112 protein-coding genes and 4 pseudogenes (2 of these 116 cut by a window edge) are annotated in these 115343 nt (G+C 50.3%); 39 read left to right on the top strand and 77 right to left on the bottom strand.

Annotated features, from left to right (window positions below; genetic code table 11):
* The 6 genes from tssH to WBL83_RS11525 form a co-directional block, all read left to right on the top strand.
* Nucleotides 1-2166 carry the 3' portion of a type VI secretion system ATPase TssH gene (gene tssH, locus WBL83_RS11550; RefSeq protein WP_424589376.1) on the top strand. The gene continues 405 nt to the left of window position 1, outside the view, so the window shows 2166 of its 2571 coding nt (coding positions 406-2571); its start codon lies beyond the left edge, outside the window; its stop codon occupies nt 2164-2166.
* A gap of 14 nt (nt 2167-2180) precedes the next feature.
* Nucleotides 2181-3548: a VasL domain-containing protein gene (locus WBL83_RS11545; protein WP_424589272.1), complete on the top strand. Its 1368-nt coding sequence runs from the start codon at nt 2181-2183 to the stop codon at nt 3546-3548.
* A 26-nt stretch (nt 3549-3574) separates the two neighbouring features.
* The gene (locus tag WBL83_RS11540; RefSeq protein WP_424589271.1) at nt 3575-4288 is read left to right on the top strand and encodes a hypothetical protein; all 714 of its coding nucleotides are present in this window, start codon (nt 3575-3577) and stop codon (nt 4286-4288) included.
* A gap of 164 nt (nt 4289-4452) precedes the next feature.
* Nucleotides 4453-4602: a hypothetical protein gene (locus WBL83_RS11535; protein WP_424589270.1), complete on the top strand. Its 150-nt coding sequence runs from the start codon at nt 4453-4455 to the stop codon at nt 4600-4602.
* Between the two features lie 3 nt (nt 4603-4605).
* Nucleotides 4606-5040, top strand: coding sequence for a GNAT family N-acetyltransferase (locus tag WBL83_RS11530; RefSeq protein WP_424589269.1), 435 nt, complete (start codon nt 4606-4608; stop codon nt 5038-5040).
* 70 nt (nt 5041-5110) lie between these two features.
* On the top strand, nt 5111-5842 hold the full coding sequence (locus tag WBL83_RS11525; protein ID WP_424589268.1) for a hypothetical protein: 732 nt from the start codon (nt 5111-5113) through the stop codon (nt 5840-5842).
* Nucleotides 5843-5977: 135 nt separating this feature from the next.
* Here the strand turns inward: WBL83_RS11525 and WBL83_RS11520 are convergent, their stop codons facing one another.
* From WBL83_RS11520 to WBL83_RS11510, 3 genes are all read right to left on the bottom strand, one after another.
* Nucleotides 5978-7096: an NADH-dependent flavin oxidoreductase gene (locus tag WBL83_RS11520; protein ID WP_424589267.1), complete on the bottom strand. Its 1119-nt coding sequence runs from the start codon at nt 7094-7096 to the stop codon at nt 5978-5980.
* 6 nt (nt 7097-7102) lie between these two features.
* Entirely contained in the window at nt 7103-7939 is an 837-nt protein-coding gene (locus WBL83_RS11515; RefSeq protein ID WP_424589266.1) for an alpha/beta hydrolase, read from the bottom strand.
* A gap of 184 nt (nt 7940-8123) precedes the next feature.
* Complete coding sequence (locus WBL83_RS11510) at nt 8124-9020, bottom strand: LysR family transcriptional regulator (RefSeq protein ID WP_424589265.1); 897 nt, start codon at nt 9018-9020, stop codon at nt 8124-8126.
* Between the two features lie 210 nt (nt 9021-9230).
* Between WBL83_RS11510 and WBL83_RS11505 the strand changes: the two genes are divergently transcribed.
* The 4 genes from WBL83_RS11505 to WBL83_RS11490 all read left to right on the top strand — a co-directional run bounded on the left by WBL83_RS11505 (nt 9231) and on the right by WBL83_RS11490 (nt 15600).
* Nucleotides 9231-9593: a hypothetical protein gene (locus WBL83_RS11505; protein ID WP_424589264.1), complete on the top strand. Its 363-nt coding sequence runs from the start codon at nt 9231-9233 to the stop codon at nt 9591-9593.
* 729 nt (nt 9594-10322) lie between these two features.
* Entirely contained in the window at nt 10323-11402 is a 1080-nt protein-coding gene (locus WBL83_RS11500) for a site-specific integrase (RefSeq protein WP_424589263.1), read from the top strand.
* Nucleotides 11365-13029 carry a site-specific integrase gene (locus WBL83_RS11495; RefSeq protein ID WP_424589262.1) on the top strand — a complete coding sequence of 555 codons (1665 nt, stop codon included), beginning with the start codon at nt 11365-11367 and terminating at the stop codon, nt 13027-13029. Before WBL83_RS11500 ends, WBL83_RS11495 begins: the two co-directional genes overlap by 38 nt.
* Nucleotides 13030-13032: 3 nt before the next feature.
* Complete coding sequence (locus WBL83_RS11490) at nt 13033-15600, top strand: hypothetical protein (protein ID WP_424589261.1); 2568 nt, start codon at nt 13033-13035, stop codon at nt 15598-15600.
* A 261-nt stretch (nt 15601-15861) separates the two neighbouring features.
* Here WBL83_RS11490 and WBL83_RS11485 read toward each other — a convergent pair.
* From WBL83_RS11485 to WBL83_RS11400, 18 genes and pseudogenes are all read right to left on the bottom strand, one after another.
* Nucleotides 15862-16050: pseudogene (locus tag WBL83_RS11485) on the bottom strand (IS3 family transposase); the annotation flags it as partial.
* 129 nt (nt 16051-16179) lie between these two features.
* Nucleotides 16180-19713: a DEAD/DEAH box helicase gene (locus tag WBL83_RS11480; protein WP_160183565.1), complete on the bottom strand. Its 3534-nt coding sequence runs from the start codon at nt 19711-19713 to the stop codon at nt 16180-16182.
* Nucleotides 19697-20476: a Hachiman antiphage defense system protein HamA gene (locus WBL83_RS11475; protein ID WP_160183566.1), complete on the bottom strand. Its 780-nt coding sequence runs from the start codon at nt 20474-20476 to the stop codon at nt 19697-19699. The genes WBL83_RS11480 and WBL83_RS11475 overlap by 17 nt, the downstream gene beginning before the upstream one ends.
* A 655-nt stretch (nt 20477-21131) precedes the next feature.
* Nucleotides 21132-21968, bottom strand: coding sequence for an HAD family hydrolase (locus WBL83_RS11470; protein WP_008813515.1), 837 nt, complete (start codon nt 21966-21968; stop codon nt 21132-21134).
* Nucleotides 21965-23614, bottom strand: coding sequence for a metallophosphoesterase family protein (locus tag WBL83_RS11465; protein ID WP_424589260.1), 1650 nt, complete (start codon nt 23612-23614; stop codon nt 21965-21967). The genes WBL83_RS11470 and WBL83_RS11465 overlap by 4 nt, the downstream gene beginning before the upstream one ends.
* 177 nt (nt 23615-23791) lie before the next feature.
* On the bottom strand, nt 23792-26953 hold the full coding sequence (locus WBL83_RS11460; RefSeq protein WP_424589259.1) for a hypothetical protein: 3162 nt from the start codon (nt 26951-26953) through the stop codon (nt 23792-23794).
* 61 nt (nt 26954-27014) lie between these two features.
* The gene (locus tag WBL83_RS11455) at nt 27015-28448 is read right to left on the bottom strand and encodes a restriction endonuclease (protein WP_008813518.1); all 1434 of its coding nucleotides are present in this window, start codon (nt 28446-28448) and stop codon (nt 27015-27017) included.
* A 20-nt stretch (nt 28449-28468) separates the two neighbouring features.
* Nucleotides 28469-29272: a TIGR02391 family protein gene (locus tag WBL83_RS11450; protein ID WP_060430217.1), complete on the bottom strand. Its 804-nt coding sequence runs from the start codon at nt 29270-29272 to the stop codon at nt 28469-28471.
* 21 nt (nt 29273-29293) lie between these two features.
* A complete protein-coding gene (locus WBL83_RS11445) occupies nt 29294-29773 on the bottom strand; it encodes a hypothetical protein (protein ID WP_008813520.1) in 480 nt (159 codons plus the stop codon).
* Between the two features lie 391 nt (nt 29774-30164).
* Nucleotides 30165-30695 carry a DUF3833 domain-containing protein gene (locus WBL83_RS11440; protein WP_424589258.1) on the bottom strand — a complete coding sequence of 177 codons (531 nt, stop codon included), beginning with the start codon at nt 30693-30695 and terminating at the stop codon, nt 30165-30167.
* The gene (locus WBL83_RS11435) at nt 30692-31219 is read right to left on the bottom strand and encodes a hypothetical protein (protein ID WP_424589257.1); all 528 of its coding nucleotides are present in this window, start codon (nt 31217-31219) and stop codon (nt 30692-30694) included. Before WBL83_RS11435 ends, WBL83_RS11440 begins: the two co-directional genes overlap by 4 nt.
* Complete coding sequence (locus WBL83_RS11430) at nt 31216-31701, bottom strand: DUF2878 domain-containing protein (protein WP_424589256.1); 486 nt, start codon at nt 31699-31701, stop codon at nt 31216-31218. The genes WBL83_RS11435 and WBL83_RS11430 overlap by 4 nt, the downstream gene beginning before the upstream one ends.
* A complete protein-coding gene (locus WBL83_RS11425) occupies nt 31698-32918 on the bottom strand; it encodes a class I SAM-dependent methyltransferase (RefSeq protein WP_424589255.1) in 1221 nt (406 codons plus the stop codon). The genes WBL83_RS11430 and WBL83_RS11425 overlap by 4 nt, the downstream gene beginning before the upstream one ends.
* A complete protein-coding gene (locus tag WBL83_RS11420) occupies nt 32915-33637 on the bottom strand; it encodes a DUF1365 domain-containing protein (RefSeq protein WP_424589254.1) in 723 nt (240 codons plus the stop codon). Before WBL83_RS11420 ends, WBL83_RS11425 begins: the two co-directional genes overlap by 4 nt.
* A 1-nt stretch (nt 33638) precedes the next feature.
* Entirely contained in the window at nt 33639-34895 is a 1257-nt protein-coding gene (locus WBL83_RS11415; RefSeq protein WP_424589253.1) for an NAD(P)/FAD-dependent oxidoreductase, read from the bottom strand.
* On the bottom strand, nt 34892-35611 hold the full coding sequence (locus WBL83_RS11410) for an SDR family NAD(P)-dependent oxidoreductase (RefSeq protein WP_424589252.1): 720 nt from the start codon (nt 35609-35611) through the stop codon (nt 34892-34894). Before WBL83_RS11410 ends, WBL83_RS11415 begins: the two co-directional genes overlap by 4 nt.
* On the bottom strand, nt 35608-36042 hold the full coding sequence (locus WBL83_RS11405; RefSeq protein WP_424589251.1) for a nuclear transport factor 2 family protein: 435 nt from the start codon (nt 36040-36042) through the stop codon (nt 35608-35610). The genes WBL83_RS11410 and WBL83_RS11405 overlap by 4 nt, the downstream gene beginning before the upstream one ends.
* 228 nt (nt 36043-36270) lie before the next feature.
* Nucleotides 36271-36795 (bottom strand): lipocalin family protein, encoded by a 525-nt coding sequence (locus tag WBL83_RS11400; RefSeq protein WP_424589250.1) that lies wholly within the window; start codon nt 36793-36795, stop codon nt 36271-36273.
* Between the two features lie 118 nt (nt 36796-36913).
* Between WBL83_RS11400 and WBL83_RS11395 the strand changes: the two genes are divergently transcribed.
* Both WBL83_RS11395 and WBL83_RS11390 read left to right on the top strand, forming a co-directional pair.
* A complete protein-coding gene (locus tag WBL83_RS11395; protein ID WP_424589249.1) occupies nt 36914-37642 on the top strand; it encodes a MerR family transcriptional regulator in 729 nt (242 codons plus the stop codon).
* A 215-nt stretch (nt 37643-37857) separates the two neighbouring features.
* Nucleotides 37858-38817 carry a YbgA family protein gene (locus tag WBL83_RS11390; protein ID WP_424589248.1) on the top strand — a complete coding sequence of 320 codons (960 nt, stop codon included), beginning with the start codon at nt 37858-37860 and terminating at the stop codon, nt 38815-38817.
* Nucleotides 38818-38918: 101 nt separating this feature from the next.
* On the opposite strand, the gene WBL83_RS11385 is transcribed toward WBL83_RS11390, so the two are convergent.
* Nucleotides 38919-39659: a MerR family transcriptional regulator gene (locus WBL83_RS11385; protein ID WP_424589247.1), complete on the bottom strand. Its 741-nt coding sequence runs from the start codon at nt 39657-39659 to the stop codon at nt 38919-38921.
* A 90-nt stretch (nt 39660-39749) separates the two neighbouring features.
* Nucleotides 39750-40970, bottom strand: coding sequence for a diguanylate phosphodiesterase (locus tag WBL83_RS11380; RefSeq protein ID WP_424589246.1), 1221 nt, complete (start codon nt 40968-40970; stop codon nt 39750-39752).
* A gap of 345 nt (nt 40971-41315) precedes the next feature.
* On the opposite strand from WBL83_RS11380, the gene ycgZ reads away from it, so the two are divergent.
* From ycgZ to WBL83_RS11360, 4 genes are all read left to right on the top strand, one after another.
* Entirely contained in the window at nt 41316-41555 is a 240-nt protein-coding gene (gene ycgZ / locus WBL83_RS11375; RefSeq protein WP_424589245.1) for a regulatory protein YcgZ, read from the top strand.
* A gap of 172 nt (nt 41556-41727) precedes the next feature.
* A complete protein-coding gene (locus WBL83_RS11370; protein ID WP_424589244.1) occupies nt 41728-42051 on the top strand; it encodes a hypothetical protein in 324 nt (107 codons plus the stop codon).
* A gap of 40 nt (nt 42052-42091) precedes the next feature.
* A complete protein-coding gene (locus WBL83_RS11365) occupies nt 42092-42370 on the top strand; it encodes a biofilm development regulator YmgB/AriR family protein (protein ID WP_424589243.1) in 279 nt (92 codons plus the stop codon).
* Between the two features lie 282 nt (nt 42371-42652).
* Nucleotides 42653-43948 carry a glycoside hydrolase family 10 protein gene (locus WBL83_RS11360; protein ID WP_424589242.1) on the top strand — a complete coding sequence of 432 codons (1296 nt, stop codon included), beginning with the start codon at nt 42653-42655 and terminating at the stop codon, nt 43946-43948.
* A 98-nt stretch (nt 43949-44046) separates the two neighbouring features.
* Here WBL83_RS11360 and WBL83_RS11355 read toward each other — a convergent pair whose 3' ends face one another.
* A complete protein-coding gene (locus WBL83_RS11355; RefSeq protein WP_424589241.1) occupies nt 44047-45546 on the bottom strand; it encodes an aldehyde dehydrogenase family protein in 1500 nt (499 codons plus the stop codon).
* A 258-nt stretch (nt 45547-45804) separates the two neighbouring features.
* Between WBL83_RS11355 and feaR the strand changes: the two genes are divergently transcribed.
* The gene (feaR, locus tag WBL83_RS11350; RefSeq protein ID WP_424589240.1) at nt 45805-46713 is read left to right on the top strand and encodes a transcriptional regulator FeaR; all 909 of its coding nucleotides are present in this window, start codon (nt 45805-45807) and stop codon (nt 46711-46713) included.
* A gap of 81 nt (nt 46714-46794) precedes the next feature.
* On the opposite strand, the gene paaY is transcribed toward feaR, so the two are convergent.
* From paaY to paaA, 13 genes are all read right to left on the bottom strand, one after another.
* The gene (gene paaY, locus WBL83_RS11345) at nt 46795-47388 is read right to left on the bottom strand and encodes a phenylacetic acid degradation protein PaaY (RefSeq protein ID WP_424589239.1); all 594 of its coding nucleotides are present in this window, start codon (nt 47386-47388) and stop codon (nt 46795-46797) included.
* A 9-nt stretch (nt 47389-47397) separates the two neighbouring features.
* Entirely contained in the window at nt 47398-48330 is a 933-nt protein-coding gene (gene paaX / locus WBL83_RS11340) for a phenylacetic acid degradation operon negative regulatory protein PaaX (RefSeq protein ID WP_424589238.1), read from the bottom strand.
* Nucleotides 48331-48649: 319 nt separating this feature from the next.
* A complete protein-coding gene (gene paaK / locus WBL83_RS11335; RefSeq protein WP_424589237.1) occupies nt 48650-49966 on the bottom strand; it encodes a phenylacetate--CoA ligase PaaK in 1317 nt (438 codons plus the stop codon).
* A gap of 22 nt (nt 49967-49988) precedes the next feature.
* Entirely contained in the window at nt 49989-51197 is a 1209-nt protein-coding gene (pcaF, locus tag WBL83_RS11330) for a 3-oxoadipyl-CoA thiolase (protein ID WP_424589236.1), read from the bottom strand.
* A complete protein-coding gene (gene paaI, locus WBL83_RS11325; protein WP_424589235.1) occupies nt 51194-51634 on the bottom strand; it encodes a hydroxyphenylacetyl-CoA thioesterase PaaI in 441 nt (146 codons plus the stop codon). Before paaI ends, pcaF begins: the two co-directional genes overlap by 4 nt.
* Nucleotides 51624-53108 carry a 3-hydroxyacyl-CoA dehydrogenase PaaH gene (paaH, locus tag WBL83_RS11320; protein ID WP_424589234.1) on the bottom strand — a complete coding sequence of 495 codons (1485 nt, stop codon included), beginning with the start codon at nt 53106-53108 and terminating at the stop codon, nt 51624-51626. Before paaH ends, paaI begins: the two co-directional genes overlap by 11 nt.
* On the bottom strand, nt 53108-53893 hold the full coding sequence (paaG, locus tag WBL83_RS11315; RefSeq protein ID WP_424589233.1) for a 2-(1,2-epoxy-1,2-dihydrophenyl)acetyl-CoA isomerase PaaG: 786 nt from the start codon (nt 53891-53893) through the stop codon (nt 53108-53110). The genes paaH and paaG overlap by 1 nt, the downstream gene beginning before the upstream one ends.
* Nucleotides 53894-53895: 2 nt before the next feature.
* Entirely contained in the window at nt 53896-54663 is a 768-nt protein-coding gene (paaF, locus tag WBL83_RS11310) for a 2,3-dehydroadipyl-CoA hydratase PaaF (RefSeq protein ID WP_424589232.1), read from the bottom strand.
* Nucleotides 54663-55730: a 1,2-phenylacetyl-CoA epoxidase subunit PaaE gene (gene paaE, locus WBL83_RS11305; RefSeq protein WP_424589231.1), complete on the bottom strand. Its 1068-nt coding sequence runs from the start codon at nt 55728-55730 to the stop codon at nt 54663-54665. The genes paaF and paaE overlap by 1 nt, the downstream gene beginning before the upstream one ends.
* 7 nt (nt 55731-55737) lie before the next feature.
* The gene (gene paaD, locus WBL83_RS11300; protein ID WP_424589230.1) at nt 55738-56238 is read right to left on the bottom strand and encodes a 1,2-phenylacetyl-CoA epoxidase subunit PaaD; all 501 of its coding nucleotides are present in this window, start codon (nt 56236-56238) and stop codon (nt 55738-55740) included.
* 10 nt (nt 56239-56248) lie between these two features.
* Nucleotides 56249-57004 carry a 1,2-phenylacetyl-CoA epoxidase subunit PaaC gene (paaC, locus tag WBL83_RS11295; RefSeq protein ID WP_424589229.1) on the bottom strand — a complete coding sequence of 252 codons (756 nt, stop codon included), beginning with the start codon at nt 57002-57004 and terminating at the stop codon, nt 56249-56251.
* Between the two features lie 8 nt (nt 57005-57012).
* The gene (gene paaB / locus WBL83_RS11290) at nt 57013-57300 is read right to left on the bottom strand and encodes a 1,2-phenylacetyl-CoA epoxidase subunit PaaB (RefSeq protein WP_424589228.1); all 288 of its coding nucleotides are present in this window, start codon (nt 57298-57300) and stop codon (nt 57013-57015) included.
* 100 nt (nt 57301-57400) lie between these two features.
* Nucleotides 57401-58318, bottom strand: a complete 918-nt coding sequence (gene paaA, locus WBL83_RS11285; protein ID WP_424589227.1) for a 1,2-phenylacetyl-CoA epoxidase subunit PaaA — start codon at nt 58316-58318, stop codon at nt 57401-57403.
* A gap of 286 nt (nt 58319-58604) precedes the next feature.
* On the opposite strand from paaA, the gene paaZ reads away from it, so the two are divergent.
* Complete coding sequence (paaZ, locus tag WBL83_RS11280; RefSeq protein WP_424589226.1) at nt 58605-60635, top strand: phenylacetic acid degradation bifunctional protein PaaZ; 2031 nt, start codon at nt 58605-58607, stop codon at nt 60633-60635.
* Nucleotides 60636-60897: 262 nt separating this feature from the next.
* Nucleotides 60898-63159, top strand: coding sequence for a primary-amine oxidase (gene tynA, locus WBL83_RS11275; RefSeq protein ID WP_424589225.1), 2262 nt, complete (start codon nt 60898-60900; stop codon nt 63157-63159).
* 50 nt (nt 63160-63209) lie between these two features.
* On the opposite strand, the gene WBL83_RS11270 is transcribed toward tynA, so the two are convergent.
* Nucleotides 63210-64124: a LysR family transcriptional regulator gene (locus WBL83_RS11270; protein ID WP_424589224.1), complete on the bottom strand. Its 915-nt coding sequence runs from the start codon at nt 64122-64124 to the stop codon at nt 63210-63212.
* 215 nt (nt 64125-64339) lie between these two features.
* Between WBL83_RS11270 and WBL83_RS11265 the strand changes: the two genes are divergently transcribed.
* From WBL83_RS11265 to WBL83_RS11255, 3 genes are all read left to right on the top strand, one after another.
* Nucleotides 64340-65260 carry a DMT family transporter gene (locus tag WBL83_RS11265; RefSeq protein WP_424589223.1) on the top strand — a complete coding sequence of 307 codons (921 nt, stop codon included), beginning with the start codon at nt 64340-64342 and terminating at the stop codon, nt 65258-65260.
* Between the two features lie 332 nt (nt 65261-65592).
* Nucleotides 65593-66804 carry a tyrosine transporter TyrP gene (gene tyrP / locus WBL83_RS11260; RefSeq protein ID WP_424589222.1) on the top strand — a complete coding sequence of 404 codons (1212 nt, stop codon included), beginning with the start codon at nt 65593-65595 and terminating at the stop codon, nt 66802-66804.
* 103 nt (nt 66805-66907) lie between these two features.
* The gene (locus WBL83_RS11255; protein WP_424589221.1) at nt 66908-67486 is read left to right on the top strand and encodes a TetR/AcrR family transcriptional regulator; all 579 of its coding nucleotides are present in this window, start codon (nt 66908-66910) and stop codon (nt 67484-67486) included.
* Between the two features lie 11 nt (nt 67487-67497).
* Here the strand turns inward: WBL83_RS11255 and WBL83_RS11250 are convergent, their stop codons facing one another.
* The 8 genes and pseudogenes from WBL83_RS11250 to WBL83_RS11215 form a co-directional block, all read right to left on the bottom strand.
* The gene (locus tag WBL83_RS11250) at nt 67498-68394 is read right to left on the bottom strand and encodes a transporter substrate-binding domain-containing protein (RefSeq protein ID WP_424589220.1); all 897 of its coding nucleotides are present in this window, start codon (nt 68392-68394) and stop codon (nt 67498-67500) included.
* Between the two features lie 9 nt (nt 68395-68403).
* Nucleotides 68404-69192: an amino acid ABC transporter ATP-binding protein gene (locus WBL83_RS11245; RefSeq protein WP_424589219.1), complete on the bottom strand. Its 789-nt coding sequence runs from the start codon at nt 69190-69192 to the stop codon at nt 68404-68406.
* Nucleotides 69176-70129 (bottom strand): amino acid ABC transporter permease, encoded by a 954-nt coding sequence (locus WBL83_RS11240; RefSeq protein ID WP_424589218.1) that lies wholly within the window; start codon nt 70127-70129, stop codon nt 69176-69178. Before WBL83_RS11240 ends, WBL83_RS11245 begins: the two co-directional genes overlap by 17 nt.
* Nucleotides 70130-70138: 9 nt before the next feature.
* A complete protein-coding gene (locus tag WBL83_RS11235; protein WP_424589217.1) occupies nt 70139-70648 on the bottom strand; it encodes a GNAT family N-acetyltransferase in 510 nt (169 codons plus the stop codon).
* 10 nt (nt 70649-70658) lie between these two features.
* Nucleotides 70659-71608, bottom strand: a pseudogene (locus WBL83_RS11230) (ABC transporter substrate-binding protein); the annotation flags it as partial.
* A 144-nt stretch (nt 71609-71752) separates the two neighbouring features.
* Nucleotides 71753-73054 (bottom strand): annotated as a pseudogene (locus WBL83_RS11225) (LLM class flavin-dependent oxidoreductase); the annotation flags it as partial.
* An 18-nt stretch (nt 73055-73072) separates the two neighbouring features.
* On the bottom strand, nt 73073-74209 hold the full coding sequence (locus tag WBL83_RS11220; RefSeq protein WP_424589216.1) for an amidohydrolase: 1137 nt from the start codon (nt 74207-74209) through the stop codon (nt 73073-73075).
* Nucleotides 74210-74219: 10 nt separating this feature from the next.
* Nucleotides 74220-75257: an MsnO8 family LLM class oxidoreductase gene (locus WBL83_RS11215; protein WP_424589215.1), complete on the bottom strand. Its 1038-nt coding sequence runs from the start codon at nt 75255-75257 to the stop codon at nt 74220-74222.
* Between the two features lie 311 nt (nt 75258-75568).
* Here WBL83_RS11215 and WBL83_RS11210 point away from each other — a divergent pair, with 311 nt between their 5' ends.
* The 3 genes from WBL83_RS11210 to WBL83_RS11200 are packed head-to-tail and all read left to right on the top strand — an operon-like array spanning nt 75569 to nt 77228.
* The gene (locus tag WBL83_RS11210; protein ID WP_424589214.1) at nt 75569-75892 is read left to right on the top strand and encodes a helix-turn-helix domain-containing protein; all 324 of its coding nucleotides are present in this window, start codon (nt 75569-75571) and stop codon (nt 75890-75892) included.
* A complete protein-coding gene (locus WBL83_RS11205; protein ID WP_424589213.1) occupies nt 75877-76191 on the top strand; it encodes a HipA N-terminal domain-containing protein in 315 nt (104 codons plus the stop codon). Before WBL83_RS11210 ends, WBL83_RS11205 begins: the two co-directional genes overlap by 16 nt.
* A gap of 2 nt (nt 76192-76193) precedes the next feature.
* Entirely contained in the window at nt 76194-77228 is a 1035-nt protein-coding gene (locus WBL83_RS11200; RefSeq protein WP_424589212.1) for a type II toxin-antitoxin system HipA family toxin, read from the top strand.
* 44 nt (nt 77229-77272) lie between these two features.
* Here the strand turns inward: WBL83_RS11200 and WBL83_RS11195 are convergent, their stop codons facing one another.
* The 8 genes from WBL83_RS11195 to WBL83_RS11160 all read right to left on the bottom strand — a co-directional run bounded on the left by WBL83_RS11195 (nt 77273) and on the right by WBL83_RS11160 (nt 85071).
* Nucleotides 77273-77416, bottom strand: coding sequence for a hypothetical protein (locus WBL83_RS11195; protein WP_424589211.1), 144 nt, complete (start codon nt 77414-77416; stop codon nt 77273-77275).
* Between the two features lie 12 nt (nt 77417-77428).
* The gene (gene yfaU / locus WBL83_RS11190; protein WP_424589210.1) at nt 77429-78232 is read right to left on the bottom strand and encodes a 2-keto-3-deoxy-L-rhamnonate aldolase; all 804 of its coding nucleotides are present in this window, start codon (nt 78230-78232) and stop codon (nt 77429-77431) included.
* Nucleotides 78229-79524, bottom strand: coding sequence for an MFS transporter (locus WBL83_RS11185; protein WP_424589209.1), 1296 nt, complete (start codon nt 79522-79524; stop codon nt 78229-78231). The genes yfaU and WBL83_RS11185 overlap by 4 nt, the downstream gene beginning before the upstream one ends.
* 120 nt (nt 79525-79644) lie before the next feature.
* A complete protein-coding gene (rhmD, locus tag WBL83_RS11180) occupies nt 79645-80850 on the bottom strand; it encodes an L-rhamnonate dehydratase (RefSeq protein WP_424589208.1) in 1206 nt (401 codons plus the stop codon).
* Nucleotides 80851-80873: 23 nt separating this feature from the next.
* Nucleotides 80874-81653, bottom strand: coding sequence for an IclR family transcriptional regulator (locus tag WBL83_RS11175; RefSeq protein WP_424589375.1), 780 nt, complete (start codon nt 81651-81653; stop codon nt 80874-80876).
* 310 nt (nt 81654-81963) lie between these two features.
* Entirely contained in the window at nt 81964-83628 is a 1665-nt protein-coding gene (gene tsr / locus WBL83_RS11170) for a methyl-accepting chemotaxis protein (RefSeq protein ID WP_424589207.1), read from the bottom strand.
* Between the two features lie 86 nt (nt 83629-83714).
* A complete protein-coding gene (locus tag WBL83_RS11165) occupies nt 83715-84299 on the bottom strand; it encodes a PadR family transcriptional regulator (RefSeq protein ID WP_424589206.1) in 585 nt (194 codons plus the stop codon).
* 10 nt (nt 84300-84309) lie between these two features.
* Nucleotides 84310-85071, bottom strand: coding sequence for a siderophore-interacting protein (locus WBL83_RS11160; RefSeq protein ID WP_424589205.1), 762 nt, complete (start codon nt 85069-85071; stop codon nt 84310-84312).
* A gap of 274 nt (nt 85072-85345) precedes the next feature.
* Between WBL83_RS11160 and WBL83_RS11155 the strand changes: the two genes are divergently transcribed.
* Nucleotides 85346-85561 (top strand): YdcH family protein, encoded by a 216-nt coding sequence (locus WBL83_RS11155; protein WP_424589204.1) that lies wholly within the window; start codon nt 85346-85348, stop codon nt 85559-85561.
* A gap of 44 nt (nt 85562-85605) precedes the next feature.
* On the opposite strand, the gene yqfB is transcribed toward WBL83_RS11155, so the two are convergent.
* On the bottom strand, nt 85606-85920 hold the full coding sequence (gene yqfB / locus WBL83_RS11150; protein WP_424589203.1) for a N(4)-acetylcytidine aminohydrolase: 315 nt from the start codon (nt 85918-85920) through the stop codon (nt 85606-85608).
* A 30-nt stretch (nt 85921-85950) separates the two neighbouring features.
* On the bottom strand, nt 85951-86124 hold the full coding sequence (locus tag WBL83_RS11145; RefSeq protein WP_424589202.1) for a GhoT/OrtT family toxin: 174 nt from the start codon (nt 86122-86124) through the stop codon (nt 85951-85953).
* A gap of 331 nt (nt 86125-86455) precedes the next feature.
* On the opposite strand from WBL83_RS11145, the gene WBL83_RS11140 reads away from it, so the two are divergent.
* From WBL83_RS11140 to WBL83_RS11130, 3 genes are all read left to right on the top strand, one after another.
* On the top strand, nt 86456-86782 hold the full coding sequence (locus tag WBL83_RS11140; protein ID WP_424589201.1) for a DUF3302 domain-containing protein: 327 nt from the start codon (nt 86456-86458) through the stop codon (nt 86780-86782).
* A 4-nt stretch (nt 86783-86786) separates the two neighbouring features.
* The gene (locus WBL83_RS11135) at nt 86787-87923 is read left to right on the top strand and encodes an HlyD family secretion protein (protein WP_424589200.1); all 1137 of its coding nucleotides are present in this window, start codon (nt 86787-86789) and stop codon (nt 87921-87923) included.
* Between the two features lie 151 nt (nt 87924-88074).
* Nucleotides 88075-88476: a YybH family protein gene (locus tag WBL83_RS11130; RefSeq protein WP_424589199.1), complete on the top strand. Its 402-nt coding sequence runs from the start codon at nt 88075-88077 to the stop codon at nt 88474-88476.
* A gap of 148 nt (nt 88477-88624) precedes the next feature.
* Here the strand turns inward: WBL83_RS11130 and fumD are convergent, their stop codons facing one another.
* The 6 genes from fumD to ydcS form a co-directional block, all read right to left on the bottom strand.
* The gene (gene fumD / locus WBL83_RS11125) at nt 88625-88840 is read right to left on the bottom strand and encodes a fumarate hydratase FumD (protein ID WP_424589198.1); all 216 of its coding nucleotides are present in this window, start codon (nt 88838-88840) and stop codon (nt 88625-88627) included.
* Nucleotides 88841-88938: 98 nt separating this feature from the next.
* Nucleotides 88939-90363, bottom strand: coding sequence for an aminobutyraldehyde dehydrogenase (gene patD, locus WBL83_RS11120; protein WP_424589197.1), 1425 nt, complete (start codon nt 90361-90363; stop codon nt 88939-88941).
* Between the two features lie 19 nt (nt 90364-90382).
* Entirely contained in the window at nt 90383-91189 is an 807-nt protein-coding gene (locus WBL83_RS11115; RefSeq protein WP_424589196.1) for an ABC transporter permease, read from the bottom strand.
* Nucleotides 91179-92117 (bottom strand): ABC transporter permease, encoded by a 939-nt coding sequence (locus WBL83_RS11110; RefSeq protein ID WP_424589195.1) that lies wholly within the window; start codon nt 92115-92117, stop codon nt 91179-91181. Before WBL83_RS11110 ends, WBL83_RS11115 begins: the two co-directional genes overlap by 11 nt.
* A gap of 7 nt (nt 92118-92124) precedes the next feature.
* The gene (locus WBL83_RS11105) at nt 92125-93150 is read right to left on the bottom strand and encodes an ABC transporter ATP-binding protein (RefSeq protein WP_424589194.1); all 1026 of its coding nucleotides are present in this window, start codon (nt 93148-93150) and stop codon (nt 92125-92127) included.
* A 13-nt stretch (nt 93151-93163) separates the two neighbouring features.
* Nucleotides 93164-94309: a putative ABC transporter substrate-binding protein YdcS gene (gene ydcS / locus WBL83_RS11100; RefSeq protein ID WP_424589193.1), complete on the bottom strand. Its 1146-nt coding sequence runs from the start codon at nt 94307-94309 to the stop codon at nt 93164-93166.
* Nucleotides 94310-94602: 293 nt separating this feature from the next.
* Between ydcS and WBL83_RS11095 the strand changes: the two genes are divergently transcribed.
* Nucleotides 94603-94989, top strand: a complete 387-nt coding sequence (locus WBL83_RS11095) for a VOC family protein (RefSeq protein ID WP_424589192.1) — start codon at nt 94603-94605, stop codon at nt 94987-94989.
* A 23-nt stretch (nt 94990-95012) separates the two neighbouring features.
* Here WBL83_RS11095 and WBL83_RS11090 read toward each other — a convergent pair whose 3' ends face one another.
* The 5 genes from WBL83_RS11090 to WBL83_RS11070 form a co-directional block, all read right to left on the bottom strand.
* On the bottom strand, nt 95013-95354 hold the full coding sequence (locus tag WBL83_RS11090) for a type II toxin-antitoxin system RelE/ParE family toxin (RefSeq protein ID WP_424589191.1): 342 nt from the start codon (nt 95352-95354) through the stop codon (nt 95013-95015).
* Nucleotides 95314-95559 carry a TA system antitoxin ParD family protein gene (locus WBL83_RS11085; protein WP_424589190.1) on the bottom strand — a complete coding sequence of 82 codons (246 nt, stop codon included), beginning with the start codon at nt 95557-95559 and terminating at the stop codon, nt 95314-95316. The genes WBL83_RS11090 and WBL83_RS11085 overlap by 41 nt, the downstream gene beginning before the upstream one ends.
* Before the next feature lie 129 nt (nt 95560-95688).
* Nucleotides 95689-95979, bottom strand: a complete 291-nt coding sequence (gene catC, locus WBL83_RS11080; protein ID WP_424589189.1) for a muconolactone Delta-isomerase — start codon at nt 95977-95979, stop codon at nt 95689-95691.
* Between the two features lie 166 nt (nt 95980-96145).
* Entirely contained in the window at nt 96146-96682 is a 537-nt protein-coding gene (locus tag WBL83_RS11075; protein ID WP_424589188.1) for a GNAT family N-acetyltransferase, read from the bottom strand.
* 2 nt (nt 96683-96684) lie between these two features.
* Entirely contained in the window at nt 96685-98097 is a 1413-nt protein-coding gene (locus tag WBL83_RS11070; RefSeq protein WP_424589374.1) for a PLP-dependent aminotransferase family protein, read from the bottom strand.
* Between the two features lie 149 nt (nt 98098-98246).
* Between WBL83_RS11070 and WBL83_RS11065 the strand changes: the two genes are divergently transcribed.
* Genes WBL83_RS11065 through WBL83_RS11055 form a run of 3 tightly spaced genes read left to right on the top strand, consistent with a single transcriptional unit; the run spans nt 98247 to nt 100782 of the window.
* Complete coding sequence (locus WBL83_RS11065) at nt 98247-99647, top strand: cytochrome ubiquinol oxidase subunit I (protein ID WP_424589187.1); 1401 nt, start codon at nt 98247-98249, stop codon at nt 99645-99647.
* Entirely contained in the window at nt 99647-100660 is a 1014-nt protein-coding gene (cydB, locus tag WBL83_RS11060; RefSeq protein WP_424589186.1) for a cytochrome d ubiquinol oxidase subunit II, read from the top strand. Before WBL83_RS11065 ends, cydB begins: the two co-directional genes overlap by 1 nt.
* Entirely contained in the window at nt 100660-100782 is a 123-nt protein-coding gene (locus WBL83_RS11055; protein ID WP_424589185.1) for a DUF2474 domain-containing protein, read from the top strand. The genes cydB and WBL83_RS11055 overlap by 1 nt, the downstream gene beginning before the upstream one ends.
* A gap of 146 nt (nt 100783-100928) precedes the next feature.
* Here WBL83_RS11055 and WBL83_RS11050 read toward each other — a convergent pair whose 3' ends face one another.
* From WBL83_RS11050 to nrfB, 3 genes are read right to left on the bottom strand one after another with little or no spacing between them, the layout of a single operon-like run.
* Nucleotides 100929-101795, bottom strand: a complete 867-nt coding sequence (locus tag WBL83_RS11050; RefSeq protein ID WP_424589184.1) for a DUF4434 domain-containing protein — start codon at nt 101793-101795, stop codon at nt 100929-100931.
* Nucleotides 101795-104476, bottom strand: coding sequence for an NfrA family protein (locus WBL83_RS11045; RefSeq protein ID WP_424589183.1), 2682 nt, complete (start codon nt 104474-104476; stop codon nt 101795-101797). Before WBL83_RS11045 ends, WBL83_RS11050 begins: the two co-directional genes overlap by 1 nt.
* On the bottom strand, nt 104473-106698 hold the full coding sequence (gene nrfB, locus WBL83_RS11040) for a cyclic di-3',5'-guanylate-activated glycosyltransferase NrfB (RefSeq protein ID WP_424589182.1): 2226 nt from the start codon (nt 106696-106698) through the stop codon (nt 104473-104475). Before nrfB ends, WBL83_RS11045 begins: the two co-directional genes overlap by 4 nt.
* Before the next feature lie 329 nt (nt 106699-107027).
* Here nrfB and WBL83_RS11035 point away from each other — a divergent pair, with 329 nt between their 5' ends.
* Both WBL83_RS11035 and WBL83_RS11030 read left to right on the top strand, forming a co-directional pair.
* Nucleotides 107028-107357: an SMR family transporter gene (locus tag WBL83_RS11035; RefSeq protein WP_424589181.1), complete on the top strand. Its 330-nt coding sequence runs from the start codon at nt 107028-107030 to the stop codon at nt 107355-107357.
* Between the two features lie 209 nt (nt 107358-107566).
* Complete coding sequence (locus tag WBL83_RS11030; RefSeq protein WP_424589180.1) at nt 107567-107812, top strand: DUF2554 family protein; 246 nt, start codon at nt 107567-107569, stop codon at nt 107810-107812.
* Nucleotides 107813-107832: 20 nt separating this feature from the next.
* On the opposite strand, the pseudogene WBL83_RS11025 reads toward WBL83_RS11030, so the two are convergent.
* From WBL83_RS11025 to WBL83_RS11005, 5 genes and pseudogenes are all read right to left on the bottom strand, one after another.
* Nucleotides 107833-107922, bottom strand: a pseudogene (locus WBL83_RS11025) (short-chain dehydrogenase); the annotation flags it as partial.
* 75 nt (nt 107923-107997) lie between these two features.
* Nucleotides 107998-109116 carry an S-(hydroxymethyl)glutathione dehydrogenase/class III alcohol dehydrogenase gene (locus tag WBL83_RS11020; RefSeq protein ID WP_424589179.1) on the bottom strand — a complete coding sequence of 373 codons (1119 nt, stop codon included), beginning with the start codon at nt 109114-109116 and terminating at the stop codon, nt 107998-108000.
* A 32-nt stretch (nt 109117-109148) separates the two neighbouring features.
* Nucleotides 109149-109424 (bottom strand): metal/formaldehyde-sensitive transcriptional repressor, encoded by a 276-nt coding sequence (locus tag WBL83_RS11015; protein WP_424589178.1) that lies wholly within the window; start codon nt 109422-109424, stop codon nt 109149-109151.
* A 211-nt stretch (nt 109425-109635) separates the two neighbouring features.
* A complete protein-coding gene (gene tolA / locus WBL83_RS11010) occupies nt 109636-110070 on the bottom strand; it encodes a cell envelope integrity protein TolA (protein WP_424589177.1) in 435 nt (144 codons plus the stop codon).
* 68 nt (nt 110071-110138) lie between these two features.
* Complete coding sequence (locus tag WBL83_RS11005) at nt 110139-110306, bottom strand: hypothetical protein (protein WP_424589176.1); 168 nt, start codon at nt 110304-110306, stop codon at nt 110139-110141.
* A gap of 179 nt (nt 110307-110485) precedes the next feature.
* Between WBL83_RS11005 and WBL83_RS11000 the strand changes: the two genes are divergently transcribed.
* Both WBL83_RS11000 and WBL83_RS10995 read left to right on the top strand, forming a co-directional pair.
* Nucleotides 110486-111436: a glycosyltransferase gene (locus WBL83_RS11000; protein ID WP_424589175.1), complete on the top strand. Its 951-nt coding sequence runs from the start codon at nt 110486-110488 to the stop codon at nt 111434-111436.
* A 158-nt stretch (nt 111437-111594) separates the two neighbouring features.
* Nucleotides 111595-111867 carry a hypothetical protein gene (locus WBL83_RS10995; protein WP_424589174.1) on the top strand — a complete coding sequence of 91 codons (273 nt, stop codon included), beginning with the start codon at nt 111595-111597 and terminating at the stop codon, nt 111865-111867.
* Nucleotides 111868-111911: 44 nt separating this feature from the next.
* On the opposite strand, the gene cybB is transcribed toward WBL83_RS10995, so the two are convergent.
* Nucleotides 111912-112442, bottom strand: coding sequence for a cytochrome b561 (cybB, locus tag WBL83_RS10990; protein ID WP_424589173.1), 531 nt, complete (start codon nt 112440-112442; stop codon nt 111912-111914).
* A gap of 190 nt (nt 112443-112632) precedes the next feature.
* Between cybB and gap the strand changes: the two genes are divergently transcribed.
* Complete coding sequence (gene gap, locus WBL83_RS10985) at nt 112633-113634, top strand: type I glyceraldehyde-3-phosphate dehydrogenase (RefSeq protein WP_424589172.1); 1002 nt, start codon at nt 112633-112635, stop codon at nt 113632-113634.
* Between the two features lie 49 nt (nt 113635-113683).
* Here the strand turns inward: gap and dbpA are convergent, their stop codons facing one another.
* Entirely contained in the window at nt 113684-115057 is a 1374-nt protein-coding gene (dbpA, locus tag WBL83_RS10980; protein ID WP_424589171.1) for an ATP-dependent RNA helicase DbpA, read from the bottom strand.
* 131 nt (nt 115058-115188) lie between these two features.
* Here dbpA and WBL83_RS10975 point away from each other — a divergent pair, with 131 nt between their 5' ends.
* Nucleotides 115189-115343, top strand: the 5' portion of a protein-coding gene (locus WBL83_RS10975; RefSeq protein ID WP_424589170.1) for a DUF2235 domain-containing protein. Its footprint extends 1042 nt past the window's final position; only the first 155 of its 1197 coding nucleotides appear in the window; its start codon is at nt 115189-115191; its stop codon lies beyond the right edge, outside the window.

The following is a 115343-nucleotide window of genomic DNA, read 5'->3' as shown; positions in this document are numbered from 1 at the left end:
CAGCAGGCGCTGCAGTGTGAGGCAGAGCGTGCCGATCGATTGTTGCGTGATGCCTCCACGCCGACACTCAACGCCAGTCATTCTGCGGCGGTGAGTCACAACGCCGACTCCGCGGTGATGAAGTTCACCCGCAATCTGACCGAACAGGCGCGTCTTGCCACACTGGATCCGGCGCTGGGGCGCGAGCAGGAAATCCGTCAGTTAATTGACGTGCTGTTGCGCCGCCGCCAAAACAATCCGGTGCTGACCGGCGAACCCGGTGTCGGCAAAACCGCGCTGGTCGAAGGTCTGGCACAACGTATCGTGCAGGGCACGGTGCCGGAAGCGCTGAAGACAATGGAGATTCTGTCGCTGGATATGGGGCTGTTACAGGCCGGAGCCAGTGTGAAAGGAGAATTTGAAAATCGTCTGCAGACCTTATTGCGCGAAGTGAAAGATTATCCGTCGCCGGTGATTTTGTTTATTGATGAGGCGCACACCCTGATTGGGGCAGGCGGGCAGGCGGGGCAGAACGATGCCGCGAACCTGCTTAAACCGGCGCTGGCGCGTGGGGAAATGCGTGTGGTAGCGGCCACCACCTGGGCGGAATACAAAAAGTACTTTGAAAAAGATGCCGCACTGGCGCGTCGTTTTCAGGTGATCAAAGTGGCGGAACCTGATGAAGAGACCGCTACCGCGATGCTGCGTTCTCTGAAACCGGCGCTGAGCAAACACCACGGCGTGCAGATACTGGAAAGCGCGTTGGTGGCAGCGGTACGTCTGTCCAGCCGCTACATTTCGGGCCGACAACTGCCGGATAAATCTATCAGTTTGCTGGATACCGCCTGCGCCCGCGTGGCGATTTCACAATGCCATGAGCCTAAAGAGATCGAAGATCTCAATGCGTTAATCAGAAACATTCATACCGAACGGGAAAGCTTGCTCAAAGAAGGCGATAACACCACAAGGCTGACATGGCTGGAACAGCGTGAAAAAGAATTAACCCAAAGTGCGCAGGCGCTGTTGCCGCTCTGGCATCAGCAGCAGGACATCGTGGCGCAGATTAATGCCGCGGAGGATGTGGCGCAGATTGCCGCATTACGCGCGCAACTGGCCGACATGCATAAGGATCAGGCGCTGGTATATGACTGCGTGGATGCCGTCTGCGTCGCCGATGTTATTGCCGGCTGGACCGGTATTCCGCTGGGCCGGATGATGGAAAAAGAGCAGCAGCAGCTCAGCGACCTGGTGACGCGCCTTGAAGGGCGGGTCATCGGTCAGTCTCATGCTTTAGCGGACATTGCGCAACAAATCCGCATCGGGCGCGCCAATCTTGCTGATCCTGTTAAGCCGACCGGCGTCTTTATGCTGGCCGGTCCTTCGGGTGTCGGTAAAACAGAAACGGCGCTCGCTTTGTCCGAGCTGCTGTTCGGTGGCGAACAAAGTTTAATCACCATCAATATGTCCGAATATCAGGAAGCCCATTCCGTTTCCGGTCTGAAAGGGTCGCCGCCGGGATATGTCGGTTACGGGCAGGGTGGCGTGCTGACTGAAGCGGTGCGCCGTCGCCCGTACAGCGTGGTGCTGCTTGATGAAGTCGAAAAAGCGCATCCTGACGTGATGGAAATCTTCTATCAGGTGTTTGATAAAGGCGTGATGGAAGATGCCGAAGGCCAGCTAATCAATTTCCGTAACACCCTGATTATTCTGACCAGCAATCTGGCCAGCGATCGCGTGATGACGGCCTGCGCCGCGGGCAATACCGATCACAACGCGCTGACGACACTCCTGCGTCCTGAATTCGACCGGTTCTTCCGTCCGGCGCTGATGGGCCGTTTGCAACTGATCCCTTATCTGCCGGTGGTGGGCGAGACGCTGGCAAAAATCATCCGTCTCAAACTCGATAAGGTGTGCAAGCGCTTTAGCGGTGCGGGTGAGGGCAATTCTTCCCTGACCTACAGCGAGAAAGTGGTGGAGTTTATTGCCAGCCGCTGTCAGGTGGAGCAAAGCGGGGCACGCGAAATTGATGCCGTCCTCAACCGCGAAGTGCTGCCATTGCTGACTGACCGCCTGCTGGCGCTGGAAAGCAAAGCGGATATCCGCCTGCAACTTGGCGTCAGTAAAGAACTCCTCACACTGACGAAGCAGCCCGCAGTAAAACGCGCAGCGGTTAAGCAACCCGTCTGAACGACAGGAGAAGGATGACCATGAAAAACCGGGTGAATTTGCGGGCGCTAAAAATAAACGGACACGATCCGCGGCTCAGTAAGTCGTTTCTGTTGCTGAGCAGTGAGTTAAGCCCTCTGAGTGGCTCCATCCCTGCGCGACTGGACTGGAATGCGCTGGAAGAAAGGTGCTTTCAGCTTTTCCATGAATACGGCTATGACCTGCAAAGCGGCATGTGGTTTTGCCTGATCAACCTGCGGCTGAAAAGCTGGAAAGGGCTGGCGCTGGCGCTCGATCTGCTGTCTACGGCCTTTACCCACAACAGCCAGCGCTGCTGGCCGCCAGTGGCCGCCGTTGCACATCGTCAGCAATTGATCGACTGGTTTAATGCCAATGTGGCGACGCACATTTATACGCTGGAATACGGGCCGGAAAACAGCACGGAAATGCGACAGGTTGAACGAAGCATCGGTGTGTTGTGCAGTCAGTCTAAAAATTTGCAGTCACGCAGCCATGATTCCCTGAATAATCTGCATTATTTCCTGCAAGTTCGCTGCCGTTCTGTACCGTATCCGGCACAAACTAAAGTGGTGAAAGCGGCTCCGGTCACGGCTGAAAATACATTACCACTGGCGAGTGAGAAAAAAAGCACTGCGCCGGTAAACGATATTCTGCCCGAGGCTGAACCGGCAGATATCCGGCTGGCTCCGGCATCCCGTCCGCGTCCGTTATTGTGGGCCGCCGGGGGAATGGCAGCGGGTATCGCGTTTTGTGCCGTGGCAGCGGCGCTCTGGCTCTCCTCTCATTCGCTGAGTTTCAGTGAAAGGCTCAGTGCGCCGCTGCTGGCGTTGCAGCACAGTGAGCTTCAGCTAGATGAAGCCTGGAATAAGGCTCCTGCACCGGACCTGAACGTGCATAAAGAAGCGGTGTTAGCGCAAGTCGCGCCGGTTCTCGACTGGCTGAGTCAACAGCCCTCTGACGTACTGCTTCGTCAGGGAGGAAAATTGTCTGACCATCTGGAAAAGGCGTATCCGGATAATGAATTCAGTGCCCGCTGGCGTCGTAGTTTGCAGGAAAAAGCAGGCGATATTCCGGCACTGGATGGTTTTGTGCTGGCCAATAAACATCTTGATGAACTTGAGACGCGATTACTGAATGCTGAAAAAAAACACAGCCAGTATATGACCGTGTCGGAGTTGAAAACGGCGGTATATCAGATACGTCAGGATCTGCAACGTAACGGTATTCCCGCTGAAACACTGCTCTGGCAGCTCAGTCAGCAAAACAAAAATACCGATAAGATTAATTCGGCATTATTAAAACAGGTCTCACAGAGAATCGAGGCCTTAAATTCACGCCGCTTTAATTATCTAACTGAAAAAAATATTTCAATCAATTATTAATAGTCATCTTATAATGGAGTTATATTATGTTTGGTAAAACGCACTTAAAGTCGCCTGATGCTGATAAAGTAAAGGCGTTGAAGAAATGGGATACACGTAATAAGAAAAAACAACTTATTATTCATACAGTTTCACCTGAAAATGGGGTCACGCCTTTACTGACCAGACCCGCCGGGGATGTGTTTAGAACCTGGGATATTATTTCAAGTTCATTAATTGACCTGGATCAGGTACGGAGAGGGTTCCGTCTGTCCGGGTTCACGGTCATATCGCAATCAGGATTATTTTTTGAAGCCGGTTTTATTCTGGAAGTACCGGTGCAAAACATCATGGGGACATTCAGTGGTGATGTCTGGTTCCCTAATCACGCGGGTGTGAATAACGGTCAGGTCGTTAATCGCTTCGCTCTTGCTGACGATATTTTCGCGGGCAGATCTAAAAAGAAAGAGATCATTGCGCCTGGCGGTTACAATCAGATTCAACCACCAGATAATATTCTCAAGAAAACTAATTATCAGTGGCATAATGAGATCCTGCTTATTGGTCGTCCGAATATTAATACTTATCAGGGACTGCCTCCAACAAGTAACATAAAAATAAAGGGAATTTTTGTTGCACCTAAGTTAATAGATGGTGCAGACCGGGAAAGACATATACAGGCTAACAAAAAACTGTACCAGTTAGTCGAAAAAATGAAAAGATGTAATCCAGGTGTAAAAGTTATGGACTTGTCATTGTAAAGAGAACAGGGGGCGCAACCGTTATATTTGAGTGGGGCGACCTCTGGTTCACAGAGATAGATCATAAAAGAGCAGGTAATTAAGTTATTTTAATTAGTAGCATATTTGTAATTACGCCATTCGAAATAAAATCATCAAAATATTAACACAGGTGTCAAAAGTTTATGCATTTTATAGAAAGATATCCGCAAGGTAAAAAACCACTCATTATCAATCTGGTAGAGGACAGAGAAACACCACCAGATTATGACGAACACGCTATGAATTTTTCCTTAGTTACGCCAGCATATGAGGATATTGCGGCGGGACGTTGATCTGTGCAAAGTGAAGCAGGGGAAGAAGATTATTTATATATATCAGCAATATATGTGGATGGTAATACCAATACTCCCACCAGGGGAAATCCTAACAAATATGTCGGATTAGGACAGATTTTGGTATTTGCTGCGATAAAGTATGGCCTTGAGATGCAGATTGAAAAAGCATCATTGGTACCGGTGGATGACAGTCAGGGTTTTTATTTGAAAATGGGATTTCATCCGAATATTTCTGGTGCAGTAAATAGAATGAATACTGGTGAAGTTTCGCTCAACTCTGGTAGGGGGAAATTAAATCCCCAGTGGCTCAGTCGCTTTTCTAAGTCGTCGTTTGATAACGCAAACTTCCGTGGCCCAAACTGGTCAGGAAATATTAAAAATATTCATCTGAATCTTAGGGGGAATATCTTAAAGAACTGGAACGTTGTCGGTTGAAAAATCATGATTGTTTGAAAATATTTAAGTGCCCGATAGTTTAATCAGGTAAGGAAAGGTAATTTTCATTATGAACACTAAACATTATCAGAATGTGCTTTTGCCAAAGCTTACTGAAGCAATGCTTTACACGCGTTCAAGATTATCAATGAAATCCGCCAATAAGTTTTATCCAGATAAAAGAATGATTGATGGTCTCATTGAGACAGACCCGCAAAAATATCGCTTACATTCACTAGGTGGTGACAGACTGAGAAGTGAAATGGTGCGAGCCAACAGAAATCTCAATCTTTCCTCACATCAACTTTACCGGAAAGTTGAAGAGGATTATCGCCATGGAAAAAAGAATGCAGGAAATTGCGGAGAAAATGCCAGGGTTGCATTTTGTTATCTGGCAGAACATATACGCGAATTAGAAAGAATTTCACATTCGAATTTGAAAGTGCTCAATATCGCGATTGCCAAACCCGTCGATCACTGTTTAGTTTTAGTAGGAACCCAACCGGCAATGCGTAGTGGAAAAATCCTCGAGAATGCACTGGTTTGCGATCCATGGGCAAAAATAGTTTGTCCTCTTTCTCACTATCCTCTGGAGTGGAAAATGAAAATGAATAAGTGGTCTAACCGAGGACTGAAGGGAAAATATCCTGGAGGAGTTTATGATCATTTCGATAACTATGAGTCACGGGAAGCGATAAGAATTGGGAAATTCCATATTTATGAACAAGTGTTGTATGGAAACTTACAACGTATTCAGGATAATAAATATTATTCCCTGATTGATAAGAATGCTATTACCTAATATGAAGGTGATTTTTATGATTTCAAAACGCCTGTGACGTTAAAAATATATGCTGCATATATTCTTAGTCAAATAGAAGCAGCATCATGTGAATAAAGAGCGGCCCGAATGAAATGTCGGGCCACTTAAATAAAGTTAACGGATGTTAAACCAGCCTGTAGTTTCCTCTATTACACGCCAGAGTTTCTGGGGTATAGCAAGTTGCTCAACGTCAGATGCCGCGATATTGAGAGCAATTTTCCCTACAGCTTTGCCATCTACGAACTTAACCCAGTCTGGGTTCATCACCATACCCTGACCTACGGCCGTCAAAGATACCCCTGCTTTAACAGCATCCTCGGCTTGCTCTGGTGTTCGCAACTGCCCGGCAACAATAAGAGGTATCCGTGCAGCAAGGTGATCGCGCACGATTTCGATGACTTTGGGTCCATTTGGTGCATTAACGGGCCTGGCTTTAAGTGCATTACCGAGTGATACATGAAGATAATCAATTCCTTTATCGATCAGGCTGTCAACCAGCTGAAGCGACTCATCAATGCGCAAGCCATCTTCGTAATGCTCATCCAGTGAAATGCGGTATCCCATCAGGAAGGGACTGGTTGCATGCTCAGCAATCGTTTTGCGCACACTCTCTATGACGCTGAGTGGGAAACGCATACGTTTTTCAAGAGATCCGCCCCATTGATCTTCTCTTCGGTTGGAATGAGGTGAGAAAAAGTTCTGAAGTAAAAAGCCATGGGCACCATGTAACTCAACACCATCAAATCCTGCTTCTATCGCACGGCGAGTTGCTTCGGCGAAAGCCTGAATAACAGTTTCGACTTCAGTACAGGTCAGTTCGCGAGGAGTTACCGAAGGTGAGAAAGGACCGGCATCCCCCGGAACCGCGCTTGCGGCTACGATATCTGAAACCAGTTCAGGGCTGGTTTTCACACCTGCATGAAAAATTTGTAAGATTGCCGGTGCTCCACCGCTTTTTGCAGCCGTTGCAAGGCGCTTTAAACCGGGAATGAATTTGTCGTCCCAGGCAGCAAATTCCCCCGTAAATCCAATGCCATTTTCCTGAACATGCGTACAGCCAGTAATCACCAGCCCGATATCCTGAACGCGTCGGCGATAATATGCTTCTTCCTCGTGAGATACCGTGCCGTCATCATGACCGGCCCAGGTCGTCATCGGTGCCATAACAATACGGTTACGCAGAGTCACACCTTTACCGAGCGCAAATCTTTCAAGTAATGGAGTTTGTTTCATGGATAGTTATACCTGTGCGAGATAATTCTTGAAGAAAGGAACCAGTTGACTGGCTGCAACCGTTGCACCCTGACCATCATAGAGGTCCATATGCGTCGCGCCGGGGATGATATGCAGCGTTTTTTGGACAGAAGCCGCAGTGTTGTGCAATTCCTGGCTGTGCCAGAGCGAGCCAGCTTTGCTACCGGCTACAATCAGAAGTGGCTGTGTTAAATAGACATCCGCCCCTTCAAAGCCGGTAAAAGATGCCAGCGTACTGATACTTGTCATCAGCATTTGATTGGTAGAAGTCGGATATTTACCGCGTTCGGTCAGATAGTATTCCGCAGCTTCCTGAAGATCTTTTGGGGAACTGGTATCTCCCAGTTTTGGAACATAGTTAACATAAACCAGTGCGCCGCCTGTTGCTTCGACTGTGCGTTGTTTAGCAACCGCCTCCAGAGTCGGAATGAGTTCTGATTCTGATGTCGTTCCCTCCCAGCCTTTACGGGTCGCCGCTCCAACATCTACGGCACTGACCGTTGCCAGCGCTTTGACTCGGCGTTCCGTCATCGACGCTTTAATCGTAATACCACTGCCTGGGTGGACAACGACAATTGCGGCGTATTGACGGTTTTCGCTGAAATCCGGGGGCACGTAGATGTTTCCGGACATCATTATCTCATTGTTACGGAACAGAACACTGCTGACTGTGATGCCATCTACGTGTGTAGTGGTGCCAGATGTATTAGGTGTAGGTGAGAGCAGGGCAGAAGCGTGACCCGCCATCAGTAATCCTGCTGAGGCCACTGAACTCGTCAGTATAAAATTACGGCGGCTTAACCCAGCTGTTTTTATACTCATTGCAAGACTCCTTCATTCAGATGATGACGGCCCTGGCCGCTGAGAGAACATAGATTGTTTCAGCGGCCATCTTAATCTCTTTAGTATTCAGAAATTAGATGCTTAATTTCGCATGGGCTTAGAAGGAGGTTTTCTTAATAGGGTTATGAGCACTGCGTTCTAAATTGATTGAAACAGACAGGACTCAAAGGTTTTGTTTGCGGAGCGCTTCGAGCACAAGTGCAAATGCCGGAGAATGCTGCAGGCGGCTGGGGTAATAAAGATGATAGGGGGGACGCGGTGGACACCAGTCTGCCAGCACCTGCACTAACATCCCGTTTTCAAGGTAATTCGCCACGGTATCTAGCGGCAGATAAGCAAGTCCCAGTCCGTCAAGGGCGGCCTGCCTCATCATATTTATTGTGCTGAAAGTTGCTCGCCCATCAATACGGACCTTAATTTCATTCCCATCTTTGCGAAACTCCCATGTATAGAATCCGCCATGCGTGGGCAGGCGTAATTTGATACAGCTGTGGTCGTTTAAATCACGAGGCGTTATCGGATGGTTTATTTGCTTGAAATAAGAGGGCGCTCCGACCACGGCAAAACGGAAGTCCCTGGCAAGCGGCAGGGAAACCATATCCATATCGACCTGTTCGCCCAACCGAACTCCAGCATCATAACGTTCCGCGACAATATCTTTGAGTCCGTACTCGCTGATAATTTCAATGTTGATATCGGGATATTCGAGCATCATCGGGGCGAGTTTAGGCCAGAGAATTGTATCGGCTGCGTGTTCAACGGCAGTAATGCGCACGGTACCGGCTGGTTTTTCTCGCAATCCGCTGAGTGCGGCGATCTCACTTTCTATTTCGTCAAAATGTGGTCCTATACGAGAAAGTAAGCGCTCGCCAGCTTCTGTCACAGAAACGCTACGCGTGGTACGGGTAAGAAGACGAAGGCCAAGATCTGCTTCAAGAGTCCTTACGGTGTAGCTCAGCGCTGACTGTGATACACCTAACTGAGCGGCCGCTTTTGTGAAGCTTTTTTCTCGGGCTACTGCGATAAAAGCTTGATAATCATTAATATTTTTACGGCGCATTTATTAACTCAGCTTCTAAGTGAAGTAACATTATAAACATTAGTAAAATAATTCTGGTTGAGGCCATTTGTCTATCGGATTCTGGATACGCCCGAGTTAAGACATTTGCTCTTCATCGGGCATAGCTTTGGCGTTTCTACTGGGGTTGATAGATTCCTGGTTTATACCAAGCTTACTCATTCACACCATTTCTGAAAGAGGTAAATCCTGATGAAAACTGAAATCAAAGGTGGGATTGATATTGCGATGAAAGTCCCGCCACATCAGTATCAACAGACACTCGATTTTTACCGAACGACTATTGGGCTGCCTGAAATTATGGACAAACCCCCGGCGACCGGCTTTGTGCTTGGGCCAAACCGACTGTGGATTGACGAAGCTCCAGGATTGAGCCAGGCCGAGATCTGGCTTGAGCTGTTCACACCCGATTATCCATTAGCCATGAAGCATGTTGAAGAAAGTGGGGTGATCCGTTGTGACAGCGTCGAACTCTTGCCCGAAGGGTTTAAGGGTGGCTGGATCATGAGCCCCTCAAATATTGTGCATATGCTCCGAGAACCAGAAGCCTGGTGAATCTGCTTGCAGAAACGGTAGAAACGGTGTATCCGACGAACCTTAAAGAAATCCTTTTTGCCTGTGAAAACGGTCAGCACAAATGAGACTGATTAAACACTGGATTGTGCCTTATCTTATCTTGGTGCGCATAATGTATATTATGTTAAATATGGTGGGTTTGTTCTTAAGTTCATGAGTTCCTCTCTTTCAGGAACTTACCGATGAATCAGTCAGTTGCCAAAGTTTAGTTGTGGACTTACGATGACTTCATAACGCAAAAATTACGGGGCATCCGCTAAGTTCATGGCATATTCCATCTTACATTTATCGAGGAACAACCAGAGAACTCATCTCATAGTTGATGATGTGACTACCCTACCGGTCATGTTCGCCACAATTTATGGAATGAATGAACTGAGCAAGAAACATCTGGGGACTCAAGAAAACATTCTGTGTTCGCTGCGTTTCTTTTACGTCTATTACTTTAAGAAGCACAAACGAACATTTGACTACGATTTCTATCGGTCTGGCTACAATATCTCCTGTTTTATTAGGGAGCTTGATGGCTTCTTTACTTACCTGCTCGGGAAGCAGCACCTGAGTGACGAGACCGACATAATCTCTACCGGGTTTTTACATTCTGCACTCTCCAGAACCAACAAGTCCACCTATGGTAACCACGTCAGAAACGTTGGCCGATTCCTTAAGTATCTCAACTATAGATATATGAATCTGGCATACCAGGATATGTCACCTGTTGAAGCTCACCAGATTAACCAGGCGAACCACAGAGATCTCGCTGACAGAATTAAGGTCTTCAACAGAGTTGAAGTATCCAGGAACGAACCCGCACACCGATACAAAAGTATCACCAGTCAGCAAAGTGTCGAACTAACGAACATGCTAATCCCCTCCACTCCTGAATTTTCAGATATCGAGACCGGCGAATTATTCACGGCCGTGGTTAATCCCCAAAACCCATTCGATTCAGGATTTCAACAATACCGTAACTACCTTATCCACCGGTTAATGTTTAACTATGGCTTACGTGTTGGTGAAGTTCAATTGTTGTTGAAGGATTGCGTGGGGCCAACCCTTCCAGACTCACGAGGTAACATTCGTTTCATCCTGATTGTACAAAATCTACCAGATGATGTAGTTGATCCAAGGAAACAACAACCTTCACTCAAGACTGAGCATTCACAGCGACAAATCGAACTGACCGAAGATGACTTCATTATGTTTACCATTTATATGGAGCAATATCGGTCCCCATTATTTGAAGAGAAAAAAATTGATGACCATGAATTTGTTTTTATTAAAGGCTCAGGTAGGTTAACTCCATTAACTTACGATGCAATTAGAACATTTTATAAGGAAAAAATTGATCCGGCATTCATTGCCCTATTCCCTCATTATCGTGCGGAAAGTAATAAGATTATTAATAATATGGTTAATATAACACCACACGTTGGGCGACATACTTGGGCTAACATCACTCTTGAGTTTATTTACAATAGTCTCCTGAGTGAATCACTAATACTGGCGCAAGACTATGGTATTCGAGCAAGGATGAATGGAGTACTCGAACCAGCTATTGAACAACTTCGTGCTTTAGGCGGCTGGTCACTGACCAGTAAAGTTCCATTAAGATATGCCAAGCGGTTTATTGAAGTGGTGAGTAACCAGAGCAACTATAAACGTACGAAACATTCAGATATGCATTTAGCTTCCCCAGGAACAAACATTTCGCAAACAAAAACCTACAACTTGCTAGAAGATAATGTTTATGACGAAGAATTCACATTCAAAGATCTATTCAACTGAGAGCGATATCACCGGGGGCGATTTATTTAAAATTTCTCCCCTTCACTTTAAAAAAGAACAACTTGAATGGATTGAAAATATTCAGTTCCCTACACGATTGTTTTTAATAAATGCAACAGAATTTGATGACCGATATTTATATCTACATGATGATTGGCGATACAGATTCTCAGGTAATAATGTGGCTATATTATTCTCAACTGGTAAATACTTTTGTGATTTATCACCAGTTTCACTCAAGCTCTTGAAATACTTAACGATCGCGTACATTAATGAGAACTCGGCAAGTATTGCTGATAAATTTGCTCAGTTTGTCGCAACAACTTTCAAACAAATTGAGGTTATCACTCGCGAAAGCCTTATTGAAAAAATGCAAATGCTGGTTGCGAAGACTGAGCGAAATCACTCAGACAGCAGTCAGTTCTATTACACCCTCTATGCGTTACGAAAACTTGATCGTAGTGGATTCTTCGAAAGTAAGGATGACAGTAATGAGCTGGAAGATCTATTGCTGGAAGTGCCACGCCCTAGGAACAATAACTGGGCTCGCTACCAAAACCTAGACCTCGTTATACCAGAAGAAGTATGCCTAATGATAGAAAATGGCATTCAACGTTGGGCATCTAAACTATGTCCAAAAATTGATGTTGAAGAAAATAAAAACATTCATCTGGAAACTGTAAAGAAAACTATTAAAATTGATACATTACGGGACTGCATTATTATTGGCATTGTATATTACATTGGGGCCAGACCTGTACAGATCGGTAAACTTTCCGGAGGCGATTTTATCGTTGATACCGAGAATAAGTACGGGATGCGTTATTCAGTACTTGTGCCATATGCCAAAAAGTCAAAACTAACTATCGATCGAGTTCGAGTTGCAATTCCGGAAGAACTTGGAAAGTTAATCTTACTGTATAAGTACCTAGTTGGAATTGGTGATACCGACCCAATGTTTTCCATCATAGTATCTTCAATGAAGATGGTGGAAGCGTCATTAAAGAAAATGCTTTTCAGATTTTCACCACAGGAGATTCAGGAGGCAGTAAAAAACGATGATTATCAACTACCTGTATATACCGCAAGCCTCTTTCGTCACAATGTTGGTCACTCAATGGCAATGAGTGGTGCCAGTGCTCCTGAGATAGCTTATATATTGGGTCAATCCTCTTATGTTGTTGCAGATCGATACATTGCAGCCACCCCTGAGATGGCTGATATTCGTGAGGCAGCTTTGGGTCGCAACCCTGTGTTTAAGAACATGATGGCACTCATGTTGACTGGGAATTTGGTTCACAGCAGCGAATGGGAAGGCCGCAATGTTGCAGGGTCAATTGGTGGGCAACTTCATTACCATCTCGGTGGATGTAATTATGAAGAAGACATGTGCCCCTTTGCACAGGGTCGTGGATGTTACGGTTGCCTGTATTTCAAACCATTTATAGATGGAAACCATAAAAAAGTATTTCTTTCTCTGAATGATGAAATCCAAAATGTCCGTGATGTTGCCGATGATGCTGGCGTTTTAAATCATCCACTTCTCAAGGAATTAGTGCGGCTGAAACAGCATGTAAATCAGGTTATGGCTCGCATTGAAATGGCAAACGTCCGGAGGGCTATTTAAACGATGACTACGCAAATAACAATACTTAATAAACAGGCGGATAATCTTCTTATTTATATAGAGAAATATAAAGCAAAATTTGAAGAGCGTCTTGTTGCCTACAATGCTGTTGGGCAATTGGAGTGGAATGCCGGTTCCTGGCATTTTGGTGAGAAAGGTGTTGCATGGCTTAAAGAAACAAAAGATCGCGGCTTTAAGTGGGACGAAGTTTCTAGTCGTGTTAAGGGGCTCTCACAAATGAATATTTCTTCGGAGTTTCAGGATTTTATGCGAGCTTATCACATGCATCTGGTGTGTATCACTGGCGGATTACCATCAGGTTCTACACTAGATAAACCATTACAGGTGATGAAGCGCTGGTATTGGGAAATGGTAAAAAAAACAAGTCAAACGCACCCAATGTATCTGACTTCCGATATTATTCATGCAGCGATGGAGCGGCATCATGAGAATTCTGACAGTCCTGATAATGTCAGTGACTATTGCGATATTGCAGTAAAGGCCATTGCTTTACTACGTCAATATGATCTTTTCTTAGTTAATATTGAAGTCAAAAATAAGTATCCTTGTCGAAATGGTTCTAACAGCACTAAAGAAAGGAAGAAAGCGCAAGAAGCCACCCCTGAGCAAACTGATGATGAAAGACTCATATCAATCCGTGCATTTATGTGTGTTATTGAGTTGATCGCTTTAGCTGAGAATAGTTATCAGCGTATCTTTTACAATATGCTATTACTCACAATTATTTGCGGTTTCCGTTTCCAAGAAATAATGTTGCTGAAAATGACTTCTTTGGTTAAGCGAGAAATCACGGATAAAGAAAAACGTCAGCACGCAATAGATCAAGACTGGCCTACTTACAGGTTGGGTATTGAGTATCTTGGTGCGAAAAAGGCTGGATGGCGGATCCATTGGCTGGCGCCAAGCACTTATTCTGTCGTTGAGATGATTTATAAATCTGTTCAAGAATTGACCTTGGGGTTTCGTAAAACGATTCAGGGCTTCAGAGATTCTAATTTCACTAACCTGCTCCCAGATAAGATCGCTGATTATCCTGATGAATGGATTGAACAAAATTATCTTGAAGACATCATGTTTAGTGGTTCTGGTGGCTCTAGGAATGATCTTGGAAAGAGTATTCGGAATTCCATTGCGAACTTTAGTGGACATAAACCTAAGGTAATACCCGTTCATAAACAGAAGAACAGCTGGTACTTCACTAAAGAACAGTTGAATGATTATGTCTATCAGCGTTACGCTCAAGCAAAAAACTTCGAGCCTGGGCACCAGTGCATAATTTCAGCCAAAAACAATGGTGACTGGGAACACTTCAATTATGAAGACCTGATGTTCATCATGCCGGAAGGTGCATTTGGAATTGGTAAAGATTTTGTTTCATTGCAACATATTTTTCCACTTGATGAAAATTCAATAGAGGCGTGGTTAGGCGGAACACAAAACCGAAAATCTATCTTTGATCACTTTAATCTTTTTGAAGATGATGGGTCCCGTGTCATTATCAAAAAGCATGTGCCAAGACATAACATAAATACATTCTTGGCAATCGCTGGAGTGACGGATCATATTCAGGCCATCCTAATGGGGCGTGTTGATATCACCCAGAATAAACACTATCAGCATCAGGCCGAATCACAGTCCTACCAGACCGCTTCTCTAGCAATCAATATGCTGGAAAAGGCTTATAATGAGAACAATCAAGCTCTCACGAAGAGTTTCCAGCTATCACTCTTTACTCCGCAGCAGAAGCCCTGCATTCCGGTCAACCTACCCTCCCCCAGAACTGAGGTTAGCCGCAGAATGGCAGCTCTATCACGGTCTTCTAAGACGGTAAAAAATACAGGTGTTGCAAACGTTAAATTAACAACCTCACTAATGATAAATCCTGAGTTCAACATAGAACATAACCTAAAGCAGAACATGCAGACTTTTGGTGAAACAACTGCTGAGGTTGCTGACTATATAGCTGGCACAATGTCTGATAATTTCCTGCCTGAACTCAAACGTGCGCATGACAAGTTAGTACAACAAAAATTGGCTGATAAAGCGAAGTCGCTGCTGGAACGCCATGCAAAACTACATCCTCTTGGATTTGGAGCCTGTACGAGGGACGTAGTTCGCTGGGGTTGCCCTTATGCGCTTAAGTGTCAGTCTGGCCTGCCTTGTGGCTACTTCTCTCTTACAGGACGTCTTGGTGAAGCGGAGGAAGCATCACGGCGTTTATCAAGCAAGCGAGAAGAAATCATTCAACTCCGTAAGCTGACTGAAGCAAATCCACGCTTCATGCTGGCTTTAAAAGAACAGGAAGAAGCTCTTATTGTGCTTGAGGCTCTTGAAACTGATGCTATTAAGGCTCAGGGCGAGAAAAAACTGGTTTCCCTGATTTCTGATGATCAGAATAACCCATTATGTCGGATTATTAAGCTAATTAATGAGCAAATGCTAATTGGTAAAACCCCTAAAACCCTGGCTGATCTGTTCTTTATCGAACAGAAACGTATAGAGAGAAATAATAAAGAGTTTGATTTACCGGCAAGGAAGGAAGATTGGTGATAGTTGCCCGTATGCAAAACGATGGGTGAAGAAGCTTTAGGACCTCATCTAAACGTTTCTTCAATCAAACCTTCATACCTATTGCATCACATTTAAATCAGAAAGTGTGTGTCATAATTCCTGTAATTTCGATGTAAATGCAACTTTCGTGAATTTCGAAGGAACGCCACATGGCTGTTATCCGCCACGTCAGTATTCAGAATTCTCGGTCCATTGGGCTGCCCCCACGCCCGTAGATAAATTATGTCTTCACGACGAGGCCTATTCGAAGGCCTCAGGACTGACACCGCCGAGATGACTGTGGCGTCGGGCCCAGTTGTAGAACATTTCAATGTAATCGAAGATATACGCCCGGGCCATATCCCAGGTTATATAGATGTGTTTCCTGATCCGTTCTTTTTTCAGCGAACTGAAGAACGATTCGGCCACCGCATTATCCCAGCAGTTGCCGCAAAATGGCAAGATAGCGCGGCTATGGGTGGCGTGGTTTAAAATTTAAATCCTAACATGTTTGAACATATGGTGAAAACCGTGCTCTACCACAGGGATCCCCAGCTAATTCCTTTATAGCAGTCTATCTTAATGTGGCTTCGCAACTACCCACAAATCATCAGGGCCGAGATAGCTCAGATTGATCTGGCCGTTATTCATAGCGACCGTCGCTCGCACAAGACCTCGCCGATTAAGGTTAAGAGGGTGTTGTAGCAGACCAATCGCGTGCCCATCTGGTGCAAGCACTAGCGGTTGTCCGTTCCAATGAAAGAGACCGACTGGAGTTCCGGAAGGCGCCGGAACATCGAACCAATTGACGTTTCCAAGATAATCTCGCCGCGCCCAAGAAAGGTTGTCTGACGGAGCAAATTCCTGGATGAATTCGAGCCATATAGTCCGAGCTTCGGCCGTTGGCCAGTTTGGTTGTGCCGAATAGACAGCGAGACCAGGTGAACGCAACCAATCGCGCAATTCCACCCCGTTCGTGAAGTTAGCAGCCGTATCGGTGACGGCTTTGATGGCCGCCAGTCGTGAATTAAAACCCGCCTGGATCAGTATTGAGGCTGAGCAGTTCATCGTCCCCGTTTCGACAGCTGGAACAGCAAGGCCGAGTTCATAGTCTTCCAACGCTAGTGCAGGCATGCCAACGGTATCACCGTTGGCGGCGGCACGTACCCGCAACGCCTCCATAGCCCAAGGAAGACGATAGCCCAGACCGCCCTCAATAAATTGCAATGCGTCTACCTCCTCTCCGGCGATCATCATTGCCAAGGGATGCCCAAGCAGCCAACCTCTGAGGATTTCACGCCAATTCGCCGGGAGTGTGTCTGGTTCAAACGGATAAAAGGTGAACACGCGTTCGGCGATATCTGTGATCGCAGTGATTGCAGCCTCATGATCTGATACAACCAAGGCTGCATTAGCTTGCATGAGAAGATTGTTCGCCTCCGGTGCAATTACATCCAGCGCACGTCCAGCTTCAAGACCAAGCCCAGCCAGAAAATAGCCACGCCGTGTGACGGCAGTCGAATTCGCCCAGATATAACGGCTCCGAGTAAACAGCGCGGTGCGATAGGCAGCCCGTGATTCGTCGTTAACACGCAGCAGGCGGCGTTGCCAGAGTGAAGATTGGAGAATACTGTCGAGAGCGGTCTCGATCTGATCATCGGGTACATCGGCCTCACCAATGAGACTGAGAATGGCGGTATCTAGTGTCGCCATATGGCGATCCCACTCTTTCAGCGCCTGCTCTCGCTCATCAACCTTTTCACCGGCAACCTCTGGGAAGACCCATGCAGCAGCATTATTGACAACATAGTCGATCAAATGGTCGAGATTACCGCCAATGTGGGAGTGCATGCGGCTCAGCAGCGAGAAGATGAGCTGGATGAGCCCGCTTTCCATCTCACGAGCACCGTGGTCTTCTATCAGATTGACCCATTTGTTGTGCTTCCTATTATTCACATCTTCAAAGATGGGATAGAGAACAAGGCCTTCTACATCAATATAAGCACGGCCTGCGCGGCCGATGACATTCTTGAATTCCGAAACCTTGATCATTTCACCGTGCCGGTAGAGCGAATGCATGACGACCGCTGTCGCCGAGAGATTGAGTCCCTGCGCCAGAGTCGGCGATGAGATCGTGACCTTGAGTATACCTTCTCGCAGAAGGCGCTCGATTTCCTTGCGATAAGCTGTCGGCAAGGCACCATGGTGAAGAGCCACACCAAGCCGAAGGCATTTCAGAATATAGCTGTCTGTCCCAAGCCATTCCTCACCGAGTGCAATAGCGATCTGCAAAGTGGTCAATTCGACTGTTAGCAAAGACTCGAGTGCACCGCGCGAATGTAAGTCAACGATGACCTTGGCAAATGGTTCGACGCTGCGGCGCTCTGGGCAATAGATCAACACTGTCTGACCATCTCTGACTAGACGCCATGCGGTTGCAAGGCTCAACTCCTGCTGATTGTCCGGAAAGAGTCGATTGCGACGCTTCTTCGGTGGTACGAACAGCGGCGGTGCCGCACCAGTGAGAAATCTGGGCACAAATGGCCTTTCCTCACCAACGCGAAGATTTAGGCGCGCTGTCGGCGAATTCCAGGTGACCTCGCCGAACCGCAAACGCGTCGGGCGCCAATCGTTCTTAATGGGACCTCCCGGTTGATCGCGCCGTAGCCACGCCGAGAAGTCTTCCATTTGATCTCCGTCCGGAAGAATTGCCGATAGACAGACTATGCGGCGTTGATCTGCGTCCTGACGACGTAAGAGGCGCTGAATCTGAACCTCGTAACGAACTTCGCGCTCACCTGAACCAATCATATGGCCCTCATCGAAAACGAGCAAGCCCACATCGTCGAGCAGTGACGGATCGTTCCTCAAGGCGAAATCGAGCTTCTCTGGGGTTGCGACAACAATATCACGCCCGCGGATGGCATCTTCGTCGAAGCCGGACACCCCGATGCTGCCATAAAGGGCAGAAATGGTCTTGCCGAGAGGCCCGAAGGTACGCTGAAGTGTGGCTTCGGTTTGCGCTGATAGAGCGCGAAGCGGGGTCACGACAATGGCACGCCGCCCACCGGCTAAACATCTCAGAATAGACAATTCAGCGATGCGGGTCTTACCTGCGCTGGTCGGCAACGAAACAACGAGGTTGTCGGTCTGGTTGACAGCTCGCGATGCCGCTTCAATCTGCGACGGCCACAAGTCGACCTCTGCCCTTGGGCGTCGAGCGAGCAAGCCAATGAAGAGTTCACGAAGGACAGGCCACGAAGGGGCAACGCCGCCAGCGGGAAGCAGCGGAACTTTTTCGTGGAAGGTGTTCGACCAGAAATCGTTAAGCAGATGGATAGCAATTCGGTGCACCCACCATTGCGGTATAAGGTTCAGCTCCCCGCAGATGTCGAGGTTTTCACGAAGCTGGGCGATCGCTCTTTCGAGAAGAATATATTCACCGCGATCTAGGGCGAGCAGGAACATCGAAAAGGCACCGAAGAAAACATCTGTCAGTGCGAGATTCAGGCCTTCGAAAAGAAAGTCCTTTCCATCTCGTTCCGCCGCATCGGCAACGATGGACTCAGTAAGATGCTGCTGTAAGAATGTCGTAATGGTCGCATCAGATCCACGACCATCGAGACGAAAGGTATATACGCGTGTACGCAGCGAATTGATATCTCGGCGTATCAACAGAGTGAGCGCATGCTCGATCGGCGAGAAATTTGCTTCATCGGCCACAATTGCGAGGAGGGAATAGGCCCGGGCAGAAAGGTGCGCGAGGTGATAACTGGCAGCAGCAAGGAGGAAATGGAAATCGCGATCAGCTTCTTCGCGATTGCCGTTGGCCATGACCGACTCAAGCGCTGTCGCCGCCTGTTCGAATGCGATCCGTGCTTGATTCGGATCGCCATCTGACTCTAAAAGGCGCAGACCTAGTCCAAGCAAACCATACGCGTAACTGTGAAGATCGAAGCTGAGTTGAGCCGAGAAATCCGGCGCACCAGGAGGAAGAACACCGTCACGCCAGATCATTGCACGTGCCTGACCTCGTGCAATGAGCCTGCCGCGAAAGCCGACCGTCGCCGCGTCCGTTATAGCAGCAATGATAGCATCAGGGGTTGTTGGCATCGGCAATTACTCGATCGTAGACGGCTCCGACAAAAGCAGCATGGTTGTCGATATGCAAACCGACACCCCATTGCCCAATCGGGCCAGGATAGGCCTGTAGCGCCTGCGTTAGCAGCGTCTGTGGTGGGTTACCTGAAAACGTGAAGAGTAGATGTTTAACGCTCTCGGGCGGGATACCGTGCCGGTAGAGCGCCTCGTCGATTGCGTCTACGAGCGGTGCATCGGTGCCTATCTCCATAAGTCTGGCCGAGATAAAAGATAACGCATGCGACGAGGGAAGGCCGCTATCCTTATCTAAGCCGCTCCGAGCCTCCTCAAGCGTTTGAGCGCGCAGGTTAATACGGCTTTTAGCTTCTGTTTTCAGGAAGCTGAGTCGCTGTGTTTCAGCGTCGAGAAGCATACCGATGACATCATCGCCGCGCATTGCCATATTGCGATGATCCTTCCAGCGCAGTCTTTTGATAGGCGCGCGATAACCGCTGTACGCATCAATCCATTCTGTTGCATAGATCTCGCCAAGGTCACCCGACCTAATCTGCGCAGTTTGCGGAAGGAGATCGTTGAGCATATGAGCAGCTGCTGTCTTACCCAACTTCGCAAGCGCGGCGGCAATCCGCTCCTCTGTAGTGTAGTGGGCGGGGATAGCCCTAGCTGTCATCTGAATGCCAGTCGCAATATCTCCTGGCCGGCCCGTCATGACACGAACATGGTGATTACCTAATGGCATGTCAGCCGAGTCGCACCAATCATAGAACGGGACCATACCCTACTCCTTAATTCGAAAAAGGTTAGACTTCATGCGGCGACCCTTTTTTCACTAACAACCATTCGTAGAGCGATTGCACCCTGGAAGTTGGGTGTAACATTTCTGCAAATGTAGATTTTAGTCGTATGCTGAGACCCGGGTATAACCGTCTGTTAATTCGTCCGCTGCCCCAGTCAATGAAAAATTGATGGGAATTTTAACAGTTTGTAAGCCTAATAGGCAGTGATCTCCCACTACTTTTATGATTGTCAAAAAAAATTATTGTCTTATACGTTTTTTGCTCCTCCCTCTGTTTTACGTACCCCCGTGTCCGTAGATGAAACTAGCTGAAACTTGTACAAGATACACTTTCATCGTAAGGGAATCCTATACATATAGAATCGGTGACGTGAATTAAGCTGTGCCATACATTGGACTGGCTGTTGAGCTACACAAAATCAGGGATGAATATCTCTCAGGCCCCTATCAATCCTTGCTGCGATTTAACTGGTAGGAGATACTCCTGAAACTAAGAAGTGTCGATTCAGATTATGGTGCCTTTCGACAATTGAGATATCTTATAAAATGGGGGGCATGCCAATCAATTTTGTGATAATAAAGCCAGTACAAAGCGGTTCCAAAATCCTTTAAGAACTTGGAACCATAATGAAAATCACTTCAGATCCAAAATTTCTGCAAAACTATTAATTGAATAATCCGGTTTAACTCTTGAAAATGATTCCTTCAGTTGCTCTTCTCTTTCAACATCTTTATCAGTCCAGTGTGTTATTTTCACTAAGATTTCCCATAGCTCGGGAGCAAACTGACGACCATAGCAAGCCCAAACTGCTTTCATTCCAATAGACTTTGCCATTGATATATCTTTAGTAATAGAGTCACCAACATATATCGCATCTTTGATATCTACATTTTCAGTGAGACAGATGTGCTCCAGGAGTTTTGGGTTAGGCTTAGATTCAGCACTAGATAATCTTATAATAAAATCATCTTTTACTGGAATAACTTTTGCGTTTTTAGGATTGGGGTGGAGATTGTGATTGTCTTCAATTGTGTAAAGGTGATCAAAAAAATCAATCACATCAAGCTTATAAAGGCGATACAAAGAATTATATTCTAAAGATTCAGTATGACCGACAATCTTAACACCACGCTCCCTTAATATATTTAAAGTATCCCTGACAGTAGGGTATAATTTCAATGTTTGATTACGCTTTGAGCTAAAAGCCGAAAATACTCGCGTGAGTTTTTTTTGTAATAAAATCTTATCACTAGTCCCAAAATAAGAAATAACAGATGGCAACTCTAGAGTAGCAAACGGCTTTTCAGAATTACCAAACCTCTGATGAATGACCTTATACTCGGACAAAAGTATATCTAAAGGAACATTTATCTCCTTTGATAGTTCCTCAGCCATAGCACTAAATGATTGGGAATAAAAACTCACCCAATCGTACAGTGTATTATCCAAATCGGTAATAAGTAATTTCATGATAAACCTTCAATAGTATAGGTTGCCGTTTCATTTGCTCCGTTCTGTCTATCGAGCTTGAAAAATTTGAACGCTAGCTTTTCACCAGAAAAATCCATTATACATGAATAGTTAGCACAATCTTGACTTGGCAATTCTGAACTAGCAACCCCTGAACTTCCCAAAGAAACTATTTGGAAAGTATGTTCAGGATTTGAATCCGACACTCGTTCTAATGGAGATAGTATTTTTTTTATTGTAATACAACTACTTCTATGCATATGCCCATGAAGAATATAGTCAACTTTATGTTTCACCACCCAACGCAACAATCTCTCCGCATCTAGTGTAACACTATATTTTGAATCCAAATAGGCATCTTCGGCCTCATTAATTGAAGTTAGGTGATGATGGAGCATAGCAATTCTTGTGACCCCCCCTTTTTTAGATATATACTCTCCACTTTTGTTCATCCATCCCATAGATTCCGCAACATTACTGAGTTGTTTCTCACCGATAAACCCCATACCCAAAAATGAATCTTTAACTTGTTGTAAAACACATGAATTTAAGGCTGCCACTTCAACTATTTTGTGCCCTCCCAATAAAAACTTTCTTCCTTGCGAGAGATCTTCTTCAGGTTTTCTTTGGAAAACATCTTTATAAAATTTTATATAGTTTTCTTTGCTTCCTTTATGATAGTTTTCTGCAAGAGTTACCCATGGAGTATCAGTAGTAGGCTTTCCCATTATTTTAAAATATTCTTCTTTAGAAACCAAACCAACATCATGATTCCCTGGGCAAATAATTATATCATCCGGTGTAAGGCTAAGAGAAGAACTAACATCTTTGATAAATTTCGAAGCCAGCTCAAATCCCTCAACCTGTGATTGCCAAGTCAAATCACCTGAAATAGCCAATCCGGCACATTTATTTCCATTGCTATATTTGTCTGCCAACTCTACTACACGAGAAGATAAACATTTCTGTTGATCATTATCTTGCGCTGGAAACGCATGCTTGCCTTTTCCGTTATCGAAATGAATATCTGAAAGCCAGATTATAAACTCCCCTTTTTTTTGGCTATATTTTTGGTTGAAATTATAAGGAATATAATGGGATGCTAACAATTCATGCTGAAGATCAGCATCAATAGCAGGTCTAACCTTCCAAATTGTTCTATCTTGTTCTTTTAATTCAGTTACTGAAAAAACAACTTTATTGAAAAGCTGTTCATCTAAATCCTTTGAGGTGGTAAATAATGAATCTAATGGAATATAGGATAAGGTTTTGAGAACATCATCATTATCATGAATTTCACAAATTTCAGAAACTTTTAACCAACCTAACAACTCATCTTCATTATAATACCTTGGTGTTTTTCTACCATTATCAGGAGCCTTCTTCTTGCTATCCCCAGCAGCTGAGGAGCAGACTTCTTTTAATTCGGCCCTATAGAATTTTAGTCGCCCTGAATCAAAGAAATATATTTGCGTGAGATTTTCGGCAGCAATTCTTAGTTCTTGTGATGGAAAGACCTCACCAGATTTTGCCCACCATCCCCACCAAACATCCCCTTCCTCACGAGCAATTTGGTTATGCTGGTCGATGGTAAATCCTTCACTTTTTCCTAGATCACGGAACCTAAAAATGTAAGTCTCTTTCATTTACTTCATCCTTAAATGCAATGGTTTTATAATATCTTCGTTTTATCAGTAATTCATAGTGAACTCAAATTCGAGTCTTATCTTTTTGAGAATAGCGTTAAGTAAGGTAATCACCTCGCTACCTTCTTCCAGTTTGCCTGATTACACCAATACGATCCGGCAGCTGCTAATGCATGTTCATTCAATCGGCTCGCTTAAATCAATGGACTCAATAGTCTTTGCTAAAGGTATAGATTGGCGGGGAAAGTCACGTCGAAGTCGGCGGGCTAACTCTCCCAATGCATCACTACGATCCATCGCATGATGGACTAGCAAAGACGCAACCTGCCGAACCTGAGCCTTTGCGCCAGGCTCACGACTATTATCCTGCCCGCGAAGTGCATTACGCCACCCCAGTGTTGCCCTGTTTACATCAATTTGATCCAGCACTCGAATTAAGCCTGAAGGCTGGACTTGCACGAGGAGACGAAGAAACATTAGAGCCTCATTGTAAAAAGTGGGGCTGGGCTGAGATAACGCCTCTGCTAACCCACTGTAGTGCGGTTCAAGAAATGTAGAAACCAGTGTTGGCTCCGACTGAGCAATCCTAGCCAAAACTAATGCTCCCAGTGGCCAATCGACGTGACCCCAATGGCTGAGTACAATGCGTCTGCCCGCGGCTATATGACGTAACGCGCTAGCCGGCGCGATGGCTGCGAGATGCGTCGACATGTTGACGATACGCGGCTCATTGCGCGCAATCATATCCTGAATTGCGAGTCTCGCTGCTGGTACGATGTGCGCAACTCCGAGCAGCATTCTCGCATCGCCGATATTTTCCGCCCAATCCGAGCCTATCGCTTGGTCGATCTCGCTCCAATTGAGTGCTAATACCGTCTCCTCGAACTGCTTTGGCGAGGCCTTATGCATGAAGCTAAGAAGCCCTGCGGCAGCTTGGAAGTTTCGTTGCGTACTGCGCGACAAAGAGATCGCGAGATCCTTAGGCGACCAGCAACGGCAGATTTTCCGCCCCACCTGCCGCATTCTTCGGGACGGTGCCAACTTGCCAACATAGATGTTAAGCGGATCGTAGAGCCGCAACGCGTTCCACACGATATCGTTTAGTTCGTGGAAAGACTCTTGCGGAGCGGCACGCAGTCGATCGGCGATGGCCGGGATAAGTGCTTCGATCAAAGTGAACCCGAACTCTGATTCGACGTAGCAGAAATGTTCGCAAAAATCGGCAACGACCGATAGGTAGGCATCTTGCGGCCACTGTGACACAATGCGAAGGCACGCATCGTGATCAATGTGTTCGAGATAGCATGCCTTCCACATATCATCTCTACAAGCACCTATCATCGAAAGCAGATCGGCAATCTCACCCGCATGCAACGGGGCAGCAGCACTGATCGCCTTTGCTAATGCGCGTGGATCAACTAGCATGACGATGTTTTCACCAAGTGCCCTATTAGTATTGAGTACATGATTAAGCACGCGGCCAATCGCATAGCATGCACCTTCCGGCGCCGCCTGTATCCACTCTGCAAGAGTCTCACTATGATCGGCAATCGTTTCCATCTCATCGGGCAGATAGCTATGCAAATTATTCAGTAACCAGCAAGCATGCCGAATATCAAGTGGTTCTGTCGCTACCCAGCAGCGTTCTAAAGCGGGAGTAAGCCATGCGGGCTGTACAAGCCTTCGCCACATCCCAAATTCGCCAGCTAACGAAAGTTCGCTAAGTAGAACACTTAGGCCACTGAGAGGCATCTGAATGTCGGTCAGAACTGTTCTGAGCATAACTGCAATTGTCTGGCGCTCTTCGGCTGTCTGTCCGTCGAGAATACGTGCCAGGAGTACAATGGCAAGACGCTGGTGTGGACAGCGAAGGTCGTTGAAACTCAGTAAAAATCGTTGCGCTACAAGCCAATCAATCGCAGCATTTCCATCTGAATTCGACAACTCGTCCCCGACTAACCGCAACAACATTTCGCGCGAACAGTGCGCATCACGTGATGCCAACTGTCGAATTGCCGCAGCTGCAAGAACCACGTCAGCGCCTGCTGCGCGCGCAGAACTTGCCATTGCATTCGCTCGACGCCATCCTCCTCCAAGGATGAAACAGAATTGCCAGGGATAAAGCGCTTTCTCCGCTGCATGCTCAAGGCGTAGATCGAATTGCTCATCTCCAGGCCGATCGCCGATGCGATCATCGGCTTGACGAACAGCGGCAAGTGTTGCTTCGCGGGAAGCCAGAAAACCATTCGCAATAACCCGAACCGCTCGCTTAGCATCAAGATGGATGGCGCCTGGAAAGCCGCTCTTATCTTCGGAAATCGTGTACGCACTTAATACCCATCGCGATGCAGTGGCCCGTTCTTCCAACTCACGAAGCAATGCTGGGCGAGTCAGGTGTGCATCATCAACGATGTAGAGTGTCGGTTTCAGACTCTCATCAAAAGAAGGTATCTTTCCAATTGGGTCGGCTAATCTTAGGACACGCCAGCCGCGACAATACATTCGAAGTGCCACTTGAAGAATTGAGATTGATTTCCCAGCTCCCGGTACCCCCGCTAGTCGAGCAGTTCCTGCGCGCTCCAGGTCTGCAGTCAGTAGAGCTACCTCCGGAAGAATGAGACAAGCAGCGACATCTGCAGGCCCGAGTGGACGACCCATTAGAGCAGGCCCAAGATCACGAGGCTTTTCGAACTTAACCTCAGACCAAACTGATGCTTCAATATTGAGTACTGATGATCTTGGTGCGAACACAATGAGGCTCCGCCGGATCTGATCAAGCTCCTCGGAACTTGGTAACGCGCGCAGAGTTGCCATGATTTTAGGCAGATCGCTTGCATGTTCGGGATAGATTTCTTCGATCACTTCCTGATGAGTAGATAGCAGCGCTTGAATCGTATCCCATCCAATAGCAACTACGGGAAATTTTCCTTCCTTCACGCGTTGTTCGGACACTAGTCGGGCATGTTCTTGAAGTCGCGCATCATTAGGCGCTGTAGTAGCAAATGTCCAGTGTCCAAGCTGTGGTTTAAAATTTTCGGCCTTGATGAGTTCCGTATCGAACTCCACGATAGTCGCCTTGGCCCCATAACCTTCGTTTTTCCCTTTGCATTGCACACCAAAATTTATGCCGGGTGTTGCCTGTGGCGTTCCATAGACATCAACACCGTGCTGTTTTTGCCCAGACCGACCATTTTTTTGCGTAAGGGGCGACCTCCACACTGCGGCAAACAATGCACGAGTCAAATCTTCGAATTTCTCCCACGACTTTGGCGGGAGAATCTTTTTGTCAATAAAGTCCATTGCACAAGCCACTTTGTAAGTATTTTGAGGAACAGTCATCGCCTTCGCTTTAACCACATCCTCAAGAACGTGACTAGTCAAGCATCAGGAGTAGATTTTATTATTTCAGAGTTCCAAGTGGAATGAAAAGTAATCCATTTCGACTTGGGTAGCTGACAACGGCATGATCTCCCCACACCAAAACGGCTCTCGGGCCGTTAAGCGCTTCACCAACAAATAGAATTTTTTTTATTTGAAGTGAAGCACGATCTAACGCTACAAGCTCATGATTGTTTCGATTGACCGATAACAGCAAGTCTCCACTCACCGTTTGCGATAACGGGTCTGCCCATGCGAAAAAATTATTATTATCATTTGAGGCAAAGCGAATTTCTTGAATTAGCTCCCCTGATTCCGGCTCTATTACACAGATGCCACGCTTGGACTGGAACATGCCGACATAGATGCGATTGTAGAGATCGTCATATGTTAGACATGCAGGGGTTGAATCATCTGCGCGACCATTGCTTATCTCGGCGAGCTGGACGTCCGCCGTATATGTTTGACGACTTAGGTCGTAGATAGCTAAATAGCAGTTAGCATGTGGATAACTCAGCCCGTGGATGCGTCCGCCGCGTTGAATGCCAATGTAAATTAATGGCAGCGTCGGATGTCGTAGCAGCGACATGCAGCCTCGGCCACCTTCGGGATATGCTACTGTCTTTACAACGTATGTGGCACTGTCAATGATATAGAACTGGTTGACTCGATTGCTTGCAAAATAGATTTCTTTTTCGTTTTGTGACACTGCTAATTGTCCGTCACCACCCCCAGGTAACACTATTCTTTTAACGATAGCATGCGTAGCCAAATCAATAACGAGCACAAAGTCCGAAAAAACCTGGCCGACAAACAAACGGCCATCTGCAATAACTAAGCTACCAGGAGGATGGCTCAAAATCTCTCTTTCACCGTTTTGCGGGGAGTTCGACTCATATTTATCCAGGTCGATGGTACGTATGATTGACTTGGATGATGGATTAACGATTGAAATGCTGCATCCAGCCCAATTTGCAGTTATCAGGAAGTTGTTATGCAGGAGAATGTCATGTGGTTCAAAGCGGCTTGGAAATTTATAAATCGGGGCTCCATCATCACTACTGTCTAGAGTAAGAGAGGCTTCTGAAGTTGCTGCCCGTGCAGTCTTGGCAAAATCATCCAAGGATGTGACCAAAGTGATGTTCGACCCTCGTGCCGCATCCTGTGCTCCAGGTTGGAAACCTACCTCACTGACCATGATTCCTCGATCGGCACCAAGGTCATCAATGATGCTCTTGAGAGCAAGCACCTTTTCCTTAGGAACGCGAGTTTTCCACAATTTGCATTCGATTACCCAAGTACAGAGGATACCCGATCGAAGAAAGGTCGCGTAGACGTCAATATCATGGGTCGCTCGAACACCTTTGGCTCGATAATCAACCAAAGCATTACATCCAAGACGTCGAAATACTTCAGCTGTGGCCTCCTGATAAACTCGCCAGTCCGCGTAGCTCATGCAACTCCCCAATAATGTGACTATATTTTTTTCTGTGTGCCATCCAGCTTGCGATGAATAAGCGAAACCAACGTAAGGATGTCCAGCGCATCCAGTTCAGACATGGGCCAATTCTTCTTAGGCGAATGGGCCAGTGGATTGCGCACAGCGCCGAATAGACCAATAAGTAGGTTCGCAAAACCTTTTTGTTCACTCTTTTCTGAGTCGGTAGTGAGCGGTCCCAAGGTCAAAACTGGTTGTTGTCCGGTAAATGCCTTGTTCACCAAGTCGGCACCATCGCCGCTCAACCCAGACAACTGACGAATACGTTCCGCAACCCCTTTCGTCGCCTCGAAGACGGCATGAAAATAGTTTTCGTCCAGAAGTTCTGCACGACAATAGTTCAAAACTTCTGCATGCACAGCACGGCTTTCAAGTGCAGCCTTAAGTCGCCCGGCGCGGGCTCTGGCAGAATCGAGTGTTGTTGCTTTAGTGGCGTTCGTGACCTTACCATCTTCACGGACATAAAAGCCGGAAAAAGCTAGGACAACATTGAGTTCATCACGCCTCCAGGTAAATACTGCTGGATCACGAGCGTAATTTACCGGGTTCATCGCACGGTTAATGAACATGATGAGATGGTTGCCGACCTGATATTGGTTCTGCGCACCTACGAGCGCATTATACAGCCGTTTCCATTTTGTCATGCTTGGCGATGTGTCGACAACTTTGATTTCTTGTAGAAGTCGCTCGATCTGCGACCCACTCAAGCCACGTTCGGTATCAGCAAGAACGCGACAGGCGGCTTCAAGGTGCTGAGAGTTGAATAATGGAATACGTATCATAAATTATCTTTTTATCACCTTTCAGACCCACTCGAGCGCCGTGATAATCGATTGTCCTTCAGTACCGACCTCCACAAACAAAGCGTGATCGTAGCCAAGCTGCTGCTTATAACCTTGAAGTTTCAGTAGATCGATTCGTCTATCGACGCGACTCGTTGATTTTTTAAATTCTAAGACCAGATGATTCTGTTGCGTACCTCGCCGATGCACGATCACATCAGGAAATACTGTCTTTGCTTCAACGTCTTCGCTGTCTGGATAAAGCTCCAAATGTCTGAGCCGTTTAGGTTCTACACCATCCCGGTTATATTCGCAATCTACATTCCAACCGGGGAAAGATAGCTGGAGGTACATCGCAAAGCGAAAGGTAATGGACCGTTCGTTAGCATCAATACTGAGTAGATCATGATCATTGAATAGTAGCTCGGACAATGCATGTGCCACAGGTTCGCCTGGTTCACATTGATTGAGGTAGCGTATTTGATCCGGGGTCAGTGCCATTATCACGCTCGCATACTTAAGGAATTTTATTGGATTTTTCAGTACGCATTCGGTTACCAACTAAAAGGTATAATAACTGAATACTAAAACCTGATGCTCATCACAAAATCAGAAAAACAAGTTCATGAACCAATGGTAGAAAATTCGTATGATTTGTGTTCAGCTACTTGCACAGTTATGAACCAAAACTTAGTTCATAAGTGCATGCTTTGATTGCTCAATGAGAAAAAATTATTTTATTACAGCGGATTGTAAACTTTTTTGTTATAAATTTAATTATGTATTTCCCTCAAACCCAGAATAGTTAAATTGACTATTACGATACACACTCCCATGAGCTGATTAGAATCAGTACCCATCCCTACCAAAGCCCATCCGCGCACTATCCACTTCACTGCTCTACTTTGGTGAAGAACAACGTCAATGTTCCGACGGTGACACCGAACTTCTTCATGTCTGTTTTATTAAATAAATGCGTGCCGTCTTGCAGATACATCCAGTCATCAAAGTGCAGCAACCAGGTTTTGCCGCTGGCTTTCACATTCATGCTGTATTGCCAGTTCAAAGCATTGCCCGCCGCCCGACCTGACGCGACACCTTCAATATCGCCGGCTGTGCCTTCATAGCGGTCTGAGCTAATGCGACGAATGTGCCACACCCGCTGCTGCTTTTCGCCATCGTCATAAACGAAGTGTTCAGCGAGCGTCAGTGTATCGCCTTTGACATCACCGTTAATCTCGACGTGGAAGCGACGGATCTGTTTACCGCTGCGATCCTGCACCATTCCCCATGCTTCTGTTTTCCCCTCAAAGTAATGGAAAATATCAAGCGTCGGCTGTTGTTGGCGGTAGTCACTGATTTCCGAACTACAGCCAGCCAGGAGCATCATGAGTGCCAGACCGATTGCCAGAATACGTTTCATTTTCCACCTCCGAGTAACTGCTGACGCAGGTCAGGATATTGCGTGCGCGGATCAAGCCAGATGGCCAGAAATTGTGTACTGAAAGCTTCAGACTGACGTGGCCCAAGGATACTAAAACTTTTTTGCGCGGCTGATGCGCGATACCAGAACTGCCCCTGCTTACCGCTAAGTACAAAGGCCAGTTGTGAACCAGGAGTGACGTCCGGCCACAGTGAGTGCAGCATTTTTAGCCAGGCCTCACTACGCGGTTCGCGCGCAAGAATGCCCTGCTCCTGCCATTGTTCGCGGGTGGCATCGACCAGATCGTCGCGGTCGATATCGCGTTTATAAGTAATTATCAGCGCTTGATCCTGCGTTGGCCCGTTATACCGGCCATCTGGCGTGCGGAGCTGGGAGGTATAGACGGTAAACGGACCCCAACTCAGAGTGGCAGCACCCATTGTGCGCCAGCTTAACCAGTCGTTGGCATGGGCGCTGGGTATGATGATGATCAACCCCAGCAGCATCAAAAATGAAATTTTCATTGTCGCCTCGCCATCAGGACGTGGAACAACAACATCAGAACCAGCCAGCCCAGCGCAATCCAACTGACGATGATCAATGTCGGCTCCTGAAAGCTGATGGCACCTAACCGCTCGCCAATAACATACGCAACCGGCGTACCACAAGTTGCCAGCATTGCGAGGATCCATCCCGGCAGCGTTGATCGGCAAGTCAGCGCAGTCCAGACGGTGGCAAACATCAGCCACAACGCCACCATCCACACAGGCAATACGCCATCGCCAGTGAAGTCGATAAGTCCCGTCAGCGCAAAGAATGCGTCCAGCCCACAGCCTGCGACAGCCAGTAACAAGGCGTAAAGACGCTGGGCTGGCGACAACATAATGAAGGTCAGAATCGCAAGACCGAGCCACAGAAAGAGGCCGCGTTCGCGAAACAGCACGACCAGCGTCCAGTAGAAATCAAACGCCACAGCCATCAAAAAGAGCTGCACTGAGCTTTTCATACCCGCTCCGCGGTCAACTGCACCACGCTGATGGTCCGGGCGTTAAACCCGGCTTCACAGTAGCCGAGGTAGTAAAGCCACATACGGCGGAATCGGTCATCAAAGCCCAGCTTTTCAATGTCTTGCCATGAATGAACAAAACGTTGCCGCCAGTGCGCCAACGTGCGGGCGTAATCCGGCCCCATGTCGAACAGATTGCGCATGACAAAATCGGTGTGACGGGTCATCAGGTCGCTCATGGCTGTGATACTGGGTAAAAAGCCACCGGGGAAGATATAGCGCTGGATAAAATCGACGCTTTTACTGTAGTCGCGGTAACGCTGATCCTGAATAGTGATGGCCTGAATCGCCATTCTGCCCCCCGGGCGTAGCCGAGCCTGGCAGGTGCGGAAGAACGTAGGCAGGTAGCGCTCCCCCACTGCTTCTATCATTTCGACTGACACTAACTTGTCGAACTCTCCGGTCAAATCGCGGTAATCGCTCAGTAGCACTTGTACCCGGTCCTGCAACCCCGCACGGGCAATTCGCGCTGTCGCCCAGTTGTACTGCTCCTGTGACAGCGTGGTTGTGGTAACGCGACAGCCGTAATGACGGGCGGCATATTCCGCCATCGCTCCCCAGCCAGTGCCGATTTCCAGCAGGTGATCGCTGGCCGTCAGCGCCAGTTGTTCGCAAAGACGCGCCATTTTTGCTTGCTGCGCCTGGGTTAACCCCTGCTCCTCAGCGGTAAACAGCGCACTGGAGTAAAGCAGCTCATCATCCAGAAATTGCGAATAAAACGTATTGCCCAGGTCGTAATGGGCGGCGATGTTTGCGCGCGCCTGGTCGCGGGAATTGCGCCGCGTCCAGTGACGTAGCCGCTCGACGGGTTTGCCCAGCAGGCGAAAACCCCGTTCCAGTCGCCCCAGCACCTGGCCATTCATCGCCAGAATTTGCAACAATGTGGTGAGCTGATGAGTCTCCCACTCGCCGTCTATCCAGGCCTCTGCGGCGGCGAGACTCCCACCAGTCAGCACCCGCCAGTAAACACCTGGAGTCAAGATGTGCACTTCAGCATGCAGCGTGGCCGAAACATCGCCAAAGTGCGTCGTTTGGGCACCTTCATAAACGGTGAGCGAACCGTGGCGTATACCGCCCAGCAGACGGAAAAGCAGCCAGCGCGCGACTCGGACGTTGCGCGGAATATGGCGTTCTAACACAAAGACGGGATCGGTCATGAGCGTTCACTCCTGCTAACGGGATGGTTATGGATCGGAACGCGTTTAAGCCACAGCCGCAGCGCCTGCCAGTAGATAGCGAACACGGTTTTGAGCGTCATGAACGGGAGATTGCGCAGCAGTGAACTGAGGTTTTTACGTGTCAGCGGCTCACGCTTAAGCATCAGTGTTGCATCGAACACTTTCGACGCCTGATGGTTTTCAATATGCATGTGCAGCGTTTTACCGGGACTGTTGAAACGCCAGTGGTACATCATATCCATCGGATTAAAGGGCGAAACGTGGAAGGCTTTTTCCAGCGGGCGCGCATTCTGCCCATCTACTGCATAGTAATGCCGCTCATTCCACGGCGTGTTTCGTACTTCGGTCAGCACCCAGCGCAGAATATTAGTGCTGTCATAGCAGTAGTAAAAATTGACCGGATTAAAGTGGAACCCGAAATAACGCAATTGAGTCAGAAGCATCACGCGTCCATCAGGACGCTGCCCGGTCAGGGATGTCAGCCGGCTCAGGACGTTCGCTTTAAGCGGTGTGCCCAGCGGATAATCAGCATCATGGAAAGCGGCGGCAGCGAAGCGGTTACGGCGTATTCCAACACTCGCCAGCAGATCCAGCTCGTCAAGATCGAGCCAGGCCATAAAAAGGTTGTAGCGAAACTGGTGTGTTTTCGGCTGGAGGCGACGGTGGCGTAACACGCCCTGATACAGGCAACTGTTCATGTTATATGCCCTCCCCGGCGGCAATTCCCTGCACCACATCAAGTGCGCTACGCACTCCATCCTCATGAAAACCGTTGTACCAATAAGCGCCACAGAACCAGCTACGCCTGTGGCCGTTAATCTCGTGACGACGGGCCTGCGCCCGCCAGCTTTTAGGGTTAAATAGCGGGTGTTCATACACAAAGCGCTTCCAGACGCGACGCTCGTCAACCGGCGCGTCCGGGTTTAGCGTGACGCAGAACAAGGGGCTTCCTTCGGGCAGTCCTTGTAAAATATTCATGTTGTAGGTGACACAGGCACAAGCATTGTCGCTTTCGCTCAAGCGATAGTTCCAGCTTGCCCAGGCGCGCTGCCGTACCGGTAGCCAGCGTGAATCACTGTGTAAAACGACTTCGTTACGCTGCCAGCCAATATCACCCAGAACCTCGATTTCTGCCTGGGATGGATCAGCCAGCATCGCTAATGCCTGCGCGGAGTGGCAGGCAAAGATGACCTGGTCGAAGGTATGGCTCGCGTTTTCAAGCTCGATTTTTACGCCATTGTCGTCGCGAATCACCTGCTGCACTGGCGCGTTGAGATGCACCGTCAAACGCTCGCCCAGTTTTGCCAGCATGGCGCGGATATACTCTCGCGAGCCGCCGGGTACCACATACCACTGCGGGCGATGGGTGATATCCAGCAAGCCGTGATGCTCAAAGAAATGCAAAAACAGCCGCAACGGAAAACACCGCATCTGCTGTAGCGACGATGACCAGATGGCAGCCCCCATCGGCAGAATATAATGGCGCGCGAAAAACGTGTTAAAGCGATGCTTATCGAGGAAGGTTTGCAGCGTGTCGCTCTCGTGGGCGTCGTTCAGGGCCTCTTTTGCCAGGCGATTAAAGCGCACAACCTCTTTCAGCATTCCCCAAAACGCGGGATTAACCAGGTTACGACGCTGCGCAAACAGCGAAGTCAGAGTATGCCCGTTGTACTCCAGACCGCTTTGCGGGTTATGCACCGAGAAGCTCATTTGCGTTTTTTGGCCGCTTATCCCCAGCTCGCTCAACAGCCCCATAAAGCGCGGATAGGTGCGGTCGTTATAAACGATAAAGCCGGTATCAATTGCGTAAGTTCCCTGCGGTGTTTTGACATCCACCGTGGCGGTATGCCCGCCGGCTGAAGGTTGCGCTTCAAAAAGCGTCACCTGATGATGCCCTGCCAGCCGCCATGCGCAGGTCAGTCCGGCGATGCCGCTGCCGATAATCGCGATCTTCATGAGCGCACCATCCTGCGCAACACTGCGTGCTGAATAAACGCAGGCAAACGCGCCAGCAACCCCATAATCAGGCTAAATCCTGCGGGGAAAGCAATATGGTTTTTCCCTTTATCCAGACCTCGACGGATCGCCTTTACGGCGTTGTCTACACTCACCTGGCCGGGCATGGCAAAATCATTTTTGCGGGTCAATGGCGTATCGACAAAGCCAGGCGACACCACTGTGACGGCAATACCTTTGGGTTCCCAGTCCAGGCGTAGGCTGTTGGCAAACCAGGTCAGTGCAGCTTTAGACGCGCCGTACGCCTCCGCCCGTGGGAAGTGTAGCCAGTGCGCCATCGAACTGACCAGCACGACGCGACTGCCCGAAACCAGTTGCGATTGAAGTGCGGCCAGGCAATTCACCGGCCCGAGGAAATTGGTGGTCATCACCCTCTCCACCAGGGCCGCATCCACCACACCGTTGTCCAGATATTCGCACGTACCCGCGCAGAGAATAACCAGATTGGGATTACAGTCTTGCAGAGCCTGGCGACAGGCGTCCCTGTCTGTCATATCGAACAGGCTTATGGTGATATTCGGGCTGTACTGATGCAGTGCCTCCAGTCGGGCCGGGTCTCGACCACAGGCGATAACGTGGTAGCCGTTATCAGCCCAGGATTTAGCGAGCCCGGCACCGATGCCGGAGCTTGCGCCTGTGATGAGGACAGTCATCATGAGCGCACTCTCCTTTTCACACTGCGAACCGCAAAGCCCAACAAAGGAACATGTTCATAAATCATCGCTCCGGCATCGTAGTAGTCGCGCTGAAGCACAATCAGGTCGTTGTCGATATCTGCCATTGAGCATCCTGGCAGGCTAAGGGTTTTACCTCCGGCAATTCGCGGGTGCGACCAACTCATTGTCCAGCTGACAGCAAAACGGCTGTCGTCCCGGACTGGCGCTTCAATGGCAAAATGGCAGTGATCTACATTGAGCAGTAAATGGATGAAGTAACGCTGTATTGCAAACAACCCTTTATGTTCGCCAAAAGGGTCGATGAGCTGTGCATCCTGGTGGTAAAGCGCCGCCAAAGCAGTTGGTGGCTGGTTATCAAGCCTGGCGTAGTAATCAATAAACCGATCGATAACGGATGGCATTGCGCTCATGACAATCACCTGGCTGTGAACAACGTTGTGTAACGTATTATTAAAACTTACACAACAACTGTTTTTTGTCCAAGTTTAAAGTGGAAAGTTTTTATTGTTGAATAATTACAGAGAGTTAAAGATAGGGTTTTGTGGGGGGGATTGAGATTTTTTTTGCATCAAGAAAATCCGAGCCACATCCTTCCTGGTTGTGGCTCGAATATGAAGAGAAGCTGGAGGGAAATGAGATTACTGCTTCACCCACACTAATTGATCGACCCGGAATCCCAGACCGCGTGCGGTATTCAGGTAATCCTGTTTTACCGCATCAGGAATGGTCGGCGTACGCGATAAGATCCACAGGTAGTCGCGGTTCGGCCCGCTCACCAGTGCGTACTGATAATCATCGTCCAACTTGATCACATTATAGCCGCCATAGAACGGGCCAAAGAACGAGACCTTAAGCGCGGCGATATCAGACGCGCCAGTAAAGTAAGCCTTCCCTTCACTCTCGTTCCACTTGTTTTTCTGCGGATCATAGCCACGATTAAGCACGCTAATGCTACCGTCGCTACGTTTGCCGTATGTCGCCGTGACTTGTTCGAGGCCACGTTCGAAACGGTTTTCCAGACGGGCTATTTCATACCATTTGCCAAGATAGCGGCTGGCATCAAAACCGCTAACAGGCGTCACGCCTTTCGGCGGCGTCGGTGATTTACAGGCAACCAGGGACAATGCGATAGCAACACCGGTTACAACAGGCCATAGCTTCATGGGCGCTCCTTTCATTTGCACGGTTGGGATTAAAGTGTAGTCCAGGCATCCGGCACTTCCTTCAACCCGCCATTATTCGTAGTATATTGAGAGTATTCTCTATTTTCGGGTGCAGCATATGTCTTACTCCATCGGTGAATTTGCCCAGCTTTGCGGCATAAACGCGACGACGTTGCGCGCCTGGCAGCGTCGTTACGGGCTACTTAAACCATTGCGGACTGATGGCGGGCATCGTCAATACAGTGACGACGATGTTCAACAAGCACTCAAAATTCTCGACTGGGTGAAAAAAGGCGTACCCGTCAGTCAGGTCAAATCCCTCCTCGCCCGCCCTGGCGCTCGTCGCACAAACAACTGGCTCACCTTGCAGGAGAGCATGTTGCAGCGGCTGAAAGAGGGAAAAATCGAATCCTTGCGCCAGATGATTTACGACGCTGGTCGCGAATATCCTCGTTCTGAACTGGTCACCGAAGTGCTGCGCCCGCTGCGCAGTCAAGTCTCTGCCAATATTCCGGCGGTGATGACCATGCGCGAAATTCTCGATGGCATCATCATCTCCTACACCTCGTTTTGTCTTGAAGGCGATAAAAAAGCACCGGGAGATAATTACTTAATCACCGGCTGGTACCTGACCGATCCGTGCGAAATCTGGCTCGAAGCGCTCAGACGCACCGGCCAGGGGCAGCGTATTGATGTGCTACCCGTGCCGCCCGCCACGCTGGCACCGGATGTCTTCCCGGATCGTCACTGGCTGCTGGTTACCGGCGGCAAACTTACCGCCACGCGCAAAAAGCAGATTGAACTGTGGCAACTGCAAGTCGTTTCCCTCGAAGTTATTCCTCTGTAGTTCCATTTCCCCACGCAAAACGAAGACTCAGTCACACAACCGTTATGGTGGTGCGGCTTGCGTACGCTCTTAAACTTCTCAAAAAATCAGGCTTAAACCTGCTGTTTTAATCAGTTGATATTATTGATTAATAAAAAATACACAATCTTAAACTTGGACAAAAACTATTTGTTGTGTAAGTTTAAAGTATGCCTTAACAACAGCAGGATCGTGCCATGAACATTAAACCCATCATTGGTATCAGCGGATGTTTAACAGGCTCGGCCGTGCGCTTTGACGGCGGACATAAACGCATGGGATTTGTCATGGACGACCTGGCGCAATGGGTGACGTTCAAACCCGTCTGCCCGGAGATGTCCATCGGCCTGCCCGTCCCTCGCCCGGCACTACGTCTGGTTCAGACGACCGAAGGCGATATCCGGATGCGTTTCAGCCATGCGCCAAACGAGGATGTCACGGAAAAAATGGCCGAGTTCGCCGCTTCGTATCTCCCACGTTTGGGCGAATTGTCGGGCTTTATCGTCTGTGCAAAATCACCGAGTTGCGGTATGGAGCGCGTGCGTTTATACGATGAAAAAGGCAATCGCGGATGTAAAGAAGGTGTTGGCCTGTTTACCGCTGCGTTACTGGAGAAATACCCGTGGTTACCGGTTGAAGAAGATGGACGCCTGCACGATGCCGTGTTGCGGGAAAACTTTGTCGAGCGCGTCTTCGCCCTGCACGAGCTGAACACCTTGCGGGAAAACGGGCTGACTCGCCGTGCGATACTGGATTTTCACAGCCGCTACAAACTCCAGTTATTGGCGCACCATCAGGCCGGTTATCGGGAGATTGGGCCTTTTGTCGCCTCGCTGCATGAATGGGAAGATCTGGAGGCCTTTTTCGTTGTGTACCGCGAAAAGCTGATGACGATCCTGAAAAAACCTGCGTCACGGAAAAATCACACTAATGTGCTTATGCATATTCAGGGATATTTCCGTAACCAGCTGAATAACCGCCAGCGCGGCGAACTGCGGGATGTGATTCTGCACTACCGTGATGGGCTGCTGCCTATCCTGGCCCCGCTTACGCTGCTAAATCATTATCTGGCTGAATACCCGGATCGCTACCTGCAGACGCAAAACTACTTTGCCCCCTATCCGGAGAATTTATGTTTGAGACTGATGGTAAACTGATGACGGTTTTCGCAAACCGGCTTTATCTATATTGATAAAGGCACTGACGGGGCGGGAGACATCCCGCTCTGTGATGTTGACCTAAACACTATTCACCAACACTATTCACCCGAATGAAACTTAATGGCATATCCTTGCTTCTGCCAGTGCTCGAGTTGTTCCTGCTGACGCAACGTTAACGCCTTCCCGGTCCAGACAAATATATGCTGGCCAGGGAATAACTCCGGACGAGGTGCATCCAGAGGATCGGCAAGAACATCAGGACGCCATCCATGTTGCGATAGACGGCAGGCCTCAAGCCACATACGGAGTCTGTCTTCGATATCCCAACCAATCATTAGCGTATCTTTACCTTCCTTGTTGCGGGCATCCGCAAGGCACTGAACGACGTACTCAATCAACAGCCCATCAAACAAACTACTCATAGCCCGGGCGGTATTTTTATCCAGATTGAGGCACTGTCGTACAGGTATAAAGATATGATCAATAAGAGTGTCGACGGGAATTTCATGACCTAAAGTCGCAATCTTCGCGCGGAGTTTAGCGGGTTGTACAAGGCGCAGAACGGTCAACAACTCTTCTTGCTGTGACTGCCACATGTCATGGTCATGAGTGGTAATTACCCTCGCTTCCAGTAATGCTTTGACCTTTCCTACGGACACACCGCTTTTTATCAAGCGCTTAATCTCTTCAATACGCTCGATATCTTCGTCATCAAACTGTCGATGTCCGCCCTCACTCCTTTGAGGTTTGAGTAATCCATAGCGACGCTGCCAGGCTCGTAGCGTGACAGGGTTGATTGCGCATCGTTCGGCAACTTCACCGATACTGTATAAGGTCATTAATCCCTCTTTGTAAGCTTAAAACATCCCTATTGAAACTAACGACTCCAGGCGGGTTGTACAACCTATATTTACATTGTACAACCTGGATTAGAGATCTGCTTTCCTTTCTGGCCAGGCCACGGCAGCTACGCCACTCAGTCTGGCGCTAGCAAACAAGTTGCCCTGAAAATGGGTAATGCCTGCTGATTCCAGCCACATCCACTCTTCGGGTTTTTCGACACCCACCGCCGAAATAGCGATTTCAAGCGAAGCACAGCATTTGATAATGGCCTGAATGATGGCCTGCCGCGGACCACTTTTGTGAACATCTTTAATCAGTTCGCGGTTGATCTTAATTCTGTCCGGCTGAAACTGAGCCAGCAACAACAGTCCGCCAAAACCGGCGCCAAAGTGGTCTATGGCGACATTAATCCCGGCTGATTTAAGTTGTCTCACTGCATCAGTGAACTCGTCAATACGTGAAATCACCTCGCATTCAGTAAATTCTATTGTTACCTGCTCTGGTACAAGGCCATTTATCTGAATTTCTCTTAACAAGAAATTAACCGCATCGGGGATCATCACCAGCGCCATAGGCAATAGATTCACCGAGACAGAGTGTTTCCCAAGTTTGAGCGCACTGGCCATCGCAAAGGCAACTTTCTTGCTATTGAGATCTGCCTGATAAAGCTCGTTCCCGGTCAATCCTGCAAAATATATCTCCGGTGAACCGCCGCCAGGGGTGCGTAGCAAGGCTTCGGTCGAGATAATTTCCTGGGCAAACGGGTCAACCATCGGCTGGAAAGCAAAACAACAATCTGCCGTGTTATCTGGGGCGGCGAGGTTGGTATGGCTTTCGCCCTCATCCGGAATAAACACCCAGGAATCCGCTGGGGGGATCTCAAAATAGTTCTCTTTTTCAGTAGCTGAAACAAACGTCCGCAAGAATTTAAGCGCCCGGTCATTATAAATCAGCTGGTACTTCGATGTGCCTTTGTCGAGTACAGTTTGCAGTACCCTTTCGCTGTCATGTTCTCTTAAATCAAAGAGTTCCATACCGGTCTTGCCAAACCGACGGGTTGGCCCGTGGTCACAAAGCAGCTCAACGATATTGCAATGACGCTCATCCTGGCAAATATGCTGATAAATCTTCAACACACTCTCTTCCGGGCCTTCAATAAGTTGAAGGAAGTGCGTGCCGTTGAACAGCAAGATACCTGTCACATCGGCCTGATCATTTCTTAATTTTGCTGCTGCAACCATATCCATCACTGATTCAAACGGTACGTTCTTACAGATATGGCTGCGGTAAATGATAGTTGTGAGCATGGTGTGTCCAATGGAGGCGATTTAAGCCTTTACAGTAGCAGATGAGTAACCAAACCCCTCATTTAAAATACATTAGAATTAATAACTTATTAACAACAATTGTATGCATGTACACCGAATAAAGCAGGTTTTTTGCCATCGCCGTTGCAAGGAAATGATAAAGCTGTACAGCTGTTTTTGTCGACTTAAGTTAAATATTTTTCTAACTAACTGATATGAAAGGAGTAGCACTTATAGCTTAGGATTTTAAGACAAATCCTTACCTTTTTCTATGTACAAGTTTTTAAAGGTTGTATAACTTTATTTGTACATTTGATGAAGACTGCATATTTACAGGAGTAACTGATGCAACAGAACAACTACGTTCCCGATACGGCTACGGCGATCACACGCTATTTCTCAAAAGCGGCCCTGCCTTCACAGCAGGAAACACTTGGGCAAATTGTGGTCGAGATCCTGAGTGATGGACGGAGTTTGAACCGCAAATCAATCTGTACAAAATTATTACGTCGGGTTGAAGAAGCATCAGGTCCGGAAGAAGAGAGTCACTACCACACATTAATTGGCTTACTTTTCGACCGTTAGGTTCAAACGGTCGGACAGCGCAAATTAACGGCTTATTAGTTCAACACTCGCGGGAGCATTATTTCAGGCAATATCGAAGAGCCTGGCAACTTTCAGCTTACCTCCTGGACAAGAGGGCTGATTTCATGCCACGTTTCGGATACGAAACACAGTGGCAAGCAGAGACGCAGTTATGAATAGAAGTAAAAGAGAGAAATTAATCGACCAACTGATTGGAGAGGCAGTTTTATCAATCCTTTACGATAACGGGCCAGTCAGTACCGGTTCCCTGATTGAAAGGCTGCAAGTCATGGAAGCGACAGAAAGAGAGGCACAGCGGCGAAATCTTATCGCGGATGTGATTGCTGATATACGCAACCAACGTCTGAGCATTTCGCGCCCTACTCTGGTTCCTGCGCATAAGGAATGGGACAAGGAGAGTCAGAACAGGAAGGACAATAATGTGTATCAGTTATTCGACGATAGCCCTGATCACGGTAGTAGTAAAAAACACTGACTACCCCTAAAAACTCACAGTTTAATAATGGTGAACGTAAATGACCCAAATGACGCTTCATAAATCAGAAATCTATGCCACTCTGCCTAACACTGCACTGACTGCATACTTTCGTAATGCTGGCGATATGCTGGCTGATGAGGCCGTATTACTCGGAGCGGTAATACGCAGCATTCTTGCTACTGATGGACATCTTACTAATAAAGCCATTATTCAAAAGCTGATTGAGGCTATTGAGTCCACCGATGATGTCGTCACCATTGACATCGTGCGTAAGACTCTCGAGATCGTTGTTGACCACACGTATGATGATATTTAAGCAGGATACATTCGTATTGAATTTCAATTATCTGAATGATCCGCAGCCCCTTCCCTTGCTCGATTTTACAGACGCACAGGTCAGAAATTATAACGCTCCGCATGAACTGCGGGGCGTTAATTCATTACATTCGTATCTCCAGAACGCACTGATTTAGCATCACTGTTTAGCGGGTTTGATTGACTTAAATTGAAATCAGAAGAGAATATTTCTTTTCGCGGCGCCCTGAATAAACTGGAGTCTATCATCAGCAGTCCACGCAGCTTTCCCCTTGTCACTCATGTGAAAACGACAGGCACCCTTGTTGCCGCTGTTTTGTTACTCGCCAGTTGTTCATCCAAACCGCCGAAATCGCTGGTGACGCCGTTGCCCTCTGTCACCAAACCGGTTGCGGGGAAAACGGATCAAAGCCGTGAACCGATGCGCGGTGTCTGGCTTGCAACCGTTTCTCGTCTTGACTGGCCACCGGTCTCGTCCGCAAATATCAGTGACGCAAACACCCGTATACGAGTGCAACAAAAAGCGCTTACCGACAAACTGGATAAGCTAAAAAATCTCGGCATTAACACGGTGTTCTTCCAGGTAAAACCGGATGGAACCGCACTGTGGTCATCAAAAATTTTGCCATGGTCAGATGTCTTTACGGGAAATATTGGTGAGAATCCAGGTTATGACCCGTTGCAATTTATGCTCGACGAAGCGCACAAACGCGGCATTAAAGTCCACGCCTGGTTTAATCCCTATCGCGTCTCGACCAATACCACTCCGATAACCGTTGCGAAGCTAAATCGCACCTTGTCGTTAGATCCGGCAAGTGTGTATGTGCTGCACCGCGACTGGATCCGCACTGCGGGCGACCGTTTCGTGCTCGACCCAGGGATCCCTGAGGCGCGTGACTGGATTACCAGCATCGTGGCTGAAGTGGTTCAACAATATAATATTGATGGCGTACAGTTTGATGATTACTTCTACACCGAATCACCGGGTTCCGCGCTTAACGACAACCCGACCTTCAGAACATATGGTCAGGCATTTAACTCAAAAGCGGACTGGCGACGCCACAATACGCAGCAATTAATAGAACAAGTTTCCCGCACCATTAAACAGCTGAAACCAGGCGTTGAATTTGGCGTAAGCCCTGCCGGAGTGTGGCGCAACCGCTCATTTGATCCGGCGGGTTCTGATACACGTGGCGCTGCCGCCTATGATGAGTCGTTTGCTGATACCCGTCGCTGGGTGCAACAAGGTTTGCTGGATTATATCGCGCCGCAATTGTACTGGCCGTTCGCCCGTGATGCGGCGCGCTACGACGTGCTGGCAAAATGGTGGTCTGACGTCGTAAAACCGACCAACACGCGCCTGTATATCGGTGTTGCGCTCTATAAAGTCGGTGAGCGTTCAAAAATAGAGCCCGACTGGGTGAAAAACGGCGGCGTGCCTGAGCTGAAAAAACAGATCGATATGAATGAGTCGACACCCAATATTAATGGCACGATCTTATTCAGAGAAGACTATTTGAACCAACCACAGACGCAGGAAGCCGTGAACTATCTTAAACAACGCTGGAATCAATCGTAATGTAGACATACTAATGTCGGATGTCGCTGCGCTAATCCGACCTACGAACCAGGAATTCCCATCAGTACTAACCCCGGATTTATCCGGGGTTTTTTATTCTAATAGCGCACGCAAATAGATTTTAATTCCGTATAAGCATCCAGCCAGTCTGGACCAAAATCTCGGCCAGAACCGGATTGCTTCATGCCACCAAATGGCATATTGGCATCGATAAGCGTATGGCTGTTCACCCAAACTGTCCCCGCCTGAATACGCGAGGAATAGCTCATTGCCGCCTGCAAGTTATTGGTCCACAGGCTGGCGGTTAACCCATATTCAGTATCATTAGCGAGGCGCAACGCCTCTTCCGCGTCGTTAACCCGAACCAGATTCACCACCGGACCGAACACCTCTTCATGATTGAGGCGTAATTCTGCGGCAGGGTTCACCACAAGTGTTGGCGTGACGTAATAACCCTCGCCCTTTGGCACAGCATTCCCGCTGATAATCTCTGCATGATTTCGCTGGGCGTCGTCCAGATAACTGGCAACTTTTTGCTGATGCACTTTCGAAACCAGCGGGTTGATGTGCGTGGTCATATCCATGCCGGCACCAACCGACAGCGATTTCACCGCTTGCTCAAAGCCACTGACCAGCGTGTCAAATAACGGGGATTCGATATAGATGCGTGAACTGGCAGCACAAACTTGCCCCTGATTGAGGAAGCTCCCCGCCATTAACCCTTCAATCACCATTGCCGGGTCGGCATCTTTAAGCACGATGGCCGGGTTTTTGCCGCCTAACTCCAGCGTGACATGAGTTAAACGATCCGCCGCCGCACGCGCAATGCCTTTGCCCGTGGCAGTTGAACCGGTGAAACTCACTTTTGCGATTAATGGATGTTGTGAAAGCGCTCGCCCGCAGACGGCACCACTTCCCGTGACCACGTTAAACACCCCATCTGGCAAACCGGCTTCGCTGGCTAACTCTGCCACACGCAATAGCGTTAGTGGTGTGGTTTCCGACGGTTTCACCACAATCGAACAACCGGCGGCAAGCGCAGGCATCACTTTCCACATGCCAATCAGTAGCGGGAAGTTCCACGGCACAATACCCGCGACCACGCCGACCGGCTCTTTGCGCGTCCACGCCTGGTAACGGGCACCTTCGGGCATCGGAATCGACACATCCAGCGTACGACCGCTGATTTTGGTGGTCAGCCCGGCGGTGTAGCGCATCCAGTTAAGGGCACAACCCACTTCAAAGGCGCGGGAAATATTGATTGATTTGCCCTGCTCCAGGGTTTCAAGCTGCGCCAGTTCCTCAGCATTTTGCTCAACCAGGTCAGCAAATTTCAGCAAGATACGCTCACGGGCGGCAGGCAACATATTGGCCCACACGCCACTGGTGAAAGCACGCCAGGCGGAAGTCACCGCTTTGTCGACATCGGCCTCGTTGGCATCCGCGCTGGTTGCGATTTGTTGACCGTCCGCTGGGTTAAAGACACTCAGGCGTGATGAAGACCCAGATGACTGCCAGTTTCCATCAATATACAGCCCATGATTACGTGCCAGAAAAGTTTGAACCGACTCGAGAACAGCAACAGTGTTAGCAGACATAGTTTCTCCTTATTATCGTCATGGCCAGAAGCCCTGTTTTGAAGTCTAGGGTCTGGCGGCGCAAAAGGTTTGTCTGTGCCTGACAATTGCTTTGTTCCCTGTGACAGCCCACACAATTGGCGACAAAGCTCGCCGTTTTATCACCCAATTTATCTATAGTGAATTCCTATACCAGACGCGAAGATCTTCTCCCGTATCGCGCAAGCTGTAACAATGAATTAACACGTGGCACCTTCGGTGCATTTGGTGAGGTGAACAATGGCTGAATCGGCAAGTAACGAGCGTTTTGATAACTGGCTCGATAGCATCAACCGCGCCTGCGGCCCCTTCTCCGGACAGATTTTAGATGGCGGATTCCACGGCACCTTGCAGGAATATCACGCCAATGCCATGAAACTAAGCGTGGTCGAAACCGCACATTCGCGCCTGTTCCGCTCCCAATATGAAGTGGCTCGTAGCAACGACGCCTGGTTTTATACCGTGTTTCAACTCGATGGTGAGGCTGTGCTGGAACAAGGCACTAATCAGGCCGTCTTGCATGGCGGCGACATTACCCTTATCGACGCTTCCCGCCCGTGCAGCATCGTCTACACCCAACCGACCAAACAAATTTCGCTGCTGGTTCCGCGTCACTTAATCGAACAAAACCGACGTGCGGGCGATCTCCCTTGTGCACAACGGCTGAGTGCCGACATGCCGGTTGTGAAAATGAGCCAGCGCCTGCTCCATGAAAGCATGAAAAACCCGACATTGAATGTGTGTGAAAGCGAAGCCGCACTGGAAGCGATTATCTGCCTGCTGCGTCCGGTGTTGCAGGTGCGTGATGCCCAGCACTCCAGACGTGATAAGCAACTTGAGCGCGTAATGGGTCTGATTGATAGCCATATTCAATCTGAAGATCTGCGCCCGGAATGGATTGCCAGTGAAGCGGGAATGTCGGTTCGCAGCCTGTACCGCATGTTCGCCGATAAAGGCCTGGTTGTGGCGCAATACATTAAAAACCGCCGCCTGGATTTATGCGCACAAGCTTTGCGCACCGCGAGCGTCACCGAGAAACTGGCAGGCATTGGCTATAACTGGGGGTTCACCGATCACAGCCACTTTTCGACAGCGTTTAAGTTACGTTTTGGCGTCTCGCCTGGGGAATATCGTAAACGCTGGCAGTAACGGGATTTTACAAGGTGGATGAGCGATAGCGTCAGTTTTGTCGGATGACGCTGCCGCTTATCCGACCTACAAAAAAGTTTGTCATTCGCCTTTAGGTTGGTACGAACTGCTCATGGTTTTTGCATCTCGATCGGGTTCCATCTCGCGTAATGGTTCAACCTGATGCATCGTTTGCTGGCAACGGATAACCAGTTCCTGATATTCGCGCGTACCCTTCTTCTTCCACTCAAGTTCATCCGCACGTAATTCCCGCACGACTTTTGCCGGGCTGCCGAGGATCATCTGGTTTGCGCCAAACTCGGCTCTCGCTTTCACAAATGCCGTGGCACCGACGATACTATTTTCGCCAATTTGCGCGCCATCAAGGATCACCGCATTCATGCCAATCAAGGCATTTTTGCCAATGATGCAACCGTGCAGAATCGCGCCGTGACCGATATGACCGTCCTCTTCAACAATCGTGTCCTGCTCCGGGAAACCGTGCATCACACAATTATCCTGCACGTTAGCGCCATCTTTAACGATGATGCGCCCAAAATCCCCACGCAAGCTGGCATTTGGCCCGATATACACCCGATGGCCAATAATCACATCACCAATCAAAACGGCTGTGGGATGCACATAACTGTCTTCCGGTACCACGGGCGTCAACCCGTCGATTTGATATACAGGCATAATTTTTCCTTACGGATTCAGGTTGATTCCACCGAAGCGCTGGAAATAACCGCTTCCCGGCTGCGGCAAGTCGCCGACCGAGGTTTCTCCATGTTCGCTGACAAACAGCAGCGCGCCGGGGGCAACTCGTTGATAGATGTTAATACATAACTGGCGTGCGCTTTGACCTTGCCAGTGCGGCGGCAATAATTCATCCGGCAGCAACGGGTCTTTTAGCACCACGCGACGATAGAAGTGGATCAGCAGAAGTTGGATCTGGAAACAGCGCAGCGGTGTCAGTTCACTTTCGTCTGCTTCGCGTAGCAACGGCAGTAACGGGCGGAACGAGTTAATAAATTCGCCGTAACGTTCATTTTTATCGGTGAGCAACCAGCACTCTTCGACGCGCGCTTTCAGCGCGGTTTTTGAGGCCTGAAGCGGTGAACTGGCTTCAAAACAGATGACGTTATCCGCAACGCCAGCTTCATGCAGCAGGTTCTGAACATCGGCAAGATTTTGCGACGGCGATGCCATCAGGCTCGGCGCAAGCGTGCCAAAGCCCTGCCAGATAAGCTGTTTCTTGACCTGTTGCAGGGTGTTTTTCTCAAGGCCTTCAGAAAGCAACAGCAGCCATTTGCCATCCCATTCAGGCTGGCCGGCACGGTAGATCTTCGCTTCTGCACGGCGGGTCATGCGCTGGCCCATTTCGGTCAGACGATAAAAGCTGCGCCGCCCAACGCGCTCGACGTCAAGCCAGCCCTCTTTATTGAGTCTGAATAACGAAGTTCGTACGAAACGCTCGCCGAAACCAAGTGATTCCAGCATGGTTGCCAGGCTTCCCAGCCAGATTTCTCCGCCGCGATGCGCCAGTGCATCTCCATATAACGAGACAATCAGCGACGTTCCGCTAACAGGAACGGCGCTGACTGCCTGCTGTATAAACTGTTCCAGTTTCTTGCTCATGGGTAGACTAAAATTCCGTTTAAAACCGTCAAGAGTTAAAACATAGCACAACAAAGACAATAAAAATCATGTCATTACCAATGCGATTCACAAATTTTTGAACTGTGGCATGGGATGAAGTGTATTCAATTCCCCTCATCCCAACCTTCTCCCCAGGGAGAAGGAGTCAAACGGTTTCAACCCTCTGACAAGGAGAAGGAGCCAAATGGTTTCTTCCCTCTCACAGGGTGGTTTCTTCCCTCTCACATGGTGGTTTCTTCCCTCTCACAGGGCGGTTTCTTCCCTCTCCCTCAGGGAGAGGGTCAGGGTGAGGGTTGTTCTACTGATTTGCCGCCTGGCGCAAATCGCTAACGCGGACAGCTTTTCCTTCGGAACGTGGAAGGCTGCCGCAATTCACAATACTGATATCCGTTGAAATGCCGACCATCGACTTAATACGATGACGCAACTGATGGCAAACGGAACACCGTTGTTCATGGCTCAGATACAAGCTGCTCTCCTTCAACTCCACTTTGACGGAAAGCGTGTCGAGGTGGCCGTCGCGATGCACTTCCAGCTGATAATGCGGTGCCAGATGCTCGAACTTCACAATCTCTTCTTCCAGCTGTGACGGGAACACATTCACACCACGGATGATCAGCATGTCGTCTGAACGCCCGGTAATGCGATCCATACGGCGCATGGTTCTCGCGGTGCCTGGCAGCAAACGAGTCAGATCGCGTGTGCGGTAACGAATCACCGGCAGCGCTTCTTTAGTCAGCGTCGTGAACAGCAATTCACCCTGCTCGCCATCGTCCAGCGGTGTGCCGCTAATTGGGTTGACGATTTCCGGATAAAAATGATCTTCCCAGATGGTCGGGCCGTCGGTGGTTTCCAGACATTCCATCGCCACACCCGGTCCCATCACTTCGGACAGACCGTAAATATCCAGTGCGGTGATCCCAAGGCGACGTTCGATTTCGCGACGCATGGCGTGAGTCCACGGCTCAGCACCAAACACCCCAACACGCAGCGAGCAATCCCGCGCATCCCCGCCCATCTGGCGCTCCAGTTCTTCAATCAGATTCAGGCACCAGGATGGCGTCACCATAATCATATCCGGACGGAAATCACGGATCAGCTGAGCCTGTTTCTCTGTTTGCCCGCCAGACATCGGGATAACCGTCGCACCCAGACGCTCGGCGCCATAATGCGCACCCAGTCCGCCGGTAAATAAACCGTATCCATATGCCACATGAATTTTGTCTTTTGGCGTGCCGCCTGCCGCGCGTAGCGAACGGGCAACAATATCAGCCCAGGTATCGATATCTTTTTGCGTGTAACCGACCACCGTGGGTTTACCGGTAGTACCCGACGAGGCATGGATACGCACGATCTGCTCCATCGGCACCGCAAAGGTGTCGAACGGATAGTTGTCGCGTAAATCCTGTTTAGTCGTGCAGGGAAAGAGGCGAATATCTTTCAGCTCTTTGAAATCATCAGGATGCACACCTACCGCGTCAAATTTGCGTTTATACATCGGCACGTTGTTGTAGGCGTGGTTAAGCGTCCATTTCAGACGCTGCGTTTGTAAGGCCTGCAGCTCATCAATTGACGCGGTTTCAATCGGTTCCAGCTTCGTTGTTGTGTTTATCATTATAGGGTACTCGCAGGGTTGATTAGCTCACACGCTCAAGGATCAGGGCAATGCCCTGGCCAACACCGATACACATCGTACAAAGGGCGTAACGTCCCTTGCGACGATGTAGTTCGTGGCTGGCGGCAAGCGCCAGTCGGGCTCCACTCATGCCCAATGGATGGCCTAAAGCAATCGCGCCGCCGTTGGGATTAACCTGTGGGGCGTCGTCAGGCAGCCCCAGTTGTCGTAACACTCCCAGCGCCTGCGCGGCGAAGGCCTCATTGAGTTCGATGACATCCATATCGTTGATAGACAATCCGGCCAGCTCTAACACCTTGCGGGTGGCGGGTACCGGTCCGAGTCCCATCAGGCGCGGTTCGACACCTGCGGTCGCCATCGCCACAATGCGGGTGCGTGGTGTTAAACCGTGACGGTGGGCAGCGGCTTCACTTGCAATAATCAGCGCTGCGGCACCATCGTTAACACCAGAAGCATTGCCTGCGGTGATCGCTCCATTTTTGCGAAACGGGGCTTTCAGTCCATTGAGTTGTTGCAAAGTTGTTTCAGGACGAGGGTGTTCATCTTCGCGAATTTCCGTCACTGTCCCTTTCTTGCCTTTCAACACTACCGGTACGATTTCCTGCGCCAGCACGCCTTTTTTCAGTGCCTGTTCTGCGCGTTGCTGACTGCGCCACGCGAAAGCATCTTGATCTTCACGGCTGATGTTTAACAACTCCGCTACATTCTCTGCCGTTTCGGGCATGCTGTCAGTACCAAAGTGTTCAGCCATGAGCGGGTTCACAAAACGCCAGCCGATAGTGGTATCAAACATCTCAGCCTGACGCTGGAAAGGCGTACTGGCCTTACCCATCACGAAGGGCGCACGGGACATCGACTCCACGCCACCGGCAATCATGAGCTGCGCGTCACCGGCTTTAATGGCTCGCGCTGCCATACCTAATGCGTCAAGACCCGAACCACACAGGCGGTTAATGGTGGTGCCAGAAATCGTCTGCGGCAGTCCCGCTAATAGCGTCGCCATGCGTGCCACGTTACGGTTATCTTCACCCGCCTGATTAGCACAGCCGAGCAGCACATCGTCCACCGAGTTCCAGTCCAGATTCGGATAGCGTGCCATCAGCTCTTTAAGCGGAATGGCCGCCAGATCGTCAGCCCGCACCGAAGAAAGTGCGCCGCCGTAACGGCCAATGGGCGTTCTGACACCGTCACAGATAAATGCGTCGTTCATAGTTTGGCTCCGGAAATACTTTCGTTGGATACAGTCGTGCCAATGCGGTGCGAACGCCCACGAAACAGGGCTACGGTTTTCTCATGTTGATTAATAATTTCAATGTCATACACACCGGTCAGCCGCCCCTGAGTGCGCACCTGAGCAATCGCGGTGAGCGTGTCGCCAGCAAGCCCAGGGCGGACAAAATCGATGCTGCAACCGGATGCTACCGCCGCCAGCCCCTGGCTATTACAGGCGTAAGCAAATGCGGTATCCGCAAGCGTAAACAATTGTCCACCGTGGCAGGTCTGGTGGCCGTTGAGCATCGCTTCAGTAATGGTCATCGTCAGGCGTGCAAAACCCTCACCCATCTCCTGAATGTCAATGCCCATCTGCTTTGCGCAGTTGTCGCGGGCGTACATTTCCCGGGCGTTGGCCCATGCATTAATGCTCATGTTGAGTCTCCAGCAGCGTGCGTTGACGCAGCAGCGAAGTCGGGCGATAGCGCTCCTCGCCGTAATGTTGTTGTAGATTTTCCAGCAGGCGCAGCACGTGCTGCCAGCCGAGTTCCGCCCCCCACGCCAGCGGGCCGTGGGGATAATTCACCCCCAGACGCATGGCGGTATCGATGTCCTGCTCGCTTGCCACCCCTTTTTGCAGCGCGTCCGACGCCTCATTGGCTAACATCGCCACCGTGCGCCACACCAACATGCCAGGGTAGTCACTTATCATCAGCACCTGTTTGCCTTGCTGCTGGAAGAAGCGAATCGCTTTGGCGGTCTGTTCTGGCGTATTGCCTGCGGCAGGCGCGAGTACCACTAATGGCGAGCGCTGCCAGTCGTTCACCAGATCCATTAACACCACCGGACGTTGCAGGCGTTTTGCCAGTTGCGTCGCGGTTTCGCCTTGCGTCACCTGCACCCAGACTTCATCGAGTTCGAGAGATGAATCCGTGACACTGTCACCTGAATCGGTGTTATTCAGCCATGCAGCGCGGCCGTGGCGTTGAATATGAGCCGCTCCCGCACTGGCAGGTTGCGCTGCTTCGTATGGCAAGGATTCTTTCAGCGGCCAGCTATACACGCCCTGCCCGGTTTTCTTGCCAAGACGTTTGCCCAGCACCAGTTCCTGTTGAATCAGCGACGGCAAAAAACGGCGCTCCTGCCAAAAACCGTTAAACACCGAACAGGTGACAGCAAAGTTAACGTCCTGGCCAATCAGATCGGTCAGCGCCAGCGGCCCCATCGGGAAGCCACCGCAGTCGCGCAGTGCCGCATCAATCACGCCTGCCGCTGCAACCTGTTCTTCCAGTGCCCGCCACGCTTCAGCATAAAAAGGACGCGCCACGCGGTTAACGATAAATCCAGGTGTGGAGTGGCAACGCACCGGCTGTTTCCCCCAACGCATCGCAAGATGGGTCAGGCTTTCCAGTACGGCAGGCGTGGTTTCCAGCCCGCTCACCACTTCCACCAGTTTCATCACCGGAGCCGGATTAAAGAAATGCAGCCCCGCCACGCGCTGTGGATATTCAACGCCGCTGGCAATTGCGGTAATGGAAATTGACGAGGTATTACTGGCGAAAATGGTTTCTGGTGCGCAAACCTCAGCAAGTTCGCGGAAAATCGCCTGTTTGATATCGATTTGCTCGGCGGCAGCTTCAATCACCAGTGCCGCATCAGCGAGTTCACTGATATTTTGCGCCGCCAGTAAACGATTAACGGTAGCCGTTTTGTCGCTTTCAGACAGCTTGCCCTTCGCAACCCTGGCGCTCAGTGCCGTGGCGATACCGTCGATGGCACGTGCTGCCGCACCCGGCTGAATGTCATAAATTCTGACCTGATGCCCCGCTTGTGCGGCAACCTGCGCAATACCCGCGCCCATGGTTCCGCTGCCAATCACGGCGATAAGTGAATGTGGCGTCAGCATCATCATTTCCCCTTAAACACCGGCGGGCGTTTTGCGAGGAATGCCGCAACCCCTTCACGATAATCGTCGCTTCTCCCTGCCAGGCGCTGACAATCGCGCTCCAGATCGAGCTGATCCTCGAGGGTATTGTTTTCCGAGGCATACAACGCTTTTTTCACCAGGCCGAGGCCAAACGTCGGTTGGCTGGCAAAATGGGTCGCGAGTCGTCGGGCGGTATCGCTTAATGCCTCGTCATCAACCACTTGCCAGATCATGCCCCACTGCAACGCCTGTTCTGCGCTGAGTTTATCGCCCATCAACGCCAGCCCCATGGCGCGAGCGCGTCCCGCCAGTCGCGGCAGATACCAGGTCCCGCCGCAGTCCGGAACCAGACCAAGCTTGCTGAAAGACATCATAAAATTCGCAGAACGCGCCGCGATGACCACGTCGCATCCGAGAGCCAGCGTCGCACCTGCACCGGCGGCTACGCCATTAACCGCGGCAATCACCGGTTTTGGCAGTTTCGCCAGGCGCTTAACCAGCGGGTTATAGAAGTTTTCTACTGACGCGCCTAAATCCGGTGCCGCACCCGTCGGGTCGACGTTACGGTCGTTTAAGTCCTGCCCGGCACAAAATGCGCGTCCTGCGCCGGTAATCAGCAGGCTGCGGATGGTGTCATCCCGCTCGGCCTGAGTCAGCACTTCGGCAAGCTGGCGGTGCATTTCGTCGTTAAAGCTGTTCAGGCGTTCAGGGCGATTAAGTGTTAGCGTCATCACGCCGTTTTGCACATCGCTAAGAATGAAATTCATGGTTATCGTCCTTTAAACGCAGCGGGTCGTTTTTCGAGGAATGCGGCAATGCCTTCCTGCCTGTCTTCGGTTGCAGCCAGCAGCGTGAAAAGTAGACGCTCTTGCTGTAAACCCTGAGTAAGCGAAACTTCGTGTGCCTGGCGCAGCGCGGTTTTCGCGGCTTGTAACGCCAGTGGCGCATGTTGCGCAATGCGTGCCGCCATTTTCTGGCAGTACTCCAGCGTTAGCGCCGACGGGCAGACTTCGGCAACCAGCCCCGCCTGCTGCGCATGACTCGCGCCGATCGCTTCGCCGGTCAACACCATGCGGTAAGCCAGTGCTTTGCCAACGCTGCGAATCAAACGCTGCGTGCCGCCCGCACCTGGCATGATGCCGAGGGTGATTTCCGGTAAACCGAAACTGGCGTTATCCCCCGCCAGCACGATGTCGCAGAGCATTGCCAGCTCGCAGCCCGCACCCAGTGCATAACCGTTCACCGCGCCAAGCAAAGGCTTTGGGAAACGCTCGATACGAGCCCACAGCTGCGGGCGTGGATCGTTTAAAGTGGCGGGCATATCGCGGCTGGCCATCTCTTTAAGGTCGGCTCCGGCGGCGAAATACCGTGCGCTACCGGTGATGACGACCGCGCCAATGCTGTCATCTTGTTGTGCCTGTTCCAGCGCCTGAGCAAGTTGCTCCAGTAACGCGTTGTTTAAGGCGTTGCGCGCTTGCGGACGATTTAACGTCAGCGTCAGCACACGCTTTTTTTGGCAACTTAAGAGTTCGTTCATCACAGGCCCTGCGCGTCAAAGTCGAGAACCACGTCGTCACCTTTTGGCAGCGCCTGGCAACTCAGGATGTAACCCGCCGCCAGCTGGTCTGGCTCGAGGCTGTAATTCACACCCATCTCCACTTCGCCGCTCACCACTTTGCAACGGCACGTCGCGCATACGCCGCCTTTACAGGCGTAAGGCAGATCCGCGCCCTGGCGCAAGGCTGCGTCGAGGATGCTTTCGTCGTGGGAGTCGAGAATAATTTTGCGCGCGCGCCCGTCCTGGCGCAGCGTCACCACTTTCCCGGCCGCCTGTTCGCGGCTGGCGCGGCTCGGTGCTGTTCCCGGTGTGTTGAAGTGTTCGATGAAGATGTTTTCTGCCGCTACGCCCAGCTCAAGCAGCGCCGCCCCGGTCTCCTGCATCATGCTCTGCGGGCCACAAATGAAGGTGCGATCAAAGCCTTTTATATCCAGCAGATGATCACCCAGCGCTTTGACTTTCGCGCCGTCGAGACGTCCACTGAGCAGTTCGCTTTCCTGGACCTCCTGGCTAAACAGGTAGATAAGCTGCAAACGCTGCGGATAGCGGTCTTTCAGGTCGGCCAGCGCCTGGCGGAACATCATGCTGCGGGTGCTGCGGTTACCGTAAACCAGCGTCACGCGGCTGTTGGCTTCGGTAGCAAGAGTGGCGCTGACGATCGCGAGCATTGGCGTGATGCCGGAGCCGACCGCCAGTGCCAGATAGTTGCCGGTGGTTTCAGGCTGCGGCTGGTAACCAAATGTCCCCTGCGGGATCATCACGTCCATCGCGATCCCTGCTACCAGATCGGTGACGGCGTATTGCGAAAAACGCCCGCCATCGATAGCTTTTACCGCCACGCAAATTTCACCCGGATGTTCGGCACGGCAAATGGAGTAGCAGCGGCGTAACTCTTCCCCGCCCAGACGCGTTTTCAGGGTCAAATGCTGACCGGGTTTGAATGCGTAATGTGTCTGCAAATCGGCAGGCACTTCAAAAGTGATGGCAACCGCGTCAGGAGTTTCCTGCTCAATGCGCGCCACCTTTAGCGAATGGAACGTGGTCATGGCAACCTCAAATACATTTAAAGTAATCAAAGGGTTCACGGCAGCTATCGCAGCGATATAACGCTTTGCAGGCCGTGGAACCGAATTCGCTAATCAGCGAGGTGTGGACACTGCCGCAGCGCGGGCAACTGACATCCACGGCTTCTGATGTGGCGTGGCAAGCGTGTCCTTGCGGCGGGCTGATGCCGTATTCCCGCAGACGGGTTTTGGCAGCAGGTGTCATCCAGTCAGTGGTCCACGCCGGGTACAGCATCTGTTCGATGTGTACCGGATGCAGGTCGGCCTGCGCCATCGCTTCGCGAATCGCCTTAAGCAGAAACTCGGTGGCCGGACAGCCCGAATAGGTCGGCGTGAAACCGATGTGCCAGCCGTCAGCACGATGGTGAACACTGCGCACCATGCCGAGATCGGTGATAGTCAGCACCGGGATTTCCGGGTCACTGATTTGCCCGAGCAGGCGCCAGACCTCACGGGTTTGCGCTGGTTCAACCACATCGAGAGTTTGCATCTTTACCTCACTACCATTGCTGATTGGGGTACGCACGTTGCAGGTACTGCATCTCTGCCAGGAGCGGGCCGAGATGCTCGGTATGCAGCCCCTGTTTGCCGCCAGTGCGGTACTGCGCTTCCTGCGGTTTGACGAGTGATGCTTCAAGCAGTCCGCCGAAGACTTCCGATTCCCAGACCGCACGCAGCGTACGTGGATCGACGGCAATACCTTGCTGCGCGAGGCTGATTTCCAGCTCGTCGGCTTCAAACATTTCGCCGCTAAAACGCCACAGTTTGTTCAGTGAGTGCTGCATTTTTTGCCGGGAGAACTCGGTCCCGTTCCCGAGGCGAACCAACCAGCCACGGCTGAATCGCAGGTGGTAACGCACCTCTTTAATGGCTTTCGCGGCAATCGCTGCCAGTTGTGCATCGCGGCTGGTCGCCAGGCGTTCAAAGAGCACCACATGCCACGCATCCAGCAGATACTGGCGCATCAGGGTGTCGGCAAAATCGCCGTTCGGCTGCTCGGCCAGTAACACATTGCGGTACTGACGTTCGTCGCGGCCAAAAGCCAGTTTGTCTTCATCCAGCTCTTCGCCCTGAAGTTCAGCGGCGTAGGTGAGGAAATTGCGCGCCTGGCCGAGTAAATCCAGCCCGATGTTGGCCAGCGCGAGGTCAATCTCCAGCTCCGGCGCATGTCCACACCAGGACGTTAAGCGCTGGGCCAGCACCAGGCAGGTGTCGCCAAGGCGCAAGGTGTAGGTGGTTAATGGGGAATAAGTCATGTCACGCCTCACATGTGCTCGATGCCATCAGGGATGGTGTAGAACGTTGGGTGGCGATAGATTTTGCTTTCCGCCGGATCAAAAAACGCACCGCGCTCGGAGGGTTGTGAGGCGACGATTTCGCTCGCTTTCACCACCCAGATTGAGCAACCTTCGGATCGGCGGGTGTAGGCATCGCGGGCGTTTTCCAGCGCCATTTGTTCATCCGCAGCGTGCAAGCTACCAACGTGGCGGTGGGACAATCCCTGTTTGCTGCGAATAAACACTTCATATAACGGCCAGTGAACCTTGCTCATGTGTTTTTCCTTTAGATCGGGCGTAAATGTCGGATGACGCTGCGCTTATCCGACCTACGGTTATACGGTTTTGATTTTGTAGGGGGGATAAGCGTTATCGTCATCCACCAATTTTTGCGGCATACGCCAGGGCGGCTTCCCGCACCCATGTCCCCTCTTCCCAGGCTTTACGCTTGGCGGCCAACCGCTCTTCGTTACACAAGCCACGCCCGGCGATCACTTCATTAAATTCGTGCCAGTCAATTTCGCTGAATTCGTAATGTCCGGTGGCGTCATTCCAGTGCAGACCTTCGTCCGGCACTGTCATACCGAGCATTTCAACTTGCGGAACGGTGTTGTCGACAAAGCGCTGGCGCAGTTCGTCATTGCCAAATCGTTTGATTTTCCAGGCAAGGCTTTGCGCGCTATTCGGGGAATTGTCATCGTTCGGGCCAAACATCATCAGTGCAGGCCACCAGAAACGGTTGATGGCGTCCTGCAACATCTGACGCTGCTCGTCGCTCCCTGCGGCAAGAACCATGCAGGCCTCAAAACCCTGACGCTGATGGAAGCTCTCTTCTTTGCAGATTTTCACCATCGCACGGGCATATGGGCCGTAAGAGGTGCGGCACAGCGCCACCTGGTTAACAATCGCCGCGCCATCAACCAGCCAGCCGATAACGCCAATATCCGCCCAGTTCAGCGTGGGATAATTGAAAATGGAGGAGTACTTCATCTTGCCATCGAGCATCTTCTGGTAGATGTCTTCGCGAGCGCAGCCCAGCGTTTCTGCCGCGCTATACAGATACAGCCCGTGTCCGGCTTCGTCCTGCACCTTGGCGAGCAAAATGGCTTTGCGTTTCAGGCTTGGGGCGCGGGTCAGCCAGTTGCCTTCCGGCAGCATGCCAACAATCTCGGAATGGGCATGTTGACCAATCTGGCGGATCAGCGTTTTGCGGTATTCGTCGGGCATCCAGTCCTGCGGTTCAATCGCTATTTCCTGTGCGATTCGCTCATCAAAGCGGTGTTGTTCAGTCACGTCATCACCTTTTATGATTCAAAAAAGATTCGATTAATGCGTTTATTCGAATCACTTAATGATTAAAAGTTACAGATAAGTTAACCAAAACAGCAAAATTAACACGTACGCTTTGTGAGCATTATCACGATAAATTTTGATAAATTGTTTTTATTCATACAGATAAGAAAACAACGTAAAACATGCGTAATCACATTGTTAATATATTATTAAATTACACCTTGCTTTTTATGATTCACAAATCAAACATTGATGCAATTAAACGTAATGCTTAACGAGGTGTGAGATGCAACAGTTAACAAGTTATCTGTCTGGTCAGTGGGTGATGGGGCATGGCAAAGAACGTTCGATAAATCATGCAATTAGCGGCGAAGCGCTCTACCAGGTCACCAGCGAAGGGCTGGATATGGCACGCGCCCGCCGTTACGCCATCGACCACGGTGGCGCTGCTTTACGCGAAATGACCTTTGTACAACGCGCTTCGATGATTAAAGCCGTCGCAAAACATCTGCTGGCAAACAAAGAGTCGTTCTACGCCATTTCTTATGAAACAGGTGCCACACGCGCCGATAGCTGGGTGGATATCGAAGGCGGTATCGGCACCCTGTTCGCTTATGCGGGCATGGGGAACCGCGAGTTACCGGATGATGTGTTGTGGCCTGAAGACGAAATGATCCCGCTGTCTAAACAAGGCGGTTTTGCCGCTCGCCATGTGCTGACCTCAAAATCTGGCGTGGCATTGCACATCAACGCGTTTAACTTCCCCTGCTGGGGAATGCTGGAAAAACTGGCTCCGACGTGGCTTGCGGGTGTGCCTGCGATCATTAAGCCAGGAACCGCCAGCGCCCAGTTGACGCAGGCGATGGTGAAATCAATTGTGGATTCAGGGCTGGTGCCGGATGGCGCAATCAACCTGATATGCGGCGGCGTGGCGAACCTGTTTGATTTGCTCGACGAGCAGGATGTGGTGACGTTTACCGGCTCTGCCAGCACCGGGCAGAAGTTACGTTGTCACCCTAACATTGTCGCCCGTTCGGTACCGTTTACCATGGAAGCCGACTCCCTGAACTGTTGCGTACTGGGCGAAGATGTCACGCCAGAACAGCCTGAGTTTGCGCTGTTTATCCGTGAAGTGGTGCGCGAAATGACGGCAAAGGCCGGGCAAAAATGTACCGCTATACGTCGCATCATCGTTCCGCAGGCGCAGCTGGAAAACGTCACTCAGGCGTTGCAGGCAAAACTCGCCAAAATCCAGCCTGGCGATCCGGCTCAGGAAGGCGTGAAAATGGGCGCGTTGGTCAGCCTTGAACAACGTGATGATGTGCAGAGCAAAGTGCAGCAGCTGATTAATGCGGGCTGCAAAGTGTTAGTGGGCGGCGAAGCCGATACGTCTCGCGCCGGGGCTTTTTTCCCACCAACCTTGTTGCTATGCCAGCAACCCGATGAAACCCCTGCGGTTCACGAACTGGAAGCGTTTGGCCCGGTTGCCACCGTGATGCCTTATCAAAATGCGCAACACGCGATGACTCTTGCGCGTGCAGGCCAGGGTAGCCTTGCGGGAACACTGGTCACGGCAAATGGCGATATTGCACGCCAGTTTGTTCTGGGTGCTGCCCGGGCGCATGGACGTATCCAGGTGCTCAATCAGGAATCATCGGTGGAATCGACCGGCCATGGTTCACCGCTGCCGATGTTAGTGCATGGCGGCCCAGGGCGTGCGGGCGGTGGTGAAGAGCTTGGCGGCCTGCGCGCGGTGAAACATTACCTGCAGCGCACGGCGATTCAGGGCAGCCCGTCCATGCTTGCGGCGGTGAGTAAGCAGTGGAGTTATGGCGCGGCAGTGAAAGAAGATGCGGTTCACCCTTTCCGTAAACACTTCGACGATTTACAGATCGGTGAAAGCTTGCTGACAGCGCGTCGTACCATCACCGAAGCGGATATCGTGAATTTTGCTAACCTCAGTGGCGATCATTTCTACGCTCACGTCGACAAAATCGGGGCTGCAGAGTCGTTCTTTGGTGAGCGTGTGGCGCACGGTTACTTTGTGGTTTCTGCCGCCGCCGGGTTGTTTGTTGATCCGGGTGTCGGTCCGGTTATCGCCAATTACGGCATGGAAAATCTGCGTTTTATCGAGCCGGTAAAAATCGGCGATACCTTGCAGGTGCGTCTGACCTGTAAGCGCAAAACCGCAAAGCCGCAGAAAACCGCAGAAGATAAGCCGGTGGGCGTGGTGGAGTGGGCGGTGGAAGTGCTTAACCAGGAGAGTCAGTCCGTCGCGTTGTATTCGATTTTGACGTTAGTGGCGCGCAGGAGTTAACCCTTTTTGTCGGATGACGCTAATTTGGCAATGCCCAATCTTTTGTAGGGTGGATAAGCGTAGCGTCATCCACCGCTAATTTGGCAATGCCCAATCTTTTGTAGGGTGGATAAGCGCAGCGTCATCCACCGCTAATTTGGCAAGGCCAACAAAACAGTTGGCAAGCAGCACAATATATCTTGTCGCAGAAGTTGTTATGTTGAATTCATGCCTGTTTAAAAACACACAACAATAAAATACATCCGCCAAGAGTGAGAATTTCATGAATTTAACAACCGGAAAGAAAGCCCTGGCTTTAGCCATCGCACTCCTGACATCTTCAGGTGCCCTCGCCCACGGCGGCGAAGCGCATATGGTGCCGATGGAAAAAACACTGACGGAGTTTGGTGCAGATATTCAGTGGGATGACTATGCGCAAATGTTCACCATCGTTAAAGACGGTGCGTTTGTGAAGGTAAAACCCAATACCAAATCGGCGATGGTGAATGGAAAAACATTACAGCTACAAGTGCCGATTATCTTCAAAAATAAGACCGCATATATTTCTGAAGATTTTATTAACGAAGTTTTCCAGTCTGGCCTCGATCAAACTTTCGCCGTCGAGAAAAAGCCGCATCCACTTAATTCATTAACCGCCGACGAAATATCAAAAGCCGTCTCGATTATTCAGGCGGCACCGGAATATAAAAGCGGGACCCGCTTTACTGAAATATCTCTGCACGAACCGCCAAAAGATCAGGTCTGGCAGTTTGTGATGAGCGGCCAGGAAGTTACGGCTCCGCGCCAGGCGGATGTGATTATGCTCGACGGTATTCATATCGTTGAAGGTGTGGTGGATTTGAGTGCCGGAAAAGTGGTGTCCTGGACGCCGATTGAAGGCGCACACGGCATGGTGTTGATTGATGATTTCGTCAGCGTGCAGAATATTATCAACGCCAGCAAAGAGTACGCTGACGCACTGAAAAAACATGGCATCGACGATCCCACCAAAGTGGTGACCACCCCGCTGACGGTGGGTTTCTTCGATGGTAAAGATGGCCTGGAACAGAACCAGCGCCTGCTGAAAGTGGTGAGTTATCTGAATACCGGCGATGGCAACTACTGGGCGCATCCGATTGAAAACCTGGTGGCGGTGGTCGATCTTGAGCAGAAGAAAATCATCAAGATTGAAGAAGGCCAGGTGATCCCGGTCCCGATGAATCCTCGTCCTTTTGATGGTCGTGACCGCGTAGCACCGGAAATTAAACCGCTAGAAATCATTGAGCCTGAAGGCAAAAACTACACCATTACTGGCGATACCATTCACTGGCAGAACTGGGATTTCCACCTGCGCCTGAACTCCCGGGTTGGGCCGATTATTTCGACCGTGACCTTTAATGACAACGGCAATAAACGCAAAGTGATGTACGAAGGGTCGCTGGGCGGGATGATTGTCCCGTATGGCGATCCGGACGTTGGCTGGTATTTCAAAGCTTATCTGGATGCGGGCGATTACGGCATGGGTACGCTGACCTCCCCGCTGGCTCGTGGCAAAGATGCGCCGACCAACGCGGTGATGCTTGATGAAACTATCGCAGATTACACTGGCAAACCGACCACCATCCCACGCGCCGTGGCGGTATTTGAACGCTACGCCGGGCCTGAATATAAACATCAGGAGATGGGACAGCCGAATATCAGTACCGAACGTCGCGAACTGGTAGTGCGTTGGATAAGTACCGTCGGTAACTATGATTACATCTTTGACTGGGTATTCCATCAGAACGGCACTATCGGCATCGATGCGGGCGCAACCGGTATTGAAGCGGTGAAAGGCGTGAAAGCCAAAACCATGCATGATGAAACAGCCAAAGACGATACTAAATACGGCACGTTGATCGACCACAATATTGTTGGCACCACGCACCAACACATCTACAACTTCCGCCTCGATATGGATGTGGATGGCGAAAACAACAAACTGGTGGCGCTTGACCCGGAAGTGAAACCGAACACCGCGGGCGGCCCACGTACCAGTACCATGCAAATCAACCAGCACGATATTAGTACCGAGCAGGAAGCGGCACAGAAGTTTGACCCGGGCACGATTCGTTTAATCAGTAACACCAGTAAAGAAAACAAAATGGGTAATCCGGTTTCGTACCAAATCATCCCGTATGCAGGTGGCACACATCCGGTGGCGACCGGCGCGAAGTTCGCCCCGGACGAGTGGATTTATCACCGTCTGAGCTTCATGGATAAACAGTTGTGGGTGACGCGTTACAACCCGGAAGAACGTTATCCGGAAGGCAAATACCCGAACCGTTCGGCCCATGACACCGGCCTTGGTCAGTACAGCAAAGATAATCAGTCGCTGGATAACCAGGATGATGTGGTGTGGATGACCACCGGTACCACCCACGTGGCGCGCGCGGAAGAGTGGCCAATCATGCCGACCGAATGGGTGCACACGCTGCTGAAACCGTGGAACTTCTTTGACGAGACTCCGACGCTGAATCTGGCTGGCAAAAAAGAAGCTAAGTAAACCGCTATAGATGGCGTCCGGCCTGATGCATCTTCACAAGCCTGGCGCCATCACCCATCTTCCCCTAATCGGGTGATCACTCTGCGCAGGTAGTTCAACACAGTCGCGGTTGGCTCACGCAATGGTGAATCAGCAAGCGTCACCGCCCCAACATCCATATAGGTCGTGCTATCGGCAATACTGCGGCGCATCACGCGCAAGCCTTCGAGCGACCAGGGCCGGTAAACCAAATCCGATAAAATCGTTACCCCTTTGCCTTTGGCCACCAGGCTGCGCACGGTTTCAAACGACGTGGTGGTAAAGCTGATATTTGGGCTACCGCCCCGCGAGCGCCAGTGCTCCATAATCACATCGGGATATTCGTCCGTATCCAGCAATAAGAACGGCAGGCTTTCGATATCGGCGAGATGAATCACCGGCAGGTTTAATAACGGATGCCCTTGAGCCGCCCACAGACGGCGCGGCGAACGGATAAAAATTTCGGATTGCAGCGCGCTGTCCTGGGCGATATTCGAGGTTAACAGCAGCGAGAAATCAATTTCTTTACGCTTGAGTGACTCGGTTAAGACTTGCGGATTCGCCTCAATAAAGTTGACCGTCATTAACGGGAAATGCTGCTCCACCTCCAGAATTATCGCCGGTAATAAATAGGCCGAAAGCGTTTTGGCGATGCCAACATTTACCGTGCCTTTTTCCAGCTGTGGCTGATACAGCAAATCGTCTATCGCCAACTGGCTGTCATTTATAATCTTGCGCGCGTAATGCAGGAAACGTTCTCCGGCTGCGGTGAGCTGGATCCCTTTCGGCTGGCGGATAAATAGCTGGTTGTTAAGCGACGTTTCGAGATTGCGCATGGCAACCGTCATCGATGACTGCGAAATATTGCAGTGCGATGCTGCTTTAGATATCTGTTGCGTCTGTGCTAAAGCGATGAAAAATTCCAGTTGCCGCAATGTGAATCTCATAGTTTTAAACTATACCTCGCCACCAAAAAGATGAATTAGATTTCCATTCCCCGCCATTCTATCATGTTAAACCTCAATGAAGAGATTCGCTTATTTACTGATATTAAACAGATATTGATTTAATCACGCCATCGAACAGCATTTTATATTTCGCACAGGCCACATACATTGAATCGATACCTCGCGGTATATCACCGTTTTTTAGGAACACAATCATGCCATATTTACTCTTGAGTCTGGCCGCCTGCTTCTGGGGTGGGAACTATGTCGTTGGGCATATATTAGTGGCGCAAGTTGACCCCATCGTGTTATCCGAAGCGCGCTGGTTGCTGACCGCCCTGCTGTTATTGGGACTCTATTTCCGCCAGGTCAAAGCGCAATGGCAAGCGATGAAAGCGGCAAAATACACGGTGTTTTTCCTCGCCTTATGCGGTCAGGTTTTGTTTCCGGTGACGCTGTATATCGGCCTGCAATACACCTCTTCGTTGAATGCGGCGATCTATTTATCCACCACGCCCGCGCTGGTGTTGCTGATTAATAAATCTATTTTCAAAGAGACCATTTCACGGCGCAATATCGCGGGCGTTGTTTTGAGTTCGCTGGGCGTGGTCTATCTGGTGATGCAAGGCGATCTATTGCATCTGAATACGCTGAAAAACCTCAATCGTGGCGATGTCTGGACAATGGGATCCGCCATTAGCTGGGCTTTGTATTGCGCGTTTTTGCGCCTGAAACCGAAACAGGTTGGCGGCAATTCGTTTGTGGCGGTCAGCGCGGCGATTGGTGCGCTGGTCCTGCTGCCGGTGTTGTCGTTGTATTCGGTAGCCCATTTACCTACAGAAATGAAAGCGTACTTTAATTCGGGCTTTATGTTGGGACTGGCCTACCTGGTCATCTTCCCGTCGTGGCTTTCCTATTTGCTGTGGAACAAAGGTATTCAGGCGATTGGTGCAACGCGGGGGGAAGTCTATTCGCACTTGATCCCGCTTAGCGGTGGTGTGTTTAGCGTACTGTTCCTTAATGTTCCGCTACATAGCTTCCATCTGGTGAGCGCGTTGTTTATCGCGATGGGGATTGCCCTTTGTTCGATGGCACCGAAGCGGAAGTCTTTCGCTCTGGATTCATGCAGTCGGTAAATAACTAAAGTCGGTGCGGTTTGTCGGATGACGCTACGCTTATCCGACCTGGGAAATACGAAAGGCGTTTAATAGTTTGTCGGATGACGCTGCGCTTATCCGACCTGGGAAATACGAAATACGAAATACGAAAGGCGTTTTATATTTTGTAGGGTGGATAAGCGCAAGCGTCATCCACCGTTATTTCCCACCTTTCACAAAATCAATACCGCGCCAACAAAACCGTAAACAAATAAATACACCTCTTGTAATCCACATTTGACGGACTCACTACAATCCCTTAACCTGCGCGGCACAATGTCGTTATTACAAGCGTAAATTCAGAGGGAAGCGTGAAGAATCGCACTCTTGGCAGTATCTTTATCGTCGCAGGAACCACAATTGGCGCAGGAATGTTGGCTATGCCGCTGGCATCCGCCGGGGTGGGTTTTGGCGTCACGTTGCTTTTGTTGGTCGGCCTTTGGGGGCTGATGTGCTACACCGCGCTGCTGCTGGTGGAAGTTTATCAACACGTTTCCGCCGATACCGGCCTTGGCACCCTCGCCCGCCGATATCTTGGCAAGCCGGGGCAATGGCTCACGGGCTTTAGCATGTTATTCCTGATGTACGCGTTAACCGCGGCGTATATCAGCGGTGCAGGGGAACTGCTGGCAGCGAGTCTTAGCCAATGGTTCTCCACCGATATCTCTGTCACCAGCGGTGTCTTGCTGTTCACTATTGTTGCCGGTGGCATCGTTTGTATCGGCACCCATATGGTGGATATGTTCAACCGGGTGTTGTTCAGCGCCAAAGTCGTGATGTTAGTGGTGATGTTGGGATTGATGATGCCGCATATCCATCACACCAATCTGCTGACGTTGCCCTTAGAAAAAGGCCTCGCGCTTTCTGCCATTCCGGTGATTTTCACCTCATTTGGTTTCCATGGCAGTGTGCCAAGCATTGTCAGCTATCTGGACGGGAATCTGCGTAAGCTGCGTTGGGTGTTTATCATCGGCAGTGCCATCCCGTTAGTGGCCTATATTTTCTGGCAAGTGGCGACGCTGGGTGCGATAGATTCCGGCGTATTTAGCGGGCTGCTGGCCAATCATTCCGGTCTGAATGGCTTGTTGCAGGCAGTTCGTGAAGTGGTGGCGTCGCCGCATGTGGAACTGGCCGTTCATCTGTTTGCCGACCTGGCGCTAGCGACCTCATTCTTAGGAGTGTCGTTGGGGTTGTTTGATTACCTGAGCGATTTGTTTAACCGCAACCGTAAAGCGTCTGGCCGCATGCAAACCGGGCTGATGACCTTTGTGCCACCGCTGGTCTTCGCCCTGTTCTATCCGCAAGGTTTTGTGATGGCACTGGGTTATGCCGGTGTCGCACTGGCGATCCTGGCGCTGATCATCCCTTCGCTGTTGGTGTGGAAAAGTCGCCAGGTGCAGACGGATACCGTTTACCGCGTCGCGGGTGGCAAACCGCTGCTGATTTTAGTTTTCGCCTGCGGGATTGCCGTGATAGTTATCCAGGCATTGATCGCCACCAGCGTGTTGCCGGATGTGGGTTAACTCGCAGGCCATGACTTTATCGCCTTATACCCAAAATAATTCGAGTTGCAGGGTATAGGTTGTTAATCTTGAGCGTCTGCTCAGCATCAACGAAGGTACTGTGATGAAAGAAAAAGCTTCAGTTTTAAAAGAGAATATTCTTGATGCCGCGATAGTCTTGTTCGCCGAAAAAGGGGTGGAAAAAGTCACGACCCGCGAGCTAACCGAGCAAGTGGGTATCGCGCGAAGCCATATTTATCACTACTTTCCTGACTGGCAGACGCTCTGCATTGAGGCGTTTTCACGCTTTATGTATGCAGAACTGGAAACGTTTACTCAAAAGACGCGCGCCGTGGCGCCAGAACTTGGGTTGACTCTTTTTATCGAAGATTATTTGCCCGATCGCGCCGACGCGGTGTGGGAGTTGTACAGTTCGCTGTGGCGTCTTGCGGTGCATAACAAGGTGTATGCGGATTTTGCCCTCGCGCTGACGGAGAAATGGGATGCGTTGCTGGCAAGCATTATTGAGGCGGGTATTCAGAGCGGTGTGTTTCGCCAGACCGATGTCGGGCGCGTTACCCGCCAGCTCGGATCGTTGCTGAACGGGTATTCTGATCAACTGATTATCGACAGCGCACCACTCGCACGCATGCAGGCGTTAGACGATATTCATGGGTTTATCAGCCAGGTTCTGCTGGCTTAAGCGATATGGTGCTACGGATAAGTAATCCCCGGAGGATTCACTTCAGACGTAGCCACTTCTTCGCCCTTTTCTCCCCATCTATCCAACACTTGCTGGTATTCACCGCGTTTCACCGCGCCATCGAGTGCCGCTTGCAGCGCATACACCAGACCATTCCCTTTTTTGGTGGTGGTAGCAACATAGGCCTTTTTCGGCCCTAACCCGACAACCCGCGTGGTACCAGTCAGTGCGGCTTTATAAGCGGCCACACTTTGCGGGCCGAAAGTGGCATCCGCACGACCCGCCTGAATATACAAATTACCGGAAGCGTCATCCGTCAGATAAATGGGTTGAGCCGCTTTGCGTCCTTCACGTTCATTTATTTCATTCCAGCCCAACAGGATTTTTTCCTGATTCGTTCCAGAACCTAAAATGATGCGTAAACCTGCAACGTCTGCTGGGCTATTAATTTTTTGAATCGCACTGTCTGATTTAACCGAAAACGCCAGTGAATCAACGCGGTAAGTCGCAAAATCGAATTTGGTTTTACGCTGTTCGGTCACCGCAATATTCACCAGTGCCACATCGTAGCGCCCGGAGGTGATCCCCAGTGGCCAGTCTTCCCAGGCGGTCGGCACCAGCTTGAGTTTCAGCCCTAAACTGTCCGCCAGCAGACGCGCAATATCCGGATCGCTACCGATCCTTGTGCGGTTATCACTCGCCAGCATCGCCAGTGGCGGTGAGTTAAGGGCAGAAATTGCGACCGTCAGCGTACCCGGCTCAACAAACTTATAACCCTGCGGAATTTTACCGATCGCTACCGGGTCTTTTGCGGTATGGATCGGTTGTTCATTCGCTTTGAGATCAAGGCTTCCCTGTGCATAAAGCGAGGTGCTCATCATCAATAGCGCCAGTGGGACAAATTTCATGCCTGCTCCTTAAAGAACCTTTGATAAAAACTGACGCGTTCGTGAATGTTGCGGATGGTTAAGCACCTCGTCGCTGCTGCCTTGCTCAACAATCTTACCGTCCACCATAAACACCACGTTATCCGCGACTTCCCGGGCAAAACCGATTTCGTGGGTCACCACCACCAGCGTGGTACCGGAACGGGCTAATTTCTTAATCACGTCCAGCACTTCCCCCACCAGCTCAGGATCGAGTGCGGAAGTCGGTTCATCAAACAGCATCACGCGAGGACGCAACGCCAGTGCGCGAGCAATGGCAATACGCTGCTGCTGCCCGCCGGAAAGATGTCGTGACCAGGCATCCGCTTTATTGCGCAGCCCGACAACATCCAGCAGTTCATAGGCCCGCTCAATGGCATCCTTACGACTGAGCTGTTTATGAGCAATTGGCGCTTCAATCAGGTTTTCCAGCACCGTGAGATGCGGAAACAGATTAAAGTTCTGGAACACATAGCCAACGTTGACGCGCTGACGCAGGATCTCCTTCTCCTTGAGTTCATAGAGTTTGTCCCCCGCCTGGCGATAGCCAATGTAATCACCGTCAATCTGGATAAAACCTTCATCGACCCGCTCCAGATGATTAATCGCGCGCAGCAAGGTGGATTTTCCGGAGCCCGACGGCCCCAGAATCACCGTTACCGAACCGGGTTCGAGCTCAAGCGAGATGTTATCCAGCGCTTTATGGCGGCCAAAATATTTGCTGACACCGGTAATCGAAATATGCCCCGTTTGCGCAGCGGGATTATGGGCCAGGTGCATGAGCGGCCTCCTGAGTTTGTAATGCGGGCTGACGAGAAGAGAGATGACGTGCAGGACTTTGTTGATTAATCGCCGAACGTCTTTCACTGCGTGCCAGCCAGCGTTCAACCAGATGCTGAATAAGCGACAGGACGCTTGTGATAACCAGATACCAGACTGCGCCGACCATCAGTAATGGGATCACTTCCTGGGTGCGGTTGTAGATCATCTGAATGGTGTAGAACAGCTCCGGCATCGCCAGCACGTAAACCATCGCCGTCCCTTTCGCGAGGCTAATGATCTCGTTGAAACCGGACGGTAAAATGGTCCGCAACGCTTGTGGCAGGATAATGCGCACGGTACGGCGCCAGGACGGTAAACCTAAGGCCGCCGCTGCTTCATATTGCCCGTGATCGACACCCAAAAAGCCGCCGCGAATAATCTCTGCGGTATACGCGCTTTGCACCAGCGTCAGCCCCACAACAGCGGTAGAAAACTGCCCGAGCACATTAATGGTCTGGTAGCTTCCCCAGCTAATCTGCGTAAACGGGATACCCACTGAGAGCGTGTCGTAGAGATACGAGAAGTTATAGAGGATGATCAGCACCACAATCAGCGGCAGTGAACGGAATAGCCAGATGTAACCCCACGCCAGACTATTGAGCAGCCACGAGGACGATAATCTCGCCAGCGCCAGCAAGCCGCCAAATATTACGCTCAGCACTGTGCCAATCAGGGTCAGCAGTAAGGTTTGCGCCAGCCCTTCGAGGATCACCGGGTCGAAGAACCAGCGGGCAAACACGCTCCATTCCCAGCGCGGGTTAAACGCTACCGACTGAACAACAATCGCCAGCACAAACAGTGCGACGAAGGCACCGAGCGTGCGCAGCGGATAACGCGCCGGAACGACTTTAATGGTGGAAGGGACGTTGGATGGTGTATTTGATGAAGTCGTCATCATGATTCCTCAGGCCGATTTGCTCAGACGAGCCAATGCCAGCTCTTTGGTGAAGCGCAGACGCCCATCGAACGGTGCAACGCTGTACTCTTCTCGATCACGGTAAATATCAAATTGCGGTTGATAATCGAGGCTTAAATAGAGCTTCACCGCTTCTGGCTGACGAAAACCAGTGGTCAGATAGAGGTGACGGTAACCGGCGTATTGCGCGCGGCTTTCCAGTTCACGCATCACGCGCTGAGCCAGTCCCTGTTGGCGCAACTCGGGATGCGTCCAGATGCGTTTGACTTCGGCGGTCTGTTCATCAAAGGGTTTATAGGCACCCGTGGCGATGATTTCCCCGTCACGCTCCAGCACAATAAACAGCCCTTGTGGCGGCAGATACCATTCAGTTAGCTCCACTTCGGCGTCACGGGAAAAGTAGTCCCCATAACGCGCTTCATATTCACCAAACAGGCCGCTGATAATCGGCTGAAGCTCGGGAGCTTCCGGTGAAACGTCTCGGAATTGTTCTGTCATGTGAAGCTCCTTAATCGCCAAGACCCGCTGGGTTAATTTCGGACGCCGGGATTTGCTCGACACCTTCCCCCCAACGATTGAGGACTTTGTTGTAGTCGCCGTTCTTGATGACGCCATTGAGTGCCGTTTGTACCGGCTCAACCAGGCCACTGTCTTTTTTCAGTGTCACCGCGATGTGCGCCGCTTTCGGCCAACCGCCATCTACAACGCCGACTAACTGGGTTTTCTGCGTCAATGCGGCTTTCCAGGCACCCGTGACATTCGGGCCAAAGAAGGCATCAGCACGTCCCGACTGCAATGCGAGGGTTTGTGCGGCATCGTCTTTGGTGTAAACCGGGGTGAATGGTTTAAGCCCTTTCTTCAGGTTCTCTTCGTTCCATGCCAGCAGGATAGATTCCTGGTTGGTTCCCGAGCCGACGATAATGCGCAACCCGGCGATGTCTTCCGCTTTCTCAATTTTCTTAATTGCGCTGTCGGATTTCACGTAGAAACCGAGGGAGTCTTTACGGTAGGTGGCAAAGTCGAATTTCTGTTTGCGATCTTTGGTGACGGTAATGTTGCTGATGGCTGCGTCGTATTTGCCAGAAGTCACGCCCAGTGGCCAGTCTTCCCATGAAGTGGGTACCACGTTGAGCTCAAGACCGAGGCTGTCCGCTACCAGACGTGCGATATCCACCTCGCTGCCGAGCAGCGTTTTGTTATCTTCCGCAAACACGGTTAATGGCGGTGAATTGAGAGCTGCAACCGCGACGGTGAATTTACCGGGAACGGCAAAGCGATAATCTTTGGGTAGTTTTGCAACCGCCGCCGGATTGACCGCGGTGTTAATCGGCGCTTTGTTGGCTTCGAGGCTGACGCCGGTGCCGTTAATGGTGACGTCTTGTGCGAAGGTTTGTGCCGACGACAGTGCCAGAGCGACAGCAAGAATTAGCGATGTTTTGTTCATAACAGGTTCTCTTTATTATTTTGATGTTTTTGTCGGATGACGCTTCGCTTATCCGACCTACGCAGAACGGTGTTGATGTTTTTGTCGGATGACGCTTCGCTTATCCGACCTACGCAGAACGGTGTTGATATTTTTGTCGGATGACGCTTTCACAAATATTGATTAACCGGACTCGCCAACCCTAAACTTTCACGCAACGTGGTGCCCGGATACTCCTTGCGGAATAACCCCCGTGCCTGCAACACCGGAACCACTTCATCCACAAAACGCGGGAAGGTATCGGGCGTACCGCCCTGAATAATGAAACCGTCCGCCGCGTGGCTTTCGAACCACTGCTGCAATCCATCCGCCACTTGCTGGGCGGTACCGGCAAAACGTGGACGCGGAGATGCCGCTTCAAGCGCCACCTGGCGCAGCGTCAGATGACGTTCGCGGGCATTACGTTTGATTTCATCGGTGGTACTGCGAAAGCTGTTCTGCCCCAAATCACCAATATCCGGGAAGGGTTCATCAAGCGGATACTGACTGAAGTCGTGATGCTCAAAATAGCGGCCAAGATAATTCAGTGCGTCTGATATCGACACCAGGGCGGCGGTGGTTTGATACTGGTTTTCAACGTCATCAGCATCTTTACCAACAATCACACTCACGCCCTGGAATATTTTCAAATCGTCTGCCTGGCGACCATGATTCTCCAGTTGCTCTTTGACATCACGATAAAAATGCCGGGCTTCTTCAAGCGTATCGTGATGGGTAAAAATAGCGTCCGCATGATGCGCGGCTAATTTCTTACCGTCATCCGAGGCGCCAGCCTGAAATACAATCGGTCTGCCTTGCGGAGTACGGGAAATATTCAGCGGCCCGGCGACTTTAAAGAAATCACCGTGGTGATTCAGGGTGTGCAATTTTGTTGGATCAAAGAATTGTCCGCTGGCTTTATCACGGGTAAACGCATCTTCTTCCCAGGAATCCCACAGCCCTTTCACGACATCCAGATATTCATCAGCGATGCGATAACGCAGCGCGTGTTCCGGGTGTTTATCACGGGAGAAGTTCTTCGCCGAACCTTCCAGCGGTGATGTCACCACGTTCCAGCCCGCACGGCCTTTACTTAAATGGTCAAGGCTTGCGAACTGGCGCGCCACCGTGAACGGCTCGCTATAGGAGGTCGACAACGTGCCGACCAGCCCTAAATGGGTAGTGACGCTGGCTAACGCCGAGAGCACCGTGAGCGGTTCAAAGCGATTCAAAAAATGTGGAATAGATTTTTCATTAATATATAAACCGTCAGCGACAAATAAAAAGTCCAGTTTGCCGGCTTCGGCTTTTAACGCCGTCTCTTTGACGAAATCAAAATTAATACTGGCATCGGCAATCGCTGCGGGATGTCGCCATGCAGACATATTTCCGGAAGCACCATGTAAGATTGTTCCAAGGCGCAGTTGACGATTATCAGACATATTCCATCCTCAAATTCATTAGAGTTCCAGCAGTGCTTTTTCCGCAAGGGATGCGAAATAGCGCGCGGCGTCTTCGATTAATGCTTCATCCGGATCAAACGCCGAATGATGTAATCCGTATGCGCTATTACTGCCTATGCTGACAAACGCACCGGGAATGGTTTGCAAATACACAGCAAAGTCTTCGCCGCCCATATGCAGTTCAGATGTTTGTGTCTGGTAGCCCGCATCTTTTGCGGCCTGCATCGCAAATGCCGCCCATTTTTCATCGTTATTCAATGTTATTGGCCCGTTAAACCATTCCACTTCTATGTGTGCGCCAAACGCACTGGCTAAACCGGCTGCAATCTCACTGATACGTTTCTCGACCTGTTGCTGGATATCGTTGCGATGCGTACGTACCGTTCCTTCCAGTTCGACGCTTTCAGGCAACACATTCCAGGTATTTCCCCCTTGTATGCGCGTCACACTAACCACCACGGAATCCAGCGTATTAATGTTGCGGCTGGCGATAGTTTGCAGTGCCAGCACGAACTGGCTGGCAATCACGATAGCGTCCGTTCCTTCTTGCGGACGGGCGGCATGAGCACCTTTACCCCGAACGCGGATAACAAAACGGTCAACGTTGGCATAGAATGCGCCGCCTCGGGTGGCAAACGTGCCCACCGGCAAACCCGGCTCGTTATGCATGCCAAAAATAGCGGAGACATTTTCCAGAGCGCCGGCCTTTATCAGCGCCTTTGCACCTGTAAAGTTCTCTTCCGCCGGCTGAAACAGCAAACGCACACGTCCGGATAAATGCAACTCACGTTCTTTTAACAGCAGGGCCGCACCGAGGATCACGCTGCTGTGAATATCATGCCCACAGGCATGCATCACCCCCTCATGTTGTGAACTAAACGGCACGCCGCTGGTTTCCTGGATGGGCAACGCGTCGATATCGGCACGCAGCGCAATCACCTTTTCCCCTTGCCCGACTTCAGCCACCACACCGGTTGCAAGCGAGTAAGGCAACAGCCGCAACCCCCCCTCTTCCAGCCAGTGACGTATGCGCGCCGTGGTCGCGACTTCCTGCCCGGACAACTCCGGGTTCTGGTGCAACTCGCGTCGCCAGTCGATGAGCGTTTGTTTGAATGTGACGGGTGCGAATGTCATCGTCTTCCCCTTACCAGGCTTCATGTTCGGCGGCAAAATCCGAGACCGGCTTTGCTTGCTGCACACCTGCCAACAAACGTAGCGACTCAACACGCGCAGCCGGGTCAGCAATCGGGGTATCAATAATGAATTCATCGATGCCAAATTCATGGCTTAATGCGGCAAGCCCCGCATTTACGGTCTCTGCGGTGCCTTTGAGCAGTGAAGGTTCGCGGCGTTCAATTCGTTTGATGGCACTGCCCGCCTGGCGAGCAAACGCGTGCGCCTGGGTTTCACTGCCTACGCTGACACGCTGGTTGTTTTCCAGCTCAACGCTCCAGATTTCCACCAGATTCGCCAGTTCAGCCGCTTTTTCAGCGTCCTGTGCGACGATGACTTGCACGGCCACCACCGTGTCGCGCTGGCTTTTACTGCTCCAGGCGGTGAGCACCTGACGCATCAGGTTTTTATCGCCATTCAGGTGAGCGGCATAGACGAAGTTCCAGTCCAGACTTGCGGCCAGTGCCGCACTTTCAAGACTTGCACCCAGCAAAAAACGATCGGCACTGCGAACCGGGATCGGCGTGGCACGTAAGCTCTCTTCGTCGTCGGCAGTCTCTTCTTCGGCTGTCGCAGGTAAAGAAAGCCAGTTATCCAGCTCAGTGAGTTTGTCGGCAAACGTCGCTTTGTCCTGCCCACCGCGTTGCAATGCCTGGGTAGACAGCGGCAAACCGCCAGGCGCTTTACCGACACCGAGATCAACACGGCCCGGCGCAAGGTTTGCCAACAGGTTGAAGTTTTCCGCCACTTTGTAAGGGCTATAGTGCTGCAACATCACGCCACCCGAACCGACACGAATACGGCGGGTTTGCCCGACAATCCAGGCAATAAGCAGTTCAGGTGATGGGCTGGCTAGCCGTGGGGTGTTGTGGTGTTCGGCAATCCAGAAGCGGTGATAACCCCAGGCTTCGGCTTGTTGTGCCAGATGCAGTGTATGTTTCAGGGCGTCGCCAGGAGTAGCGTCCTTCGCGACCGGGCTTTTATCTAACAGGCTGATTCGATAAGACATGCCACAAACTCGGGTTGATTAACATGCCTTCATTAATAGGGTTTTCGTGGATTTGAGTGAAACAATTAATTTACATTTCGTTAGCAAAAAACTGGATAAGCCGCCATCACTTCCACCAGAAGGACTATAAATGGTCTATAATTATCAAAAATATTATTAAATGGTTTTTATATGAGCCATTAGATCCGTTAAAGATCATTAATGAGCCATTCTAAAATAAAAATGAAATAAAAGACCTTTTATGATACTTATTTAACTATGAAGGCCACAAATAACACCTTTTAGCCTTGCTGATGAATTTAAGGTCACCTATGAACCATGACAACACCACGCTCGCAGACAAACTGCATGCGATGAGCGAATTATTGAATGACGTGAAGAGAGCCGTGACGCTGCACGCGCAAGAAACCGAACTGCACAACGACGAGCAGGTGATCACGTATTCTGCACAGTTGGGTCAAAAGCTAAACCAACGCCGCAAAGCGTTGGATATTGATCTTGCGACCCTTGAGCTACAAACCGGTGTGTCCGTCTCAACGCTCAAACGGCTGTTTAAAGATCCCGAAATGGTCAAATTTGGCACCGTGTTACGCGTCGCCGAAGCATTAGGTGTGAAGCTATGCGCCGACGTGTAGATGTGTGGTTATATGGCGAGCCCGTCGGTGAGTTGCGCCAGGATGACAACGGTTACGACTTTAGTTATCGCGCCGACTATATCGGCCCACCGCTGTCACTCAGTCTGCCGGTGCGTGTTCGCCACTTCCACAGCCAAACCTTGCCACCTTTTTTTGCCTCTCTGGCGCCAGAAGGTTGGTTGAAAAAACGTTACAGCCAACTACAACAACGCGATGAACATGACCTGCTTGGCATGCTTATCGATAATGGCAAAAACCTGATTGGTGCGGTGCAACTGGTCAATATGCAGGAGGATTAATCATGCGTTGCCACATTCTTTTAACGCCGCTGCTGCTGGCCAAAGAGCAAGAGTCCGGTTATTCGTCCAAAGGCCTGAAACACCTGACAGGCTCAACTAAGTTGAACCCGCAACTGAGTTTTACGCGTAACGAATTTATTCATGAATTACCTAAAGCCCAGCGCGGCATGAGTATTTCCGGCTATCAACCGAAGCTGCAAATGGTGGTGCGCGACGGAGAATTTGCCGTGGTTGAGCATCAGGGCGAATACATCCTCAAACCCTCTCCGGCTGAATTCCCCCATCTGGCAGAAAACGAACACGCCACCATGACGCTGATGGCACGGCTGGGGTTTGATGTTCCCGCACATGGATTGGTGAGTTTTGCGCCGGTGCAGGATGAACCCCGGGAGTTAGCCTTTGTTATCCGCCGTTTTGACAGAGACAGGCAATCCGGTGCGGCCATTCATCAGGAACAGCTTGATGCGGCGATGAATGTCGGCGAAAAGTACGGGAAAACCGGCAGTGACGGAAAACAGTATGTGAGTTATCAACAATTGGCTGAGTTCCTGACTCAGCATGTGAATAGCAACATCGCGTTTAAAATCGACCTGTTCAGGCGCATTGCCTATGCGTATCTGTTGGGTAACAACGATATGCACCTGCGTAATTTTGGCTTAATTCACCCGAGGATCGGCGAGCCGACGCTTTCACCGGTTTATGACTTTGTTTCGGTTGCGCCCTATCCGCCTATTTTTAGCTCGGGATTTATGGCTTTACCGTTGCTGTCATGCGAAGAAGGCGAGCACGATTTGGCGCCGGGCTTTAAAACGGCCTACGGTGAATATCTCGGTATGGATTTCCTGGCGCTGGGTTTGAGTATGGGGATGACGGATAAGCTTATCGTTAAATTGCTGGACGATATGCAAAAAGAGAGTCGTATCGTGGATGCGGTGTATCGTGATTCGTTTATGCCGGAAGAAGACAGAGAAGCAACGTTGCGTTGTTATCACCAGCGGTTAGACAGGTTGATGCGGCTGGATGAAGCGATGTTGTGAAAATGAAGTATGAAAAAGTGTCGGGGGCGCTACGCTTGCCCGACCTACGGTTTCGATTTCGTAGGGTGGATAAGCGTTAGCGTCATCCACCAGTTAATTCCGGACTCTACCGTAGGGTGGATAAGCGCCAGCGTCATCCACCAGTTAATTCCGGACTCTCCCGTAGGGTGGATAAGCGTTAGCGTCATCCACCATGAATGCTAGTAGCTATTCTTATTGTTGGTTTTCAATGGCGTATTGCGGAACAATGCCAGACGTGAATCGAGCGCCTGGGTGTACAGCATGGTGTCCACGCCCACCGCGACAAAATTCGCTCCCCACTCAATGCACTTGCGCGCCATTTCCGGGTTAACCGCCAGAAAACCAGCCGCTTTACCCGCCTGACGAATACGCCGAATGCTCTGCTCGATGATGCGTTGCACTTCCGGATGATCGGCGTTGTCCGGATAGCCCAGTGAGGCAGACAAATCAGCCGGGCCAATAAAAATACCGTCAATGCCGTCAACCGCAAGCAGGGCGTCCAGGTTATCCAACGCCGTTTTACTTTCGGCCTGAATCAATACGCACAGCTCATCGTTCGCCTGCGCCATATAGTTTTCCACTCGTCCCCAACGTGCAGCACGCGCAACACTGGCTCCTACACCGCGCGTTCCCAGCGGTGGATAACGAGTTGCACTGACCACCTCGCGAGCTTGCTCGGGCGTATCGACCATCGGAATCAGCAGTGTGCGCGCACCAATATCCAGCATTTGCTTGATGATGCTTCTTTGCCCTTCAACCGGCCTGATGACGGGCTGGCTGCGGTAAGCGGCAATCGCCTGCAACTGATGATAAAGATCCTGCACGGTATTCGGTGCATGCTCACCATCGATAAGCAGCCAGTCATAACCGGAAGTCGCCGCAATTTCAGCCAAATATGAGGAAGTACTGCTCAGCCACAGCCCAATCTGCACCTCGTTATTGAGGATGCCCTGCTTAAAAGGGTTAGTTAAAATTGAATTCATACCGATTCCTTTTCGTTATTTGTGGCAAGGGGTGCCTGTTTTGCCACGCGCAGTGTGAAGATAATCAATGAGCCAATAATGGCGATGCCCGCCAGCGCCAGTAATCCAGCGGCATTGCTGGCAAAAGCAGTTTCAGCTTTGACGCGAATGAGCGGAGCGAGGAATCCGCCAACCGCACCAAACAGGTTCACAAAACCAATCCCTGCGGCCAGCGCTGTACCTGAAAGGAGTTGTGTCGGCATCGTCCAGAAAACCGGCTGTACGGCAATAAAACCAATGGCTGCGACGCATAACGCGACAATAGCGAATACAGGACTGACTAAACCGGAAACCCCAATACCTATTCCCGCCGCGAGCAGCGTCAGCGCCGCCACATTTTTGCGATCGCCAGTTCTGTCGGAATAACGCGGGATATACCAGGTCCCAAACAGCGCGGCTATCCAGGGGATCGCCGTGACCAGAGAAGCGGTAAAACCAACTTTGGTGCCCATCAACTGCGCCACTTGCGTTGGCAAGAAGAAGATCAGTCCGTATACCGCAATCTGGATGGTCATGTAGATGATGGCAAGTTGCCAGACACGGCTATTGCTGATGGCGTCGACAAAACGAGAGGTTGTTTTTTTCTCGTCTTCAAGTGCCAGTTGCGCCAGCAATACCCGCTTCTCTTCTTCCGACAGAAAACGGGCTTTCTCTGGGGTATCGTCGAGATAGTAAAAGGTGAAGACACCCGCGCCCACGGCCAGCAACCCCTCAATCACGAACATCCAGAACCAACCTGGGCTGCCCATAAACCCATGCATTTCCAGTAACGCACCGGACAGCGGCGAACCGAGCGTTAACGCCAGCGGTGCACCCATATAAAACAGCCCCATAATGGCAGCGCGGTTTTGCTGCGGGAACCACTGTGAGGTGAGATAAATCATGCCTGGAAAGAAGCCAGCTTCCGCTGCACCCAGTAATGTACGAACAATCAGAAACTTCGCTTCGGTATCGGCGTAACCCATCGCCGCCGACAGCGCTCCCCATAACAAGGTTGTGCCGCCAATCCAGCGCCGGGCGCCCCATTTACGCAATAGCAGATTGGCCGGTACGCCAAGGAAGGCATACACCACGAAAAAGATCCCCGCCCCCAACGCATACACTTCGTTGCTTAACCCTGTGTCTATCTGATAAGTCTCTTTCGCAAACCCGATATTGGAGCGGTCAAGAAATGCCAGAATATAGAGCGCGAGCATGAAGGGGATCAGGCGTGCTCGGTTCTTTTTAACTGCGCTGTTCAATACGGAATTCATAGCAGAATCCATCATAGTTTCCCTCTGAATGAGGCAAATAAAAGTTACAGTGTCACTATTTAAGAGTATGAATACCCTGTTAATGGTGACACTGAATGGTTAATGATTAATGATTAATGATTAATGGTTATAAGGACGTTTGAGTTTTAAATCCCGGTTCAGCTCAACGCCAAAGCCTGGTTTATCCAGCACCGACTTGTGCATACGCCCGTTCACCGGCACCGGTTCATCAAGCAAGATTGGGTCAAATTGCGGACGCAGAGTGGAGCAATCCGGGCTGGTCATCAGGAACTCGCTAAATGGCGTGTTGGTGAAGGTAATCACCGCGTGATGGGAATAGACCGAAGAGCCATGCGGTACCACCAGTTGACCGCGAGATTTTGCGATGGCGGCAATTTCTACCAGCGTGGTCAACCCACCGCACCAGCCCACATCCGGCTGCATAATATCGATGCCGGTTTCCGCAAGTGTACGGAAGGATTGCAGCGTGCCGTGGTGTTCGCCACTGGTAACCATCATGCCCGCCGGAGCATGACGTTTCAGCTCACGGTAGCCTTCGTATTGCTGCGGCGGCAGACACTCTTCAATCCATTTCAGGTTGTACGGCGCGCAGGCATGAGCCAGTTTAGTGGCGTAATTCACATCCTGACTCATCCAGCAGTCGAGCATTAACCAGAAGTCCGGACCACATTTTTCGCGATATTCCGCCACCATGGCCGCGTCTTTGCGAATACCCGCATCGCCGTCGTGTGGCCCCCAGTGCGTTGGCATCTTCCCGCCAATAAATCCCATCTCTTTGGCAAGATCCGGGCGGGCGCCGGTGGCGTAAAACTGAATTTCGTCACGCACAGCGCCGCCCAGCAGCTTATAGACCGGCAATCCAACCACTTTGCCGAATAAATCCCACAGCGCGAGATCGATACAGGAAATGGTGTTCATCACCAGGCCGCCGGAGCCGGCGTAATACAGGCTGGCGTTCAGCATTTGGTCGTGGATAAGCTTAATATCGCTTACGCACTTGCCCTCAATAAAGCGGTTGAGGTGTTTTTCAACGATAAAGCAGCCCATTTCACCGGCAGTGGATACCGCAAAACCGGTCTGGCCATTATCTGCTTCCACTTCCACCACTAAGGTGCCAAGTACGTTGATACCAAAAGACTGGCGTGACTGCTCATATTGCGCATATTTGCTCATCGGCGTGGCGATATGGTCATCAATCCAGTGCTGATTACCCTGATCGTGGTAATCCGCCCCGCCGCTGCCTTTCTCCGCGGTAGCGCCGCCAAGATACCAGGCACGAACCTGTTTGATTTTTGGTAAGTTCATTGTTTATTTCCTTATCAATTACGTTAAGAGGCTTTCAGGTCAAATGGACTGCGCCAGCCGAGTAAACGGGAAATGTCTTTGGCGCAGGCAATAGTCTGGCTGGCAATCAGGTCGCGATTGTCATCATTTATCTGGAGTCGGGTGCCCACCACAGAGATAGCGGCCGTGAGAGTGTTGTGCCCGTTAAACACAGGAGCGGCAACACACCGGACATCGACATAATCTTCGCCCCGGTCATAGCTCCAACCCTGGTAGCGAATTTTTTCAATTTCTTGCAGCATCCGTTCTGGCGAGGTAATCGAGGTCGGTGTGGCTGGGCTGAAATCCATCCCGGCGACGATATTTTCACGCAGCGGCGAGGGCTGCCAGGCAAGCAGGCATTTGCCAATACCCGAACGGCTTAGAGAGAGACTTTTCCCTTCATGGGAACGCACGCTGATGGTGGCGGAAGATTCAATTTTGAGAATGTAATAAGCATTACCACCATCAATAATTCCCAGATGGCACAGCAGCCCGGTCTGCTCCATCAGTTGGGTCAGCCGCTTGCGGGCGAGATCGCGCAGATCGATTTTACTCAGAGCGTGTTCCGCGAGTTCGACAAGCTTCGTCCACAGGCAGTAGTTATCTTGCACAACGGTTAAAAAGCGGTGCTTTCTTAATTCCGCTAACAGCAGATAAAGCGTGCTTTTTGGGATACCCAATTCATTCATCAACGTTGCGGCGCTTGAAGGCCCATGCTGTGCGATGAAATTTATAATCTCGATAGATCGCGTCAGTGCGGGGACTTTGCTTGACTCAGCGATGCTTGATTCAATTGGCTTCAATTCCATTAGGCTGGACTCCGGTCTGCTCTGATGGAATCAAGTTTGCGGGCGCAGACGATGGGCTTATGTGAATAAGCTCAAACTTTTCTGTCTGGTGGCAGGAAATTAAGATTTTTGCGTAGAAATATGTGAGAAAACACGCAGATTTATTCTGCGGCAGTACAACTGGCTGTACTGATTATGCGGATAAGAGAGCAATGTCGGATATCGCTGGCGCTAATACGACATGGTTTTTCAATTTCGAGGGGGATAAACGCCAGCGCCATCCCCCTCCTTAACATCACGGAAATCAGAATGTTTCCCAGTTCTCGTTTAAATCACTGACAGCAGGTTTACGCACCATCGTCGGTGCGAGCGTCAGTTTTGGTTCGACGCTGCGGGATTCGGTTTTCACATCCTGGTTAATACGAAATACCGCAACAGCCTGAGTCAGACGGCTGGCCTGCTCTTCGAGGGCTGAAGCCGCTGCAGCAGACTCTTCAACCAGTGCGGCGTTTTGCTGCGTCACACGGTCCATTTCAGAAACCGCCAGCCCAACCTGGTCGATACCACGGCTTTGCTCATCAGATGCCGAAGCAATTTCGCCCATGATATCGGTCACACGGGTCACCGCATTGACGATTTCATCCATGGTTTCGCCCGCACTTTCAACCAGCGTAGAACCGGTATCCACTTTACTGACGGAATCTTCGATAAGACCTTTAATCTCTTTGGCCGCCTGCGCACTGCGCTGTGCCAGATTACGCACTTCACCGGCAACCACCGCAAAACCTCGTCCTTGCTCACCCGCACGCGCGGCTTCAACGGCGGCGTTGAGTGCCAGGATGTTAGTCTGGAAGGCAATCCCGTCAATCACGCTAGTAATGTCGGCAATTTTCTTCGAGCTGCTGGCGATGTCATTCATGGTACGCACCACGTTATCCACCACTTTGCCGCCCTTCTGCGCGGTTTCGGAAGCGCTTAACGCCAGCTGGCTTGCCTGACGCGCGTTCTCCGCATTCTGTTTCACCGTGGCGGTCAACTCTTCCATGCTGGCGGCTGTTTCTTCAAGTGAAGCGGCTTGCTGCTCGGTACGGGAAGAGAGATCGTTGTTGCCGATAGAAATTTCGCTGGCACCGCTATAAATCGCGTTCGCGCCGTGACGCACATCGCTGACCGTGCTCATTAGCTCAGACTGCATGTGGCGCAGGCTGGCGGCCAGTTGCCCCATCTCATTTTTGCCTTCCACATCAATGGTGCGCACCAGATCACCGTTGGCAATGTGGCGAATGCTTTCAATCAGACGATGCAGCGGTTCAATCAGGGTTTTCTTGATGCCCAACCAGACAGTCACAATCGCCGCCGCAACCAGAGCCAGAATCACGATAAGGACCCAAATCGCCTGCGAGTAGGACTGATTATTGTCGTCGACCGCGAGTTGATACAGACGGTCATTTTGTTGCAGATAATTGACGTACTCTTTTTCAAAGCCGTCCTGGTATTTCTGCGTAGGCTGGTCGAAGAATTCGTTAATTTTCCCCGCACCCAGTAACTGGATTAGCTCAGCGAGCGCACCGTGGTAAATGGCGTAGTTGCGCTTGATTTCATTAATGGATTGTTCGTTCTGGCGAGGATCACGTGGCAAGGTTTCATATTCAGACCACTCCTTTTCCGCCTGTTTTAACGACTGGCTGGCGATAAGCATCAGCTCATTGACCGTAGCACCACTGCCGATATTGTTGGTATCCATCATATGACGGATGCCAGCACGGTTTAACGTATTACGGGTTTGCAATAATGCCACCCAGCTAGCGTTGAGCGTGGACTGTTGCTGGCGAATGGTTTGCAGCACGGTGAAGTTTTCTTTGTCGTTTTTCAGCGCGCTGAAGAACAACCCGCCGGATGTCATTTGTAAGACACCAAATAAACCCAACACAAAGAGAAGACTGGTTACAACTTTTATGCGATTTAACATGCTCTTTCGTTCTCATGACAACAGAAGCATAAAGTTTCGGCAGATTTACTTAAAACTTTATGCTTCATTGCAGAGAAATGGCGAAATTAACTCCGCTCGATGTCTTTCGCCGCCTGATCTAGGGTATCGATGATTTTGTACAGCGTCTCTTTAGGGAGATCGGGATGGCCGAGTTTGGTATTCAAAGCAACTTTAAAATTATGAATTGCACGTTGTATTTCCGGAATACGGCGGTTATCCCCCAGAACGCCTAACGACTCAAGTTTAGCGATGATATGAGTGAGAGGCTCTTGTTGCAGTGCGAGTTCTGCATGCCCTTCTTGAGTCAGCATCCACGCTTTTTTACTGCTGTCGCTTTCCACCGCCGTTATCAATCCCATCTCCTCAAGCAAAGAGAGGTTCGGATAGATAATCCCCGGGCTTGGTACATATTCACCTTTAGCAATCGCCTCGATGGATTTGATTAACTCATAGCCGTGCGCGCAATTGCTTGAAAGGAAATGCAGGATCAGCAGACGAATGTCGTTGGCATCAAACAGACGTTCACGACGCATGCGCCCTTTCCCTTCCATGCCGCCATGTTCGTGATGGCCATGACCACCGTGCAAGCCGTGTCTTTCGTGACGTTCATGTTTGGCACAAAATCGATGATGAAGATGATGGATTCTCATATCCGTTTCCTTATTTGTTATGCCAGTAAGCCACAGCGCGAACGTAATCACCGTCCAGACCGCGGGTTTCCAGCAGTTCATCGCTCAATTGTTTGACGTCGCGTCCTTCTCCGGTGACCCAGACAAAATAGTCATTCTCCGGGAATTCAATATGGCTGACGTGTTGAGCGAGTGATTCGCTATCAAGCCGGTAAACCTGAGCGTGTGTAAACTCGCTGAGATAGTCGAGGCTTTGGGCGTGTTGGCTGTTAACCAGCACGGTTGGGGCAATATGTTCTGGCAAGGACAGCAGTCGACGGCGAACTGCCGGTAAACCGCTTTCATCGCAGATGTAGAGCTGGAAGGCGTAATCGGTCGGAACAACCAGTGAACCGCGTGGCCCGCCGATCAGTAATGTGTCGCCTGGCGTGGCATTTTCAGCCCACAAACTGGCGACGCCACCGTCATGAATATAAAAATCCAGCGTCAGTTCGTTACGTTCGGCGTTAAATTCGAGCGGGGTGTAATCGCGGGAAAGTGGGCGCTGGCCTTCACCCCATACAATGCCGTCATCTGTGACTGACGGGCGAATGTAATCACCGCTTTCTGGTGGGAAAAACACTTTCACGTGGTCATCAAATCCACGCGAATTAAAACCCGCTAACTCCGGGCTGCTAAAGACGATGCGATAAAAACAGCCTGCGATGGTCTCTTTGCTAATGACAGTTAACTGACGGAATTTGATGTCGTTTTTTACACGTTGAGGAAGATTAGGTTTGGTTTGTAAGGTCATTGGATTCTCATTTTAGGGCGCTTAAGATATATCATAGATATGTTTTAGCACATGAGAATGAGATTGTCGTTATCAATTTTTGCCGTTAAGCAAGGGGTGAGATGGTGAAATTTTACACTCAATTGTTAACGCGCCTCAGGGATCGCAAATTGACAAACCCTTACCAAGCGGTGCTTCCAATTCACAGGCAGCGGTGCCTACACTGCAAGTGGCAACCACTGCCGGGTCAGACTCCATTCATCATCTATCCAAATAACAGTCCAGGAGGTTCGCAATGTTTCCTGAGTACCGTGAATTGATTAACGAACTAAAATCCACTAACCCGCGTTTCCTCAGCTTGTTTGACAAGCACAATCAGCTCGACGATGAAATTTTACGCAAGGGAGGGCCACAAGGGACGGGATACAACGAGAAAGTCGTACAGATGAAAAAAGAGAAGTTACGGCTAAAAGATGAGTTGTATGAGATGTTGAAGAAAGCCAGTCATTAGCGAACTTCGTTTTCAGGAAGGGGGATCTCCCCTTCCTTTGTTATTTAAGCTGCTTTTACCAACCTGAACACAATCGCGTAAAGCTCATTCAAACCAGGATAAATTTCAGCAATAACCTCTTTAAGCTGAGGCAGCGTCATGTTTTCCTGCCGCGCATGTTCGGCCGTCAGTTGGTCGAGCAGAACGGGCGTCACGCTTATCACTTCAATGGTGCAGAAATAGACGTCATCTTCATAACGCCCGACGCGCAACTGCTGGCCCGGGGTGAAGTGCGATTCAGAGGCGTCACGTAGCGTTATCGTTTTGCGACCGGCAACAATATCGTTCTCAAAACGCTGAAAAAAGGTCATGTCATTCATAACGCATCCTGGTTAAAAACGTAAAACGAATTAAAACAGCGAGAACATTAACGCGACCGGGAAACTCATCGGCCAGGTTGCCCCCACCAGCACAGAGCTCAACAGTTTAATTCGTTTTTTATCATGAGCCAAAAACCATGTGATCACAGCGGTTATCAACGACATGACTGCGTAAAAAGCTAACATTTTCTGGTAAAGAGTCATTTTTATAAATTAGTAGCCTAAAAAACCTGCCGCAAAATATGCTCTTTTTTATGACGCAGATCAAGTTTTAGCGACCACTTACTCCCTGTTTTCCGCCTCGTTTGACGATTGCATAATAGTTTGTGACGAAACCAATTAACTGTCACGAGGAAATTCTGGATAACGCTTCGTTTAAACGCATAAATGTTAGCTGAAGAGATAAACTCCGGTGTCATCCTCTTTAGAAGTAGTAGAAACAAAGGATAAACAGTAAATTTTTTTAATTCATTACTCGTCGTTTAGATTACGACTATCTTTAATTAAGAACTCTACTTATCTGTTTGAGGTCGTTATGTTTCTTAATTACTTTGCGCTCGGCGTACTTATTTTTGTTTTTCTGGTTATTTTCTATGGGATCATTATTCTTCATGACATTCCTTATCTAATTGCTAAATCCCGGAATCACCCTCATGCCGATGCAATCCATGTTGCCGGTTGGGTGAGCTTGTTTACTCTGCATGTTATATGGCCATTCTTATGGATTTGGGCCACGCTCTATCGACCTGAACGGGGCTGGGGAATGCAGCAAAACCCAGAGGTGACACTGGCTTCGTTACAGCAAAGGGTTACTGAGCTGGAGCAAAAGTTAGACAACAATAAAATAACTCCATCGGAGTAATATCATGGATTTACTCATTATCCTGACATATGTCGCTGTTGCATGGTCGATATTCAAAATATTTAAAATACCGGTAAATAAATGGACTGTGCCGACCGCCGCATTGGGAGGGGTGTTTTTAATTGGCGCGCTCATTTTATTAATGAACTACAACCACCCTTATACTTTTCTGGCGCAAAAAGCGGTTATTTCAATTCCATTAACACCGCAAGTAACAGGAATAGTGAGTGAGGTTACCGATAAACAAAATACAATGATAAAAAAAGGTGAAGTGCTGTTTAAATTAGACCCTACTCGTTATCAGACGCGGGTCGACAGACTTCAGGCCGATTTAACCACCGCTATTCATGGTACCGAGTCGCTCAAATCTGAACTCGACGCGGCGATTGCCAACACGTCTCGTGTCAGTGCTGAACGTGACCGACTGTATAAAGATTACCAGCGTTACCTTCAGGGCAGTAAAGCGCGGGTTAACCCCTTCTCTGAAAGCGATATTGATAACGCCCGGCAGAACTATCTCGCCCAGGACGCACTGGTGAAAGGTTCGGTTGCCGAGCAGTCACAAATCAAAAGCCAGTTAGAGAGCACGGTCAATGGTGAGCAATCACAGATTGTGAGCTTGCGTGCCCAACTTGCTGAAGCCAAATACAACCTTAACCAGACGATTGTGCGCGCGCCGAGTGACGGCTACGTGACACAAGTGCTGATCCGCCCGGGAACCTATGCGGCTGCCCTGCCGTTACGGCCGGTGATGGTGTTTATCCCGCAGCAAAAACGCCAGATTGTTGCGCAATTCCGCCAAAACTCGCTGTTACGTTTAGAGGCCGGTGATGAGGCTGAAGTGGTGTTTAATGCCCTGCCTGGGCAAGTTTTCGCGGGAAAACTAACGAAAGTTTTGCCTGTGGTGCCTGGCGGTTCTTATCAGGCGCAAGGTACGCTGCAATCACTGACGCTGACACCAGGCAGTGATGGCGTGCTGGCGATAATCGAACTGGCACCTAATGCACAAGTCGATGCGTTACCGGATGGGATTTTTGCCCAGGTCGCCGTTTATTCTGACCACTTTAGCCATGTTTCAGTGATGCGTAAGGTGCTACTGCGCATGACGAGCTGGATGCATTATCTGTATCTTGACCACTAGCATTTCATTCTGGCGGTTGACGCACCCGCGTCATCCACCCTTTTTGGTCGTTGTTATCCAAAAATAAAAATGCTCGCTTTTGCGAGCATTTTTATTGCAGAAATAAGCTGTTATGGTGCCACTCAGGGGTTAATTTTACAGGAGAGTTGTCATGCATCCACACCCGATACGCCAGATCATTGAAGCATGTGACAAGGCCATCTCAGCGAAAGATTTTGACTCGCTCATGGAGTACTACGCGGAGGACGCGGCGCTGGTGGTCAAGCCTGGCATGATAGCCCGAGGAAAAGATAATATCCGCAAAGCGTTCATTGCCATATCTGACTACTTTCAGGATAAGTTAATCGTTGAACAGGGTGAAATGCAGGTCATTGAAGGTGCCGACAATGCACTGGTTATCATGGAAACCGTGCTTCGCTTCCCTGACGGTCACGGTGGAATGGTTGAAACAACACGCCGGGCAACCTATGTGTTCAGGCTCGAGAGCAACAACCGCTGGCTTTGCACTGTCGATAATTCTTACGGAACATCCCTTCTGGATGGCGATAAATAAAGGAGCTTTTATGACGACATTTAGCCTCCTCGCCATATCGTCTTTTGATTAGGTTTAACGACTTCGGTATGAGGCTGGCACTGCGGGGAGGCACTTCATGGAGGTACTGCGGGCTCTTTCCAGCCCAGAGGCTGGAATACATCTTGAGTTAGTGCTGAAAAGCTAGCGCATCTATCACAGCACGCATCGCATCTTCCGTTATTTCTGTTCGCTTGATCTTCTTGTTGGCAAGCGACGTTCTCAACACTCCCGCGATAACAATGTGCTTAGGCTCCTGACCCAAATCACGCATCTCAAGCACCACTTTTCCGACCACCCGACACATTTCCTGATACAGTTCTTCATCTTTTGCTTTGCTTCCCACGCACATCTCCAGTCTCTGGCACAAAAAAACTATTCATCGAGCCATAAAAAAAGTGGCTGATATATTAAGGCAATATATAACAGCCACTTGAGTTCAGCTTAGTGTTTTATCATTACATGCCGAATCACGGTGTAATCTTCAAGGCCAAACAGCGACATATCTTTGCCATAGCCCGATAGTTTTTGCCCGCCGTGCGGCATTTCACTCACCAGCATGAAATGGGTATTCACCCACGTACAGCCATACTGCAAACGCGCACTCAGGCGATGGGCGCGGCCTACATCTTTCGTCCATACCGAAGAAGCCAGCCCGTAGCTGGAATCGTTCGCCCAGCCGAGGACTTGTTCTTCTTCATCAAACAAAGTGACACTCACCACCGGGCCAAACACCTCTTTTTGCACGATGTCATCTTCCTGCTTCGCTCCGGCAAGCAGCGTTGGCTGGAAGTAATATCCAGGCCCTTCGACTTTCGCGCCACCCGTCACGACCTTGACATGCGACAGCGCTGTCGCGGCATTCACCGCGTTGCTTACGCGTTCAAGGTGTGCAGCAGAACTCAGTGGCCCCAGTTCGGTAGACTCATCCTCAGGTGCCCCGTATTTCAGGCTGCTGACGGCTTCGCCCAGTTTCTCAACCAGTTTGTCGTAAATCCCTTTTTGAGCGTAAATCCGACATGCCGCGGTACAGTCCTGGCCTGCGTTGTAATAACCAAACGTACGCACACCTTCGACCACCGCATCGAGGTCGGCATCATCAAAAACGATGACGGGTGCTTTGCCGCCCAACTCCATATGGGTGCGTTTAATTGATGGCGCGGTATGGCTGATAATATGTTCGCCAGTGGCAATCGAGCCGGTTAATGACACCATGCGGACTTTTGGATGACCGGTCAGCGCATCACCGACTGTCTGCCCGCGCCCAAACAGCACGTTCAGTACGCCCGCCGGGAAAATATCTTTAGCAAGCTCAGCAAGTTTAAAGGCAGTTAGCGGTGTGATTTCGGACGGTTTGATGACCACACAGTTGCCCGCCGCAAGTGCGGGGCCGAGTTTCCAGGCCGCCATCATCAATGGATAGTTCCACGGTGCGATAGACGCCACTACGCCCACCGGATCACGGCGGATCATCGAGGTATGCCCGCTGAGATATTCCCCCGCAGCCAGTCCATTCAGGCAACGGCTAGCCCCGGCAAAGAAGCGAAACACATCCACTACCGCCGGAATTTCATCATTCAACACGCAGTGGTATGGCTTGCCACAGTTTTGCGATTCAAGGCGGGCAAACACTTCCGCATTTTGTTCGATAACGTCAGCCAGTTTTAACAGATGTTCCGCACGCTCTTTTGGCGTAGTTTGCCCCCAGCTCGCGAAGGCGTTATCCGCAGCCAGCACCGCATTATTCACCTGTTCCGCAGTCGCTTCGCCAATCTCTAGCAGCACTTCTCCTGTTGCCGGATTGTAGACCGGCAACTTTTCCCCCAGGCCGTCAACTAACTGGCCATTAATCAATAATTGGCTTTGCATAGTGATACCCTTCTCAACGTTATTTACCGCTGCCCGCGACGTCATCTCCGCCACGGCTCAGCCAGTACGCCCCTAGAATCGGAATGGTGGTCATCAGCATCACCATTAACGCCACCACATTCGTAACCGGAACTTCGCGCGGGCGCCCAAGTTGATTGAGGAGCCACAACGGCAGGGTGCGCTCATGTCCGGCAGTAAAAGTGGTGACAATAATTTCATCAAACGACAGCGCGAACGCCAGCATACCTCCGGCTAATAACGCCGAGCCCAGATTGGGCAAAATGACATAGCGGAAGGTTTGCCAGCCATCGGCACCCAAATCCATCGACGCTTCAATCAAGCTGTATGAGGTACGACGGAAACGGGCGATGACGTTGTTAAACACAATCACCACGCAGAATGTCGCGTGTCCGACCACTATCGTGAAAAACCCCGGCTCAAAATTCATCATCTTAAAGGCTGTTAACAGCGCCAGGCCGGTGATAATCCCCGGCAAAGCAATGGGTAACAACAGCAATAAAGAGATGGCGTTTTTGCCAAAGAACTCGCGTCGCCACAATGCCGCTGCAGCAAGCGTGCCAAGTATCAAAGCAAGTATAGTTGCCAGCGAGGCAATTTTAAGTGACAACGTCACCGCTTCGAGAATATCCCCTCGCGACGCCGCAACGCTAAACCAGTGCAGCGTCAGCCCTTTAGGTGGAAAGCTAAACGCCGCTTCTTCGGTGTTAAACGCGTAAAGCGCAATGATAAGCAACGGGAAATGCAGGAAGATCACCCCGCCCCAGGCGGCAATTTTGAGCAGTAACGGTGCGCGTTCAGAGTGCATCGAAAGCCCCCAGTCGTTTCACCAGTGACAGATAAATGGCGATCAGGACAATCGGCACCAGCGTGAAGGCGGCCGCCATCGGCATATTGCCAATCGCCCCTTGTTGCGAATAAACCATGTTGCCGATGAAATACCCCGGCGGCCCCACCAGTTGCGGCACAATAAAATCACCGAGCGTCAGTGAGAACGTAAATACTGAACCTGCGGCGACACCCGGAATGGCCAGCGGTAAAATCACATGACGAAAGGTTTGCGATGGGCGAGCGCCCAAATCGGCCGACGCCTGTAACAATGACGGCGGCAAACGCTCAAGGGCGGCCTGAATCGGCAAAATCATGAACGGGAGCCAGATGTAGAGAAACACCAGGAAGCGGCCAAATCCGGAAGTAGACAGCGTGTTACCGCCCACTGCCGGAATGGTCAGCATCAGATTTAACACCGGCTCAAGCCCCATATGGCCGAGGAACCACTGCGCCACACCATCGCGTGATAACAGCAGCGTCCAGGCATACGCCTTAACGATGTAACTGGCCCACATCGGCAGCATCACGGCAATATAGAAAAACGCTTTAAGCTTGCCGCTGGTGTAACGCGCCATAAAGTACGCCATCGGAAAAGCCAACACCGCGCTGGCGAGCGTCACCGCAATCGCCATCGTCAGAGTTCTCAGGATGATGTCGTAATTAGCCGGGTTAAATAGTGCGGCAATGTTGGCAAATGTCAGGTCCGGCGTGACCGACATCGTGAAATCATCGAAGGTGTAAAACCCTTGCCACAGCAGCGTCAGCAAAGAGCCAAGGTAAATCACGCCAAACCACAGCAGCGGCGGCAGCAATAATAAGGCCAGCCAGAAGCCAGGGCGCTGCCACAAAAAGGTGGCGACGCGCCGCATCAGGCGGTTGTCAGGATGGGAGGCAGGCAGACTCATATCCATTTCATCCTTCCCCCTGCAGCGCAACCATCGCCGCACGGGGCCAGACTGCGGTGACCTGCTGGCCGATTTGATAGCGCTCTTCGCTGATAATACGTTGTGGATTCGCCTCACTGACCAACAGTTTTTCACCATCCGGAAGGCGCAATTCAAAACGCGTTGCTGCACCCTGGTAGTGGATTTCCTGAATCATGCCGCTGACACGGATTTCGTGGCTGTGGCCCGGCTCATCACTGAGAACGATATGTTCCGGGCGCAGCGAAAATAACTTTTCTTCACCGCAGACTTTCCCGGAAAGCGCCGGTTGCAGCACGTTTGAGGTACCGACAAAACTCGCGACAAATGCAGTACGCGGCTTCATATACAACTGACGTGGCGTATCCACCTGCTCGATACGCCCGTTATTGAACACCGCCACGCGGTCGGACATCGATAACGCTTCGCTTTGGTCGTGGGTGACGAAGATAAAGGTGATGCCTAACTCGCGCTGCAGGTTTTTCAACTCGCCCTGCATCTGCTCGCGCAGTTTAAGATCCAGAGCGCCAAGAGGTTCGTCGAGCAACAACACGCGCGGGCGATTCACCAGTGCGCGCGCTAATGCCACGCGCTGGCGCTGGCCACCTGAAAGCTGTGAAGGTTTACGAGCATGAACAAAACCCAGCGCCACGCGCTCAAGCGCTTCCTGCGCTTTGGCGAGCCGGGTTTTTTTATCCACCCCTTTTACCATCAACCCGTAAGCGACGTTTTCCAGCACCGTCATATGTGGGAACAGGGCGTAATCCTGGAAAACCGTATTAACGTCCCGCTGATAAGGCGGCACGTGTTGTGCCGGTTTGCCAAAAATCGCGATTTCGCCGGAAGTGACCTGTTCAAATCCGGCAATCAGGCGTAAGCAGGTGGTTTTGCCCGAGCCTGATGGCCCGAGCATGGAGAAAAATTCCCCGTCTTCGATATCAATCGAGACGTTATCGACAGCGCGAACCTCTCCGTAAAGGCGCGAAACATCATGAAACTGCACAGCGTACGGCATAACGCCTCCAGGCTTAACGGCCACCCATAATGGCGATGTAATCCTGGGTCCAGCGACTGTACGGTACAAATTTCCCGCCTTCTGCTACCGGAGTTTTCCAGAACACGATCTTATCGAAGTAATTAAAGCCGTTGGTTTCGCAGCCTTTATCGCCCAGCAGAGTACTGGCTTTACACCCTTCTGCCACCGCTGGCAGAGACCCAAACCAGGCAGCGACATCCCCCTGAACTTTCGGCGTCAGCGAGTGGTTCATCCATTTGTAGGCACAGTTCATGTGTTTCGCATCAGCATGCAGCATAGTGGTGTCCGCCCAACCGGTGACGCCCTCCTTTGGGAATACCGTGGCGATCGGCTGGCCTTCACCTTTCAGGGCGTTGGCCTGATATGGCCACGCGCTGGAGGCGACAACACCTTCATTTTTGAAGTCGCTCATCTGAACGGTGGTGTCGTGCCAGTAGCGGTGAATCAGGCCGTGTTGGTCACGCAACACTTTCAGGACAGCCTGGTATTGTTCTTCCGTCAGTTGGTACGGGTCGTTAATGCCCAGTTGCGGTTGCGTGGCTTTCACAAACAGCGCCGCATCGGCAATATAGATTGGCCCGTCATAGGCCTGCACGCGGCCCTGGTTGGTTTTACCGTCAGGTAAATCTTGTTTGACGAACACCACACTCCAGCTATCAGGAGGGGTTGGGAAGGTTTTGGTGTTGTACATCAGCAGGTTCGGCCCCCACTGATAGGGCGTGCCGTACACTTTGCCGTCGACGTTAAACCACGATCCTTTAACCAGCCGAGGATCAACATTTTTCCAGTTTGGGATAAGCGACGTGTTAATCGGTTGCACGCGTTTGCCCATTATCAGACGTAACGACGCATCCCCCGACGCGGTGACCAGGTCATAACCGCCCTTCGCCATCAAACTGACCATTTCATCGGAGGTGGCTGCTGTTTTCACGTTCACCTTACAACCGGTCTCTTTTTCGAAATCAGTCACCCAGTTATAGGCTTTGTCGGTATCGCCACGCTCGATATAACCCGGCCAGGCGATAATATCGAGCTGCCCTTCGCCATCACCAATTTTGTCTGGAAGCCCTGCCGCCTGTGCAGAAAGCACGGTCAAACAGAGTGTGGATAGAGTCCATATAGCCTGTTTTGTACGCATTGCTGCTACTCCTGTCGGAATGATAAAGGCGGCACGGCATGAGAAATCGGTGCCGAAAGAGCAAAAAAAATCCCCGTAAAAAAACAATAGTCTGCGTAAATATGGCGAGCATGCTGGCGGCAGGAAATTTCACCAGGTTGTGATAGACAACGCAGTAAATGGTTAACGGTAAATGCCAGTCTTGCTTTGGTAACTGGATGATTTTTAAAGTGTAGGTGAGCGTTAAACGAAGCGCTGAAATGCACACTCAGAATTACGCAACTATCGAAATTTCATATGGATGGAGGTAAAAAATGCAGGTTGCTCATATTGCCTTGTGGACCAATAACCTTGAGAAGGCGTGCGCTTTCTGGCGCGACCATTTCAATGCTCAAATTGGTGAGGCTTATCACTCGAAGCGCCGCGAAGGGTTTATCTCCCATTTTGTGACGCTGAGCAGCGGCCCGGCGCTGGAACTCATGACGCTCCCAGGGCTTGTGAATAAACCCGCTCTGGAGGATAACCGCACCGGCTGGGCACATATTGCGATCGGTCTCGGTTCGGTCGAAGCCGTTGATAAGCTGGTGGCAGAACTAAAGCCGCTGGGCGCTTTAGTCCACGAAGCCCGCTGGACGGGGGATGGTTTTTACGAGGCGGTGATTGCCGACCCGGACGGTAATCTGATTGAGATTACGTCCTGATCGTCGGCCAAAAAAAGGGCCGGTTATCGGCCCTGAGTTTCAATGAGTCGCAGGTCTGATTTACGCTGGCGCTTGAGCATTTCATAGAAGTTTTCATGCGCGCCAAGGCTAAGCAGATAGAGTTCAAGCCGTGCATCCTGCCAGTTATAGCCTAATAGCGCTAACTGGTTGTTCAGATGGAATTTATGCACCCGTAAATACCCAAGATCGCCCTTCTTTCGCTCACCAATTTCTGGATCAGCGATGACCTTGTCAATTTCATTTTCCACCTGCACCTGGAAAGGCTCAGGCAGTTTCTCCAGCGCCTTTCCAAAGCGAGCAGTTTCATACACTGTCAGGGTTTTGCCGTTTTGTTCTGCGGACATATTTTTGCACTCTGCCATTTTCCATTTCGCTATGTGCCAGCATGGTTTCTTTAATAAAGCTGTACGGCAGATCAGGGTTATCTTCTACGATTTGCCCAATCTTCGCCCAATACTCTATTTGTTTTGGCACACTCCGGCTGCAGGCGTCGGCGTGAATTTTAACATCCGCTACAAACTGGTCATCTAACCGTATGCTAATAGCCATGTTCATACTCCATCACCTCCATGTGACCTTCAGTTGTGAATAAGTCTACGCGCATAACATCGCGCAATGCGACAAAATGTCGCAAATTTGCGAGATGTGTTCAAGAACTATTTTTTTTGCTGAGTTTTTTTATTTATCGTCGCTGCGAACCGATGACGGATGGCGGCACAGCGCATCAACTTTAATGTCCATATACGGATAAAGTGGTAAGCCCATTAATAGATTGTGTAACTCTTCGGCATCCTGAACATCAAAAATGCTGACATTGGAATAAAGCCCCGCCACACGCCAGATATGCCGCCACTTACCTTCATTCTGAAGTTGCTGTGAATAAGCTTTCTCTTGCGCTTTAATTTCAGCGGCCGTTTCCACCGGCATATCGAGTGGAATATTTACCGTCATCTCAACTTTAAATAGCATTCATCTCTCCTTATGCCTTACGGCGTTATGCAAACCAAACGGCGTTTTCTGACAATAGGAGTTTCTCTGCCGTAACGTCAACGGCGGTAATCGAATTGTTGTGCGATTATCGATGCGTTTCGCTGATACGGCAGAGTTTTGTGATCGCGGTGGAATATCCCGCGCTTTATTGCAATTGGTTTTTGGTCACGCGATACAAAATATGCCGGCACAGCGGCTGACCTTTCTGAATAGCAGGATGGTCAAACTCTTCGCAACGACGCATACCAATTTTTTCCATCACGCGTTGGGATGGCAGGTTTTCCAGCGCGGTAAAGGCGACGATTTCGTCCATTGCGAATTGGTCGAAACCGATTTCCAGTGCTTTACGTGCCGCTTCTGGCGCGTAACCTTGGCCCCAAAACGAACTGTCCAGACGCCAGCCAATTTCAATCACCGGTTGGAAAGGCAATTCATAACCCGGAATATTCAGGCCAACAAAGCCGATAAACGCCCCGCTGCTTTTTTCCTCGACCGCCCAAAAACCCCAGCCTTTTTCCGCAAGTATGCGTTCAATCGCAGTCACCATAGTGTCGCTTTCCTCGCGAGTGCGGGTATCTGGGAAGTAACGCATGACTTCTGGACTGGCATTCATTGCCGCAAACGGTTCGCGGTCGCTGGGCTTCCACGGGCGCAAAATAAGGCGTTCGGTCTGGTATTCCATGTTTACTCCTTGATTTGTTGTCGAATTAAACCTGCCAGCGTAATGACTGCATGTTGTTCTCGTTCGCCTAACGCCCAGGATGCATTAAGACGGAAATAATTATGCCATGCGCCGCCCGTAGTAAACATTTTGCCTGGGGCGATACTGATTTTATCGGCAATCGCTTGTTCACTGAGCAGGCTGGCATCCATATATTCAGGTAATTCAACCCACAGAAAATAGCCGCTTTCACTGTGATGAATTTTCACTTCACTGGGGAAATGCTGATGCAACGCCTGCCAGGTTTGCTGTTTACGTTCCGCCAGAACACGGCGGAGTTTGCGTAAATGGGTGTCGTAACGTTTGGTCGCCAGATAATCAACCAGTGCCAGTTGCATAGGCGAACTGGTGGAAAGCGTGCTCATTAATTGCAGTTGCTGAATACGCCGCGCATGTTTGCCTGCGGCTACCCAACCGATGCGAAACCCCGCCACCAGGCACTTTGAAAAGGACGAACAATGTAACGTCATGCCTTGCTCGTCAAAGGCACGGGCCGGTAACGGACGCTCGCGCCCGTAATACAATTCGCTGTAAACATCATCTTCAATCAGCGTGACATTATGCTGCTGTAGTAACGCTACCAGTTGTTGTTTCTTTTTAGGTGACAGTGTCACGCCAAGCGGATTTTGACTGTTGGTCATTAACCAGCAGGCTTTCACCGGATAGTCATTAAGCGCCTGTTTCAGGGCGACCAGGTCAATCCCATTTTGCGGATCGGTGGCCACGGAAAGCGCCTTTAAACGTAAACGTTCCAGTGCCTGTAGCGCCCCATAGAAACAGGGGTTTTCAACGATGACCCAATCCCCGGGTTCGGTAACCGCTTGCAGACTGAGATTAAGCGCTTCGAGCGCACCAGCGGTGATCACGATTTCCTCTGGCGAGACCTGCATTCCCTGCTGCGCATAGCGCCGGGAAATAGCGTGCCGCAAGGCTTCGTTACCCGGCGGCAGGTTTTCAATCACGCTCATGGCGGTGGCGGTTTTGCTGACCGTCGCCAGCGAGCGATTCAATTGTTGAAGGGGAAATAAACGCGGGTCAGGAAAAGCCGAGCCGAATGGCACGACGGTGGCGTCGCAACTGGCCTGCAACACATCAAAAATGTAGGTATTAATATCCACTGATTCGTCGCGTGTCACTTTCACGGGTGCAAGCGTGCTGCGTGTAGCGGGTCGGGACGCCACGTAATAACCCGACTGCGGCCTGGCGACAATCACGCCCTGGCTTTCGAGGGTTTGATAGGCGTGGCTGACCGTCATAAAACTCATGCCGCTCATCGTCACCTGCTCACGTAGTGACGGAAGTTTACCCCCTGGCAACCAGGCACCAAGGGCAATCTGGTCAATAATTTGCTGCGCAAGTTGCTGGTATTTCTTCATGGTAAACCTGTGCTTGCTGTCTATATCAGTCATCTAAAAATACGCCATTTATGCAAACTGTTATAGTTAAATAACCGCTTTCTGTTTCTGATTAATCGCTGCGCAACGCTCTAACATAGCCTCGAAGTTATTGTGCTATGAGGTTGTGCATGTTTGATGTAGACGCTTTTCATCTGGCAAGGATCCAGTTCGCTTTTACGGTCTCCTTCCATATTATTTTCCCGGCCATCACCATCGGGCTTGCCAGTTATCTGGCGGTGCTGGAAGGGCTGTGGCTGAAATCAAAAAATCCGGTTTACCGTTCGCTTTACGATTTTTGGTCGAAGATTTTCGCCGTTAACTTTGGCATGGGCGTGGTGTCTGGCCTGGTCATGGCCTATCAATTTGGTACTAACTGGAGCGGCTTTTCGCAGTTCGCTGGCAGCATCACCGGGCCGTTACTCACTTATGAAGTCCTGACGGCGTTTTTCCTTGAGGCAGGCTTCCTTGGCGTCATGTTGTTTGGCTGGAAGCGCGTCGGGCCGGGGCTGCATTTCTTTGCTACCTGTATGGTCGCACTCGGCACATTGATGTCCACCTTCTGGATCCTCGCATCCAATAGCTGGATGCAGACGCCACAAGGGTTTGAAATCCACAATGGCCAGGTGGTGCCGGTCGACTGGTTTGCGGTGGTGTTTAACCCGTCATTCCCCTACCGCTTGCTGCATATGTCGGTGGCAGCGTTTTTGAGCAGTGCGTTTTTTGTCGGAGCGTCGGCGGCATGGCATTTGCTGCGCGGCAATAAGACGCCAGCGGTCAAAACCATGTTTTCGATGGCGTTGTGGATGGCGCTCATCGTCGCCCCCCTGCAGGCGATGATTGGTGATATGCACGGCCTGAATACTCTGAAGCACCAACCGGCGAAAATTGCCGCCATTGAGGGGCACTGGGAAAACGTGCCTGGCGAACCCACGCCACTGTTGCTGTTTGGCTGGCCGGATATGGAACAGGAACGCACGCGTTACGGGCTGGAAATCCCGGCGCTTGGCAGTCTGATCCTTACCCATAGCCTGGATAAACAAGTTCCCGCGCTCAAAGAGTTCGCGAAAGAAGACCGGCCAAATTCCACCATGGTGTTCTGGTCATTCCGCATTATGGCGGGACTTGGCATGCTGATGATCCTGGCGGGCATGTTCAGCTTGTGGTTGCGGTATCGCCACCGGTTATACGAAAGCCGCCCATTCCTGCGCTTTATGTTGTGGATGGGGCCATCCGGGCTGATTGCGATTCTTGCAGGCTGGGTGACAACCGAAGTGGGCCGCCAACCGTGGGTGGTGTATGGCTTGTTGCGCACCAAAGATGCCGTTTCAGCGCACGGGAATTTGCAGATGAGCATCAGCCTGCTGACGTTCTTTGTGGTGTACATGTCGGTATTTGGCGTGGGTTACAGCTATATGGTCAGGCTTATCAGGAAAGGCCCGCAGCCATTTGATGACGATACACCTTCTGCTCACGGCACTCCCTCTCGCCCGCTTTCGGCGGTTACAGACTCACTTGAGGAGCCACGTTAATGGGCATCGATCTGTCAGTTATCTGGTTTGTGATTATTGTGTTTTCCACCCTGATGTACATCGTGATGGACGGCTTTGATCTCGGTATTGGGATACTTTTCCCGTTGGTGCGCGATGCGCAAGACCGCGACGTGATGGTCAACAGCGTTGCACCGGTGTGGGACGGCAACGAAACCTGGCTGGTGTTAGGAGGTGCAGCACTGTTTGGTGCCTTCCCGCTGGCTTATGCCGTGATTGTTGATGCGCTGACTATTCCGCTTTCATTGATGCTTATCGGGCTGATCTTCCGTGGTGTGGCGTTCGAATTCCGCTTTAAAGCCACGCCTGCTCACCGGCCATTCTGGGACAAAGCGTTTATTAGCGGTTCGAGTCTGGCGACGTTTTGCCAGGGCGTAGTAGTCGGTGCAGTGATTTCAGGCTTCCCGGTGACGGGCCGAACTTTTAGCGGCAGCCAGCTCGATTGGTTAACACCGTTTAATCTGTTCTGTGGCTTCGGACTGGTGGTGGCGTATGCGCTGCTGGGTGCCAGTTGGCTGGTGATGAAAAGCGAAGATCCACTGCTCACTACCATGCGTAAACTGATAAAACCATTGCTGATTATGATGCTTATGATCATCGCGGTGATCAGCATCTGGACGCCACTGTCACATCCGCAAATTGCGACTCGCTGGTTTAGTCTGCCGAATCTCTGGTTCCTGTTGCCGGTACCGATTTTAGTGCTGATATGTAGCGCCTTGATATGGAAATCAGCCGGCAGCGAAACTAGCTGGCACAGCACGCCATTTCTGCTCACCCTGGGTTTGATCTTCCTCGGTTTTAGCGGATTGGGTATCAGCATTTGGCCGTATCTGATCCCGCCGTCGATAACTCTGTGGCAGGCCGCCGCACCGCCACAAAGCCAGGGCTTTATGCTGGTTGGCGCGCTGTTTATTATCCCGATTATTTTGGTTTACACCTTCTGGAGTTATTACGTTTTTCGCGGAAAAGTACCGCATGGCGAGGGGTATCACTGATGAAGCAGGTGGGTATTCGTTTGATGTGGATGGTGGTGTTATGGGGCGGCAGTGTTTTGGCACTGACCGCCGTGGGGATGGGGTTCCGGTTGTTGATGAGCGCGGCGGGGTTTAAATCCTGAGACGAAAACGGTGGATGACGCTAACGCTTATCCACCCTACAAAACCCAACATCAAAACCCAAATCCCAGGTCGGATAAGCGTTAGCGTCATCCGACATAAGCAACAACCGTAGGTCGGATAAGCGCAGCGTCATCCGACACAAGTTTTACCTCGCCAACACCCCGTTGGCGGCACTCATATAACGCAATGAAAAGTAAATCCGGTCCTGCCCATGCGGGACCGGAGTCGACATCCATTTCTGCTGATACGCCGCCGGTGCAGGCTGCGCTGTAAACGTTTTGGCCTGCTTGTCCTGGCGGAACAGCTCGATAACCTTCCCCGCAGAGGGCGCTTGCAGATACAACGCGCGCTCAGCGTCCGTTAACACCTGCGTTCCCCCGCCATCCTGCACCCAGACCTTTACACCGCTATGGCTCAGCGTGGTAACCCATTTGTTGTAGGAATCCGGCGTCATGTTTCCGGCGAAGAAGCTACTGACCGCAACGGGCTTATCCGCGACGGCTTCCAGCGATACCCGCGTTTTTTGCAGCCAGTTTTCAGCGACCTGCTGCATTTGCGGGTTACGCCACCTTCGATCATCAAGTTCACTGCTGATATACCAGCCAGCAATCGACTTCTCCCCAAGCACTTCTACCCAACGCCGGGCGACCGCAACATCCCTGGCGCGTAACTGGTTGAGATAGTTTTCGAGTGCCGGTTGCGGTTGTTTTTGTCGCTCAAAAAACTGCCCATCCGCCGCAAGACCGATAACCAGTTTCAGACCACTTGCGGTAGTGATTTTCGCTTTATGCTCAAGCCAGTCGCGAGATCCCCCACCGGTAAACGCCTCGTCGTAACGGCTCCACTGCAACACCAGAGTGTCGATTCCCTGCCCTTTAAGTTTGCTCATTACACTTTGCCACTGGGCATCGGAGACGTTGGTATCGCGCAGTTGAGGTTGATACATCACGGCATTCATGGCATGGCTCGCAGGTGCGGCCAGAAGCAAGGTGGTTAAAAGGATTTTCATCATTACCAACGCGCTCCTAATGTCAGGAAGAGATTATTTTTTGAATCGGTTTCACGGTTATGCCCGGAGAGTGCCCGTTGATATTCCAGGCCCACGCTGACCTTGTGCGGGAAAGCGCTGTAGCGCGAATCGCCAAACCAGCTATTGAGCCGCACCCCGACGCCTCCCAGCGTATTATCGCGATAAGGGCTGTCGGTGCTGGCGTTATACTGCGCATGCCAGTAAGGCTCAATCGTCTGGTGGTTGTTCACTTTCTGATGCCAGCTCATGCGGTAATCCGCGGTATACAGTTGATAGTCAGCTTTCACGAAGTGCGCCGCATCCAGATACAGGTTTTGCGCCATCCAGCCCTTTCCGGTGGGATGCCAGTCATCGCTGTATTTTCCGCCATTAAAGAATGAGGCGCTGGCGCGCAACATCACATCACTTTTACCGCCGTTATGGCTCAGTGGAATTTGCTGTTCAGCCGCCAGATAAATAACCTGGTCACGCAGCGGTTTCCAGCGCACGCCCAGACCGAGCATCGGCTCATAAACCGGCATAAAGCTGTGGCTGCCGTTATCATCGCTCCCGGCAAACACACGGCTGTAAACGGAAAGCTGATCGCCGTCGACAAGCTGGTTTTTACCGATTCGATACTCCGCCTCGAACTGCTGATAGCTGCGATAATTTTTGCCCTGCTGAACACCGTTGCTGCCACCACCGCTATTGATGGAATCTGGAGTTAAACCGAATGAACCATCGTATGTGAAGGTCCAACGACGTTGACTGTCCTCATGGATGCGGCGGAACGCAAAGCGGTCTGCCTTCTGTTTATCGCTCAGCTGTTGCTGCGGCGTGAGGGTGTTATCAATGTCATCCACCACCCGTTCGCTGTACTCACGGGTTTTCGGTTTATTGTCCAGACGCTCGTTGAGATACACCAGTTGGCGCAGGATTTCCGGTGAGTCCGGATGAGTAACACGGGCTTTTTCCAGTGCGTCGCGGGCTTCAGCGTGGTTTCCTTGCGCTAACAGCGCAAAGCCTCGTGCGGCGTCATCCATTTCTGGCGCAGAGTCTGTTTTCAGATTCGGTCTTTCTGACGCGGGAACGCGCGCCCAACTCGCTTTGGCTAGCGCATAATCTTCTGCGTCATACGCCAGATAAGCCACCTGCCGTTGATAATAGGGTGCGGGATCACGCGCCACCGCTTGTTGCGCGGCATACAGCGCGAGACCAGGCTGGTTCGGATAGCATTGCGCCAGATGCGACCAGCTTTCGGCATCATACTGTGCTGACAAATCGCCTAGCAGATTGCGCACGATGGCGCAGTTTTGTGGCCCCTGAAACAACCGCGCCTGTGCCATACGTTGTGTGGCCGTCGGTAAGGGGTTTTGCAGACGTGCTCTGCTTTGCGCTGAAAGCCATTCAGGATGACGCTCAAGCTGGCCGTACAAACGCATCGAGAGCGAATCCTGCCATTCACCAGCCTGATTAAACGGCCAGTAATGCAGCAGCAAGTCAGTGGCCATTTTCCCCTGGCCCATAGCAACCAGATGGTAACTGGCTCTTTCCAGCTCTTGCGATGACAAGCCGCGCGTCTGGTTGATTTTACTGATTAACTGCATGCTGGATTGAGTGTCTTTACGAGCCAGACTCAACGCCAGGCGCTGATCAAGCCCCTCTTCATCCGGGAATTTGCTGAGCATGGCACTCGCCCCGTTCCAGTCGCCTTTTTGGATACGTATGGGTACCAGTGTGGTTAACAGATACTGCTGGTTTTCCGGGTATCTGACCGTCCAGTTAGCAACCGCCTTGCCGGGATCCTGGCAGTAAGTTGCCAGTAAGCGTAGCCAGTTACGTTCTTCGGCAGGATTTGTAAACACCGGCTGACGGCTGGTGAGATAGTGGCGCAGTGGCGTTATCGCATGGCGTTCCGCCAGCGATTGCGCATAGGCAAGTTGCATCCCTGGGCTGTTCATCACGCCCTGGTTTTGCAAATCCAGAATTCGCTGGTCACGACGCATATGTAGCAAGATGGCAAACCACTGCTGGTACTGTGCCTCGGTCAGGGTGGCGTCGCTATCTAACAGCGCGTAACCCTGGTCCGCTGCTGCCCACTGCTGCCTGTAAATCGCACGCTGGATGTAGTTATCCGTTAGCTGTTGAGCCGCTTTGGTGTGACGGAATTTCGGGTCTGATAATTGGGCGCGAGCGATGTCTAACTGATTGAGCTTGATAGCATAGTTTCCGACCTGGCTGCGACACTCAACGCCTGGTTCTGCATCACACTTATTTTGCAGCGCCAGCAGATCCCCAAGGGTGTTTACTCGTGGAACAGGAACCGGAATGGCCGCCAGCGCTCGCTGTAAATCAGGGTTTTGCGGTTGTTTCTGGAGCTCGCCATTCAAAAATGCCTGCGCTTTCTTATCGTGCCCAAAATAGCGATAAGCCTCTGCGAGCCATAATGACAGACGCACACTTTCAGGCGCCATTTCATGGGCATGTTCAAAGCTACTCAGCGCCCGCGTTTCGTCATTGGCTTTCATGGCTTTGTGCGCCCGCTCAATATGCGGATACACCTTGAAGTAGCTGTAATCGTTTAAGCCCAGATCTTGTTTTGTTCCTTCTTCTGCTGCCAGTGCAGGCGTCATAATCAATGCACCGCAAACCAGTACGGCCAGCGGGTTCAGACGGATATTCATAACGTCTCTCCAGCCAGACGAGCCTGTTGCAATGGATTAATGCCCGCCTTTTGCAGCAACTGGTTCAGGGACGGTTGCAGTTTCTTCTGCTGTTCGAGTGCGTGATTGACCACGTGCTGGCTGACAACGCCTTCTTGCACCAGGTATTCGCCAAACATCAAATCGCTGCGCTCATAGCGCAGTAACACCGCGCGCAGCACGGCTTCGTTAAGATGGGACTCGGTTGTCAGCACTTCGGCAAACAGCAACTGTCCGGAAACGTATTTATCCCACAGGTCTGCAGCTTGTGACTTGCTGAGAAGCTGTTCCTTGACGGCATTGTCCAGTAATCGTTTTTCTTTCAGTAACTCTTCAGCACCGTACCAGTAGCGCAGGCCAATCACTACCTGACCACGAGGTACGACGACGTATTTGACCGGACGACCCACTTTGCGGCTCAGTGCAGAGAGTGAAACCGGATCGATGGCGTTTTCGCAGGCAACAATCAGATTCTCGCCTTCAATACGCAGCGGCAGCACCGCATGGTGTTGCGCGACTTTAGCCGGAATGCTGTTGATCAACTGGGGATCCAGCGCCAGTGAGTCAATGGACTCCATCGGCACTTCAGCCTGTTTTGCCAGTGCAACCGCAAGCTGTTCAGCAGTGATATAACCCATTTGTACCAGGCTGCCGCCCAGTTTCAGGCCCGGAATGCGGTTTTGCAGGGCTTGTTCAAGTTGTTGTTGGGTAATCACGCCTGAATCCACAAGGATATAACCCAGTGGCTGGGTGGAACGTTGGTCGCTGACGGTCGGGAAATCGTGGGTGGTTTTATCCCATGCAACACGACGCGGGTCGCCGTGTTGAATAACCTGTTTAATTGCCCGCCAGTTGGCCATAAAGTTAATCAGGTTGCCCCAGAACAGACGTGGGAGTACCAGCAACCCTTGCCCCAGCCCGTAATAGCCGGTGACGAAAATCATGCGTTGAACAATGCGATTGGTCATCAGCCCGAAGTTAATCCACAGCAATGTGGTGAGCCATGGGCCGCCGACAAAGATCGACAGGAATTGCCATGCCCCATCCACGCTGCGCTGATAAATCATGATTGCGACCAACTGTAACATCACCAGCATCGCGGCAAAGCTCAGAAAGTTGGCGATGGCCCCTTTACGGTCTCGCCATAAGAAATAGTTCAGAACCGGACTTGAGCTCCAGCGGTGGGTTTTGAAGCCCTGGAAGACAATGCCGATTATCCAGCGCGATTTTTGACGCACTGCGGTGGTAAAAGTGTCCGGGAAATATTCGCGCACGCAGATAACATTAGCGGTACGGGCGCGCTGGCCAAAGGGTTTACTCGAGGTGTCACTTTTATCCACCACCGGGAATCGGCAGAAGATTTCTTCCATGCCCTTTTGACGCAAACGGAACCCGATGTCGTAATCTTCCGTCAAACTCTGCACGTCAAAAGCGATACCGTCACCATCGGCCAACAGTGCTAATACTGCACGACGGCTAAAACAGGTGCCCACGCCTGCGCTCGGAACCTGGCCTGCCAAAGCTTCACGAACCGGAACATCTTTACCGTGCAGTTCGGAAAACTCATCCAGATAACTGAGGCTGGTGAAATGCGTCCATTTACGTTCAAACGGATAGACCGGGATTTGAATTAAATCTTTGCGGTCGACAAGATAATTAAACAGGCGTAATTCGAGTGGTGAAATCACATCTTCTGCATCGTGAAGAATAAAGCCGGAGAAAGTAAAACGGGCACTGCGTTCGAACTGCAAAATAGCGTCGAGAATGTTATTCAGACAATCGGCTTTGCTGGTGGGACCAGGGCGTGCGCACACCACTTTATGGACATTCGGAAAGCGTGCGCAGACGTCGTCAACATCGCGTTGTGTGTCGAGATCATTCGGATAAGTGCCGACGAAAATATGATAGTTTTCGTAATCCAGGGAGCTTGCAGCAAGCCGGGCCATATTTCCGATAACGCCGGTTTCGTTCCACGCGGGAACCATAATCGCCAGCGCCTTTTCCTGTGGTTCATACAGGGCTTTGTAATCCAGATAATCATTTTTGCGATAGACCGTCACCGATCGCCATATACGGCGAACCCAATAGACGATATCAATAAATAAGTCATCGATGCCGCTAATTAACATCAGTATCGCCAGAGTAATAGCGATAATTTTCAATCCATATAGATACGTTGAAAAGTCATCAACAAACCAGTCCATTTTTTTATCCCCAAAGGTCATGTAAAACCCATTGCTCTCTTCCATACGAGTCCAGGCGCATACGCAATAAGGTTTCGCATGTTACCCGTATCATAAAGCAATCGGATAAATACGGAAAGTGCAATAATCTATGAATGGTATCATCTCAAATCATTTAAATTGTATCATAAGGGAAACAACCAGTGTTTTTCACTGGCATTTACAAATGTTACGGCAGATTAATCGAGTTAATGAAAATGAGAATTTTTTGTGATCGGGATTAGCTTTTCTTGCCTGAAATGGCGTTGATCTTTACATTGGCGAGCTGAATATCTGTGGGAGAAACAGGCATGACTTATATGTGGCTTATTGTGGCAATTATTGCCGAGGTGATTGCAACCACCTCACTGAAACTATCGGAAGGTTTTAGCCGTTTATGGCCAAGTGTTATTACCATTCTGTTCTATGGTGTCGCGTTTTATTGTTTATCCATCACTATGCGTACCATTCCTACCGGGATCATTTATGCGATTTGGTCCGGGGCCGGCATCGTGTTGATTGGTGCAGTGGGCTGGATATTCCTCGGGCAGAAACTCGACTGGCCTGCGATTGCAGGTATGGCGCTAATCATTTTGGGCGTGTTAGTCATTAATCTTTTCTCAAAATCAGTCGCCCACTAACCCTTCCTTTTCATACCGATGTTGCGCCCTTTTCATGGGCAAAAGGGTTGCAGCATCGCATGTCATAAATCAACCAACCGTAAACTAAAAGTTAACCAATAGATCTTTTACATTGCTGACAATACTTTTGCTTTTTTTCTAAAAGTTGAATAGTAACCGATCGAAATCACCTATACCTTTAGGCGATAAAGTTAACGAGGTAGATGGTTATGGTTAAGCAATTGCGGTCAAAGTTGGGGATGATTTTGTTACTGATCGGCGCGGCGTTGTTCTCAGGGCAGACGGCAGCACAAACTCATGGCCATCTGTATTTGGTCGTCAAAAGCGCGGATATGCTGTTACGCCATCAGGCCGATAGCGATGAAATACGTCAGGCCGCTGAAGATTCTGCCGCCGATGTTCGTGAGCACCATTACCACGTTAAACAACGTCGCCCGGGCACCTTTCAGATTTAACGATGCAAAGCACAGTTTGATTATAGATTTCTGATGCCTCCATCCATTAACAACTCGCTGCCGACCATAAAAGCAGATTCGTCAGATGCGAGAAACAGCGCCGCTTTTGCAGAGATAAAAACCTCGCCGATTGTCTCCGTTTAGAGCAATCAGCGAGGCTCGGTCTGGCGGTGAGCCCTTAACGGTTACTTCTCGCCAAAGTGGATCACTGTACGAATCGATTTGCCTTCGTGCATTAAATCGAACGCTTCGTTGATTTGTTCAAGCGGCATACGGTGGGTGATAAACGGATCGAGGTTGATTTTACCTGCCATCGCGTCCTCTACCATGCCGGGTAACTGTGTGCGCCCTTTCACCCCACCAAACGCTGAACCACGCCATACGCGACCGGTCACCAGCTGGAATGGACGAGTTTTGATTTCCTGGCCTGCGCCCGCAACACCGATGATGACGCTTTCACCCCAGCCTTTATGGCAGCATTCCAGGGCAGATCGCATCACATTCACGTTACCGATACATTCAAAGCTGTAATCGACACCGCCGTCAGTCATCTCAACAATCACATCCTGAATCGGCTTTTCATGATCTTTAGGGTTGATGCAGTCAGTGGCACCCATTTCAGTGGCCAGTTTGAATTTTTCAGGGTTGGTGTCGATTGCCAGAATACGTCCGGCTTTTGCCTGTACCGCACCCTGAATGACCGCAAGCCCGATTCCACCGAGGCCAAACACTGCCACGGTATCACCCTCTTTCACTTTCGCGGTGTTGTGAACCGCACCAATACCGGTGGTCACGCCGCAACCCAGCAGACAAACTTTGTCTAATGGCGCTTGTTCGTTCACTTTCGCCAGTGAAATTTCCGCAACGACGGTGTATTCACTGAAAGTACTGGTGCCCATGTAGTGGTAAATCGGCTCGCCGTTGTAAGAGAAACGCGTGGTGCCATCTGGCATCAAACCTTTACCCTGGGTGGCACGCACAGCCTGACAGAGGTTGGTTTTGCCCGATTTACAGAATTTACACTCGCGACATTCTGCAGTGTACAAAGGAATGACGTGATCGCCTGGTTTCAGGCTGGTGACGCCCTCACCGACTTCCACAACAATCCCACCGCCTTCATGCCCCAATACCGCCGGGAAAACGCCTTCAGGATCGTCACCCGATAACGTGAATGCGTCGGTGTGGCAAACACCGGTATGGGTAATCTTGACCAGCACTTCGCCTTTTTGTGGCGGTGCGACATCAATTTCAACGATTTCCAGAGGTTTGCCCGGACCGAATGCTACAGCAGCACGTGATTTCATATTCTTTTTCCGTCGTCAGGTGAATGTGAGTTTTATTTTAGGTAAGAGCGGATTAAATGGCCGACTTCTGCCATGCGCACAGCCCGCTGATCCTCGGATGTCTCTCCGGCGACCAGTTCGTCTTTAAGATGGATTTCCAACATTTCGCCCATCAGGCCATTAGCCGCGCCGCGCACAGCAGCAATCTGTTGCAAGATGGCGATACAAGGATCGCCATTTTCCAGCGCGCGCTCTATCGCTTCCGTCTGCCCGCGTATCCGCCGCACGCGAGTCAGAATACGTTTTTTGTCTTCAGGTGAATGTGGCATAGCGGCCTCCGTATACTATAGGGGGGTATGGTACACTGATTTTCGAGTGAGGGAAATGCTCACAGAAAAGCATAGAGTATTTGTGCCGGCGCTTATTAAAAAAGTACGCATGACAGGCCTTAGAAACCAGTTTTAAATAAGTGAGTTATATTGATGGAGAATTAAAAAAGCCCCGGCAAATGCCGAGGCTACGTTATTCAGTTTTTAATTTTTAGAGTTGGAAATCAATCGCTGCATGTTGGAAGACTTCATAGACTTCGATATTAGGTGGCGCAGGGATATGAGCGACTTTAGTGGCGGCTATTGCTGCCTCGCAAAGGGCTGGATCACCGCCTTCGGCTTTGACACTCATCAAGGCGCCGTCTGGAGCGAGGTTGATTCGAAGTGAACAGGCTTTCCCACGATATGAAGCGGGGTCGTCAAATTTATCTTCTATCGCGCGCTTAATTTCATAAGCGTAATTAGAAATATTAGCATTTAACTGTGTTTTATCTGATGACGAAGGAGTTGAGACACTATTTATGCCTCTTGTTGATGCAGGGCTTTGGCTATGATTTATACAACCCGTTAGCGTTAGCGATAAAGTGGCGGCAATGATGATTAGCAACGGCTTTTTATATCCATACCAGAAATTGATTTTCTTCACATGGTTTTCCAGGAAGTCATAACTCAATAAAGGTAAGTCTAGCAAAATCAGTAAAATATGGAATTTTTTCAAGCAACTACAACACTCAAACCCCAGTATTTTCGCATGACAATTCTGAGCACATCCTTTGTAATTCTCATTCTTGAACTGTGACCAAATGCAATGAGTTCAAATGTATTTTTAATTTCTGTTGCCGTTATGCTCCACCAACATCCCATGTACATCAACCAGTTCATCCACTCTCCCTATAACAAAATAAACATACTAAAACTGTGGTTTTATAACATAAAAATTTAGGTTAAATCCAGTTTGAGTTGAACGGCAGAACACAGCCACCGATACATAGCGTATGGGGAAGTGCTAAAATGTCGCAATACTCCAAAAAACCCGAACAAAAAACGAGCTTCGAAATTGGATGAAATTAAGCATAATTATTCCTTGCTACAATGCTGCTGAGTTTATTGAACAATGCCTGGAATCTGTCCTCCCAAATGCCAAAAGTGATGTGCAGATCATTATTGTCAATGATGGATCAACGGATAACAGCAGCGAAATTATAACAGACACCACGCAACGCTTTCCTGAAACAAATCTCATCATTATCAATCAAGACAATGCGGGGTTATCTGCTGCCAGAAACAAAGGATTAAGCATAGCCACTGGAGAATATATTTCATTCCTCGATTCCGATGATTTATATCACCGGGACTTTTGGTCTCAAATCCCTCCCCTGCTAAATGATTCTTCGATTGATATTATCGAGTTTAATGCTGACCAGTTTGAAAATGATATTTCGAATATCGTCGAGCACATTGACTGTGCTGTTTATAAAGATAAAGAACAAATCTTTGCCTCTGAACAATTGAAACCTGCATTTCAACGCTGTAAATGGTATCCATGGGCAAGGGTTTATAAGAAGTCGTTATTCCTTGCTAATGGCATTGAATTCCCAGTTGGCCGATTGTATGAGGACATGAGCACTGTCCCTGCTTTGTATTTGAAAAGTAAATGCATTTTTGGCATCAACAAACCACTTATCTGGTATCGTTTTCATAAAAAAAGTATCACCCAGACCTTTAGACAAAACGATCTTTCTGATTTGGTGTATGTTGCAACCCAATTATCTCTTCTGGCAAAAGAGAGCCCTGAAACAAAAGCCATACTTTTCCCAACGGTTCAAAGAGTATTTAACTTAATAAAATACATGCTGATTAAGAATAGGCAGGCCATTTTTTCACTTCAGGATCAAATGCAATTACGTAAAGCTTTAATGCCTTTTATCATTGAGTTCAGGATTTCAAGAAAGATTCAAATACTCATCCTCCCTCTTTATCTAAGCACTGTTGTAAGGCTAAGAAAGAAATAACCTCTGGGAAACGAATCCCACACCTGCGGACTGTTCAAAAAACGAACTACCTGGTGTTGCAGCAGTCTAATCATAATGGACGGTAAGGCGATCCTAAACGTTACTGCGACTGGATTTCAGTATCAATTGTTGACTCATTCTTCCCGCAAGGGGGCAAGATGAAAAAGCATACAGAGAAGAGAAAAGCAGGATCGATTCTGGAAGTGAGATGCCTGTGCTCAGCCACTCCAAATGTTTGTATTCACAGGGTTGCGTTCGATGATGGTAAATATGCTGTCGTGCGATGCGTAACTGATGTTTGCCTCGTTCCCGGACACACCCTCACCCGGGATGCGCAAGGCTGGCATTATGATGAGCTAATACTCAAGCTGCTGCCTTTTGAATATGTGGGTCAAACAGAATCCGACCGAGGGTTTGCCGAATATCAATAAAAAATACCCCACTGTTTGGGTGGGGTATCTTGTATAAAGAAGACTCAGTCTTTTTTACCCGGCATCATGCGCAACAAGGTGTTGTCTTTCCACACATAATGATGGAAAAGTGCCGCAAAAGCATGAATGCCGATGACGAAGTAACCAATATTAGCGATAAGCATGTGGTAGCTTTTGATGGTGAATTCCATATCCTCGTCAGGTTCAATGGCATGTGGCATCGGAATACCCAACACTGACCAGTTGCTACCTTTGAAATACACGGTTAAGAAACCGAGGATTGGCAGAATAATAAACATCAAATAGATGATGGTGTGGACCAAATGCGACATTCCAGTTATGGCCGGGTGCGGCTTCGGTGTTATCGCCGGCGCGCGGTATTTAATACGCACCAACAGACGCGCAATCATTAAAAAGAATACGCTAATCCCGCAAGTGACGTGGGTGGCGTTAAAGATCGGCCGATAAGAACGCGGTGCAAAACCTTTCAATTCCATCGCGCAATACGCCCCCACTACCAGTAAAAAAACCAGCCAATGAAGCGTTATCTGTAACGCTGTGTATTTGCTACGCATTTGAGTGTCCTGCTTTGTCACAATGATTTTTCCAGGATAGCCGCAATTCCTCTAAAAATCATTAACATCTGATGGAATTCATTATCATTTACCTCAACGACACCGGTTTGCGACACCCTCAATTCTGAACTATCACTACTGTTGATTAAGATTTAAGCATCTTCCAACGGTTAGAGATGAGGTTCTGGTCATGAATAAAATCGGTATTAATGGTTTCGGTCGTATTGGTCGGCTGGTATTGCGCCGCGTGCTGGAAACTAACAGTGAGGTGGAGATCGTTGCAATCAATGATCTTACCTCGCCACAAGTTCTGGCCTATCTGCTTAAGCATGACTCCAGCTATCGAAACTTCGATGGCACGGTGGATTACACCGATGATTCGCTGGTGGTTAACGGCAAGAAAATTGCGGTGTACGCCGAGAAAGACGCCAAAAATATTCCCTGGGGGAAAGATGGCGTTGAGATAGTCGTTGAATGTACCGGCTTCTACACATCGGAAGAAAAAGCCAGTGCACATCTGGAGGCTGGCGCGAAAAAAGTATTAATTTCTGCTCCCGCTGGCGATATGAAAACCATTGTTTTCAATGTTAACTGCAACACCATTACGCCTGACGATAAAATACTCTCCGTCGCGTCCTGCACCACTAACTGTCTGGCCCCGATGGCGAAAGCTCTGCATGACAACTTCGGTATTAAACTTGGCACCATGACCACGATTCACGCTTATACCGGCACGCAATCATTGGTCGATGGTCCGCGTGGCAAAGATTTGCGTGCTTCTCGCGCCGCCGCGCAAAACATCATTCCTCATACCACCGGTGCAGCAAAAGCCATTGGGCTGGTTATCCCAGAATTACAGGGAAAACTCAAAGGACATGCGCAACGAGTGCCGACCCTGACAGGTTCAGTGACTGAGTTAGTTTCGATTCTGGATAAAAAAGTGACGGTCGATGAGATTAATGCCGCACTGAAAAAAGCGACCGAAGGCAGTGAATCATTCGGATATACCGATGAAGAAATTGTTTCGTCTGATATCGTCGGTACCAATTTCGGCTCAGTATTCGATGCGACTCAAACAGAAGTGACGGAAGTTGGTGATTTGCAGTTGGTTAAAACCGTGGCCTGGTACGATAACGAATATGGCTTTGTGACTCAGTTGGTGCGGGTTTTGGACGCCGTCGCCAGGGAGTGATGATATCCCTCTCCCTGGACTTTGCAGTGCCAGGGAGAGGGTTACAGGATTACTTCAGCAAACGCACTTTGACTGATTTGCCTTTGATTTTACCCTGCTGTAATTGTTTCCAGGCATGACGCGCCACAGACTCACGCACCGCAACATAAACATGCATTGGATGAACATCAATCTTGCCGATGTCCGCCCCATCCAGCCCCATATCGCCGGTCAATGCACCAAGAATATCGCCCGGACGCATTTTCGCTTTCTTGCCACCGTCGATGCACAGCGTAGCCATAGTGGCTTCAAGCGGTTTGATGCTGCCGCCCGTTGGCGCGGGTTGCCAGTTCAAAGACAAATTCAGCATTTCAGCTAACACGCTGGCACGTTGTGCTTCTTCTGGAGCACACAGGCTAATCGCCAGACCGCTTTCACCCGCACGCGCGGTACGACCGATGCGGTGAACGTGAACTTCCGGATCCCATGACAACTCATAGTTAATGACCATTTCCAGCGCTTTAATATCCAGCCCTCGCGCTGCAACATCGGTCGCCACCAGCACACGGCTGCTGCCGTTGGCGAAACGCACCAGCGTCTGGTCGCGGTCTCGCTGTTCCATATCGCCGTGTAGCGCCAGCACACTTTGGTTGCTTTCAGTCAACGCATCGCAAACGGCCTGGCAATCTTTTTTGGTATTACAGAACACCACGCAAGATGCAGGCTGATGCTTGCTGAGTAATTTTTGCAACAGGCTGATTTTGCCGCTGCGTGAGATTTCATAAAACTGCTGCTCAACAGATGGCAATTCGTCTACTGAGTCAATTTCGATAGTCTCCGGCGTGCGCTGCACACGAGAACTAATGGAGGCAATCGCTGTAGGCCACGTTGCAGAGAACAGTAAGGTCTGGCGGTCTTGCGGCGCATGGCTGATGACTTCATCAATGGCATCGGCAAAACCCATGTCCAGCATACGGTCGGCTTCATCCAGCACCAGCGTTTGCAGGGCATCTAATTTCACTGTCTCTTTTTTCAGGTGATCGAGCAAACGGCCTGGCGTTGCCACAATCACATGCGGAGCATGTTGCAATGAGTCGCGCTGTGCACCAAACGGTTGGCCGCCACAAAGCGTCAACACTTTGATATTTGGCATATAACGCGCAAGACGGCGTAATTCTTTAGCCACCTGGTCGGCCAACTCACGAGTAGGACACAACACTAAAGATTGAGTAATAAACTGGCTTGCATCAATGTGTTGCAGCAAACCCAGACCAAAAGCCGCCGTTTTACCGCTGCCGGTTTTTGCCTGTGCACGGACATCTTTCCCAGCCAGAATCGCGGGTAATGCAGCCGCCTGAACAGGCGTCATGGTGTGATAACCAAGTTCGGTGAGGTTGGCGAGTTGTTCTGCAGGCAGAACGTTTAGGGTAGAAAAAGATGTCACAATTATACTCTCAATTAATGGGCTGTCAGACAGCGTCTGGCGCGCATGTTAGCAGATTTGAGGTTGTAACGCTGCTGGCGTTTTATTTGCTAAGCCTGCCACTGATTATCCCTATCTAAATGAGGCCTGATATGAGCAAGAATATTGTCTTTTGCGCAGATGGTACCTGGAACGGGCCAGGAAATGATGACAACGGCGATAACATTCCTGACAGGACGAATGTTTTGCGGTTATTTTCGGAGCTTGATGGAGCAGCAGATGAACCTGATATGTTTCTACGTAATGA

The organism is Buttiauxella sp., assembly GCF_049686335.1.
Classification (GTDB): domain Bacteria; phylum Pseudomonadota; class Gammaproteobacteria; order Enterobacterales; family Enterobacteriaceae; genus Buttiauxella.
The sequence above is the reverse complement of the archived record's forward strand: the minus strand, read 5'-3'. Positions and strand labels throughout refer to the sequence as shown.

What these genes read in the sequence shown, in the direction of transcription:
- WBL83_RS11195 (WP_424589211.1), bottom strand. Translation starts at nt 77,416, where the DNA reads ATGACGCTAACGCTTATCCACCCTACGGGAGAGTCCGGAATTAACTGG.
- WBL83_RS11455 (WP_008813518.1), bottom strand. Translation starts at nt 28,448, where the DNA reads ATGAGCTACGCGGACTGGCGAGTTTATCAGGAGGCCACAGCTGAAGTA.
- WBL83_RS11020 (WP_424589179.1), bottom strand. Translation starts at nt 109,116, where the DNA reads ATGAAATCACGTGCTGCTGTAGCATTCGGTCCGGGCAAACCTCTGGAA.
- WBL83_RS11165 (WP_424589206.1), bottom strand. Translation starts at nt 84,299, where the DNA reads ATGAGAATCCATCATCTTCATCATCGATTTTGTGCCAAACATGAACGT.
- WBL83_RS11235 (WP_424589217.1), bottom strand. Translation starts at nt 70,648, where the DNA reads ATGACAGAACAATTCCGAGACGTTTCACCGGAAGCTCCCGAGCTTCAG.
- WBL83_RS11435 (WP_424589257.1), bottom strand. Translation starts at nt 31,219, where the DNA reads ATGAAAATTTCATTTTTGATGCTGCTGGGGTTGATCATCATCATACCC.
- WBL83_RS11535 (WP_424589270.1), top strand. Translation starts at nt 4,453, where the DNA reads ATGCATTTTATAGAAAGATATCCGCAAGGTAAAAAACCACTCATTATC.
- WBL83_RS11215 (WP_424589215.1), bottom strand. Translation starts at nt 75,257, where the DNA reads ATGTCTTATCGAATCAGCCTGTTAGATAAAAGCCCGGTCGCGAAGGAC.
- WBL83_RS11075 (WP_424589188.1), bottom strand. Translation starts at nt 96,682, where the DNA reads ATGGAATACCAGACCGAACGCCTTATTTTGCGCCCGTGGAAGCCCAGC.
- WBL83_RS11430 (WP_424589256.1), bottom strand. Translation starts at nt 31,701, where the DNA reads ATGAAAAGCTCAGTGCAGCTCTTTTTGATGGCTGTGGCGTTTGATTTC.
- gap (WP_424589172.1), top strand. Translation starts at nt 112,633, where the DNA reads ATGAATAAAATCGGTATTAATGGTTTCGGTCGTATTGGTCGGCTGGTA.
- WBL83_RS11105 (WP_424589194.1), bottom strand. Translation starts at nt 93,150, where the DNA reads ATGCCGTACGCTGTGCAGTTTCATGATGTTTCGCGCCTTTACGGAGAG.
- tynA (WP_424589225.1), top strand. Translation starts at nt 60,898, where the DNA reads ATGAATTTAACAACCGGAAAGAAAGCCCTGGCTTTAGCCATCGCACTC.
- WBL83_RS11045 (WP_424589183.1), bottom strand. Translation starts at nt 104,476, where the DNA reads ATGAATATCCGTCTGAACCCGCTGGCCGTACTGGTTTGCGGTGCATTG.
- WBL83_RS11405 (WP_424589251.1), bottom strand. Translation starts at nt 36,042, where the DNA reads ATGAGCGCAATGCCATCCGTTATCGATCGGTTTATTGATTACTACGCC.
- WBL83_RS11480 (WP_160183565.1), bottom strand. Translation starts at nt 19,713, where the DNA reads ATGCCAACAACCCCTGATGCTATCATTGCTGCTATAACGGACGCGGCG.
- WBL83_RS11265 (WP_424589223.1), top strand. Translation starts at nt 64,340, where the DNA reads ATGCCATATTTACTCTTGAGTCTGGCCGCCTGCTTCTGGGGTGGGAAC.
- WBL83_RS11055 (WP_424589185.1), top strand. Translation starts at nt 100,660, where the DNA reads ATGAAGCAGGTGGGTATTCGTTTGATGTGGATGGTGGTGTTATGGGGC.
- cybB (WP_424589173.1), bottom strand. Translation starts at nt 112,442, where the DNA reads ATGCGTAGCAAATACACAGCGTTACAGATAACGCTTCATTGGCTGGTT.
- WBL83_RS11410 (WP_424589252.1), bottom strand. Translation starts at nt 35,611, where the DNA reads ATGATGACTGTCCTCATCACAGGCGCAAGCTCCGGCATCGGTGCCGGG.
- WBL83_RS11515 (WP_424589266.1), bottom strand. Translation starts at nt 7,939, where the DNA reads ATGAGTATAAAAACAGCTGGGTTAAGCCGCCGTAATTTTATACTGACG.
- WBL83_RS11240 (WP_424589218.1), bottom strand. Translation starts at nt 70,129, where the DNA reads ATGACGACTTCATCAAATACACCATCCAACGTCCCTTCCACCATTAAA.
- WBL83_RS11270 (WP_424589224.1), bottom strand. Translation starts at nt 64,124, where the DNA reads ATGAGATTCACATTGCGGCAACTGGAATTTTTCATCGCTTTAGCACAG.
- WBL83_RS11450 (WP_060430217.1), bottom strand. Translation starts at nt 29,272, where the DNA reads ATGATACGTATTCCATTATTCAACTCTCAGCACCTTGAAGCCGCCTGT.
- WBL83_RS11505 (WP_424589264.1), top strand. Translation starts at nt 9,231, where the DNA reads ATGAAAACTGAAATCAAAGGTGGGATTGATATTGCGATGAAAGTCCCG.
- WBL83_RS11115 (WP_424589196.1), bottom strand. Translation starts at nt 91,189, where the DNA reads ATGCACTCTGAACGCGCACCGTTACTGCTCAAAATTGCCGCCTGGGGC.
- WBL83_RS11420 (WP_424589254.1), bottom strand. Translation starts at nt 33,637, where the DNA reads ATGAACAGTTGCCTGTATCAGGGCGTGTTACGCCACCGTCGCCTCCAG.
- nrfB (WP_424589182.1), bottom strand. Translation starts at nt 106,698, where the DNA reads ATGGACTGGTTTGTTGATGACTTTTCAACGTATCTATATGGATTGAAA.
- paaE (WP_424589231.1), bottom strand. Translation starts at nt 55,730, where the DNA reads ATGACCACGTTCCATTCGCTAAAGGTGGCGCGCATTGAGCAGGAAACT.
- paaH (WP_424589234.1), bottom strand. Translation starts at nt 53,108, where the DNA reads ATGATGCTGACGCCACATTCACTTATCGCCGTGATTGGCAGCGGAACC.
- WBL83_RS11090 (WP_424589191.1), bottom strand. Translation starts at nt 95,354, where the DNA reads ATGTCCGCAGAACAAAACGGCAAAACCCTGACAGTGTATGAAACTGCT.
- WBL83_RS11065 (WP_424589187.1), top strand. Translation starts at nt 98,247, where the DNA reads ATGTTTGATGTAGACGCTTTTCATCTGGCAAGGATCCAGTTCGCTTTT.
- WBL83_RS11205 (WP_424589213.1), top strand. Translation starts at nt 75,877, where the DNA reads ATGCGCCGACGTGTAGATGTGTGGTTATATGGCGAGCCCGTCGGTGAG.
- WBL83_RS11255 (WP_424589221.1), top strand. Translation starts at nt 66,908, where the DNA reads ATGAAAGAAAAAGCTTCAGTTTTAAAAGAGAATATTCTTGATGCCGCG.
- WBL83_RS11035 (WP_424589181.1), top strand. Translation starts at nt 107,028, where the DNA reads ATGACTTATATGTGGCTTATTGTGGCAATTATTGCCGAGGTGATTGCA.
- WBL83_RS11370 (WP_424589244.1), top strand. Translation starts at nt 41,728, where the DNA reads ATGAATAGAAGTAAAAGAGAGAAATTAATCGACCAACTGATTGGAGAG.
- ycgZ (WP_424589245.1), top strand. Translation starts at nt 41,316, where the DNA reads ATGCAACAGAACAACTACGTTCCCGATACGGCTACGGCGATCACACGC.
- WBL83_RS11400 (WP_424589250.1), bottom strand. Translation starts at nt 36,795, where the DNA reads ATGAAGCTATGGCCTGTTGTAACCGGTGTTGCTATCGCATTGTCCCTG.
- WBL83_RS11490 (WP_424589261.1), top strand. Translation starts at nt 13,033, where the DNA reads ATGACTACGCAAATAACAATACTTAATAAACAGGCGGATAATCTTCTT.
- WBL83_RS11475 (WP_160183566.1), bottom strand. Translation starts at nt 20,476, where the DNA reads ATGGTCCCGTTCTATGATTGGTGCGACTCGGCTGACATGCCATTAGGT.
- WBL83_RS11445 (WP_008813520.1), bottom strand. Translation starts at nt 29,773, where the DNA reads ATGGCACTGACCCCGGATCAAATACGCTACCTCAATCAATGTGAACCA.
- WBL83_RS11000 (WP_424589175.1), top strand. Translation starts at nt 110,486, where the DNA reads ATGAAATTAAGCATAATTATTCCTTGCTACAATGCTGCTGAGTTTATT.
- paaG (WP_424589233.1), bottom strand. Translation starts at nt 53,893, where the DNA reads ATGAATTTCATTCTTAGCGATGTGCAAAACGGCGTGATGACGCTAACA.
- WBL83_RS11185 (WP_424589209.1), bottom strand. Translation starts at nt 79,524, where the DNA reads ATGAATTCCGTATTGAACAGCGCAGTTAAAAAGAACCGAGCACGCCTG.
- WBL83_RS11160 (WP_424589205.1), bottom strand. Translation starts at nt 85,071, where the DNA reads ATGACCTTACAAACCAAACCTAATCTTCCTCAACGTGTAAAAAACGAC.
- WBL83_RS11440 (WP_424589258.1), bottom strand. Translation starts at nt 30,695, where the DNA reads ATGAAACGTATTCTGGCAATCGGTCTGGCACTCATGATGCTCCTGGCT.
- WBL83_RS11385 (WP_424589247.1), bottom strand. Translation starts at nt 39,659, where the DNA reads ATGACCTTATACAGTATCGGTGAAGTTGCCGAACGATGCGCAATCAAC.
- WBL83_RS11510 (WP_424589265.1), bottom strand. Translation starts at nt 9,020, where the DNA reads ATGCGCCGTAAAAATATTAATGATTATCAAGCTTTTATCGCAGTAGCC.
- WBL83_RS11495 (WP_424589262.1), top strand. Translation starts at nt 11,365, where the DNA reads ATGACGAAGAATTCACATTCAAAGATCTATTCAACTGAGAGCGATATC.
- WBL83_RS11525 (WP_424589268.1), top strand. Translation starts at nt 5,111, where the DNA reads ATGAACACTAAACATTATCAGAATGTGCTTTTGCCAAAGCTTACTGAA.
- WBL83_RS11050 (WP_424589184.1), bottom strand. Translation starts at nt 101,795, where the DNA reads ATGATGAAAATCCTTTTAACCACCTTGCTTCTGGCCGCACCTGCGAGC.
- paaF (WP_424589232.1), bottom strand. Translation starts at nt 54,663, where the DNA reads ATGAACGAACTCTTAAGTTGCCAAAAAAAGCGTGTGCTGACGCTGACG.
- WBL83_RS11110 (WP_424589195.1), bottom strand. Translation starts at nt 92,117, where the DNA reads ATGAGTCTGCCTGCCTCCCATCCTGACAACCGCCTGATGCGGCGCGTC.
- WBL83_RS11540 (WP_424589271.1), top strand. Translation starts at nt 3,575, where the DNA reads ATGTTTGGTAAAACGCACTTAAAGTCGCCTGATGCTGATAAAGTAAAG.
- paaY (WP_424589239.1), bottom strand. Translation starts at nt 47,388, where the DNA reads ATGCCTGTATATCAAATCGACGGGTTGACGCCCGTGGTACCGGAAGAC.
- WBL83_RS11425 (WP_424589255.1), bottom strand. Translation starts at nt 32,918, where the DNA reads ATGACCGATCCCGTCTTTGTGTTAGAACGCCATATTCCGCGCAACGTC.
- WBL83_RS11070 (WP_424589374.1), bottom strand. Translation starts at nt 98,097, where the DNA reads ATGAAGAAATACCAGCAACTTGCGCAGCAAATTATTGACCAGATTGCC.
- yqfB (WP_424589203.1), bottom strand. Translation starts at nt 85,920, where the DNA reads ATGAATGACATGACCTTTTTTCAGCGTTTTGAGAACGATATTGTTGCC.
- WBL83_RS11470 (WP_008813515.1), bottom strand. Translation starts at nt 21,968, where the DNA reads ATGAAATTACTTATTACCGATTTGGATAATACACTGTACGATTGGGTG.
- cydB (WP_424589186.1), top strand. Translation starts at nt 99,647, where the DNA reads ATGGGCATCGATCTGTCAGTTATCTGGTTTGTGATTATTGTGTTTTCC.
- WBL83_RS11460 (WP_424589259.1), bottom strand. Translation starts at nt 26,953, where the DNA reads ATGACTGTTCCTCAAAATACTTACAAAGTGGCTTGTGCAATGGACTTT.
- paaK (WP_424589237.1), bottom strand. Translation starts at nt 49,966, where the DNA reads ATGATAAACACAACAACGAAGCTGGAACCGATTGAAACCGCGTCAATT.
- paaX (WP_424589238.1), bottom strand. Translation starts at nt 48,330, where the DNA reads ATGAGCAAGAAACTGGAACAGTTTATACAGCAGGCAGTCAGCGCCGTT.
- WBL83_RS11030 (WP_424589180.1), top strand. Translation starts at nt 107,567, where the DNA reads ATGGTTAAGCAATTGCGGTCAAAGTTGGGGATGATTTTGTTACTGATC.
- paaD (WP_424589230.1), bottom strand. Translation starts at nt 56,238, where the DNA reads ATGCAAACTCTCGATGTGGTTGAACCAGCGCAAACCCGTGAGGTCTGG.
- feaR (WP_424589240.1), top strand. Translation starts at nt 45,805, where the DNA reads ATGGCTGAATCGGCAAGTAACGAGCGTTTTGATAACTGGCTCGATAGC.
- WBL83_RS11520 (WP_424589267.1), bottom strand. Translation starts at nt 7,096, where the DNA reads ATGAAACAAACTCCATTACTTGAAAGATTTGCGCTCGGTAAAGGTGTG.
- WBL83_RS11210 (WP_424589214.1), top strand. Translation starts at nt 75,569, where the DNA reads ATGAACCATGACAACACCACGCTCGCAGACAAACTGCATGCGATGAGC.
- WBL83_RS11545 (WP_424589272.1), top strand. Translation starts at nt 2,181, where the DNA reads ATGACCATGAAAAACCGGGTGAATTTGCGGGCGCTAAAAATAAACGGA.
- WBL83_RS11015 (WP_424589178.1), bottom strand. Translation starts at nt 109,424, where the DNA reads ATGCCACATTCACCTGAAGACAAAAAACGTATTCTGACTCGCGTGCGG.
- ydcS (WP_424589193.1), bottom strand. Translation starts at nt 94,309, where the DNA reads ATGCGTACAAAACAGGCTATATGGACTCTATCCACACTCTGTTTGACC.
- WBL83_RS11130 (WP_424589199.1), top strand. Translation starts at nt 88,075, where the DNA reads ATGCATCCACACCCGATACGCCAGATCATTGAAGCATGTGACAAGGCC.
- WBL83_RS11365 (WP_424589243.1), top strand. Translation starts at nt 42,092, where the DNA reads ATGACCCAAATGACGCTTCATAAATCAGAAATCTATGCCACTCTGCCT.
- WBL83_RS11220 (WP_424589216.1), bottom strand. Translation starts at nt 74,209, where the DNA reads ATGACATTCGCACCCGTCACATTCAAACAAACGCTCATCGACTGGCGA.
- WBL83_RS11395 (WP_424589249.1), top strand. Translation starts at nt 36,914, where the DNA reads ATGTCTTACTCCATCGGTGAATTTGCCCAGCTTTGCGGCATAAACGCG.
- patD (WP_424589197.1), bottom strand. Translation starts at nt 90,363, where the DNA reads ATGCAAAGCCAATTATTGATTAATGGCCAGTTAGTTGACGGCCTGGGG.
- rhmD (WP_424589208.1), bottom strand. Translation starts at nt 80,850, where the DNA reads ATGAACTTACCAAAAATCAAACAGGTTCGTGCCTGGTATCTTGGCGGC.
- WBL83_RS11155 (WP_424589204.1), top strand. Translation starts at nt 85,346, where the DNA reads ATGTTTCCTGAGTACCGTGAATTGATTAACGAACTAAAATCCACTAAC.
- WBL83_RS11245 (WP_424589219.1), bottom strand. Translation starts at nt 69,192, where the DNA reads ATGCACCTGGCCCATAATCCCGCTGCGCAAACGGGGCATATTTCGATT.
- WBL83_RS11200 (WP_424589212.1), top strand. Translation starts at nt 76,194, where the DNA reads ATGCGTTGCCACATTCTTTTAACGCCGCTGCTGCTGGCCAAAGAGCAA.
- WBL83_RS11135 (WP_424589200.1), top strand. Translation starts at nt 86,787, where the DNA reads ATGGATTTACTCATTATCCTGACATATGTCGCTGTTGCATGGTCGATA.
- paaC (WP_424589229.1), bottom strand. Translation starts at nt 57,004, where the DNA reads ATGACTTATTCCCCATTAACCACCTACACCTTGCGCCTTGGCGACACC.
- paaI (WP_424589235.1), bottom strand. Translation starts at nt 51,634, where the DNA reads ATGAGCATTAATGCATGGGCCAACGCCCGGGAAATGTACGCCCGCGAC.
- paaB (WP_424589228.1), bottom strand. Translation starts at nt 57,300, where the DNA reads ATGAGCAAGGTTCACTGGCCGTTATATGAAGTGTTTATTCGCAGCAAA.
- WBL83_RS11005 (WP_424589176.1), bottom strand. Translation starts at nt 110,306, where the DNA reads ATGAACTGGTTGATGTACATGGGATGTTGGTGGAGCATAACGGCAACA.
- WBL83_RS11500 (WP_424589263.1), top strand. Translation starts at nt 10,323, where the DNA reads ATGTCACCTGTTGAAGCTCACCAGATTAACCAGGCGAACCACAGAGAT.
- WBL83_RS11390 (WP_424589248.1), top strand. Translation starts at nt 37,858, where the DNA reads ATGAACATTAAACCCATCATTGGTATCAGCGGATGTTTAACAGGCTCG.
- WBL83_RS11250 (WP_424589220.1), bottom strand. Translation starts at nt 68,394, where the DNA reads ATGAAATTTGTCCCACTGGCGCTATTGATGATGAGCACCTCGCTTTAT.
- WBL83_RS11415 (WP_424589253.1), bottom strand. Translation starts at nt 34,895, where the DNA reads ATGAAGATCGCGATTATCGGCAGCGGCATCGCCGGACTGACCTGCGCA.
- catC (WP_424589189.1), bottom strand. Translation starts at nt 95,979, where the DNA reads ATGCTATTTAAAGTTGAGATGACGGTAAATATTCCACTCGATATGCCG.
- WBL83_RS11145 (WP_424589202.1), bottom strand. Translation starts at nt 86,124, where the DNA reads ATGACTCTTTACCAGAAAATGTTAGCTTTTTACGCAGTCATGTCGTTG.
- WBL83_RS11095 (WP_424589192.1), top strand. Translation starts at nt 94,603, where the DNA reads ATGCAGGTTGCTCATATTGCCTTGTGGACCAATAACCTTGAGAAGGCG.
- WBL83_RS10995 (WP_424589174.1), top strand. Translation starts at nt 111,595, where the DNA reads ATGAAAAAGCATACAGAGAAGAGAAAAGCAGGATCGATTCTGGAAGTG.
- paaZ (WP_424589226.1), top strand. Translation starts at nt 58,605, where the DNA reads ATGCAACAGTTAACAAGTTATCTGTCTGGTCAGTGGGTGATGGGGCAT.
- WBL83_RS11085 (WP_424589190.1), bottom strand. Translation starts at nt 95,559, where the DNA reads ATGGCTATTAGCATACGGTTAGATGACCAGTTTGTAGCGGATGTTAAA.
- WBL83_RS11465 (WP_424589260.1), bottom strand. Translation starts at nt 23,614, where the DNA reads ATGAAAGAGACTTACATTTTTAGGTTCCGTGATCTAGGAAAAAGTGAA.
- pcaF (WP_424589236.1), bottom strand. Translation starts at nt 51,197, where the DNA reads ATGAACGACGCATTTATCTGTGACGGTGTCAGAACGCCCATTGGCCGT.
- WBL83_RS11380 (WP_424589246.1), bottom strand. Translation starts at nt 40,970, where the DNA reads ATGCTCACAACTATCATTTACCGCAGCCATATCTGTAAGAACGTACCG.
- WBL83_RS11355 (WP_424589241.1), bottom strand. Translation starts at nt 45,546, where the DNA reads ATGTCTGCTAACACTGTTGCTGTTCTCGAGTCGGTTCAAACTTTTCTG.
- tsr (WP_424589207.1), bottom strand. Translation starts at nt 83,628, where the DNA reads ATGTTAAATCGCATAAAAGTTGTAACCAGTCTTCTCTTTGTGTTGGGT.
- yfaU (WP_424589210.1), bottom strand. Translation starts at nt 78,232, where the DNA reads ATGAATTCAATTTTAACTAACCCTTTTAAGCAGGGCATCCTCAATAAC.
- WBL83_RS11140 (WP_424589201.1), top strand. Translation starts at nt 86,456, where the DNA reads ATGTTTCTTAATTACTTTGCGCTCGGCGTACTTATTTTTGTTTTTCTG.